The organism is Mesobacillus maritimus (genome assembly GCF_044803185.1).
GTDB classification, from domain to species: domain Bacteria; phylum Bacillota; class Bacilli; order Bacillales; family Cytobacillaceae; genus Mesobacillus_B; species Mesobacillus_B maritimus_B.
Window position 1 is genome coordinate 1,153,430 of the sequence record NZ_CP085225.1, and the last position, 115,343, is coordinate 1,268,772.

The 115,343-nt window shown below is 36.3% G+C and carries 115 protein-coding genes, 1 tRNA gene and 1 riboswitch (2 of these 117 running past the window's edge); of the genes, 85 read left to right on the forward strand and 31 right to left on the reverse strand.

What is annotated here, in order from left to right; all coding sequences use genetic code 11:
• On the reverse strand, positions 1–119 hold the start of the coding sequence (locus tag LG336_RS05615) for a DMT family transporter (RefSeq protein WP_404331581.1). Its footprint begins 223 nt before the window's first position; the window shows 119 of its 342 coding nt (coding positions 1–119); the start codon lies at positions 117–119; its stop codon lies off the left edge, out of view.
• Positions 120–191: 72 nt separating this feature from the next.
• A riboswitch (guanidine-I (ykkC/yxkD leader) is annotated at positions 192–293 on the reverse strand.
• Between the two features lie 118 nt (positions 294–411).
• On the reverse strand, positions 412–837 hold the full coding sequence (locus LG336_RS05620; protein ID WP_404331582.1) for a DUF2621 domain-containing protein: 426 nt from the start codon (positions 835–837) through the stop codon (positions 412–414).
• A gap of 145 nt (positions 838–982) precedes the next feature.
• Between LG336_RS05620 and LG336_RS05625 the strand changes: the two genes are divergently transcribed.
• A tRNA-Sec gene (locus LG336_RS05625) sits at positions 983–1,079 on the forward strand.
• Between the two features lie 151 nt (positions 1,080–1,230).
• Positions 1,231–2,286, forward strand: coding sequence for a tyrosine-type recombinase/integrase (locus LG336_RS05630; protein WP_404331583.1), 1,056 nt, complete (start codon positions 1,231–1,233; stop codon positions 2,284–2,286).
• Positions 2,287–2,365: 79 nt separating this feature from the next.
• On the opposite strand, the gene LG336_RS05635 is transcribed toward LG336_RS05630, so the two are convergent.
• A complete protein-coding gene (locus LG336_RS05635; RefSeq protein ID WP_404331584.1) occupies positions 2,366–3,367 on the reverse strand; it encodes a tyrosine-type recombinase/integrase in 1,002 nt (333 codons plus the stop codon).
• 1,285 nt (positions 3,368–4,652) lie between these two features.
• The gene (locus LG336_RS05640; RefSeq protein WP_404331585.1) at positions 4,653–4,883 is read right to left on the reverse strand and encodes a hypothetical protein; all 231 of its coding nucleotides are present in this window, start codon (positions 4,881–4,883) and stop codon (positions 4,653–4,655) included.
• Between the two features lie 161 nt (positions 4,884–5,044).
• Here LG336_RS05640 and LG336_RS05645 point away from each other — a divergent pair, with 161 nt between their 5' ends.
• Genes LG336_RS05645 through LG336_RS05660 form a run of 4 tightly spaced genes read left to right on the forward strand, consistent with a single transcriptional unit; the run spans position 5,045 to position 7,567 of the window.
• Positions 5,045–5,560, forward strand: a complete 516-nt coding sequence (locus LG336_RS05645) for a hypothetical protein (RefSeq protein ID WP_404331586.1) — start codon at positions 5,045–5,047, stop codon at positions 5,558–5,560.
• A gap of 45 nt (positions 5,561–5,605) precedes the next feature.
• The gene (locus tag LG336_RS05650; protein WP_404331587.1) at positions 5,606–5,875 is read left to right on the forward strand and encodes a hypothetical protein; all 270 of its coding nucleotides are present in this window, start codon (positions 5,606–5,608) and stop codon (positions 5,873–5,875) included.
• A gap of 49 nt (positions 5,876–5,924) precedes the next feature.
• On the forward strand, positions 5,925–6,188 hold the full coding sequence (locus tag LG336_RS05655) for a DUF6804 family protein (protein ID WP_404333104.1): 264 nt from the start codon (positions 5,925–5,927) through the stop codon (positions 6,186–6,188).
• A gap of 50 nt (positions 6,189–6,238) precedes the next feature.
• The gene (locus tag LG336_RS05660; protein WP_404331588.1) at positions 6,239–7,567 is read left to right on the forward strand and encodes a J domain-containing protein; all 1,329 of its coding nucleotides are present in this window, start codon (positions 6,239–6,241) and stop codon (positions 7,565–7,567) included.
• Positions 7,568–7,805: 238 nt separating this feature from the next.
• Here LG336_RS05660 and LG336_RS05665 read toward each other — a convergent pair whose 3' ends face one another.
• The gene (locus tag LG336_RS05665) at positions 7,806–8,312 is read right to left on the reverse strand and encodes a CBO0543 family protein (protein WP_404331589.1); all 507 of its coding nucleotides are present in this window, start codon (positions 8,310–8,312) and stop codon (positions 7,806–7,808) included.
• A gap of 830 nt (positions 8,313–9,142) precedes the next feature.
• On the opposite strand from LG336_RS05665, the gene LG336_RS05670 reads away from it, so the two are divergent.
• Entirely contained in the window at positions 9,143–9,607 is a 465-nt protein-coding gene (locus LG336_RS05670; protein WP_404331591.1) for a VanZ family protein, read from the forward strand.
• 225 nt (positions 9,608–9,832) lie between these two features.
• Here LG336_RS05670 and LG336_RS05675 read toward each other — a convergent pair whose 3' ends face one another.
• Positions 9,833–10,723, reverse strand: coding sequence for a helix-turn-helix domain-containing protein (locus LG336_RS05675; protein ID WP_404331592.1), 891 nt, complete (start codon positions 10,721–10,723; stop codon positions 9,833–9,835).
• 217 nt (positions 10,724–10,940) lie between these two features.
• Here LG336_RS05675 and LG336_RS05680 point away from each other — a divergent pair, with 217 nt between their 5' ends.
• The 14 genes from LG336_RS05680 (at position 10,941) to LG336_RS05745 (ending at position 14,049) form a co-directional block, all read left to right on the forward strand.
• Complete coding sequence (locus LG336_RS05680) at positions 10,941–11,231, forward strand: hypothetical protein (protein ID WP_404331594.1); 291 nt, start codon at positions 10,941–10,943, stop codon at positions 11,229–11,231.
• Between the two features lie 5 nt (positions 11,232–11,236).
• Positions 11,237–11,464: a hypothetical protein gene (locus LG336_RS05685; RefSeq protein WP_404331595.1), complete on the forward strand. Its 228-nt coding sequence runs from the start codon at positions 11,237–11,239 to the stop codon at positions 11,462–11,464.
• Complete coding sequence (locus LG336_RS05690; protein ID WP_404331596.1) at positions 11,461–11,616, forward strand: hypothetical protein; 156 nt, start codon at positions 11,461–11,463, stop codon at positions 11,614–11,616. The genes LG336_RS05685 and LG336_RS05690 overlap by 4 nt, the downstream gene beginning before the upstream one ends.
• Complete coding sequence (locus LG336_RS05695) at positions 11,603–11,830, forward strand: hypothetical protein (RefSeq protein WP_404331597.1); 228 nt, start codon at positions 11,603–11,605, stop codon at positions 11,828–11,830. The genes LG336_RS05690 and LG336_RS05695 overlap by 14 nt, the downstream gene beginning before the upstream one ends.
• The gene (locus tag LG336_RS05700) at positions 11,830–11,991 is read left to right on the forward strand and encodes a hypothetical protein (RefSeq protein WP_404331598.1); all 162 of its coding nucleotides are present in this window, start codon (positions 11,830–11,832) and stop codon (positions 11,989–11,991) included. Before LG336_RS05695 ends, LG336_RS05700 begins: the two co-directional genes overlap by 1 nt.
• Entirely contained in the window at positions 11,981–12,181 is a 201-nt protein-coding gene (locus LG336_RS05705) for a hypothetical protein (RefSeq protein ID WP_404331599.1), read from the forward strand. The genes LG336_RS05700 and LG336_RS05705 overlap by 11 nt, the downstream gene beginning before the upstream one ends.
• Positions 12,174–12,599 (forward strand): hypothetical protein, encoded by a 426-nt coding sequence (locus tag LG336_RS05710; protein WP_404331600.1) that lies wholly within the window; start codon positions 12,174–12,176, stop codon positions 12,597–12,599. The genes LG336_RS05705 and LG336_RS05710 overlap by 8 nt, the downstream gene beginning before the upstream one ends.
• Positions 12,592–12,753 carry a hypothetical protein gene (locus LG336_RS05715; RefSeq protein WP_404331601.1) on the forward strand — a complete coding sequence of 54 codons (162 nt, stop codon included), beginning with the start codon at positions 12,592–12,594 and terminating at the stop codon, positions 12,751–12,753. Before LG336_RS05710 ends, LG336_RS05715 begins: the two co-directional genes overlap by 8 nt.
• Positions 12,747–13,013, forward strand: a complete 267-nt coding sequence (locus LG336_RS05720) for a hypothetical protein (RefSeq protein WP_404331602.1) — start codon at positions 12,747–12,749, stop codon at positions 13,011–13,013. Before LG336_RS05715 ends, LG336_RS05720 begins: the two co-directional genes overlap by 7 nt.
• Entirely contained in the window at positions 12,991–13,161 is a 171-nt protein-coding gene (locus LG336_RS05725; RefSeq protein ID WP_404331603.1) for a hypothetical protein, read from the forward strand. Before LG336_RS05720 ends, LG336_RS05725 begins: the two co-directional genes overlap by 23 nt.
• A 140-nt stretch (positions 13,162–13,301) precedes the next feature.
• A complete protein-coding gene (locus tag LG336_RS05730; RefSeq protein WP_404331604.1) occupies positions 13,302–13,523 on the forward strand; it encodes a hypothetical protein in 222 nt (73 codons plus the stop codon).
• The gene (locus LG336_RS05735; protein ID WP_404331605.1) at positions 13,520–13,744 is read left to right on the forward strand and encodes a hypothetical protein; all 225 of its coding nucleotides are present in this window, start codon (positions 13,520–13,522) and stop codon (positions 13,742–13,744) included. Before LG336_RS05730 ends, LG336_RS05735 begins: the two co-directional genes overlap by 4 nt.
• A complete protein-coding gene (locus LG336_RS05740; RefSeq protein WP_404331606.1) occupies positions 13,722–13,874 on the forward strand; it encodes a hypothetical protein in 153 nt (50 codons plus the stop codon). Before LG336_RS05735 ends, LG336_RS05740 begins: the two co-directional genes overlap by 23 nt.
• Positions 13,864–14,049, forward strand: coding sequence for a hypothetical protein (locus LG336_RS05745; RefSeq protein ID WP_404331607.1), 186 nt, complete (start codon positions 13,864–13,866; stop codon positions 14,047–14,049). The genes LG336_RS05740 and LG336_RS05745 overlap by 11 nt, the downstream gene beginning before the upstream one ends.
• Before the next feature lie 139 nt (positions 14,050–14,188).
• Here LG336_RS05745 and LG336_RS05750 read toward each other — a convergent pair whose 3' ends face one another.
• On the reverse strand, positions 14,189–15,439 hold the full coding sequence (locus tag LG336_RS05750) for a hypothetical protein (protein WP_404331608.1): 1,251 nt from the start codon (positions 15,437–15,439) through the stop codon (positions 14,189–14,191).
• 1,274 nt (positions 15,440–16,713) lie between these two features.
• On the opposite strand from LG336_RS05750, the gene LG336_RS05755 reads away from it, so the two are divergent.
• The 12 genes from LG336_RS05755 (at position 16,714) to LG336_RS05810 (ending at position 35,149) form a co-directional block, all read left to right on the forward strand.
• Positions 16,714–17,547, forward strand: a complete 834-nt coding sequence (locus LG336_RS05755; RefSeq protein WP_404331609.1) for a hypothetical protein — start codon at positions 16,714–16,716, stop codon at positions 17,545–17,547.
• A 479-nt stretch (positions 17,548–18,026) separates the two neighbouring features.
• Entirely contained in the window at positions 18,027–19,409 is a 1,383-nt protein-coding gene (locus LG336_RS05760; RefSeq protein WP_404331610.1) for a hypothetical protein, read from the forward strand.
• A 1,221-nt stretch (positions 19,410–20,630) separates the two neighbouring features.
• The gene (locus tag LG336_RS05765; RefSeq protein WP_404331611.1) at positions 20,631–21,290 is read left to right on the forward strand and encodes a recombinase family protein; all 660 of its coding nucleotides are present in this window, start codon (positions 20,631–20,633) and stop codon (positions 21,288–21,290) included.
• A 146-nt stretch (positions 21,291–21,436) separates the two neighbouring features.
• Complete coding sequence (locus tag LG336_RS05770; RefSeq protein WP_404331453.1) at positions 21,437–22,438, forward strand: transposase; 1,002 nt, start codon at positions 21,437–21,439, stop codon at positions 22,436–22,438.
• A gap of 154 nt (positions 22,439–22,592) precedes the next feature.
• Positions 22,593–23,018: a hypothetical protein gene (locus LG336_RS05775; RefSeq protein ID WP_404331454.1), complete on the forward strand. Its 426-nt coding sequence runs from the start codon at positions 22,593–22,595 to the stop codon at positions 23,016–23,018.
• A 343-nt stretch (positions 23,019–23,361) separates the two neighbouring features.
• Positions 23,362–24,483, forward strand: coding sequence for a hypothetical protein (locus tag LG336_RS05780; protein WP_404331612.1), 1,122 nt, complete (start codon positions 23,362–23,364; stop codon positions 24,481–24,483).
• Positions 24,484–24,940: 457 nt separating this feature from the next.
• A complete protein-coding gene (locus LG336_RS05785; protein ID WP_404331613.1) occupies positions 24,941–25,249 on the forward strand; it encodes a hypothetical protein in 309 nt (102 codons plus the stop codon).
• Positions 25,250–25,432: 183 nt separating this feature from the next.
• Entirely contained in the window at positions 25,433–26,338 is a 906-nt protein-coding gene (locus LG336_RS05790; RefSeq protein ID WP_404331614.1) for a DUF1837 domain-containing protein, read from the forward strand.
• A complete protein-coding gene (locus tag LG336_RS05795) occupies positions 26,328–28,913 on the forward strand; it encodes a DEAD/DEAH box helicase (RefSeq protein WP_404331615.1) in 2,586 nt (861 codons plus the stop codon). The genes LG336_RS05790 and LG336_RS05795 overlap by 11 nt, the downstream gene beginning before the upstream one ends.
• Before the next feature lie 233 nt (positions 28,914–29,146).
• The gene (locus LG336_RS05800; RefSeq protein ID WP_404331616.1) at positions 29,147–30,199 is read left to right on the forward strand and encodes a nucleoid-associated protein; all 1,053 of its coding nucleotides are present in this window, start codon (positions 29,147–29,149) and stop codon (positions 30,197–30,199) included.
• A 14-nt stretch (positions 30,200–30,213) separates the two neighbouring features.
• Positions 30,214–31,767 (forward strand): hypothetical protein, encoded by a 1,554-nt coding sequence (locus tag LG336_RS05805; RefSeq protein ID WP_404331617.1) that lies wholly within the window; start codon positions 30,214–30,216, stop codon positions 31,765–31,767.
• A gap of 250 nt (positions 31,768–32,017) precedes the next feature.
• Positions 32,018–35,149 carry an Eco57I restriction-modification methylase domain-containing protein gene (locus LG336_RS05810; RefSeq protein WP_404331618.1) on the forward strand — a complete coding sequence of 1,044 codons (3,132 nt, stop codon included), beginning with the start codon at positions 32,018–32,020 and terminating at the stop codon, positions 35,147–35,149.
• Between the two features lie 897 nt (positions 35,150–36,046).
• Here the strand turns inward: LG336_RS05810 and LG336_RS05815 are convergent.
• The 3 genes from LG336_RS05815 to LG336_RS05825 form a co-directional block, all read right to left on the reverse strand.
• The gene (locus tag LG336_RS05815; protein ID WP_404331620.1) at positions 36,047–36,325 is read right to left on the reverse strand and encodes a tyrosine-type recombinase/integrase; all 279 of its coding nucleotides are present in this window, start codon (positions 36,323–36,325) and stop codon (positions 36,047–36,049) included.
• Between the two features lie 243 nt (positions 36,326–36,568).
• Positions 36,569–36,757, reverse strand: coding sequence for a hypothetical protein (locus LG336_RS05820; RefSeq protein WP_404331621.1), 189 nt, complete (start codon positions 36,755–36,757; stop codon positions 36,569–36,571).
• Positions 36,733–36,996 (reverse strand): Arm DNA-binding domain-containing protein, encoded by a 264-nt coding sequence (locus LG336_RS05825; RefSeq protein ID WP_404333105.1) that lies wholly within the window; start codon positions 36,994–36,996, stop codon positions 36,733–36,735. The genes LG336_RS05820 and LG336_RS05825 overlap by 25 nt, the downstream gene beginning before the upstream one ends.
• A gap of 1,044 nt (positions 36,997–38,040) precedes the next feature.
• Here LG336_RS05825 and LG336_RS05830 point away from each other — a divergent pair.
• From LG336_RS05830 to LG336_RS05840, 3 genes are all read left to right on the forward strand, one after another.
• On the forward strand, positions 38,041–39,981 hold the full coding sequence (locus LG336_RS05830; RefSeq protein ID WP_404331622.1) for a polysaccharide lyase family 1 protein: 1,941 nt from the start codon (positions 38,041–38,043) through the stop codon (positions 39,979–39,981).
• 188 nt (positions 39,982–40,169) lie between these two features.
• Positions 40,170–43,988 carry a pectinesterase family protein gene (locus LG336_RS05835; protein ID WP_404331623.1) on the forward strand — a complete coding sequence of 1,273 codons (3,819 nt, stop codon included), beginning with the start codon at positions 40,170–40,172 and terminating at the stop codon, positions 43,986–43,988.
• A gap of 152 nt (positions 43,989–44,140) precedes the next feature.
• Entirely contained in the window at positions 44,141–46,453 is a 2,313-nt protein-coding gene (locus LG336_RS05840; RefSeq protein WP_404331624.1) for an OmpL47-type beta-barrel domain-containing protein, read from the forward strand.
• A 305-nt stretch (positions 46,454–46,758) separates the two neighbouring features.
• On the opposite strand, the gene LG336_RS05845 is transcribed toward LG336_RS05840, so the two are convergent.
• On the reverse strand, positions 46,759–47,301 hold the full coding sequence (locus LG336_RS05845; protein WP_404331625.1) for a GbsR/MarR family transcriptional regulator: 543 nt from the start codon (positions 47,299–47,301) through the stop codon (positions 46,759–46,761).
• 257 nt (positions 47,302–47,558) lie between these two features.
• Between LG336_RS05845 and proV the strand changes: the two genes are divergently transcribed.
• The 5 genes from proV to LG336_RS05870 all read left to right on the forward strand — a co-directional run bounded on the left by proV (position 47,559) and on the right by LG336_RS05870 (position 52,205).
• Positions 47,559–48,797, forward strand: a complete 1,239-nt coding sequence (proV, locus tag LG336_RS05850) for a glycine betaine/L-proline ABC transporter ATP-binding protein ProV (RefSeq protein WP_404331626.1) — start codon at positions 47,559–47,561, stop codon at positions 48,795–48,797.
• A 1-nt stretch (position 48,798) separates the two neighbouring features.
• Complete coding sequence (locus tag LG336_RS05855; RefSeq protein WP_404331627.1) at positions 48,799–49,647, forward strand: ABC transporter permease; 849 nt, start codon at positions 48,799–48,801, stop codon at positions 49,645–49,647.
• Positions 49,647–50,534, forward strand: a complete 888-nt coding sequence (locus LG336_RS05860; protein WP_404331628.1) for a glycine betaine ABC transporter substrate-binding protein — start codon at positions 49,647–49,649, stop codon at positions 50,532–50,534. Before LG336_RS05855 ends, LG336_RS05860 begins: the two co-directional genes overlap by 1 nt.
• A gap of 119 nt (positions 50,535–50,653) precedes the next feature.
• Positions 50,654–51,376 carry a metallophosphoesterase gene (locus LG336_RS05865; RefSeq protein WP_404331629.1) on the forward strand — a complete coding sequence of 241 codons (723 nt, stop codon included), beginning with the start codon at positions 50,654–50,656 and terminating at the stop codon, positions 51,374–51,376.
• A gap of 100 nt (positions 51,377–51,476) precedes the next feature.
• The gene (locus LG336_RS05870; protein WP_404331630.1) at positions 51,477–52,205 is read left to right on the forward strand and encodes an MOSC domain-containing protein; all 729 of its coding nucleotides are present in this window, start codon (positions 51,477–51,479) and stop codon (positions 52,203–52,205) included.
• Between the two features lie 295 nt (positions 52,206–52,500).
• Here LG336_RS05870 and LG336_RS05875 read toward each other — a convergent pair whose 3' ends face one another.
• Positions 52,501–53,370, reverse strand: coding sequence for a DUF1002 domain-containing protein (locus LG336_RS05875; RefSeq protein ID WP_404331632.1), 870 nt, complete (start codon positions 53,368–53,370; stop codon positions 52,501–52,503).
• A gap of 251 nt (positions 53,371–53,621) precedes the next feature.
• On the opposite strand from LG336_RS05875, the gene LG336_RS05880 reads away from it, so the two are divergent.
• The 7 genes from LG336_RS05880 to LG336_RS05910 all read left to right on the forward strand — a co-directional run bounded on the left by LG336_RS05880 (position 53,622) and on the right by LG336_RS05910 (position 61,102).
• Entirely contained in the window at positions 53,622–53,837 is a 216-nt protein-coding gene (locus LG336_RS05880) for a hypothetical protein (RefSeq protein ID WP_404331633.1), read from the forward strand.
• 81 nt (positions 53,838–53,918) lie between these two features.
• The gene (locus tag LG336_RS05885) at positions 53,919–56,075 is read left to right on the forward strand and encodes a transglycosylase domain-containing protein (RefSeq protein ID WP_404331634.1); all 2,157 of its coding nucleotides are present in this window, start codon (positions 53,919–53,921) and stop codon (positions 56,073–56,075) included.
• Positions 56,076–56,295: 220 nt separating this feature from the next.
• Positions 56,296–56,748 carry a CoxG family protein gene (locus LG336_RS05890; protein ID WP_404331635.1) on the forward strand — a complete coding sequence of 151 codons (453 nt, stop codon included), beginning with the start codon at positions 56,296–56,298 and terminating at the stop codon, positions 56,746–56,748.
• Positions 56,749–56,991: 243 nt separating this feature from the next.
• On the forward strand, positions 56,992–57,612 hold the full coding sequence (locus tag LG336_RS05895) for an acetate uptake transporter (RefSeq protein ID WP_404331636.1): 621 nt from the start codon (positions 56,992–56,994) through the stop codon (positions 57,610–57,612).
• Positions 57,613–57,870: 258 nt separating this feature from the next.
• Complete coding sequence (locus LG336_RS05900) at positions 57,871–58,404, forward strand: hypothetical protein (RefSeq protein WP_404331637.1); 534 nt, start codon at positions 57,871–57,873, stop codon at positions 58,402–58,404.
• 169 nt (positions 58,405–58,573) lie between these two features.
• Positions 58,574–60,169, forward strand: a complete 1,596-nt coding sequence (locus LG336_RS05905; RefSeq protein WP_404331638.1) for an amidohydrolase — start codon at positions 58,574–58,576, stop codon at positions 60,167–60,169.
• Between the two features lie 150 nt (positions 60,170–60,319).
• On the forward strand, positions 60,320–61,102 hold the full coding sequence (locus LG336_RS05910; protein WP_404331639.1) for a hypothetical protein: 783 nt from the start codon (positions 60,320–60,322) through the stop codon (positions 61,100–61,102).
• A 291-nt stretch (positions 61,103–61,393) separates the two neighbouring features.
• On the opposite strand, the gene LG336_RS05915 is transcribed toward LG336_RS05910, so the two are convergent.
• Positions 61,394–62,662, reverse strand: a complete 1,269-nt coding sequence (locus LG336_RS05915) for an erythromycin esterase family protein (RefSeq protein WP_404331640.1) — start codon at positions 62,660–62,662, stop codon at positions 61,394–61,396.
• A gap of 20 nt (positions 62,663–62,682) precedes the next feature.
• Positions 62,683–63,087, reverse strand: coding sequence for a hypothetical protein (locus LG336_RS05920; RefSeq protein ID WP_404331641.1), 405 nt, complete (start codon positions 63,085–63,087; stop codon positions 62,683–62,685).
• Between the two features lie 220 nt (positions 63,088–63,307).
• Here LG336_RS05920 and LG336_RS05925 point away from each other — a divergent pair, with 220 nt between their 5' ends.
• Positions 63,308–63,544: a hypothetical protein gene (locus tag LG336_RS05925; RefSeq protein ID WP_404331642.1), complete on the forward strand. Its 237-nt coding sequence runs from the start codon at positions 63,308–63,310 to the stop codon at positions 63,542–63,544.
• 154 nt (positions 63,545–63,698) lie between these two features.
• Here LG336_RS05925 and LG336_RS05930 read toward each other — a convergent pair whose 3' ends face one another.
• Positions 63,699–64,856, reverse strand: coding sequence for an ROK family protein (locus tag LG336_RS05930; RefSeq protein ID WP_404331643.1), 1,158 nt, complete (start codon positions 64,854–64,856; stop codon positions 63,699–63,701).
• A gap of 489 nt (positions 64,857–65,345) precedes the next feature.
• On the opposite strand from LG336_RS05930, the gene LG336_RS05935 reads away from it, so the two are divergent.
• The gene (locus LG336_RS05935; protein WP_404331644.1) at positions 65,346–66,776 is read left to right on the forward strand and encodes a glycoside-pentoside-hexuronide (GPH):cation symporter; all 1,431 of its coding nucleotides are present in this window, start codon (positions 65,346–65,348) and stop codon (positions 66,774–66,776) included.
• Between the two features lie 75 nt (positions 66,777–66,851).
• Here LG336_RS05935 and LG336_RS05940 read toward each other — a convergent pair whose 3' ends face one another.
• Positions 66,852–67,949, reverse strand: a complete 1,098-nt coding sequence (locus LG336_RS05940) for an ABC transporter ATP-binding protein (protein WP_404331645.1) — start codon at positions 67,947–67,949, stop codon at positions 66,852–66,854.
• Between the two features lie 287 nt (positions 67,950–68,236).
• Here LG336_RS05940 and xylA point away from each other — a divergent pair, with 287 nt between their 5' ends.
• From xylA to LG336_RS05960, 4 genes are all read left to right on the forward strand, one after another.
• Positions 68,237–69,562 (forward strand): xylose isomerase, encoded by a 1,326-nt coding sequence (xylA, locus tag LG336_RS05945; RefSeq protein ID WP_404331646.1) that lies wholly within the window; start codon positions 68,237–68,239, stop codon positions 69,560–69,562.
• A gap of 259 nt (positions 69,563–69,821) precedes the next feature.
• Positions 69,822–71,150, forward strand: coding sequence for an extracellular solute-binding protein (locus LG336_RS05950; protein ID WP_404331647.1), 1,329 nt, complete (start codon positions 69,822–69,824; stop codon positions 71,148–71,150).
• A 92-nt stretch (positions 71,151–71,242) separates the two neighbouring features.
• On the forward strand, positions 71,243–72,121 hold the full coding sequence (locus LG336_RS05955) for a carbohydrate ABC transporter permease (protein WP_404331648.1): 879 nt from the start codon (positions 71,243–71,245) through the stop codon (positions 72,119–72,121).
• Positions 72,122–72,138: 17 nt separating this feature from the next.
• On the forward strand, positions 72,139–73,017 hold the full coding sequence (locus LG336_RS05960) for a carbohydrate ABC transporter permease (RefSeq protein WP_404331649.1): 879 nt from the start codon (positions 72,139–72,141) through the stop codon (positions 73,015–73,017).
• Positions 73,018–73,213: 196 nt separating this feature from the next.
• On the opposite strand, the gene LG336_RS05965 is transcribed toward LG336_RS05960, so the two are convergent.
• A complete protein-coding gene (locus LG336_RS05965) occupies positions 73,214–73,855 on the reverse strand; it encodes a YesL family protein (RefSeq protein ID WP_404331650.1) in 642 nt (213 codons plus the stop codon).
• Between the two features lie 222 nt (positions 73,856–74,077).
• On the opposite strand from LG336_RS05965, the gene LG336_RS05970 reads away from it, so the two are divergent.
• Positions 74,078–74,371, forward strand: coding sequence for a hypothetical protein (locus LG336_RS05970; protein WP_404331651.1), 294 nt, complete (start codon positions 74,078–74,080; stop codon positions 74,369–74,371).
• Between the two features lie 115 nt (positions 74,372–74,486).
• Here LG336_RS05970 and LG336_RS05975 read toward each other — a convergent pair whose 3' ends face one another.
• The 7 genes from LG336_RS05975 to LG336_RS06005 form a co-directional block, all read right to left on the reverse strand.
• A complete protein-coding gene (locus tag LG336_RS05975) occupies positions 74,487–74,933 on the reverse strand; it encodes a CBS domain-containing protein (RefSeq protein WP_404331652.1) in 447 nt (148 codons plus the stop codon).
• 285 nt (positions 74,934–75,218) lie between these two features.
• Positions 75,219–75,809: a redoxin domain-containing protein gene (locus LG336_RS05980; protein WP_404331653.1), complete on the reverse strand. Its 591-nt coding sequence runs from the start codon at positions 75,807–75,809 to the stop codon at positions 75,219–75,221.
• Positions 75,802–76,473 carry a hypothetical protein gene (locus LG336_RS05985; protein WP_404331654.1) on the reverse strand — a complete coding sequence of 224 codons (672 nt, stop codon included), beginning with the start codon at positions 76,471–76,473 and terminating at the stop codon, positions 75,802–75,804. Before LG336_RS05985 ends, LG336_RS05980 begins: the two co-directional genes overlap by 8 nt.
• On the reverse strand, positions 76,470–76,877 hold the full coding sequence (locus LG336_RS05990; RefSeq protein ID WP_404331655.1) for an OsmC family protein: 408 nt from the start codon (positions 76,875–76,877) through the stop codon (positions 76,470–76,472). The genes LG336_RS05985 and LG336_RS05990 overlap by 4 nt, the downstream gene beginning before the upstream one ends.
• A gap of 66 nt (positions 76,878–76,943) precedes the next feature.
• Complete coding sequence (locus LG336_RS05995; RefSeq protein WP_404331656.1) at positions 76,944–78,023, reverse strand: ATP-binding protein; 1,080 nt, start codon at positions 78,021–78,023, stop codon at positions 76,944–76,946.
• Positions 78,010–78,708 (reverse strand): response regulator transcription factor, encoded by a 699-nt coding sequence (locus LG336_RS06000; protein ID WP_404331657.1) that lies wholly within the window; start codon positions 78,706–78,708, stop codon positions 78,010–78,012. Before LG336_RS06000 ends, LG336_RS05995 begins: the two co-directional genes overlap by 14 nt.
• Positions 78,709–78,720: 12 nt before the next feature.
• On the reverse strand, positions 78,721–79,434 hold the full coding sequence (locus LG336_RS06005; RefSeq protein ID WP_404331658.1) for a cytochrome c biogenesis CcdA family protein: 714 nt from the start codon (positions 79,432–79,434) through the stop codon (positions 78,721–78,723).
• Between the two features lie 170 nt (positions 79,435–79,604).
• On the opposite strand from LG336_RS06005, the gene LG336_RS06010 reads away from it, so the two are divergent.
• The 9 genes from LG336_RS06010 to LG336_RS06050 all read left to right on the forward strand — a co-directional run bounded on the left by LG336_RS06010 (position 79,605) and on the right by LG336_RS06050 (position 85,530).
• A complete protein-coding gene (locus LG336_RS06010) occupies positions 79,605–80,177 on the forward strand; it encodes a sulfurtransferase TusA family protein (protein ID WP_404331659.1) in 573 nt (190 codons plus the stop codon).
• Positions 80,178–80,196: 19 nt separating this feature from the next.
• Positions 80,197–80,586, forward strand: a complete 390-nt coding sequence (locus LG336_RS06015) for a DsrE/DsrF/DrsH-like family protein (protein WP_090742594.1) — start codon at positions 80,197–80,199, stop codon at positions 80,584–80,586.
• Positions 80,587–80,629: 43 nt separating this feature from the next.
• A complete protein-coding gene (locus LG336_RS06020; protein ID WP_404331660.1) occupies positions 80,630–81,766 on the forward strand; it encodes an MBL fold metallo-hydrolase in 1,137 nt (378 codons plus the stop codon).
• Positions 81,767–82,119: 353 nt separating this feature from the next.
• Positions 82,120–82,482, forward strand: a complete 363-nt coding sequence (locus tag LG336_RS06025; RefSeq protein ID WP_404331661.1) for a rhodanese-like domain-containing protein — start codon at positions 82,120–82,122, stop codon at positions 82,480–82,482.
• A gap of 13 nt (positions 82,483–82,495) precedes the next feature.
• On the forward strand, positions 82,496–82,792 hold the full coding sequence (locus LG336_RS06030) for a rhodanese-like domain-containing protein (RefSeq protein WP_404331662.1): 297 nt from the start codon (positions 82,496–82,498) through the stop codon (positions 82,790–82,792).
• 69 nt (positions 82,793–82,861) lie between these two features.
• Positions 82,862–83,257, forward strand: a complete 396-nt coding sequence (locus tag LG336_RS06035; protein ID WP_404331663.1) for a DsrE/DsrF/DrsH-like family protein — start codon at positions 82,862–82,864, stop codon at positions 83,255–83,257.
• A gap of 57 nt (positions 83,258–83,314) precedes the next feature.
• Positions 83,315–84,442, forward strand: a complete 1,128-nt coding sequence (locus LG336_RS06040) for an MBL fold metallo-hydrolase (protein ID WP_404331664.1) — start codon at positions 83,315–83,317, stop codon at positions 84,440–84,442.
• A gap of 33 nt (positions 84,443–84,475) precedes the next feature.
• On the forward strand, positions 84,476–84,703 hold the full coding sequence (locus LG336_RS06045) for a sulfurtransferase TusA family protein (RefSeq protein ID WP_404331665.1): 228 nt from the start codon (positions 84,476–84,478) through the stop codon (positions 84,701–84,703).
• A gap of 50 nt (positions 84,704–84,753) precedes the next feature.
• Positions 84,754–85,530: a sulfite exporter TauE/SafE family protein gene (locus LG336_RS06050; protein WP_404331666.1), complete on the forward strand. Its 777-nt coding sequence runs from the start codon at positions 84,754–84,756 to the stop codon at positions 85,528–85,530.
• Positions 85,531–85,745: 215 nt separating this feature from the next.
• Here LG336_RS06050 and LG336_RS06055 read toward each other — a convergent pair whose 3' ends face one another.
• Positions 85,746–86,519: an NERD domain-containing protein gene (locus LG336_RS06055; protein WP_404331667.1), complete on the reverse strand. Its 774-nt coding sequence runs from the start codon at positions 86,517–86,519 to the stop codon at positions 85,746–85,748.
• A gap of 337 nt (positions 86,520–86,856) precedes the next feature.
• On the opposite strand from LG336_RS06055, the gene LG336_RS06060 reads away from it, so the two are divergent.
• Positions 86,857–87,354, forward strand: a complete 498-nt coding sequence (locus LG336_RS06060) for a GNAT family N-acetyltransferase (RefSeq protein ID WP_404331668.1) — start codon at positions 86,857–86,859, stop codon at positions 87,352–87,354.
• A 262-nt stretch (positions 87,355–87,616) separates the two neighbouring features.
• Here LG336_RS06060 and LG336_RS06065 read toward each other — a convergent pair whose 3' ends face one another.
• The gene (locus LG336_RS06065; protein ID WP_404331669.1) at positions 87,617–88,054 is read right to left on the reverse strand and encodes an SRPBCC family protein; all 438 of its coding nucleotides are present in this window, start codon (positions 88,052–88,054) and stop codon (positions 87,617–87,619) included.
• 51 nt (positions 88,055–88,105) lie between these two features.
• Positions 88,106–88,909 (reverse strand): SRPBCC domain-containing protein, encoded by an 804-nt coding sequence (locus LG336_RS06070; protein ID WP_404331670.1) that lies wholly within the window; start codon positions 88,907–88,909, stop codon positions 88,106–88,108.
• Between the two features lie 207 nt (positions 88,910–89,116).
• On the opposite strand from LG336_RS06070, the gene LG336_RS06075 reads away from it, so the two are divergent.
• Positions 89,117–89,590, forward strand: a complete 474-nt coding sequence (locus LG336_RS06075) for an ABC transporter substrate-binding protein (protein ID WP_404331671.1) — start codon at positions 89,117–89,119, stop codon at positions 89,588–89,590.
• A 3-nt stretch (positions 89,591–89,593) separates the two neighbouring features.
• On the forward strand, positions 89,594–90,721 hold the full coding sequence (locus LG336_RS06080; RefSeq protein WP_404331672.1) for an ABC transporter substrate-binding protein: 1,128 nt from the start codon (positions 89,594–89,596) through the stop codon (positions 90,719–90,721).
• Between the two features lie 32 nt (positions 90,722–90,753).
• Here the strand turns inward: LG336_RS06080 and LG336_RS06085 are convergent, their stop codons facing one another.
• On the reverse strand, positions 90,754–91,254 hold the full coding sequence (locus LG336_RS06085; RefSeq protein WP_404331673.1) for a helix-turn-helix domain-containing protein: 501 nt from the start codon (positions 91,252–91,254) through the stop codon (positions 90,754–90,756).
• A gap of 97 nt (positions 91,255–91,351) precedes the next feature.
• Here LG336_RS06085 and LG336_RS06090 point away from each other — a divergent pair, with 97 nt between their 5' ends.
• From LG336_RS06090 to LG336_RS06120, 7 genes are all read left to right on the forward strand, one after another.
• Positions 91,352–91,936: a VWA domain-containing protein gene (locus LG336_RS06090; RefSeq protein ID WP_404331674.1), complete on the forward strand. Its 585-nt coding sequence runs from the start codon at positions 91,352–91,354 to the stop codon at positions 91,934–91,936.
• A gap of 397 nt (positions 91,937–92,333) precedes the next feature.
• Positions 92,334–92,459, forward strand: a complete 126-nt coding sequence (locus LG336_RS06095; RefSeq protein ID WP_404331675.1) for an FbpB family small basic protein — start codon at positions 92,334–92,336, stop codon at positions 92,457–92,459.
• Between the two features lie 47 nt (positions 92,460–92,506).
• Positions 92,507–92,905 (forward strand): sporulation protein, encoded by a 399-nt coding sequence (locus LG336_RS06100; protein ID WP_404331676.1) that lies wholly within the window; start codon positions 92,507–92,509, stop codon positions 92,903–92,905.
• A 103-nt stretch (positions 92,906–93,008) separates the two neighbouring features.
• A complete protein-coding gene (locus tag LG336_RS06105; protein ID WP_404331677.1) occupies positions 93,009–93,776 on the forward strand; it encodes a TerC family protein in 768 nt (255 codons plus the stop codon).
• Between the two features lie 295 nt (positions 93,777–94,071).
• Positions 94,072–94,686, forward strand: coding sequence for a protein kinase family protein (locus tag LG336_RS06110; protein WP_404331678.1), 615 nt, complete (start codon positions 94,072–94,074; stop codon positions 94,684–94,686).
• A gap of 94 nt (positions 94,687–94,780) precedes the next feature.
• On the forward strand, positions 94,781–96,106 hold the full coding sequence (locus LG336_RS06115) for a hemolysin family protein (protein WP_404331679.1): 1,326 nt from the start codon (positions 94,781–94,783) through the stop codon (positions 96,104–96,106).
• 278 nt (positions 96,107–96,384) lie between these two features.
• Entirely contained in the window at positions 96,385–96,813 is a 429-nt protein-coding gene (locus LG336_RS06120) for a dual specificity protein phosphatase family protein (protein ID WP_404331680.1), read from the forward strand.
• A 56-nt stretch (positions 96,814–96,869) separates the two neighbouring features.
• On the opposite strand, the gene LG336_RS06125 is transcribed toward LG336_RS06120, so the two are convergent.
• Entirely contained in the window at positions 96,870–97,370 is a 501-nt protein-coding gene (locus LG336_RS06125) for a CBO0543 family protein (protein WP_404331681.1), read from the reverse strand.
• Positions 97,371–97,550: 180 nt separating this feature from the next.
• Here LG336_RS06125 and hemG point away from each other — a divergent pair, with 180 nt between their 5' ends.
• The 9 genes from hemG (at position 97,551) to LG336_RS06170 (ending at position 108,723) form a co-directional block, all read left to right on the forward strand.
• Positions 97,551–98,936 carry a protoporphyrinogen oxidase gene (hemG, locus tag LG336_RS06130; protein ID WP_404331682.1) on the forward strand — a complete coding sequence of 462 codons (1,386 nt, stop codon included), beginning with the start codon at positions 97,551–97,553 and terminating at the stop codon, positions 98,934–98,936.
• Positions 98,937–99,440: 504 nt separating this feature from the next.
• Positions 99,441–100,154: a GntR family transcriptional regulator gene (locus tag LG336_RS06135; protein WP_404331684.1), complete on the forward strand. Its 714-nt coding sequence runs from the start codon at positions 99,441–99,443 to the stop codon at positions 100,152–100,154.
• Between the two features lie 480 nt (positions 100,155–100,634).
• A complete protein-coding gene (locus tag LG336_RS06140) occupies positions 100,635–101,285 on the forward strand; it encodes a bifunctional 2-keto-4-hydroxyglutarate aldolase/2-keto-3-deoxy-6-phosphogluconate aldolase (protein ID WP_404331685.1) in 651 nt (216 codons plus the stop codon).
• The gene (locus LG336_RS06145; protein ID WP_404331686.1) at positions 101,282–102,301 is read left to right on the forward strand and encodes a PfkB family carbohydrate kinase; all 1,020 of its coding nucleotides are present in this window, start codon (positions 101,282–101,284) and stop codon (positions 102,299–102,301) included. Before LG336_RS06140 ends, LG336_RS06145 begins: the two co-directional genes overlap by 4 nt.
• Before the next feature lie 70 nt (positions 102,302–102,371).
• A complete protein-coding gene (uxaC, locus tag LG336_RS06150; RefSeq protein ID WP_404331687.1) occupies positions 102,372–103,784 on the forward strand; it encodes a glucuronate isomerase in 1,413 nt (470 codons plus the stop codon).
• A 287-nt stretch (positions 103,785–104,071) separates the two neighbouring features.
• Positions 104,072–105,118, forward strand: a complete 1,047-nt coding sequence (gene uxuA, locus LG336_RS06155; RefSeq protein ID WP_404331688.1) for a mannonate dehydratase — start codon at positions 104,072–104,074, stop codon at positions 105,116–105,118.
• Between the two features lie 27 nt (positions 105,119–105,145).
• Positions 105,146–106,000, forward strand: coding sequence for an SDR family oxidoreductase (locus tag LG336_RS06160; protein ID WP_404331689.1), 855 nt, complete (start codon positions 105,146–105,148; stop codon positions 105,998–106,000).
• Positions 106,001–106,113: 113 nt separating this feature from the next.
• Entirely contained in the window at positions 106,114–106,953 is an 840-nt protein-coding gene (locus LG336_RS06165) for an HAD family hydrolase (RefSeq protein ID WP_404331690.1), read from the forward strand.
• An 18-nt stretch (positions 106,954–106,971) separates the two neighbouring features.
• On the forward strand, positions 106,972–108,723 hold the full coding sequence (locus LG336_RS06170) for a glycoside hydrolase family 3 protein (RefSeq protein ID WP_404331691.1): 1,752 nt from the start codon (positions 106,972–106,974) through the stop codon (positions 108,721–108,723).
• A 37-nt stretch (positions 108,724–108,760) separates the two neighbouring features.
• Here LG336_RS06170 and LG336_RS06175 read toward each other — a convergent pair whose 3' ends face one another.
• A complete protein-coding gene (locus tag LG336_RS06175; RefSeq protein WP_404331692.1) occupies positions 108,761–109,981 on the reverse strand; it encodes a helix-turn-helix transcriptional regulator in 1,221 nt (406 codons plus the stop codon).
• Positions 109,982–110,323: 342 nt separating this feature from the next.
• Between LG336_RS06175 and LG336_RS06180 the strand changes: the two genes are divergently transcribed.
• Positions 110,324–112,630, forward strand: coding sequence for a glycoside hydrolase family 2 protein (locus LG336_RS06180; RefSeq protein WP_404331693.1), 2,307 nt, complete (start codon positions 110,324–110,326; stop codon positions 112,628–112,630).
• 41 nt (positions 112,631–112,671) lie between these two features.
• On the opposite strand, the gene LG336_RS06185 is transcribed toward LG336_RS06180, so the two are convergent.
• Positions 112,672–113,856 (reverse strand): ROK family protein, encoded by a 1,185-nt coding sequence (locus LG336_RS06185; RefSeq protein WP_404331694.1) that lies wholly within the window; start codon positions 113,854–113,856, stop codon positions 112,672–112,674.
• Positions 113,857–114,450: 594 nt separating this feature from the next.
• Here LG336_RS06185 and LG336_RS06190 point away from each other — a divergent pair.
• Positions 114,451–115,343: the 5' portion of an MFS transporter gene (locus tag LG336_RS06190; protein WP_404331695.1), read on the forward strand. It continues 574 nt past the right edge of the window; only the first 893 of its 1,467 coding nucleotides appear in the window; the start codon lies at positions 114,451–114,453; its stop codon lies off the right edge, out of view.

The following is a 115,343-nucleotide window of genomic DNA, read 5'->3' on the forward strand; positions in this document are numbered from 1 at the left end:
ACAATAATGGCGAGAATCGTACCGCCCCATTCTAATATACTATCCGCATGCTTCAAGCCAATCACCCAAAAGATTTCAAATAGGGCGGCGATAAACACTATAACCCAGTTATGATTCATGAAGATTCACTCCTTATAGTTGTTAGATTACCCGGTAAAACAAAAAAAACCGAGAGAACTGTTAGGTAACAGATCTCCCGGGCTTTTGTCCCTCCGTGGACACAGACAGGCTGTGTGTTTTCTCTCGGACCAGACCAAGGTGTAATATGTTGCGGAACCCTAGAAAACATTTGATATACAATTAGTTACCATTATACAAATTTCTAAGCGTTTTTTATAGTAATATGTCTTGGGTTGACTTCCAATAATTTCTCGATGAATACAAAATAAAAACTGTCTCTTGTGAGACAGCTTAAAATAAATGTTCATAAGGTTGAATGTTGATTTTACTCTCGGACAACTTTTGCCGTAAAAATTTATGATCACGTTTTGGGGTTGCCAAGATATAACCGCGGATGACTAAATCCTGGGTAATCATTGAAACTTTTTCTTTTAAGGCTAGCTCGCCTATTTTTCCTGCGATCTTTTGACGGGCAACATCGCGGAATAGTTCTGGAACAGGGCTAACTAAATCTTCTAGAAATTCCTTTTGATCATCTGGCCAAAGATGCTTTGTTTCATTCACGTAATGCTCTTCCCAATCCATATCGGATTTCCCGTCTTCCTTCGGGAGCTTCTTCAAAAACTTCCGAAACATAAAAAATCCACCAATCGCCATTAACCCTACCATAACAGCCGACCAAAATACGATAAACCACATAAACCATCCGTCTAGCATCTTAAATCCCCTTTATTCATCTAAATCTCGTTATTTTTATTATAGTATCAGCATAGCGGATAAGACAAGTGAGGGAATCTATGACAAATTAGTGAAGAAGGTTGAAAAAAACTGAATGTCGAATTATAATAGAACTTGTCACTACGGGGCTGGATGGGGTACTGGTGTCCTCCACGGTCTTCAAAACCGTCCGAGCGGCTCGTGCAGTCGCTGCTAGGTTCGATTCCTAGGCAGTCCCGCCAAAACCATTGATATGACTGTGTTTTCAGGGTGTTGGTAAATTCTGGATAGCACTCTATTTTTACATATAGACCGTTTGGGCTAATGTCAAAATGACCGTGAGACCTCCTTGCTTGTATGGGAATTCCCAACAAAGTTAAGGAGGATTTTTTTATGGCTGACCAGAACAAAAGAAAAGGGAAAAAAACTGTATCAAGACGAGTATTTTTAGAAGAAGAATCCACTTCAAGAACCTCTAAAAAATTATTGGTAGATCTATTTGAAACCTTTATGAGAGCAAAAGAGCTAGAGGGACTTCGCCCTAGAACCTTGAGCGACCACCGGACAACATTTAGATATTTTTTATCATTTTTAAAATGTAAATATCCCTCTATTCAATATGTTGAAGATACATCGACAGATGTCATTCGGGATTATATTTATTACATGAGTAAAGAAAAACAGCTTTGGGATGACCATACTCAAGCCTCAGTTAGGGATAGAACGAATAAAAAAGGTCTTTCTCCCTTTACTGTAAATATTCGATTAAGGACATTAAAGTGCTTTTTTAAATTCCTTATAGATGAAGGGCATATCTTACATAATCCAGCAGCTAGAATTAAATTGCTCAAAACGGAACAAGACACCATTACTGCCTTTTCCAAAAAGCAAATTTTAGACCTTCTAAATCAGCCGAACCAACGAACTTATGCTGGATTTCGAGACTACGTGTTAATGTTATTGTTTTTGGACACAGGGATCCGGTGTAATGAGGCTTTAGGCTTGACGAAGAAGGATTTTGATTATGAACAGAAAGTAATTAAAGTGCCGGCATATCTAGCTAAGAATAAAAATGCACGCATTCTCCCGTTATCGAAAAAAACGGCAAAAGCACTAAGTATTTTGATTAAAGAAAACAGTGTTTTTGAAGACATTGATATCATTTTTCTTTCTAATTATGGAACTAAAATTGATCCAAGCTGGGTCAGGTCTAGAATAAAAAAATATGGTGAACAAGCTGGGATTAAAGATATACGTGTTTCACCCCATACATTTCGCCATACTTTTTCCAAATTTTACATTCTAAATGGTGGTGACGCATTTACTTTGCAACGTATTTTAGACCATTCAACTATGAATATAGTTCGTAAATACATTCAAATGAATGGTGAAGATATAAAAAGTCAGCATCATCAATATAGCCCAGTAAATGATCTCCTTAAAGATTAAAAAAACTTTCATAAATTATAATGCCCAAGTAAAATTTTTACTTGGGCATTATAAATAAATATCTAACCTCGAATAAAAGTTAATCGAACAGTTTATTTGTGGGAGAATATTTTTGATGTTGTTGTTTAGCTTCATCATCTTTTAATTCTTGGTATATTTTCAATGCGTCTAATGTTTTCCAACCGCCAATTTTCTTGAGGGAAGCCTGTTCACCACCATCTAACAAATAATGTACTGCAAAGGAGTGCCGAAATTGGTGTAAATGTGCATCAGGAATGTTCGCCTTTTTTGCATACTTAAGAAGTGCATCCCTCACACCAGCATATTTAAGCCTACTCCCACTTGATGAAATAAAGACTCCGCCTAATGAATTTCGTTTAATATCTTGATTCTTCTTAAATAAACGTTTCATCATTGTAGTCATATCCTTTTTCAAAAAGCTTGTATGTGGTGATCCATTTTTTGTGATCTCAGCAGGGAAATGAACTTTACGACTCTCAAGGTCAAAATCCCACTCATTCAATTTTAGGCATTCACCAATTCTAGTTCCTGTTTCCAAAAGAAAGGTAAAAAGAGCACGGTCCCTTTCACCTTCAAAGGTATTAACATCAATTGCTTCAAAAAATCTTAACAATTCAGCTTTGCTCCAATACCGCGGAATTGCATCCAAATTACTGATATTAAAATCTTGCCATGGATTTCTATCTGTATAGCCCTTTTTCACATAGTAATTAAATTGTGCTTTCAGTGAGCGAGTTCTTAGATTGATGGTAGTCTGGGATAGACCAATTTTCTTTTCGTTAAGGTTTTCACCAATATGGATATGATCGTCCCATTTCACTTTATCATACATATATTCCCAGTATCTAATACAAACGTCATCATCCACCTCATGCACAAACGTAATGTTCTGTCCTGTTTGATGAAGATACCTTTTAAAGTATTCAAAATGGGTCTTATGATCCTTAATTGTTCGTTCTTTAAACTTTTTTTGGATTTTTTTGACTCGAAGATATTCCTCGAAAGCATTGTCAAGTTCCTTTGGATGATATGATGGCATTAATGCAAGTGAAACTTTCATTTTTTCAATCCTTTCATTATTAACTAATTGAGGTGGAGGAAAATATTAATTATAATGATTGTAATTGGGAGCTTTTTACTCTCAACCAAAAGGGGTTACTAAACAGCTGGAATCTGGGGTAACCCTTTTTTAATCGTAACTCCCATAAAACCATCCAATATTAACTTAAATATTTTTTTACACCACCTAAAGGTAAAAAATAAAATTTGTTCTGAGCATTTAGCTAATTCATTTGAATTTTGTAGTCCATTTTTCCACCTCCTAATTTTCACACCTTAAGTTTTAACAGGTATTTAAAAATTTTATACACGAGAATAGTAGATACGAACATTGATATAAAAGGTAAATATTTTAATATAAAACATATGTTTTTGATTGTTTTCAAAAGTTATATTTGCAGTAAATAATTAAATAAAATTACTCAAAAATAAGACCGTTGGATATTTCTATGAAAAATATATGAAAAACAACAAAAACATTTTAAAAAAATATTTTAAAAAATTTTCTATGGAGGGTATTTTTGACAACCCTTTATTCCAAAATGGACTAAACACGAACTATTTATTTCTCTATTATTAATAATATTCGTTTATTAGAGGCTGTTTAAAAATATATAAAAGACTTATTAAGTTAATTTAAGGAATGTCAAAAAGGTTTGATTGTGCATATCAAAATAGAAATAGTGTCCAAACATTGGATTGTGTTTGTCAAAAACAGAGTAGGTGTCCAAACATTGGATTGTGTTTGTCAAAAACAGAGTAGGTGTCCAAACATTCGATTGGGTTTGTCAAAAATAGAGTAGGTGTCCAAACATTGGATTGTGTTTGTCAAAAACAGAGTAGGTGTCCAAACATTGGATTGTGTTTGTCAAAAACAGAGTAGGTGTCCAAACATTGGATTGGGGTTTGTCAAAAACAAGGTAGGTGTCCAAACATTGGACTGGGTTTGTCAAAAACAGAGTAGGTGTCCAAACATTGGATTGGGTTTGTCAAAAACAGAGTAGGTGTCCAAACATTGGACTGGGTTTGTCAAAACAGAGTAGGTGCCCAAACATTGGATTGGGTTTGTCAAAAACAGAGTAGGTGTCCAAATGTTGGATTGTTTTCAAAACACAGGAGGTGTCCAAATTTCCAAGAAATATTAAGCGGGAGCTTTTTTGAATGACCTTTATATGCTTCAAAACTTAAATGAATTATCCACATTTAATAAAATAAAATTTAAGTTTTGTTCACCGTCCATAACACAAAAAACTCGTAATCCACCGGCACGAGTTTTTTACGCAAATTTATTTTTCACCAAAGAACTTATTCTTAAAGAACGGAAAATGCTCTGAAAATTCCCGTTCTTTTTCTCTTTTCTCAAAATCGGATTTTTCCATGTATCTCTGGTGTCCCATTTGACTTAATTCTTCGCGTAAACCCCAAATCTCCTCCTCAAGCCCTTCAATGACTTTTAATAATTCTTCCTTACTCATTTGAGAATAATCTTTTCCATTCTTATAGCAATTAAATTTCATATTCCACCTCTTATTTATTAGTATGTAGAGGGAGGAGCAATATGATCATTTTAGGGGTACTATGACCTTAAATTTAAACCAATTTTAATTGAATATTGTTGAAATATAATGAAATATATAAGAAAATTTTACTAGAGGGAATTAGGGAATGGGGGATAAAAATGCTGAATTTTATTTATTATGTTGGGATAGGTATTATTAGTGGTTGGTTATTTAAGTATGTAGCTGCAGTAATTGAAGCCTTTTTTATTTTTGGTTTCTATGGAGTATTAACAGGGTTTAAGGGTGATAATTTTGATGAACGGGTTACTCTATTTCCTAAAAAATTCGTATTCTCATTAGTTACTAAAAATGTGATGATTGGGACACTGAATGCAATAATGATTTTTATCGTTACTGCATATTTTTTACAAGAAACCGGTGCTAACTTGTGGTTATACATTGGTTTATCAGTAATTTGGTCATTGTTTATACAAAGCTATCATAATGATTTCCCCCTCATGTTTTTTATGACATCTACTGTAACTTTAATTTTATACTGGGTTGGATTTGGAATATTAGCGACAATTACTGTCCCTGTGATTGTTCTTATTACAAGTCTTGCGTATTACTTTGGTAGGGTGGAAGTTATAATGGAAAGTCAAGGGATCTCCAATGACTATACATACAAGCAATAAATTCTAATGTTTATAAATCTAAGCAAAAAGGATGTCTTGAAAATCGTGAGTAACCAAATTAAAGCAGATTCATTATTTAAAAATTATCCAAAAGAAAAGAATATCTGGTGTAAAAGGGGATTTTGGATTGGTGTTGCATCCATTTTTTTATCATTTATTGGAATTATCCCGCTGTTTGGTTTAATCATTTCAATTGTTGGTTTAGTTAAATTCGATAAAGAAAATCATAGTGGATTATGGATGGGGATTACTGGACTCATACTGAATTTATTGTACCTACTTGTAAACGCTTATAACAACGGTCATCTAGGCTAGAAAGGGCGAATTTAAATTGAAGTTTTATTTAATGGGTCGCATTATTTTAATGGCTTTGATTTTATTAGGTATCTTAAATCAGCCATATTCATACTATGAATTTTTAAGAGTTTTTGTTTTTATCATATCTATTATTTTAACTATTCAATCCTTTAAAAAGATCAATAAAATTGGTTTTGAATATCTATATTTAGGTATAGTTATACTATTTAACCCAATCTTTCCAATATATTTATCAAAAGATGTATGGGTGATTTTTGATCTAATAACTATCATCTTATTAGGAATAAGTTTAGCGTTAGATAAAAATTAATTTAAAATACACTTTAAAATTAGTTTTTAGTAAATTTAGGAGGTTTATATATGGGGAGACCAAGCTATAAAGGAATAGATTCCATTCCGAAAATTACATCCTGGTTTCTCAAAAACGACAAAACGCTTAAAAGCAACTTATGGAAAAGTACGGAGGCAAGAAATGAATTAAACAATAGACTCGTGCATCTTTTTCAAACCTACCAACAAAGCGATATAAATGAAAAAATAAATATCCTTTTTCATGAATTTACATATATTTATTTACCGAAACTTGAAGAATGGCGACAGAAAAATGTTAATCCAAAAGAACAAGAGGATTATCTTAACCTATTAACTTTAGTTCTTTTACAAAATGCACAATTAAGAATTTCAGGATGGATTTATCAGCAAATTTTCAAAGAGGAATTCTCCCCCTTTGGTAACCCGTTTCTAATTCTCGGATATTTTGATGGGTTTATTGATTATTATCGTGTTCTAGGACTGTCTTCTACTTGTACGTCTGAGGATATAAAAAAGGCTTATCGAACAAAAGTTAAAATACACCATCCAGATGTGGGTGGAGACCCAGAAGTCTTTAAGCAGCTCAAAGAGGCAAATGATGTGCTATCGGATGAACAACAAAGAAATGCCTACAATGAAAAATATGAATATTACCAAAGAAGATATGATTATAATATAAAATCTTCACAAATGGTAAACCATAGCACATACACTACAAAAAATGAAAGACCTCGGTGGTTCATTAGGTTTCACTGGAAGCCGTTTTTATTTGTTGTTTCTGCTGCTATGCTTCTATCAATATTGTCTCCGTTGATAAAAAATGATATAGCTGAGCCTGCTAAAACAGAAACCAAAGAACAAAACCAATCTAATCATTCTTTAGAAACTGATTCGGATATGGGGTTAGATACTCAAGATTCATCAGAGGACATATATACTCAAAAGCAATCTGACGATTCAGAGATTCCTGCTGCTAATTCATTATACACTTCAGTAGATACTGATTCTTTTTTCACACTAGGTTCAACTAAGGATGATGTATTAAATGTAATGGGAGATCCAGACGAAATCGAAGAGTTTGGGTATGTTTCATCTTGGCGGTATATAGATTCATCTATAGAATTCGATGAGAATGGGTTGGTAGCGGGTTGGTCTAATTATAGTGGTGTTTTGAAAGTATCAGTTGGAACTAAAAGAGAAGGAGCTATTCCTTTTACAAAAGGATCTACTAAGGATGAAGTGGTCAATGTTATGGGTACACCTGATGAAGTAACACATTGGGGAGCAATATGGCATTATCAGAATTCGACTGTGGAGTTTTCTGAAGAAACTGTGTTTGGTTGGTCAGATGAAAGTGGAATATTGTTTGTAAAATAATAAGAACTCTAATCATTGTTTTGGCAATTAAGAAATGTTGCTAATGGCAGTACATTTTTTGAATGGAAAATAAGGCTGAATATACAAGAAATGCATAAAATCTTGTATATTCAGCCTTTATTAAATACATATGCTTATTCCATTAACGCCCCCTATAGTTTAAGTACATTTATTCACAATCTTTGCTTTCATAATAAAAAAAGGTCGCCTCAATAATCCTTATTTCTCAACTTAAGCTTTATTTCATTTCACTAATTTTCACATCAAAGATGCTTAACAACGATACTATAATTATTATTGATAATAGCCAAGCTAACAAAGGTCTTTTGTGATGAATAGGCAAGATAAAGAAAATAATACCTGTAAATAACACAGACCACCAAATATTCCAACCATTATGGTATGAAATAAACCCAAACTTACTGTTAAAATACTCTGCACATAAATATATTCCTACCCATAACAAAAACCATAATGACCGTTTTTTCCATCCTTCAGGGAACCGCCCTAAGTATATTAATACGGTTGCAGAGTAGGATACGACCATAGCTAAAATTGTAATAGTTGTATGGTTAGGTAAGATTAAATCATGAAACAACCACATTGATTTTTTATAGAGGAGAAAGTTGTATAAAAAATCTCCAATGATGAAGAAGAGTATTGTCGGATAATACAGTTTCCAATTCGTCCAATCCCCCCATTTAAACGCTGCTAACATATATAAAATATTAATTAAAATATACATAAGACCATCCTTTAAAATAAGTATTTATATATTCCCCCAATAACAGGAAATTATTTAAATGAGATGGTCTTAGCCTTGTTGCACTAAACTGCCCCGTTAATACAATAGGCATAGCTAGGCTATTGTGTATAAATATAAACCTCTATATAATCCTGCCTTGAGTAATGATTCAAAATGTTTAATGAACATACTGCCAGAATATGCATTATTTAAATGCCAGAAACACTAATCATGGAGAGGTGGACATGCTAGGATTCATGGCAAAGCCAAGTCCTATGCTGCTGGTTTCTTGGGCTAATAGAGTATTGCCCAAAGACTCGATGCCAAGTTGCAATATTTTTGCATTTGCAACTTTGTGTATTTTTTCTCTGCCAAATGCAAATCTGGCTAACCTTATATTACGAACGGGGCAAGAGTTGAACAAGAAGTTGTGATGCGGTAGTTCCTGTTGTGAAAACAGAGTGTTAATTAAATAAGAAAACTAAAACAAGGACCTCCACAGGGTAACGGGTTCCGTTCCCTATCACAAACATTAAAAATATAAGTTAAATTGAGTGGCGATTTGTATATGAATTTGCCACTCGTTTTTTATTGATTTAATGCCATTATTGTTGATATTTCATAAAAATTTGTATAGTAAAATGTACCTCAAATTGTCGGGGTACAATGGCTGTTGTACCCCGACAATTTATCCAACAATTTGATATACAAAATGGCATACAAAAATGCTTAGAAAGCACACTTTTATTGGATATATATGTTAAACTGAAATGAAGTTTGTGAAGAAATTACTCACGCTAACGGGTGAGTAAAGATAAGTGGGGAGAGATATGAAAAAGATAATAAAGGTAGTCCTTAGAATTAGTTTTATATTTTATTTTCTTGCTTTAGTGGTTCTTATGTTTTTGGGACATAGAGGTGGAATATTTTCAGACCTTTCGTTGATAGAATATATTAAAGCCTCTTCGAACTTTGTTCCATTTAAAACTATTAGTACATATGTTCAAGCAATGTTTGACGGTAGCATGAATGCGGATATACCTATAAAAAACCTTGGTGGTAATTTATTTATGTTTTTACCAATGGGTATTTATCTACCATTTTTCATTAAAAGAATAAGCAAAGTAGGCATATTTATTATTTCTATGATTGTAGTATTATTCTTTCTTGAAACCGTACAAATTGTTTCAAGAAGAGGAAGTTTTGATGTTGATGATTTTATCCTAAATATGATTGGTGCTTTATTAGGATATGGAATTTGGAAAATGAAATTTGTTCAGAACTTACTTAAATAACGTTTATGCTAATTCAATTAATGGGGGCGTTAGTTGAATAAACATCTCCAAAAATGGATATTAAAAATAGGCTCAGTGTGAACTGAGCCATTTATTTTTTATTGCAAAAACGTATACAAAAGGCAGTACAAATTAAGCTACATTTTCGATTGCATTTTCGGGTTTTGTGATAGGAAACGGAACCCGTTATCCACAGGGTCCTTTGTTTTTACCATTATTTAAACATTAAAAATCCAAAGTTTGCTGTATATATGAATTTTTAGTTATAGAAGTTTCTTCTTTTTTCATCTGTTCCATAAAATTTTCTTCAATTACGAGTAAATTCATTAATATAGAACAAAGCGGAGCCAATTGCATTAATATAGGACCTTTTACACCATATTTAAGTTTTCTGTAAGAATTTAACTCACTCAAAATTAGCGATATTTGCTCCTCAGTTAACATTACTTCCCCATTTGAATCACTATACATAAATGCATTAGAAAGAAGGCTTTCGATTTCATCTAATGTGATCACAATTGTTTCCTGTGAGGAGAACACATTTACAGTGAATTTTTTTAATATGTCTTCAATTAAATCGTATTGTACACCTTGGTTACTTGAATTTTGAAATGAACCGAGCTCCACAAAATAAATTTTAGAGTTGGATTTTAATTCTACTTCTGATTTTAGTATGTGTGCGAAATTTTGAATTTGTGATTCTATCAACTCTTTTTGATTTGTGTATTCATACAAGACTTCAATAATATGTTTATTTTTTTTATCATATTTTATAGTCCAAGCTAATTTTCGATTGAAAATACGTGATATTCCTAATATTAATTGTTGTCCTTCTTTCTTAAAATTTAAGATTATTTTTGGTATATGTTCATAAGAGTAATTTGGATTGACTAATTCATCGAGTGATATTTCAAAAAAGTGACTTAGTTTAAGTGCTGTCTCAAGGCTTGGTGTTTTTTGTCCTTTTTCGATTTGAGTGATATAAGAAGGGCTTGGGTCTTTTCCATTAATCCCAATCATATCACTAAGTTGTTTTGTTGTTAGTTTTTTAGCCCTTCTTAATGAACTAAGTTTTTCCCCTATTCGCTCTTTAAGATTTTTTTCGATATTTATCATCTCCTGACTAACAGTAACTAAAAATAGACACTTTCATTCCAATAATTATCCAATTAGACTTATTGGTAAATACTATATGTAATAATTTTACCAAAAAATCTTACTAATAGTATTGTTATCGTCCTAACCATTTTAGCACGTTATTGTCAATTATTTTGAGAAAACAATTAAGATAAAGACCAATTAGAATATTAATATTTATAAAGGTGGGGAAAATGTGATGCTGATTCAAGAATTTAAAAAATTCATGAGAGAGTTTTTAGAGGTCGATAATGAAGAGGGATCATATGATGAAGAGGTAGACATCAACTTATATAATCTCCGTTATCGTTTTCAAATTTGGAAAGAAAAAGAACTTAGGAATCTTTCCGGTGTTGTAGGTATTTGGGCGATTCTTGCTGCCATTATTACGCATGTAATGTTTGGTTTTGATGGATTTATTTTAGCTTGGTATTCCTTTTCAGCAATTTGTTTTTTATACTATTTTACCACCCCAAAAACGAGGTGATTTTTATGGGTGAATTACTAAGTTTCCATATGTTTTCAACAATTATTTTAGTGATCGGTTCCCTTTCTTATTTCATTCATTCGATAAAAGAATACCGAAAATCTAAAGTACGGACAAAGGTATCAGCAGTTGAATTGACTAAAGCGAGATGGGAAAGTGTTGTTTCGAATTTCATCCTTGTTTTAGCTGCTTTATATGTTCTAACTGATCTACTACTGGACGTAATAAAATGAATAAGAATTTCGAATTAAAAAGTTTCAAAGATAAAGTTGCTTTCAATCTAAACCTAATTAAACTAACGATGCTAGTCGATAAGGAATTAGCGATGAAGATGCTCGATGAATTTATCGAAGAGTTGGAGAGGGATAAAAATGAATCAGAATGAACCGAAATATATTTCATTTACCAATAATCTTAACGCTTTTTTAATGTCAACGCATGATTATATCGAACACCTTAAAGGACTAAAACGAAAAGGTGAAAATGTGGATGCTGAATTAGATAATTTCATACAACTAAGTGGTTCTGTAAGTGCGGAATTTTCTAGTGTTAAATGGGTTGTACACGATATTAAACGAAATGCTTGGGAGTTGGACTAATGGTTGACGATGAAATAGAAAAAATCCTCCGTAAAATGCCGGATTACGCTAGGGAAGAAGCGCGTAAGAAAGGCACTTATATTGTTTATATGGATGACAATGGTTGTGTTGTTAGAGAATATCCCGATGGTCGAACCATAAAGGTGCGTGATGAAAATTAGTGATGATAAACCTAAGATACCACAGGAGTTATTTGATGACTTCGAAAATCACCTTAGAACGATTAAACCTCGACTAATGGAAGAAGCCAAGAAAAACGGTACTTATATCATTTATATGGACGATGATGGTGATGTTGTAAAAGAGTATCCCGATGGTCGAATTAAAAAGGTGCGTGATGAAAATGAGTGAACGTAAAAAGGTCTTTGTTGTTCGTGGCGAAGATGTTCGCGGTCATTTTGTTGAAGGTAAAGTATTTGAAGATCCAGATGATGCTAGGGTTTACGAAGATAAATTAAACTCTGTTCAAGAGCTGTATCTGTACGTCGCAGACACTGAAGAGATGGAATATGTAACAAAACGAAAAACTTATTGTTTATCTCCGTTCGAAATAGAAGAAATTGAATTTGGCACTCCTAAATATTACATAGCGCAACAACAAATTAGAATGAGGGAAGCTGTTATTCAAGCTTCAGAAAAGCTAGGTGAAAATTTAGCAACACGCTTAAAAGATTACGATTTCGAACTCGATAAAGATAATTTTATTAATGATTTAAAAAAACTGTGCTATCAACATATTCGAAAGAAACCGGGTGATGAAAATGAGTGATGACAAAATTGAGTTCAAGTTGGTCGGTTTTAGAGGCGAGCTAACAGAAGAGATGAAGAAAAAATCACTTTTCATCCTCTATTTTGAGAACGGAGAGACAGTTAAAGAGTACCCTGATGGTCGAATCGAAAGGGGTGATGAAATTAAGTGGTAAAGCGCGATGAAGATATACAAAAGAAAATTAATCGACACAAGCAATCCATGAATAACAAACTCTCGAAGGACGATAAAATAAAAATAATTTCCGAAGACAAACCACTCCTAGAGCATTTAACGAACAAAGGAATCATCAAACGTGCAGAAGGACTTCCAGAAGACCAGTGGATTGAATTGCCTGAAGGGAAATCGATTATTGAACATTATAACGAGAAAAAGCAAAAGGATGGTGAAAATGAGCGAGAAAAAGGACGATGACATTAAAGAAACAGCACAAATTTATAGGGATATGGTCGATAAAGGAATGGTTGAGGAAGGGTTCGTTAAAGACCTACTCTCAGGAAATTTTACGGATTTTAACGAATTACTTAGTCGCAAATACCCAAAAAAGGAGAATGACAAATGAAACAGGAATATAAAAAACTTATCAACGAATTTAAACAAACTTGTGAGGAATTTCAACGTGATTTCCACTCTTAATGGCGTAAATTCAAGATGTTTACATTTCAGAGGTAAATGATGACCGAAAATGGAAGAGAGAAAATCATGCTGGAAGTCGTAATAAAACGCCTTGAAGATGATTACGAACACTGGTTGGAAAATGTTCGCGAAATACGCATATACTGCGAAATGCTTTTAAAGTACGAAATGAAAGAAGATTTTGAAGGACAAATGAAGAAATTAATTGAATTTGCTGACATAGCCTTCGGTAGTAAGAGAGCTGTTGAGATATTGAAGGAATATTTAGCGAAGGAGAACGGTAAATGAACGAAAAATTAATCAAAAATCTAGTTGATGATTTAATGAATACGGAATTTTTTAAAACGACAATGCTACCTTTCATTTTGAAGGAGGCGAACAGTGAAGAAGCAGAGTCTTTAATCGGGAAAACACCTGAGATAAAAGAAGAATACATAAGGGATTATCTTATTCGTAACTACAAGAGATTATTCAAGGGGGAGGAAAATGGACAAAGAAGAAATATTTAAGAAACTCGAAGCGATTCAGGTTCACCTTCTTTGCTACAAACAATACAAAATCAAAGGGTACTTGGAACATACAGAAAATATGCTGTGGGAATTAATCGATAAATTGAAGGAGGACGAAAATGGAGAATGAAACTATCATTAAAAAATTAAAACGAATTAAATATAATATCCATGCAGCTGTCCATTTTCACGATCGCGGCTCTTTACACGAAGCTAACGATGATTTAAATAATTTTCTTGAGGAATTGGGTGTTCAATTACCCGACGAAAACGATAGGATAACGAAAGATTGGTTAGATGACTAAAATAATAAAATTTGAAGAAAAAAGCCGACTAAAAGTTTCATTCACAACTTTTAAAACGGCTCTGTAAATAAATAAATACTTCTTTTAGATGATGTAAATTAATAATAAATACATTAATTTTCCTTTAACTCCCTGGAATTTATTGATCTCTTTTCTCTTTTGCTTTGTCGAAAATATAATTATCTATATCTATTTCAATCTCTTGTTTCCCAATTCCTGAATATAAATATTGGGATCGGATAATTTCCCCAATATTACGGACTTTTGTTTTGTTTTCTGTATCGATAAATAGGAAACCGTCATCAAAATTGGAATTCTTTATATCAGAAAATTGCTCCTGCCGTGGAGTCAGCATTCTGGATAACTTATTCTTTAAAGTTTGGATCGGTCCAGGAGGCTTTTTCATTTGATATAATGAAACCTTTTCATGAATATCATCATTTGTATCAATAAACCAATCATGTTCATTTATATTAAATGAAGCATCTCTTCCGTAATTTGAAATTGAATTATGCAATGTTTTTTCAGCTTCACTAAAAATTTCTTGGGTGTTTTTTAATTCATTAAGAATGATTTCATATTCATTCAACGAAATCTTTCTAATAATCAGCATGGATTGAATGTAACGAATACAATCTATTAAAAAGTCTTTTGTTCTCAATAAAAATTTTTCTATATCACTAAGACTTGATGCTCCATTAATTTTAAAATCAATACTTGGGTGAAAACTATAAGATATAATAGTACCAATCTTACTTTTTTCTATCCAATAAGATGGTAATATTTTTAATCGAAAGTTTTTTAAAAATCCATTGAGAGTGACTTTAACATGTAGGCTTTTTTCAAGTCGTTTATTATAAAGTTGTGCCAACTCTTTCATAACTGTATTGTTTTTTGCCTTTGGATTTATTCGAACATAATAACCACCTTCTTGATCGTTTTCATCGAACAAATACATAAATATGTATTGGTCTCTTTGTGGAATTATTGGTCTAGTAAATCTAAAATCTGTACTTTTCCCTTTAACACCGAATTCGTGTGTGATGTTGTTTAATCCCATTGGTTGAGGTTCAACTATGATCTTGGAATATTTATAACCATTTTCGGGCATTTTTTTACCGAAGATTTCTTCTTCATCATATTGCAAAAATTCAACATGGCGCAATCTATCTCCTGTGAGTGGGTCAATATGACCAACACCTACTTTAGGAGAAACAATCTCTCTATTAAATTCAGGATAATCTTCTATATTTTTAATTCTTAAATAGCCATTTTTATCACTTTCTTCATGGTTTGGGCGATACACCAAACCAAGTTCGCTTTGACGTATTTCAAGGTCTGTATATTTTAATGACTCAGAAATAAGCTCATCTATTTTTTTATAATTCAAAAAAACACCCCCTCAATTTGACACATTTTACTATAAAAATATATTTTTTCCACAATTTGTTAGTCCCTATATTAAAATTAAAGTGTATAAAAAAATACGTTTCGTACAAAAAACGGAACTTTATCCAATCCCAATGGATATAAGAAGCACGACCATTTTGTAGCCCTAGGCAGTAACTAAGAAAGTAAGTCCCATGTGGCTACCTATAAGGTGATCATAAAAATTGCTCAGGGTTATTAAAGAAGTCGTGTGTTTATACACATTAAACAAATCGGACTGAAATCCTATTTCAGTACAATTGTACTTTTTATCTCTCAACCAGTGAGAGAATTTCTGAAATCCCAATTCAGAATAAAAACCTTCCGTTTCAAAATTAATTAAAATTTATTCAATCCCAATGAATGTTTGTTGAAATCCAAATTTAACAAAAAAAAATAGGAGGGGTTTTGTAGTTTTTCATTATCAACTACCAGAACGTAGGAGCCCACAGCTAAAACAGCCCCAAGCTCAGATAATTTAAAACGAAAGAATAAAAAAGTAATTTATCAAAATGGAAAATTATTATTTCAATTAATTTCTCAATCACATGCGCAGATAATCTCTGACGCCTTTCGTGCATTCCTGCACAATCGCTTTTTAGAAGTGATAATGGGGGATTATTGAAAAAAACATGTAAAAAAACATGTCCTTTTTCATGCACAATTTTTGTGCAGTATTTTTTTGACAGGCGCTTTGCTGACAAAATAACCGAAGGGTTTTGTCAGCTGAAGTGGATGGCAAAAAAATAAGAATGCTAGGAACCACGTATGTTCGAACTAATTTTCCGATGTGGAAATTATACTTTGCGTTACCTCTCAACATCCATTCACAAAGAAGTGAAACGACAAAGTGAATTGATGTTGAGAGGTACTTAGTGATTGCAAGGAGAAAAATTCCTTAGAATTTTTCAATCTTGCAAGAACTTAGTCCCCTTCGTGAATGTCTTGAAACGGCGAAACGTTTCAAGCCCTGGAGGTTCGGAACCTGGGAAGGTTCTGATTGTTTCTAAGCTAAACCACTGGGAGGGGTCTGGGGACGGCAGAACGTCACCAGCGCATTTGGTTTGCATCTTATAAAGTTAAACACCCCTCTAATTCATGTTAAATTGTCTTATGTTAATGTAAGTTAATCCAGGTGAATTATAATTAACCATTGACATTACCTGAAAATTCCATTATAACTATATTTACACAGGTTAATGTTTATTAACTAGGTTAATTTAAGGGGGACGAAAAATGAGCGATATTAAAGAATTAGTAGTTCAGGTGAAAAGAGTAGCAGATTCTCTTGACATTCTCGTGAAAAACCTAACGGTAATGAACAGTTCAATGGTTAATCAAAACAAAAAAGTAGAAGTACCCCAAACAGAAATTAGTCCTATTGAAGAATTAGATAGTCCTTCGACATCTTTAGAAGAAGCATTCTTTAAAGAAATAACAAAAGTCTATTTTCATGAAGCGATCCGGGTTAAAGAAAATGATTTACAAAGAAAATCAAGTGTTATTGTGGCTGAACAGCTAGTAAATTCACAAATTAACTTCCTTTTAGAACATGTAAGTAATTGTGAAATTAGCATTCATAAAGGAGGTGTTCTTGCCATAAAAAAGGATGGTAAGGCAAAAGCGTTATTACGCATTTATACAGACCTTGGCTATGGGTACAGGGGAGAAAGATGGATAACGGAAAGAAACGGAATAGCTGACATTTTATCGGAAGCAATGAAACTTGGTATTCCCGATTCAAAGGTTTATTTTCTCGTCATTTCATGGGCAAATGGTATAGATAACCAGCATATAAGGAAAATGCTAAATCACAATATTTCAAATAAGGATATTCTGAAGTCAGAAAATCGATATTTATTAAAAGAATATCTTGATAAATACTTTAAGGTTATTGGAAATTACCTTCCAAATCCAAAGGAACAGATACATCTTCTATCTGGTGGAGATATGCACCCAAATGTATATGCCAGAGATATCCTTGAAGGTAAGGACATAACAAATATAAAAAATTATTCGTGGTTTTCTCCATCCATCACGCAACTAATTGATAAACTAAATAACGTTTAAAAATAGGGGTAGATTGAGGAAAATGCAAAGTTCAAATGCTAAGGTACTTTTCACTCTTAGCGAAGAATTTTTCCGATTAAAGAAAAAGCCTTAAATGTAAAAACTTCACCTAACGGTAAAGTACATTTCATTTAGGGCTTTTTCTTTATTTATTAGTTGGATTAATTGTTTTCAAATTATATTACACTAAAATCTCCTATGAGATAGTCATTTTGGAATATAACTTTTTAGCTTCTTTATATACACTTTAAATAGTTATTTAATTTGAACAGTGGTAAATAATACAAGAAAAGGTGACTATTATAAACAAAAATAATTTTAATTTACTTTCAAGAATTTTATTGATCATGTTAGTCAAGTCCCTTCAATCTAACCGCTTTGTTACTATTGAAATTTGAATATAAAGAATCGATAAATAAATTGAATTTTCACCAAATATAATTATAATTTAGAAAAAAATATGCGAGGAGGTGAATCACATGGATAAAGAGTTAGATAAATTACTAAGTTCTGTAAATAAGAGGGAGAAAAAAACATATCAAAAATCGGACAAACAAAGTTGGAAAAAGCTCGGGATAAGTAATGAAAATGGCTGGAATGCAAGGATGAGGAAAAAATATTTTCGTATGATCGAAAATATTAATAAAGCAATTATTAATAATGATATGACAGACATTTCTAAGCGACCTCCTGGTGTTACTGAAAAGGTCAAAGGGCAAAAAGGAAAAACGAATAACCATGCAGATGGAATATGGAGCGATAGCAGATTTGATGCTGTAAAAGCTACTGCTAGGCAGCTGATTAAATTCATCATAATCAAAGATGAGGAAAATAGAAATAGTGCTAATAGCAAAACAAAAGAAGTTCAGAACGTAAAAGATATTAAACATTATCATGTGACTGAATTTTTACAAACAAAGCTTGATAACGGTTGTAGTGCAAAAACTGTGGATCAATATAGGACATGTATTGCTAAGATGGCTGAATCCACAGTTAAGATAGGAGTAAAAAGCCATAGAAGGTTAATTAGGGAGGAACATTATAAGATAGCTCCTACACTAACAAAAGAGCAAAGGACTAGATCTAAGGGTAAAACCGATGGGGAATATGGATATACTTTAGAACAAGCAAGAAAGCTTATTGATGAATTAAAGTATGATCCTTATGCTCAGACAGCTATACAATACTTTACATATACTAGCTCGAGATTTGAAACATTTATGAAAAGCCGTTGGCAAGATGTTCTGGAAAATGGAAAAATTCCCGAAATAGCTAATTGGAGTCGAAAAGACATGATGAAAAACGGAAGACCTCAGTTAGCAGAGATGCGAGATATTGGTCTACGAAATAATCTACAAAAAATTTGGTCTACCGGTGTTTTTAAGGAAAGCGATGAAATTTGGGGATCTAGATTGAGTAGATACGAGCTTGAAAAGACGGTGAGGGCTGCATGTAAAAAAGCAGGTATCGACTTCAAAGGATTCCATGCATTCAGGTCCTCAACACTAGAATTTTATGAAAAAGAAGTAACACCAAACATGTCAAAAAGAGAACTCTGCCAATCAATTATGAGACTGGTAAATATAGAAGTGCCTGATAAAAATGGAGATTTATATAAACCACATAATCCACTTGTGATAAAAAAGGAGTTTAAAGGTTGGAAATTTAAATCAGATGGAACTAGATATCCTAATTTAGTAACTGTAACAGGTTCTGACGGTCACCCAGTTTATGAACATAAATTTACATTTGAAAAATTAATGAAACGTAGACGTGACTTCCTGCAAAACGCATATGTGGCTCAAATATTAAGCCATAATCGATCTGATCAAAATAGTTACTATAGAAATTACGGAAAATAGTTTTAGTTATGATATAACATTTTCAGTAATACTTTCATCTTGAAAAATTGGTTTAAAGTAATAGTTATGGCTTATATTCCCTCAAAAAATTCAGTACCTTATCCTCATGTAGCTTTTCTTGATTTCGTGAAAGAACATCCAAATTACTCTTACATCTTTTATTTTCAAAAGGACACATTTATTAAAAGCTTACAAATATATTAATTACAATTTTGAAAGCCATCTATTTTGGTGCATGGTAGATATAAATATTATATAAAATATTATGTATACTTTGAGGTCTGTTCGTTAGTAGAAATCAATATGATATTTTAATATGAGTTTTTATTTATTCTTTGTAAAAGCAGGAATCAGTTAAATTTGATTATTCATAGAAATAGAGGAGATTCAAGATTAAAAAGGGTGACAGGGTTTAAGGGAAGTTGTTTAATAGAGAATGCTTCTAATATATTAATCATTAACTAGATAGCAACCCCATTGCATTTGGGGGGTGAAATGGAGGAAATGAAGCTTTTTTACCCTTTTAAAAAAGAGTAAAAAGGCAATATTCACATTTGGTTTGGAGCCAATGTATGTCATTCGCCCTATAGTGCTATTTTTCTTAAGAAAAATAAATCTTCCAGGTCCAGCTTTACAGATTGATCCACCACGGATGCACACTACTTTTACCTCGCTTTTGCGACTGGTACGGGATATGCATATTAAGATAATTATTAATATCTTAATAGCTCTGGAAAAGGAAATGCCCCTATAGTTCTAATAGAACCGGATATAAAATCCACGGGCGATTCACCGTTGGTTAGACGGGCTGGAGGGAGACGGGAAACTCTCAGTAATTTGTAACGTCCTTCTTCTATTAAATATTGCCTTTCAATATTTAATAAGGCACTCTGCCAGTGATATTTAATTATTATATAAACAAATAGCAAACCCATTTGCTGGGGTTAATTATTCATGTTTAATTTTTTTTTTAAAACCTTTTATAAAATTAAAAAAGTATTATGAAATTTTTTCCACCAAGAGGTTTGTAGGAAATGTTAACATTGTTAACGTTTGTAACGGGGTATATTTTGTTTAAAAAGGTATACAATCCCATTTGCCTCAAAAAGTGTTTGCAAAATACATCCAAAGATAAAAATAAACGTTTGTATTTAAAAAGAGGTTTTAATAAACAAAAATTGAAATTATTAGATATAGTAAACACTTTTTGGAGGAATTCTAGTGGGAGAAAAACTTTTTTATATAAGGGTCTCTGGAAAAGAGCAAAATATTGAACGTCAACTCATAAAAGCTAGTGAGTTAGGTGTGGAAGAAAGATTCATCTTTATTGATAAAGCAAGTGGGAAAGATTTCAATCGGGTTAGATATCAAGCGATGAGAGAAGTGGCACGTAAGGGAGATTTGATTTATTTGGATGCGCTTGACCGATTAGGAAGAAACTACGACCTTATTATTCAAGAATGGAAGTATTTCACCAGAGAATTAGGTGTTGATATTGTTGTCCTGGAAAACGAATCTTTATTTGATTCCAGAAAATTCAAACAAATGGGAGACATGGGAAAACTCATGGAAGACCAATTTTTGAGTCTTCTTTCTTATGTAGCATCCACAGAAAGAGAAAAGCTTCTCCGTAGGCAAAAAGAGGGAATCAGTGCAGCTAAAGCCGCAGGGAAGGTGAAATTTGGAAGACCAAGCATAAATCTGAAAACAATTTCAAAAGAACAACGGAAAATATTGAAGGAACAATATCCAAGGTGGATTAATAAAGAAATTACAGCTGTTTATTTTTCCCGTTTGTTGGATTTGAAGAAAAATACATTTTATAAAATTGCAAAGGAATATGAAGAGGAATTAAGCAATAAAGCAAAAATAGAAAAGTAGTTGGCTATAAAATGTGAAATTTGAAGTTTAGAGCAAGAACCGGAACCGAAGTGGGTTACCGTTTTTTTTCTTACACGGAATAAACAACACCAACAGTGATAATGAGTTATAATAGATTTATAAATTATATAGGTTGGTGTTTATTTATGCGTACTAAAAACCGGTTAAATCCAATCGAGTCTATCTATTATAGTCCTGAAATTATAAATTGCCCTAACTGCGGCACGAAATTAACTTATTGTCATCCTGTTTGGCGAAAAACCATCTCTACTCTAAAAGGGGAATTTAAAGTTATCAATCTGGGTTATCGCTGTGAAAATAACGCTTGTGAAAACAATACTGTTTACCGTTCTGCAGAAGCAGAACGGCTTAGTATGAAACACATCACCTATGGCATGGATGTCATTGCACACATTGGACACTTGCGCTTCAAAGAACATAAAACCCGTTCGGAAATCGCCACTATCCTGTCTGAGAAGCAGGTGAAAATATCTGAAAGGCAAGTTCAAAAACTGTACGAACGATACGCCTTACTTCTTAGATCAGCAATTCAGGATAATATGAAAGATACTCTGAACGAAGTGGTTGAACAAAACGGTGGTCTTATCTTATCCATTGATGGTGTTCAACCTGAAAAAGGAAATGAAACATTGTATGTCATACGAGAGGTCTTAAGTGGCACCATTTTGGCAGCACACAATTTAAAGAGCAGCGCCTCTCAAGAATTGATTGGAATCATTCAACCAATCCTTGATTGGGGATACCCTATCATAGGTTTTATCAGTGATGGCCAACAGTCGATCCGTTTAGCAATTGAGAAAATAGCACCTGACATTCCTTATCAATATTGTCAGTTCCATTACTTCAAAGATATCGCGAAACCATTGGTAGAAAAGGACCGAAAGTTAAAGACAAACATCAAAAAGAAGTTAAGGGGAATCCGAGAAATCGAAAGAAAAATAGAAGAATCACCTTCAGGATTGGAAGAAGAAATCGCGAGTGATTATGTCGCAGCGATTCGATCCGTCCTTTTGGAAGATGGAAAGCCACCGTTTGAATTGCCAGGTACCCGAGTTTTTGAGCGAACAAAATCAATCAAGGACTCGATTGAAAAATGCCTGGATAAAAAAGGGGACTCCTCTACTTAAAAAGTTGTTCAGAATAGTCAGTAATGTTGATAACTATAAAACGGATTATCAGCTCATAAAACGATGGGACCGACGTTTTAAACGGATTGCCACAATCATGGAACCTTCTGAAAATAAATCAAGTTCTTGGGTTGAATCTAGGTTGAGAAGATATTTGATCCAAATAGAAAAAGAACTAAACCGTGAAGATGATTTAGCCTTTGTGGACAATCTGATGAGATATAGTAAAGGATTTTGGAAAGGTCTCTTTACATTTTATGATTTCCCACTCTTGCCAAGGACAAATAATGATCTTGAACTTTTCTTTAGAAGAACAAAGGTAAGGCATCGTAGGATTACAGGTAGCCGAACTTGGAATCGTTACATTGTTCGTCATGGCGAAAATATCGTATTCGTTGAAAATGTTAAAAATGAGCAGGATGGACTGCAAAAGATTAAGAGTGCCACCTATTCTGCTTATAAAAAGGAATCCAAAAAATGGGATAGTAGAATATATGAGCACACAAAACAGAGACGGTTTAAACAGGACCCAGATGCATATTTAAACATTATTGAAAGCAAATGGAAACGGCACAACTAACCAATTGTGTTAGTTATGCCGCGTAAGTTTTTTTTATGCATCATATTTTTTGAAAGTATTTTCAACTACTGACGATAAGGGATGTAATTGAATTTACAAAATTTTCATGTATTGGTACCAATTATATTGATTGATAACAATAATGTTTAAACCCTTTAGGAAATTATATTGGTTAAATTTACATTCATTTAATCTCTTTCTTTTCAAAAAAAATTTTAATAAATTATTGTATCTCTTATTTAGATGATTATTACAAAAATAAATTAATTTTAAAAATAAGGCATGTTCAAAAGAGTTATTTTATGAGCATCCATTATTTTAAAAAATTAAAGGAGGTACAGTTATGTCTAATCATAGAATAGATAGAAAATTTAGGGAAAGAGAAATATTAAAATGGAGGGAGGACCAGAATAAATATAATAAATATACAAAAAAATATTTAGAACAGGTTATTGATCCAAAAACCGGAGAAATAATTAAGGCTATTATACCGAAAAAGGATACTATTGTTAATGTAATTCCTTTAGCGGCAAAAGAAGAATACGAAAAGAAAAAAAAGTTAGAACAAGAAATTGAAAATTATCGTACACAGGGAAAAAGGAAGGAACCGTTTGCACAAGTTTCCAAAGGGTTTGAAATGGATATTATTGGTAATTATAGCCCTGCAATGCTCTCTTGTTTGGTACAAACAATCCCCTACATGAATTATACAGCTGATGTTACTAGTAATTCAGATGTAATTAAGAAAGGGAAAAAACCGCTTGAACAAAACGATTTAATTAATTTGTGGAAAGTGAGCAAAGTTACAGGGATAAAATATATTAAACAATTCATTAAAGACGGCATTTGGGAAGAAGTCTCTGCTATAAAAAAGAAAGGCAATATCAAATATTATAGATTTAAACATAAGATGGTATTTAGAGGGAAAAATCAAAACGAATTTACTAAAAAGATATTTCTAAGAAAATTGGAATCAATAATTAGTATTGTATTAGAGGAAACCGAAAAGGCTCTATATAGAGAATCAACCAGAAAAGTTAAGCGATTTTCTTCTTTGTATCCACTTGCGTTGTTTGCAGCGTTATTAACAAAAACCCATTATAAAACATTTTTTCTTTTACACAATCATGACGATCCGGATTTAGTACGAGAAGGTGAATACGTTACAGAGATTTTACAAAACCCTTTTCGAAAACGTAAATTTAAATTTTTAAAACAATATGAAATGTGGAATTTATATAGAGGAAATAAGGTGAAAAAGTTAAAAACAAACGAAAAAATGGAATTAGAGTCGTGTTTAGATATATTAGTAAAATCAAATATATTAGGAAGGTGGGAATCAGGAAATAAAAAGTTTTACTTAATGAATCCCGGACTAATATACGTATCACCAAATAAGAAATACGATCAAGAATGGGGGAAGGTAATAAATTCCTTATTTGGATTAGGAGAAAATATTGAGTAAGAGTAATTACTTGATAATGTTAACAACATTGGTTAAGAAAAAGGTGATTGTCAAATGTCGCCTTTTTATTTTTTTTGAATATTCTTTCTTGTAAAAAGGACTACAAAAAGGGGGGCAAATATGTACTTTTTAACACAAAAAAGGGGGTAAATGTTTACTTTTAAAAACCTAATGCACATAGAAAGTTATTTGGATTGCATGGATTTTTAGGCTTTATAAAATAATTTAAGTAAAAATTTATTGTTCCCTAAAGCTTTTTAATTTTAATAACTTCCTAACTTTGTATCACTACGAATATTTTAAAGTGCTTCAAAACATAGTGTTAACATTTGTTAATAACCCAGAAATTTGAATCTATATAAATAAATATAGAAAAATTAAGGTTTTTCCACACAACTCATTTTTTTGCTTTATAAATTTAAGGAATTTAAATAAAAAATGAGGATGTGTGAGGCATATGATAGAAATAAAAATAGAAGGCAAAATATATATGGTAATCGACCAAGTACAGCAAACAAGCGCCATTATTGATTGTTTTGGTAGAGAAATAAAAGAATTTACATTTTTAAAACTGGATAATCCAATGAAAAATGTAACCTTTAAAATTAAATATAAGAAACTATCGAGTCATAGTTATTGGAGGATTGAACACCTCTCCTATTATAATAATTCCAATCAAAAATATAAAAAGGTTCCTGAACAAATTGCTGGCTTAATGGGCGAAAATTTAACAAGATATTTATTAAATAATAAGGAAGTTGTTTGACAGCAATTAACTGCTGTCTTTTTTCGTACCATTAAAACCAATTAATAGTAACATATATAAAGGAATTATTACTTTTGGTTCACAAATTATGGAATTAAATGTTAGAATTACTTAAATAGGATAAGAGACCTAATCACACAATTGTCACGAATATAAAAGTGGTAATTGAGGGGGAAATAGTGAATGCTTGAAACAAAGATCAGTACAGACTTTCTAAATCTATTTTACCATGAAATTAAAGACTTCGAAGTACCCGGATGTAGTTCAAAAATAAACCTTTTTACATTAAGAATTGAAAACAACCAATTTACATATCATCAACTTGTAAAAAACTTAACCCATTGTATTGTTCCCTTTTGCTTATCAAATAAGGAATTAGAAGAGTTTAAGAATAATTATGGTATTTTTGTAATTGCTGTTGAAAAACTTAGGGATTATGAATCAAATGATGGAGAGTTAGGTGAAATTTTATTATTTTGTTTACTAGAGTCCCATTTAAGAGCTCCAAAAATAATGACTAAAATGGAATTGAAAACGTCTACAAATGATTATGTTAAAGGTTCAGATGGAGTACATTTACTAAAAATAGATGAACAAAATTATCAATTAATTTTTGGCGAGTCAAAATTAAATGGAGATTATCAAAAGGGATTATATCAAGCATTTAAGTCGATAAATGATTTTATTACTCGAAAAAATAATAATATTAATCATGAAATAGGTTTGATAAATACCCATCTTCAAAGAGAAAGCGTTAGTGAAGAAATGTATAAATTCCTTAAGAGGATTATTATTCCTAGTGCAGCTGATGAGGAATTAAATAAAGATAACGCATTTGGTATTTTTGTTGGATTTGACTTAAAACTAGATCCTACTATGGTTAAATTGCCAAATTCAGATTTTAGAAGAAAAGTAAGACAGCAGATTAAAGAGACTGTAGAAAAAGAAATAAACTACATTGAGAAAAAGATAAATGATTATAATTTATTTGGATATACATTCTATGTCTACACTATACCATTTATTAACTTAGATGAAACTAGAAAAAGAGTGATTAAAAATTTAAAGGTGGCAAACAATGATTTTTGATCGATTAGCTGAAGACATTTTTCAGGATGAGTATTTTAAAAGTTTATATAACAAATTATCCAAAAGCAAAGCAAATGAAATTTTCATAAACAAGAACCAAAGTACAATTACGGAAAAGGAACTGGTTCATCTTTTACGATTTTCGGATATCTTGTCAAACTCAAATAAATCAGAAGCAAGGAATTTAGCATATAAAATTGTGGACCTATTAAGTTCTTCCTATAATGATAATAACCCTATCTATAAGACATATTCCACGGCTGTACTATCCAAATTAGGTAATTTTCCTGCTTTAGATTATTTGAAATTTGGAGTTGAATTACCATTCGAAAGAAGTTTAGAAAAGGGTTTAAAAGAAATGAGGCAGAGAGTTAAAGGAGCTGAAAACAAATACTTTACTGATTCGCAATATGATCTTTTTTCAAAATTAAAGGGTTCTAATTTTTATAGTTTTGCTGGTCCTACATCCATGGGTAAATCTTTTATTATGAAGGCGTTTATACATGAAATGATCGAGACAAATAAAACCGGCAATTTTGTGATAGTTGTCCCTACTAGAGCATTAATTAATCAGTTTTCTATGGATATAAAACAAGATTTAGCTGAAATCCTAAATAGTAAGAATTATAAAGTTTTAACAAATTCAACCTTATCTGAAATTACAACATCTAATGATGGTGATAATAAATACATATTTATTCTTACCCCTGAAAGATTACTAAGATATATATCGGAAAAGGATAATCCAGAAGTTCATTACCTCCTAGTGGACGAGGCACACAAGCTTACTGCTGAGGATGATTACCGTAGCATCACCTTATATCTCTCCATTGAAAGGACATTAAAGAAGTTTAGGTCAGTAAAGGTTTATTTTGCTTCTCCAAACGTCTCAAATCCAGAGATATTTTTAGAATTGTTTAACATAAAGGAGGGGCACTCTTTTCGAACCAAAGAAGCTCCAGTAGGACAAAATTTATTTTTTATTGATTTGGTAAACAAAAAGGTGAAGCAATTTAATGAATACGAAGAGTATGTTTTCTTTCCTGAACTATTCAAAAATGTGTCTTCCGGGCTAGAAGTTATTTATAAATTAGCAGGAAACCATTCGAATATCATTTATTGTAATTCAATTGCAGATACCGTAGAGAATGCTAGGAGCTTTAAAGATTATTTTAGTAACAATAAAATAGGATTTACATCTGAAGATAAGAAAGAACTTAGCAAAGCAATTAGAAATATTAAAGAACTTATTCATGATGATTATTACTTAATCGATTGTTTGAAAAACGGAATTGGATACCATTTTGGGAGTTTGCCTCAGATTGTTAGAGATAATATAGAGAAATTATTTAAGCAAGGTGTAATTAAGCATCTATTTTGTACATCTACTTTGCTCGAAGGGGTTAATTTACCTGCAAAAAACGTGTTTATTCTAAAAAATAAAAAAGGGCTAAAGAACATATCAAAAATTGACTTTTGGAACTTGGCAGGACGAGCAGGAAGATTGAATTTTGAGTTATCAGGTAATATCTTTTGTATCCGTGATAATATAAAAGATTGGAAGAAAATTGATGTATTAAACAATAAAGAGGATATAAAACTTAAAACAAGTGTTAATGTTAAAATAGAAAAAAAACTAAAAGACATTGAACAAGCACTTCAAAACAAAGAAATAAAAAAGGGATCACATGATGAAAAAGAGTTATTGAAATTCATTGCAAACATTATATGCATTGACACCCTTGAACTAAAAAATGGTTATAAAAGCCCAATCATTGATAAACTTATAAATGAAAATAAATATGAAATTATAAACCATGCCCAACAAATTATAAATAATAATAAAATACCAGGAGAAGTTCTGAAGACAAATCAATTCATAAACATTCAGCAACAGAATAAGGTATATGAATATTTGATTAATAATAAAAATCAACCAGATATAATAAAATTCCCGAATACAGTGAATTTTGAAAGTAGCTTGAGAATATTGGAGCTTTTTTATACTCTATATAACTGGTCAGAATCTGAAAAAAGGTTAAAGCATTTCAAATCGATGAGATATTTTGCCCAATTGATGAATAACTGGATTAACGGCTTTAGTTTAAATTGGTTAATTAGTCAAACGTTAAATTTCAAACATACTAATAAGTTAGATATTATGTATTATTATAAAGGAAAGAAAATAATTGAGACTTTTAATAAGGGAAATCAACTTCATGTGAATTATGAAATTAATTCATTAATTGATGATGTAGAGCATGTACTACGGTTTACTTTTGAAAAATACTTTAATAATTATTACTCTTTACTTGCTGAGGTGGTAGGAGAAAATGAAGCTGGAGTTAACTGGTCTAATTTCTTAGAATTTGGTACACAAGATTCTATAGTAATTGCTTTACAGAATATTGGCTTATCTAGGCACACATCAAATTTTTTATTAAGGGATTATAAAAATTGTTTAATCATAGAAAACGGTAAATTAATAGATATTGATAAAAAAAGATTACTTTTCAATCTTGATTCTGATTCTATTGAATATGATGAAATTAATTCAATAATACCTTACTTATAACGTTTAGTGAAAAATAACATAATGTTAACGAAAAAATTACATTTATGGAATGATGAAGAAGAAACGGTCGCAGATTATTGGGATATGGTCTGTAATTAAGGGTATTTAAATAATTTCAATATAAATCATGATTAACAAGGTGTGAAAAACACCTTGTTTTTTCAAATTTTTTACATTATTAAAATATTAATATGTTACAATTGTAATAAATTAATAAAAAGGAGATATTCAAGTTGGTTGGTATAACAATCAAAAAGATGATTGCACATTATATGGATTTAAACCAAGATAAACCAACATTGGTTGATCGAATTATAGACATAGAAAAAGAAGATTCAAAAATTATTAGTTTTTTTTCCGAACATATAGAAAAAGCACTTACAACAAAACAAATAAAAATATGCATATTTCAAACAGATAAAGCGGCAGTATATATGGATTGTTTGGACATTTCCAAAAAACTTGAAGACGATGATTGCTTTATAGGGGCAACTGCAGATATGACAGCACGATTGTTTGATTATATGAAATCTTCTACAAGTAAAAGTTCGGGTACTATGATTTATATGATTTATGAAAATGATAGTAATGGGCGTATCTACCTAGGGATTTTAAAAATGGATCCAAATGAGGGGATAGAATTTGACCCATTGAAATATTCTTTTAAAGTGAGATATCGTATGCTTCCAACTGTAAAGGAGAAATTACATAAAACTGCTTTTGTCAAGCTTGGGGAAAATGTGTTTAGTGAAGAATCACATTTATATGTTTTAGATAAGCAGCAAAGCGGTGATGGAGTTTCTAAATTTTTCATGTACAACTTTTTAGAAGCAGAAGAGGTACTGAATGACAAAAAAATGACTAAAATAATTGACGAAACACTTATGGACTATGCCGTGGAAAATAAAATAGCTGAAGGCATTAAGCCTTTGGATTTTAAACAGGAAGTAGATAAATTATTATCAAGTGGGAAAGAATTTGATTTTGATAATGATGTTGACAACTTTTTGAAGTCTTATGTGCCTGGAGAAGAAGATCGTGATAAATTGATTGAAGATTTAAAACAATCAATTAGAAGTAAAAACGAAGATTCCTACTTTCAATTTACTGTTGTGAAAGAATCTACGATGGCATATGTCAATAACGCCGAAAGGAGCATTCGAATTCAATTTCCTCTGTCACTTAAAGACAAAAATGTCTTTATTGAAACTTTTACAGATGATGATGGTAAAAAAGTAACCAAAATTCTTATTAAGGGAGAAGAAATGCATGAGTCGTATAAATAAAAGCGTGAGTATCGGTGAATAATTTATTTCAACGTTTCGCATCCCTTCTTGTCGATTTAAGAGGAGTTTTTACACAAACATCATGGGAAGAGCATTTTGATACATTATTTGTTACCTACGAAGGAAAAGGGATAGACTTTAAGCCTTTTTTTGAAACTAATGAAAACCAGTTGATGCTTAAGGGAACAGATATAAGTTTTAAATTTGTCATTGACGGATCTTCGCCATTTTATGACGGAGATTTCATTAAGACCAGTCGTTATATACAAAACGAACAAACTATATTATTAACGGTATCAGTAAATAAAAAAATAGGTTTTTCATTAAATGATAATCAAATTTTGTTTTTTGAAATGGAATCTTTTTTATCCTTTTTTAAGTGGCAAAACGAAAAATTCCTTTCAATTCTTCAATCAGTAAACTATGAAAAATTTATACATATTTATCTTCCAGTTGACAAGATGTTTAAAAACCATTTTGTAAAGATTATCCCTATAAATGATCTAGGTAAATACCATGTTGAGCCATTGGGAGAAAAACAAATTCAAGAAATTAGGATTATAAGGGAAAGTAGAGAAGAGTTGACAAGAGTTGAACACTGGTTTCCTTTTCCACATGCCTTTTCGTTAGATACAAATCATGAAAACTTAAACAGACAATTACAACAGAACTTATTTTTTGTTAGTTTGATACACATTGCAAATAAGTTTAAAGATAACATATTTACCATTAGAGGACAAAAAAACTTAGAACTAGCTCATGACGAAACGTTTATTCCAAAGAACGCTTCCATTCTCTATTCTATTTTTAAGTTTTCATTCGGAGCAGAGCAAACACAAGATAAATTAGAAATTACAAGAAATATTATCACTATTTATTTGCATCAAGAAACAATAAAACAATTGGATGAACAATTGGATAAAATGAAACAAACCATTGAAAGACATTTTTCAATGTACGTTCAAGACAAAATAAAAAAATTTTTCGATGATACTAAAGATGCAATTGATTTAGCTCATAAATATGCCTTAGAAGCAAGAGAAGCTGCAGATAAGATTGCAACAAATATAAGCACTTCTATATTGGCACTTATTACTGCAGTTTTTTCTGGAATCGTTGTTATGGCTAGAGGGAACTTTTTATTTTTAGTTGTTGCGCTAGGACTGCATATTTTATATTTTCTTTTGTCCTATTCTTTTAATCGTCACTTCGCTTTAAAAAAGCAAACAGATATTAATTATATTTATGATTTAACTAATGAGAACTTTACTAATATAGCGCTTGATGAAAAAGAACAGATTAAAGAAAAATATGTAACACCTGCAATTAATTCAATAAGGTCAAATTTAAAAAAATATTTTTGGTTAACCTTCGGAATGATTGTATTTATGATAGTCTTAATTTTGGGAACTTACTTAACTCAGGACCTGTTTACAAACCAAAATGAACAGCTCGATAAGAATATTCCAGTTGAACAAAATCAGACAAATAAAAATAAAAGTTTAAATGGAAATAATAATGAACTGCAAGAGAATGTTTCAAAAGGTAAAAGCTCTAACACTAATTGAGTTCTTCTCTTCAAAAATATACACCTTCTTTTTAAGGGTTTTTCATACATATTTTTTGATTACAAAATACATTTAAAAAATCGTCTAGGACGATTTTTTTTATTCTATATTTCCATTAATAAATAGAAATTCTGGTTAATCAGCTATTATAGTTCAAAAAATGGTACAATTTATCTATACAACCTTTAATTATAATTTTTCCATTGAATTTTATTGCACATCTAATATATTTATCGAAGGGTGAAAGGTATTGGAAAGAAATCAATCGTTATTATTTGATCCAAGGGTAATTAAATCTGAACTGGATAATTACCAAATAGAAAATTTAGATACAAAAATTAACATAGTTAAAAACTGGTACCGAAATCGTGAATTAATTAATCGTCTTTCAGAAAAAGAGCTTCAAACTCAATTTCTAAGTGAAATATTTGGTAATGTACTAGGATATTCAACTGTAACAGCAGGAAATGAAAAGTGGACAATGGAAATTGAAAAGTCTACTGACTTGGATGCAACAACACCAGATGCTGTCATGGGATCCTATGAAAAAAATGAACGGATTACACTTGGGATAGTTGAACTTAAAGGTCCAAAAATAAGATTAGATTATAATCAAAAAAGGGGTAATAAAAATTATGGAACCCCTGTAGATCAAGGATTCTTATATGCAACAAAATATGAAGGGTGTAAATGGATTATTATTTCAAATATTAATGAAATTCGCTTATATCAATATGGTAGATCACAAGTTGAATATGAACGTTTTATTTTAAGTGAATTGTCTGAAGATGAACAAGAATTCAAGCGATTCCACTACATACTAAATAAAGATAATCTTTTATCAATTAATAATAAATCCAAAATAGAAAAATTAGGAGAAAACAGGTACAAAGAACAGAAAAAAATCACATTAGAATTCTATAAATTATACAGTGACACTCGAAAGGTACTTTGGAAACGATTGATTGAAAACAATTCCAGTCATGAACCAAAACTACTATTGGAAAAATCACAAAAAATATTAGATCGTATTATTTTCATTCGCTTTTGCGAAGATTTACGTTTACTTCCTCCAGATATCTTAAAATCGTATATTGAGGAAGGTCAATCCGCAGAAAGAGTTAATATTTGGACCTATTTACAAACATTATTCCGTAATATTGATAGAGGGAACTCCGAGTTCAATATAAACAAGTTTAATGGTGAATTATTTAAGCACGATCCTGACCTGGACTATTTAAACGTTCCTAATGATGTTTTTGAACAATTAAAAAATTTTTTCTCTTATAATTTTACAACTGATTTAGACGTGAATATTCTTGGTCATATTTTTGAGCAATCTATTTCAGAAATTGAACAATTAAAAGAAGAGGAAAATAACACTGGAATAAGGAAAAAAGAAGGCATATTTTATACTCCAGATTATATAACGGATTATATTGTAAGGCATTCCATAGGCACTTGGTTGGAAAAGAAAAAGCAAGACTTAGGTTTTAGTGAACTACCGGTTTGGACTGAAGCAAAAAGCAAAAACTGGCGAACTATCCATCTTCAAACTCATATTGATTTTTGGATGAATTATAAACATGTGTTGGAAGGAATTAAAGTTCTAGACCCTGCATGTGGGAGTGGTGCCTTTTTAAATAAAGCTTTTGATTATTTATATAAAGAAAATATTGATGTAAATAAGACTATAAGACAATACGAGTTAATAATAAGAGATGAACCGTTAGAGGAGGTTGTTGAACAAGCAGAGCTTTTGGATATTGACAAAACAATATTAAAAAACAACATTTTCGGGGTTGATTTAAATAAGGAATCTGTTGAGATTACCAAATTGTCATTGTGGATAAAAACTGCAAACAGTCACGATACTCTTACTTCACTGGATAAAAATATCCTTGTTGGAAATTCGGTTATAGAGGAAAAGTCTCTTGGGGGGGATGTAGCATTTAACTGGAACGAACAGTTTAAAGCCATTATGGATAATGGAGGATTTGATATTATTATTGGTAACCCCCCATATGTCCCTATGGAATATATTAAAGAAGATCAACGTTCCTATTTCCAAAAAAAATACAAGAATTATTTAACAAGCAAATGGGAGTTATCAACTGTCTTTATGGTAAGGTGCTCAGAGTTAATTAATAAAGATGGATTAGTTTCCTTAATTGTTCCCGTAACATGGCAAACAGGACCAAATTATATAAACTTCCGAAATATTTTATTTCAAAAGGACCTTTCATTAGAAAGATTAGTGAATTTACCATTTAATATATTTCCTGATGCATACGTAGATACCTGTATTTTCGTTGCAAGTAAAAATAAAGATACTAAGACCTATTTAGGGTATAAATTTAATAAAAGGGAAAAGTTGGACAGAATAAAATTGCTTGATGTAAAAATGGATTCAGTTTCGGTTGAACACTTCAAAAAGCATCATATAAAAAAAATATTTGCATCGAATGAAGCATATAATTTGTATTTTAAGATAGAAAAACAATTAAAGGATGAAATAAATTTCCAAAAATTAGGTAATATTACTTTCTCTACTCAAGGTCCTGTTGCAAGTAAATTTAAATATTATGATATAAAAGAGCACGATTTCTGTTTTCCTTTCTTAAAAGACGGACAAGTTTATCGATACTCAGATGTAATGAATGAAATAAATTTTATCGATTTGGAAGATAGTCAAAATTTAATTAAATATTATATTGGTAATCCCAAAATATTTATCCGGAGAATTGTTAATCGGCAAGATCGTTTAATGGCTATGATTGTTGAAAGGGATTTGGTGACAAAAAAGGATATAAATCCTTTTGTTGTAGATGATGCAAGATTTTTGCCAATATATGTTTTAACACTAATCAATAGTAAGTTGCTGTCATATATTTATATAAATTTTTCAAGTATCGCAACAAAAGATGATTATAGACAAACTACTCTTAAAGAAGTACGAGATTTGCCAATTAGATTGATTAAAAAAGAAGAGCAGCTTTTGATTGCAAATAAAGCGAAAGAACTTATTTCTAAATCAAAACAATTTGAAAATGATAAAAACAAGGCATTATTACTTCTTAAAAATGAATTTAAACTTAAAAAAATATCAACAAAAATTCAAGAATTCTATGAACACACATTTGAAACGATGGTTGATGAATTAAAAAGTTACAAAATTCATTTGAATTTAAATCAAAAAAGTGAATTGTATGATTATTATATAAAGGAAAAATTGAAATTATCTGAATTAAAAAATGTTATTTTACATTTAGATAAAGAGATAGACCAAGAAATATATAACTTATATGATTTAAAAGATGAAGAAGCACAAGTAATTGAAGAGTATTATGAACAATATAATAACCCTTCTTCTTTATTCTAAAAGGTTTTAAAATTAGACAATTAAGTCAATAAAAAGTTTGGTGCTAGCACCATGTTATACGGTTAATCTTAGTGTACATAGTAACTATAAATATAAAAAAACAAACTTATAAGGGTTACTTTATGTAGGGATTTCAATCATGATTTGTTACAAATTAACATATTCGATTGTTTCAGAAATCAGTTACTTGAAATACCTTGATCATCTATAATACAAATAATCACAGTCTAATTTATTAGAATTCCCAAAGTAAAATTGGTGTAACTATGAAGTTGGAATTACGAACATTTCTTTTATACTGAAATTTAAAATAAAATTTTAGTTAAATAAATTATGTAGATGGAGAGCTCTATTCAAAGATCTCTTCTTTTTTTCAATAATTATTAGATACAAAACCCGTAATTTCTGCTCTTTGGTGTATCAATATGGAAAAGATATTAGGAATTAAAGAATGCCTTTTATATTATTAAGGAACAAAATTCATTAACTTCCGATCTACATAGGAATTCGATTTTAGAAATTAAGTTGGAACTTTGGATTGGATAGACAAATGTCTTGTCCTACTGTAAAATAACAATTAACCGTTCAACATGGAAACATGTAGACCGTGAGGGGACGGTGCGTTTTTTTAAGGATAATAATAATTGAATTGGGGTTAGTCCCATATATAGCAAGGATTCGCACATTTTCGGAATTTTCTAACATGGCTAGACGGTCTTCAAAACCGCTTGTGACCTGCGTGCCAGGTCAGGTGGGTTCGATTCCCACGCGGTCCCGCCAACTTAATTATATCAAGGGTTTTCACGAATCCACTACATACATTGACCGAGTCGAACTCGGTCTTTTTTTATTTCCGTGGTGCCCAAATGGTGCCATTTTCCTGTGGTGCCTTAAAATTTACTTCAGCAAATGGTTCAAGGAGTCTACCGCTATTCCTTCAATCGAATCCGTTAGGTGAGAATACGTATCCATTGTCACTTGGATTTTGGAATGACCTAGTCGAGCGCTGGCGATTTTTGGGTGGACGTTCTCTTTTAGTAATATAGTAACTTGGGAATGTCGCAAATCATAGAAACGGATGTCTGATAATCTAGCAGCTTTCAATGCAGGCTTAAGCCCTTGTGATTTCTGATGGAGCCATAATGTTTCCTTTTGTATTACAAAAAACAAGATCATGTGGGTTGAAGTCTACGTTTTTTCAGTTCAATCCAATTAATTCGCTTTTCCTCATTCCTGTATGAGCAGCCGTAAAGATAATCGGAAAATAAATCGGTGTCCTCTCTTTAGCTGTCGCAAGAAGCCAAGTTCAGTTGTTCGACGTTAAGAGTATTCATCTCCTTTTGGACTGGTTTAGGAGGTTTAGCCCCTTTCGCAGGATTCTTGCTTATGAACTCCCAATCATTGGCATCATTAAAAGCCTTAGAGAGCAAGCGATGATTTGGGCGGATAATACTGACAGCTTCTCTTTATAATAGTTCGAAGCTGAATGCTTCTTAAATTATTGAGCAAGATGTTCCCAAGTAGTGGTTGAAGATGATTCCTGATAATTTTTTCATACTCGATAAAGGTTTTAGACTTGGTGTTTATGCGTAGTTTTCCAACCAACAATCTAAGTACTCACTCAGAGGCATTTTATTTTCCCGAAGATGACTTCCAGCCTCAAGTTCAAGCATCAGCTTCGCCATCGCTGTTTTTGCCTCGCTCAATTTCTTAAATCCGCGCCTCTTTATCCTTACACGTTTCCCATTTGCATCTTTTCCTGACTCTAAAACATAATAGTAGGTTCCTCTCTTTTCACGGTGTCCTTGGTGATTACAATGTTCGTATATGGAATCTATAAAGCTGATAGTTCAATTTTACGGTCCTTAAAGCAAAGATTTATTCGGTTACCTTCAAACCAACTTAGGAAGGACTTTTTCGGAACGAGGATCCGTTAGTCAAGTAATAAAAGGTTTAGGACAACAAAAACAATAATTATGCCAAACAAGGGTAAGGTTACTAATTTATAATAATAAAAAAGTTTGAAATTAATGAAAAAAGGTGAACATCATCATCTGACAATTATCTATATTCAGCACACCGGACACATTTCAAAAAAAGCAGATTGTATTTAAGGTCTTTAAAAGATTCTTTTTACAATTTCGCTTTTACTTTATAAGACCGTTCAGTTTATCGCAATAGCTGCATTTTCAAAGGTTTTTAGATGCAAAATTGGTGCAATGCTTGGTGCCCCAACTTTTAAAATTACAAATCACAAGAAAGCATTAGGATGCAAGAAACCTTGATATATCAGTACTTTAGGATACATAAAGGTACTAGAAAAACAGATGGTAGCAAACTTCAAAAACGCTTGAGACCTGCGTGCCAGGTCTGGTGGGTTAGATTCCCACGCAGTCTGCCAACTAAACCCAGTGATATCAAGGGGTTTGTCTGTTTTGAGCTCTTTTATTCGGGCTATTTGACGCTTACGAAAAACTGTCATCTCTAAAAATATTAAACAAAAAGAGTAAAATTTTATATATAGTTGTCTGAGATTTCTGACTATAATAAATTTTAAAACTAGTCCTTCACCATCTTGTTCTATTTCCTTAACATGCTAGAAAGTATAAAACTTCTTTGCTTTCTTTCGCTTGTCATAGGTAACTGTGCGTCATTTTCAAAAGGCGAGACGACGTTTATCCTAGTATTTTCAAAAAATGTATTATTAAAAGAGGTATTGGGATCAGATGCTTTATCTCTTTTTAATAATAAAGATTTCGTAGTAGCGGGGGGAGGGATGTTGCAGTAACTATATGATTCTTATTTAAGATATAGTTTCTGCATAAAACTAGATGGCGTATTTTTGAAAGCGGTTTCTGTTTATCTGGGACAAATTACTAGGGAGGAACAAAATGGTTGTAAAAAAAAAATTAAGAACTATTTTTATGTATTATCTTGTACTATCTATAGTTGCAAGCGGATTCGGTGGATTCGCAAACACTACGGTTTATGCTGCTAGCCTTTCAATAACCAACGGTGGAGGTTGGTTTGAAACGGCAAGTGTAGAATGGTCGCCCGTAAGTGATGCGGCAAGTTATAACGTATATGTTAAATCTGCGAGCGCACCAGATTCTCAATATAAACAAATTGATACTGAATTAATTCGAAGCTACGGATCGTATTGGAGAGCGGACGCTGTAGGGCTCGCAGCTGGAGATTATGTCATGAAAGTTGAAGCAGTACTTTCAGATAATTCAACAGTAAGTACGGTTTCAAATACGCTGTCCGTAGCTGCACATGACAGATCTGGATTTGCTTTCGCATCAAACTCAACATATGGCACAGGTTCAGGTGCTTATAATGGGGATGGAACCCTTAAAGCTGGCGCTCAAGTTCTTTATGTAACATCCAAGAATGCACAAACCGTAACCCTTGATGTGATAACCAGCAGCTCAGGAGCTGTAACAACAGGTGAAGGTATAGGTGATATTCTGAACCTGAGACAAAAAGGCTATGATAAAAGACCGCTTGCCATCCGATTTATTGGAAAAATTACAGATGCTGACATGAATGGACAACTTAACAGCAGCGGATATCTTCAAGTGAAAGGTAAATCCAATTATTCGGAAATGAATATTACATTAGAAGGTATCGGGGAAGATACTTACGCTTATGGATGGGGAATTCTGCTTAGGTATGTCGGTAATGTAGAAGTAAGAAACTTAGGTGTTGCGTTATTCCCTGACGATGGTATTTCAATGGATACTGGCAATGTTAACGTTTGGATTCATCATAATGATCTATTCTATGGAACTGCGGGAGGAGATGCCGACCAGGCAAAAGGTGACGGTTCCACTGACCTGAAAAGTGGATCCACATATATTACACTTTCTTACAATCACTACTGGGATGCTGGAAAAGCTTCTCTAGTCGGTTTGAATGAATCAGCAGAATTCTTTATAACCCTGCACCATAACTGGTTTGATCATTCAGATTCTCGTCATCCACGTATAAGAACAGGAACTGTCCATGTATACAATAACTTCTTTGACGGCATCTCTAAATATGGTGTTGGTGTAACAACAGGAAGTTCATCCTTTGTTGAATCAAACTACTTTAGAAATGCGAAATATCCAATGATGAGTTCCTTGCAGGGTACTGACGCTTTAGGCGCAGGCACTTTCTCTGGTGAAAATGGAGGAATGATTAAAGCCTACAACAATAGGATTGATGAGGCTGCAAGTCTGATCTATGCCAATTCCGATGCAGGAACCACTCCAGCTAACCCAACATCATTTGATGCTTACTTAGCTTCGTCAAGAAGTGAAAACGTTCCTAGCACTTTCAAAACCTTAGTAGGCGGAACAACTTATAATAACTTTGATACTCGCATTGATATGGGCGTCACTGAAGCTGACATTGATGACGTAAGCCTTGTGGAGCAAATTGTTACGGCAGAAGCTGGACGCATGAATAATGGAGACTTTACATGGGAATTTGATAATGCAGTGGACGATAAATCGTCTAGCCTTAATTCAGCATTGATGTCTAAAATCAAAAATTACAAAACCCAACTTGTATCTGTAGGGGGGAATTCAACTCCAACAGAACCAACAGAACCAACTGCCCGAAAAGTTGACGTATGGGATTTTGGAGGGATCCAAACTTCGGGAGATTTATACAACAATAATATTACAGCGGAGGTTCTTAACAGTAAAACTACAATTAAATCCGGTACATTTGTAACCACTGCATTTGGAGATTTAACCATTGCCAATCCGGTTACAAGTGATAGGTCCTACTATTATGAGTCAGATGACACTACCGTAGGTGTAAAAAGCTTGTCTCCATAAGCGGTAATATTAAGGGGTTTGACAGCAGTTATGATGTAAGTAAATTAGAAATCAAATTTACTCCTCCAGAGGGAAGCCTTGCCTCACCGGTTACAGCAATTGTTGCAAATGATAAGACATTTAAAGCTGATGTTCAGGATGGAGTACCGTATTCAGCCGTTATTTCGGGTGTCAATGATTATGAAATTGTGGATGGCGGCAGTATAAATTTAAGTGCTGACACCGTTCAGGATATTACAGTTGCTAAAAAAGCAGTACACACTGCAACAGGTTTATTCAAGGGATTACCCTCAACAGCTAAAATTTCAAGTATCACATTTACCAATGTTGATGATGGATACATTTATACCGGGACCGTTTCAAATGGCGGATACACAGTAAGCCTTAGAGATGGTGCATATAAAGTTACAGCTGTTAGTTCCGAGAATTATAGTACGAGTTCTCACCTAGTTATTAATGGGCAGGATACCACAAAGGATCTTCTGTTTGTTAACAACACTGCTCTAGAGCCTCTTGCCTGGGTTCCGGATTTGTATGTTGGCGACAGCTCGAAGGAAAATAATTTCAGTACAGTGAAGGATGCTCTCGATGCAGCAGCCCGAATGAACCCAACGGATGAAGCTCATAGAATCACCATTCATATCGCGCCGGGTGTATATAGGGCACAGCTTGTAATAAAAACTCCATTTATTACACTTGTAAATGCTCATCCAAATCCAACGAGCGATCCAAGTACGCAGGTTAAAATTACTTGGTATTATGGTATTGGGTATAAATATTACAGCATGGGGTCTGACGGCTTCTATGATGAAGAAAAAGCATTTGATAAGTATTCCAAGAATATTGCCAGTAAATGGGGAGGTACCGTTTATCTCACCAGTACGGCTACCGACTTTAAAGCAGAAAACATCGTATTTGAAAATTCCTTTAACAAGTACATGACAGATGAGGAATTAGCAGATGGTGTGGAGCTTGCCAATATACCATCCGCAAGCCCGATCAATGTAGAAAGAAAGTCTTTTACAGATGTTACTTCAAAAGCAGCTACAGAAAGAGCTGCAGCTATGATTATTGAAGGAAACCGAGCTGAGTTTATTAATTGCAGTTTCCTTGGAAGCCAGGACACACTTTACACCGGTAACAGCAGTACGAATAGCAGTTATTTTAAAAACGCTTTTATAGAAGGTAACACAGACTATATATTTGGTGATGGAAATGTAGTATTTGATAATGCTACTTTGAATTTCGCCGGTTACAGTGAGAAGGCTGTAGGTGGTTATATCACAGCAGCAAAGGATACAGCCTCCCATGGATACCTATTTAGGAACAGTACTGTAACAGCCAGCAGTAAAAATATGCAAACTTCAGGTTTCTTCGGAAGACCTTGGGGAGCAGGAGCAAAAGTAACCTTCTTGAATACCAAGCTTCAGAGCGATTCTATCATAGACCCTAAAGGCTGGACGGATATGAGTGGCTCATCACCTGAAAATGCAAATTTTGCAGAATACAATACGACTTATAATCATTCTGCAGTAGAAACATCCCAAAGAAGAGCAACCGTTTTAACTAAGGCACAAGCTGCCGAAATGAATGTTGCCGATTATTTTGGAGGTTGGACACCATCATCTTATACAGCTGACAGTGAGACAGCGCCAACATTTAAGGTGGCTCCTTTCTTCACAACAGATGATGATATCAATCTACCTTACGTCGGAAATACCATTAGCTTAGGTTATGAATTTACTAATCTAAATGATAACCTAAACGACAGTTCTTTAATTGAGTGGTACAGAGTAAGTGCGGATGGAACTGAGACGTTGATCCGTGCAACAACAGCGTATATTTCAAAAACGTACAAAATTACAAGTGCCGATGCAGACCATTATATAAAGGCTGTGGTTACGCCGGAAACCGTGAATGGTTTGAAGGGCACACAGATGTCGATTAAACTTGACAACCTGGTTAAGGTTGGCTCATCCGGTAGCGGAGAGAATGAGATTCCGGATGGTCAGCGTGTAAATATTTATGTAGCCGGTGATTCAACGGTTAAGACATACGGCCCAACCTCAGATACAGGTGGCTGGGGAGAATATTTAAAGGGCTTTTTCAATTCGGACAAGGTGAATGTTGTTAATTATGCAAACGGAGGAAGAAGCTCAAGAAGCTTTATAAATGAGGGAAGTCTTGATAAAATTGCTTCTACCATTAAAGCCGGTGACTATCTGCTGGTTCAATTTGGACATAATGATTCATCCAATTCATCAGGATATCTCTTAGACAGATTTGTTTCTATGGGAGAACCGGATGCAAATGGTATTTATCCTTCCGCTCCGGGTGTTAAAGAGGCAACACCGGCAAGTCTATCACAGTATGGCGCAGAATTTTATCCATATACAAGCGGTACCTTCAAGTGGTATCTGCAGCAGTATATTGATGTAGCAAAAAATGCAGGTGCAACACCTATTTTAGTTACTCCTGTTTCAAGACAATATTTTAACTCGGATGGCACCATAAGAACTCATCATGATGCTACGGACACCACAACTGGAACAGTTACAACTTCCAATAATGCTTATGTAAAAGCTGTTGAACAGTTAGGTGCGGAGCAGGGTGTTAAAGTTATTGATATGTTTGAGTTAACAAAGGATTCCTTTGAAAAAGCATACGAGAATGACCCCGCAGCAGTTAATGGAAGCTCGCCTTCAGCAAAGGCAGTAATGAATCCTGCAGATTCAACTCACAATAATAAGATTGGCGGTTTTTACAACGGCGCTTTAATTGCCAAAGAAATACAGGGTCTTGGATATAACATCTCTAACTACGTTATTCCACCTGTAAGAGTAGGCGGTGTAGACGGTAAGAACAGCGTACAATTTGAAGTGGATTCACACAGTAAAGTAAGTGTATATACCCCTGATGAAAGCGGTGTTTATACAAGTCAGCTAAATACTTATTGGACTGGTGAGACGCAGGCTCTTATTGATCGTCTTTCTGCAGCACCTGTGGATCAAACTGCTCCAGTCACAACCTCCAATGCTCCAACGGATTGGTCGAAAGAAGATGTAACCGTCAAACTGGAGGCTTCCGATACCGAGAGTGGTATTGCCGAAACCTTCTATTCAATCAATGGGGCTGATTATGTTAAGGGAACAACCTTTACCATAAGTTCAGAGGGAGATTATAAAATATCCTTCTATTCTGTTGACAATGCGGGAAATATTGAACAGGCTCAAACTCAACATGTTCGGATTGATAAGACGGCCACTGTTACAAGTGCTGATGTCACACCGGCTCAACCGGATGGACTGAACGGGTGGCATGTACAGGATGTAAAGTTGAGTCTTAATGTTTCTGATAAACTATCGGGTGCAGCCAAAACGGAGTATAGCGTGGATGGTGGAGATACTTGGAAAACATACACGGAGCCGATTACAATTAATAAGGCTGGAAAATATGATGTTAGCTATCGGTCATTGGATAATGCCGGAAATATGGAAGAGAAGCAGAACATCTCTATTAATCTAGATGCCACTGCTCCTACTATCAATATAACTGGCGTTGCGAATGAGATTTACAACGATTCCATGGATATCAATCCGGTGATAGAGCTCAAAGATAATTTGTCCGGAATTGACAACACGAAAACAATAATCGCATTGAATGGAAACACTGTAGAAAATGGGAAGACAATCCCTCTTTATACGCTGCCGCTTGGCCATCACGAGTATAGCGTAACTGCATACGATTTGGCGGGGAACAAGGCAACCAAGGTAGTTAAGTTCCAAACTTCTACCAGCATCGAATCTTTAAAGGAATTGATTACACGCTTTACGGAAGACGGATGGATTGATAGTAATGGCGTAGCTAAAAGCTTAAAGAGCAAGCTGGACGCGGAAAAATTGGCTGCATTTTTGAATGAAGTTAAGGCTCAAAGGGGCAAGCATATTTCCGTACAATATGCAGATTATCTCATCCGGGATGCTGAGTTCTTGTTGTCCAATAAATAAATCATTATTGAAAAGTTTAGCAAAAGAAATATTTTTCTCCCTCTTTTGTATGAAGGGGGAGAAATTTACTCTATTCATGTAAAAGGAAACTCATACAAAAAGCTTCAATTCTGGAGAGGGGTTCAAGAATGAAAATTAAGTCAAAGATAGCGATGAGCACATTACTAACTTTTATCATGTTTTTCACCTTAGCATTTAACAACGTTGCTGCATTTGCCAGTGATCCAACTGACAACCGGACAATAACAGGCAAGACTACTGCGAGTACTCCAACGATTTGGATTGTTGGGGATTCGACTGTAAGCTCTTTTACGGATAATTACTTTTACCCAAGGTATGGGTGGGGCACTCAAATTGGAAATTATCTCGATGGCTCCTTCACCATACAAAATCTCGCCTTGTCGGGAAGAAGTTCAAAAAGCTATACAGCTGATCCTGAGTATAAGACGTTGCTCAGCGGCATGAAGAGTGGAGATTTTTTATTAATCGGTTTCGGCCATAATGATGAAAAAACGGAACCAGAAAGATATACAAATCCGAATGGAACATATTTGGATCCAGGATCATTTGCGAATTCCTTGTATGAAAATTATATTAAACCAGCTCAGGCGGCGGGAACTCAAGTCATCCTTTCTACTCCTATTGTCAGAAGAACGGCTACAGGTGGATGGAGCAATTCCAATCTTCATATTACAAACACTGTTGGAGAGTTTCCGGGCGGCGATTATCCGCAAGCCATTCGGGATTTGGGGACGGCGCTTAATGTACCGGTAGTTGATATGACTAATTTAACGAAAACTCTATATGACGAACTGGGACAAAGTGAAACTCTGAATCTCCATGCTTGGACTTCTTCAAAACCACAAAGTGTGGATAATACCCACACAAATATCTGGGGCGCAAGGTATAATGCATACCTTCAAACAAAGGCAATTAAAGAATTAGGCGTAAGCGGACTTTCTGAACATGTGATAAATGCTGCAGCGCCAACCAAAGCAGATACATTAGTTCCCAATCCTAATTATCAGGAAACGCCGTATACCGGTGAATTGCCGCAAAGTACTTTATGGGAAGATTATGGTATTTGGAAAGGCACGGTATTCGGTGATATTGGTGGCGACCCAGGCACTGCAAATCAGACCCTTGAAACAGATAGTGAAGGAAACATGCATATTGCAGTAGCCAATAATAAAGGGAAAATAGCCAGTGTGACGGATGGATTGGCCATGTATTACTATAAAGTACCTGCAAACAGCACATTTACTTTAACAGCTAAAGCGAAAATTAATGGCTTTAGTTTGAATGATCAAGTCTCCTTTGGTTTGATGGCCAGGGATGAAATGTATATCGATTCTTATCTAAACACAACTCTGGGTGACTATGTTGCCGCAGCAACTTTAAAGCTCACTAAGTCAGCGACAGGAGGATTTTGGAATAGTTTCGCTAGAAAGAGTGGAGTACTTACGCAAGGTGGAACAGCTGCAAACCCAATTTCTGCAGGAGACACTGTCAATCTTTCTATTTCAAGCAATTCAGACGGTTATGCTACTAAATTTGGAAATGAAGAAACGATCACTGGAGGGTTTGATTTTAAACTCACCAGCATCGATTCAGATTATGTTTACGTGGGTATGTTTGTAGCACGTAATGCAGATATAACCTTTAGCGATATTAAACTGGTAGTTGACGGTGTTGAAGTGACACCTGCTGATACAACAGCCCCTGTTACAACCGCTGCAGTCACACCGGCTCAACCGGACGGGCTGAACGGGTGGTACACACATGATGTAAAGGTGAGTCTTGACGTCTCTGACAACCTATCTGGTACAGCCAAAACGGAGTATAGCCTGGATGGCGGAAACACTTGGCTAACATATACGGAGCCAATCACAATCAATCAGGATGGAAAATATGATGTAAGCTATCGTTCATTGGATAATGCCGGAAATATGGAAGAGAAGCAAAACATCTCTATTAATCTGGATGCCACTGCTCCTGCTATCGATATAACTGGCGTTGTGAGTGATATTTACAACGATTCTGTGGATATCAACCCGGTCACGGAGCTCAAAGATAATTTGTCCGGAATTGACAACACAAAAACAACGATAGCATTGGATGGAAACACCGTAGTAAACGGGAAGGCAATCCCTCTTTATACCCTGCCGCTAGGTCAGCACGAGTATAGCGTAACAGCATACGATTTGGCTGGGAACAAGGCAACCAAGGTTGTTAAGTTCCAAACTACTACTAGCATCGAGTCCTTGCAGGAATTGGTTACACGCTTTACGGAAGCTGGATGGATAGATAGTAACGGCATAGCTAAAAGCTTGAAGAGCAAGCTGAACGCGGAAAATTTGGCTGCATTTTTAAATGAAGTTCAGGCTCAAAAAGGCAAGCATATTTCTGTACAGTATGCAGATTATCTCATCCGAGATACTGAATACTTGTTGTCAAATAAATAAATCATTATTGAAAGGTTTAGCTCAACAGAAATATTTCTCTCCCCCTTCTTTATGAAGGGGGAGCTTTTTTTAGTATGTAAACAATGAAATGGATTTTGCTGCATTATATAAAACTGAGTGAAAACAAAAAAGCTACCTTCCTCTAGCTTCAAAACCGCTTGTGACCTGCGTGCCAGGTCAGGTGGGTTCGATTCCCACGCGGTCCCGCCAATTCAATAATATCAAGGGTTTTCACCGACCCACTACATACTTGGACCTGAGGAGACTCAGTCTTTTTTTTGTTGCCCAATGGTGCCATTGTCCTCCTAATCCTTTCTCTTTTCAATTGGAATAAAATTTAGAATATCTTTTGTTTCAAAGCTGTCGATGAGACGGTTTAGCCAACCGTAATAATCAAGCCAGTTATCAAGCTTTTTAATAACACAGTGGGCAAGCTTACGAGTTTCTTCGGTAGTCTCCGGGTGAGCAAGAAGTTCCTGTAATGTAGCAATGGATTTTTCAATCATACTGGTATTCATTGTAATAGCTGTACGCCATTTGGTTGTGAAGTAATCAAAAAAAGGCTGATAACGATCTTCCTTGACTACATATAAATTCCTCCTTACACCCTTTATCCAAACCTTTTCAACCATATTTAAATCAAGTAAAGTTCTGACTGCATTACTCATACTTGTTTTACTCATCCCAAGGTCTTCTTTCATTTCATCAAGTGTAAGCGGTTTATCTGAGAAGAAAAGAAGAGCGTATAGCCGTCCGGCGGAGGGAGTGACACCATAGAGGTTCATATTTTGTGAAATTGCTTCTATTACGCTAGTTCTGGATTTTTCTAAAATTTCATGGCCTTTCATTCTTTTCACATCCTAAATTTGGTAGGTGTTTGGTATATAACTTAAACTACCTATTCAATAAAGAAATGTAAAGTACGACTTCATAGTGTTAAACGGAGCATAGTAAAGTATTTTTAAGTTAATTGTTCTTACAATACGAACAGTAATTTCTGTACGTACGATATAAACTAATTTGACAGAATACACAGTTTGAACTATTACAAATTATCAGGCTATAATTAAAAAGTCCTATGCGACAATTTAAAAGAGGTGAAGGAATGATGGATAATATAAAAATAAAAGTCAACGATGTAACCAAGATATTTGGTAAGTCATCAAAGAAGGCTTTGCAATTAATAAAAGAAGGGAAATCCAAGGAACAAATTTTAAAGGAAACGGGCTCAACGGTTGGGGTTAACCGAGCATCCTTTGAGGTGAAGTCAGGTGAAATCTTCGTCATCATGGGTTTATCTGGTAGTGGGAAATCTACCTTAGTAAGATTACTCAATCGACTGATCGACCCTACCATTGGTCAAGTTGAAATTGATGGCAAAGATGTAGTGAAGATGAATAAGGAAGAATTAAGAGAAGTAAGAAGAAAGAAAATGAGCATGGTCTTTCAAAAGTTTGCTTTGTTTCCACATAGGACTGTTCTTGAGAATACCGAATACGGTCTAGAGATTCAGGGTGTGGAAAAGGCAGATAGAAGTAGCAAGGCATTAGAAGCTTTAGAATTAGTAGGACTTAAGGGGTATGAAGATCAATATCCTAGTCAATTAAGTGGTGGGATGCAACAACGTGTGGGACTAGCGAGAGCACTGGCAAATGATCCTGATATCCTTTTAATGGATGAAGCATTTAGCGCATTAGATCCATTGATACGAAAAGATATGCAGGATGAGTTGCTAGAATTACAATCGAACATGGAGAAAACAATCGTGTTTATTACCCATGATTTAGATGAGGCTCTTCGTATCGGTGACCGAATTGCCCTTATGAAAGATGGGAACATCGTTCAAATTGGCACACCTGAAGAAATCTTAATGAATCCTTCTAATGAATATGTGGAAAGATTCGTAGAAGACGTTGATCTTTCAAAGGTATTGACAGCACAACATGTCATGAAGAGAGCAGAGACGCTTCAAATTGATAAAGGTCCTCGTGTCGCCCTTAAATTAATGAAGAACTTAGGAATTTCTTCAATCTATGTTGTTGATAAACAGCAAAAGCTATTGGGTGCGATTACCGCAAAGGATGCCTCAAAGGCGGCTGAAGGAAATCAATCGATTGATGGATTCCTAGAAAAGGAAATTACGGCCGTTGGGACGGACACTATATTAATTGATTTATTTGATAAAGTATCATCAGCAACCATTCCTGTAGCCGTGACAGATGAAAATAATCGATTAAAAGGAATCTTAATTAAAGGTGCTGTGATCGGTGCTCTTACAGGTAACGAACAATATATAAATGAGGTTGCCGAGTCTGAGGCAGCAGTAGCTAAGGAGGTAATGTAAGATGGAAGGAATTTTACCGAAGCTTCCTTTAGCAAATTGGATTGATGATTTAGTTGATTGGATGACTGCGACTTTTGAAGGATTGTTTGACGGCATTTCTAATGGAGTTGGATCTTTTGTTGAAGGAATCGTCGCTGGTTTAGGTTTTGTACCTTCTATTCTATTAATCATTCTTATGAGTTTACTAGCTTGGAAGGTTTGTAATTGGAGAATTGGTTTATTTGCCTTATTAGGTTTATTTCTTATTGATAATTTAGGTTACTGGGAAGAAATGTTAGAAACGCTATCTCTTGTATTAACGGCTGTATTGATTTCCATCGTGATAGGGATTCCAGTTGGCATTTGGGCATCACAAAGTGAACGAGTAAGAAAAATCGTTGTCCCAATACTTGATTTAATGCAAACCATGCCGGCTTTCGTTTACTTATTACCAGCAATCTTCTTCTTTAGTATCGGGGTGGTACCAGGTGTTATTGCATCTGTCATTTTTGCGATGCCACCAACCATTCGATTAACAATATTAGGGATTAAGCAAGTACCAGCGGACTTAATTGAGGCAACAGAAGCCTTTGGCTCAACAACCAAGCAAAAGCTATTAAAGGTGCAACTACCACTTGCGATGCCAACGATTATGGCGGGGATTAACCAAAGTATCATGCTAGCTTTATCGATGGTGGTTATCGCATCCATGGTTGGGGCTCCTGGTCTCGGTACAGAGGTTTATCGTGCCGTAACTCAAATCAAAACTGGTGTTGGATTTGAGGCTGGTTTGGCAATCGTCGTCATTGCGATATTACTAGACCGCATCACTCAAAATATAGGTAAGAAAAAACAAGGGGGAACAGTTTAATGTTAAAAAAACTCGTAGGAATCACGTCTGCATTAGCACTAACTTTTGGTTTAGCAGCATGTGGATCAGAAGAAACAGGGAGTTCATCTGACTCGATAGGTGAACAGCTTGATTACGAAATTGTAGGAATTGATCCAGGTGCAGGATTAATGAAATTAACAATCAACGATGCTTTACCTGAATATGGACTAGAAGATTGGGATGTAGTAGAGGGTTCAGGTGCTGCAATGGCAGCAGCTTTGAAAAAGGCATATGACAAAGAGGAACCAATCATTGTAACTGGTTGGAGCCCGCACTGGAAATTTGCTAGCTATGACTTAAAATATCTAGAGGACCCAAAAGGAATTTTTGGTGGAGCTGAAGATATTAATACGATTGTACGTCTCGGCTTGAAAGAGGACCACCCGGATGCTTATAAGCTTCTTGATCAATTTCACTGGGAACCAGAACATATGGAAGTGGTCATGGGTTTAATTCATGATGGTACTGAGCCAGCTGATGCTGCTTCCCAATGGGTAAGCGAAAATGAAGAGTTAGTTAGCACTTGGACTGAAGGGGTTAACGAGGTTGACGGTGATGAGCTACAGATTCTTTATGTAGCGTGGGATGACGTAATCGCTAGCTCTCATGTCGTTGAAATTGTACTTGAAAGTATTGGGTATGAAGTAAAATTAACTCAAGTGGATGCAGGTCCAATGTGGGCAGGTGTAGCGGATGGAAGTGGTGATGCAATGGTAGGTGCATGGTTACCAACAACACACGCTGACTATTATGCTGAATACGAAGGCAAGTTTGAGGACCTTGGGCCAAACCTTTCCGGTACAACGCAAGGACTAGTCGTACCTGCATACATGGATATTGATTCAATCGAAGATTTAAAAGAATAAATAGAAAACTATTGAAAAGATAGCAAGAACCATTATGCTATCTTTTCTTTATACTAGTAAGGGATGGGGAAAATCGGGCACCCATCCCTTTTAAAGTATTTATAGGGCAGGTGAAAAAATTGAGGAAAATTGCGATATCGGATATTCATGGTTGTGCAGCGGAGCTGGATCAATTGTTAATAAAGACAAAAGCTCAACCGGAGGAAGTAATTTTTCTAGGAGACTATGTTGACTCAGGACCTGATAGTATAGAAGTATTAGACATGGTAAAAGAATGGTGTAGACAAGGAGCTACGGCTTTACTAGGCAACCATGACGACTTGTTTTTACAATGGCTTGAAGAAAAGGAAAATATTCTTTATTATGGCGGCAGGAATGGTGGAATGGCTACGATTAATAGTTGCCTACATAGAATGGGAATGGATCAGGTAGCAATCTCCCAATTACTTTCCGACGTAAGAAAGGAGAATCAAATAAGAAAAATCATCCAAGATCGTTTTCATTCACAAATTTCCTTCATAAAATCACTTCCATTATTTAAAATGGATTCAAATCTGATTTTTGTTCATGCCGGAGTCAATCCGAAAAATGGGTTAGAGAAAACAACTAAATTAGAGTTTCTTCATCTTCGTGATGAATTTATTTATGAGTACAATTTTCCGGAGACTATTATTTTTGGGCATACACCAACGAGAAAAATCCATAATCAAGACAATATTTATTTTGGTCCGAACCGAGTCATCGGTATAGACGGGGGCTGTGCCTTCGGCGGTCAGCTAAATGCATTAATCCTAGACAATGGTGAGTTTAGTACAACATCAGTAGTAAAAAAATCAAAGTAAATTAACCTTCTAATCAGTATTGATTAGGATAGGAAGTATCATATATTGCTAGAAATAGCTATGTAATACTTAGGTCGAAATATGTATTGGAGTGAATTGAATGTTAATCGGACATATTAAGGAAATCGTACGTCACCCAGTAAAATCCTTTCGTGGGGAAAGTGTAAAAAAATCCAAAATCATGGAATATGGTTTATATGGAGACCGCAGCCATACTTATTTAGACGAATCAAAAGATGGGGATTTTTTAACCATCACACAATTCCAAGAAATGGTTCGATATCATGCAAAATTTGTGGGAGAAGAATCAATAGACAAATATCCTAAAGTTGAAGTAGTCACACCGGAGGGGAAAGTTTACGATTGGGAAGATCAAGAATTAATTAAGGAATTGCAAAACAAATCGAACCGCCAAATTTCTAGTAGGGAATACCCGCCATCACATGTACCGATTGGACCAATTGCTGTAGAACACATTCTACTTGCAACAGATGCCTCATTAGATCACTTGAAGGAATTATGGGGGAAAGATGAGGTTGATATTAGACGTTTTCGTCCTAATCTATTTATTTCATTAAAAGATAAAGTTCCTTTTAGTGAAGAGGAATGGATTGGCCGACGAATTAAAATAGGAAGTGAAGTAGAAATTCAATTAGTAGCTTATTGTAAAAGGTGTATGATTGTTACTGTTGATCCTGATAATGCAGAACGAGATTCGAGTTTACTTAAAACGGTTGTAAAAGAAAGAAAAAGTAATTTTGGTGTTTATGCTACTGTGATAAAAACGGGTGAAATACAAGTGGATGATGAAGTTCATCTTATTGATTGAAATTGTGTTATGGAGCTATAAGTGGAGACTAAATCATAAACAACAGAGGACCCTTCAATTGAAAGGTCCTTTGTTGTTTAATTAAGGCTGTTTTCGTAAGGATTGTTGTTAAAATTGTAAAAATCTTAAAGCCGATTTTTACTACCTAAAGCCGATTTTAACGCAAGATAAGCGATTTTGTACGTTATAGTATGTTTGCAAGCTCTTTTCTCATGGTTAAAAAGCTATTTGCAGCGAATGAAGCTTAATCGTCTATTTTGTATCCAAAAAGCAACAAAAGTTTGAGAAAAGAGCCTTAATTAAAGAGGGCTTTTATTGCATCGATCAGGGAAATAAAGAACTGCTTAAGTCTCTCTAGAAAACTTTGTCCTTCTTCGGATTGAAGGTATTTTGAAATTTTATCTTTAGCCTTGTTAAGTTGATCGCCTACTTGGTTCCAATCTATGTTTAAATCTTTGAGTTTATTAAACACGTCCATTAACAGTTGGATTTGTTCATCTGTTAAAGTTATTCCTAGCTCTTGTGAAGCCTGTAGAATAATATCACGTAACTCTGCATTGGTTTGTGGGGAATTTTCTGCTATTTTTTCTTTGATTTTTGCAAACAAAGCAGATGCATTTTCCGCGCCAATTTCATCCCCTAATTTGGCTGTTTGAATCATTTCCTCGTTCGCGGCTTTCTTCACTTCTTCTGGAATGACTTCTCCCGTAGAAATTTCATATGCTTTAATCAATCCTGTTAGAGCGGCTGTACCTGAAACACTAAAAGGAGCAGTTACTTCAATATGGGCGTCTTTGACTCCCGCTGTTATTAATGCGTTCAAGTACATTTCATCGGTCACCCAATTAATATTGTTGGTCGTGACGTTTAATCCACTTCCTGCTTTAGTATAAGTGATAGAAGAAGAAGAGATGGCTCTTGTTCCGATCGTTGCCTTAGGAAGTAAGTTGCCTAGGTAATTATGCTCTTCTTGGTTGGAAACGGTAATAATTTGAGTTGTATCTGTCGGTTCTAGTTCAGCTAAAATTTGTTCTTTTTGTTCATCAGTTAGGTTCTCTCCAAGGGTAATAATTTTGTCCCCTTCAGCAACATCGGCAAAAGAGACAGATGAGAAAGGAAGCATCAAAATAAGCAGGGAGAAAAAGAGTGGTGAGATTTTCTTCATAGGAATTCCTCCAGTTAGAATGATTAAACAAATACCTTGTTATTGTACACTCATTTTATTATTTTAGCTAAAATACCACCTTCTTATATACGTTAACCGGGAGGATTGATTACGAAGGATTGGAAAAAATCACAAGGTATGTCCCCTTGTTTCTATAACCCCCATAAAAAAGGGGACGTTAACGAATGGTATTCAGTAATCATCATTTAAAGTAGTTACGATGATTAGAAAAATGGAAAAGGTGTTGTTTTATGAATAAATTCCGAGTTTGTTATATTCTGGATGATAAGGTAAAGACAGAAAATATTGTGAAAGATTTAAATATACATGCAGGGCAAATTTTTGAGGAATTGGTAAAAAAGACTGCGACGACAAACTTTTTAAAGATTCGTTCGGAGCAAGGGGCGGATCGCCTTGATACATCGCGTATCCGTTATATTCGTGTTTCTGCTTTAAATGAAAACTAGATAGGTTCAGAGATTCTGAAGGATAGAAATCTAGAAATGTATTTTATGAAAAGAACTTGATAAAGGTAGGAATTCATCATCATGACGGGTAGTTATCAATCAAGAGAAGAACGTAAGTCTGCCGAAAAAGCCAACAAGCAAAATAGGAGACAAAAAAAACCACCAAGATTTTTTAAAAAGCTGCTAATCGGATTGCTGATTTTCAGTTTTATTTGCTTATCTGTAGTTGGCATCAGTGTTTATGCTCTCATTCAAGATGCTCCTGAGCTAGATACAGCGAAACTAGCTGATCCACTGTCATCGAAGTTTTACGATAAAGATGGTCAATTCATCCATGAGTATGGGACGGAACACCGTACGAAAATTTCGTATGATCAAATTCCGAAACAACTTGAGGAAGCGATACTTGCGACAGAGGACAACCGTTTCTATGAACATCAAGGCGTAGACCTATTAAGAACGGCGAAAGCGATTTTTGTGAACGTAACAGGTGAATTTGGCAGTCAGGGAGCAAGTACGATTACGCAGCAAGTGATTAAGAATTCGTTTCTAACTCCAGAAAAGACGATTAAGCGAAAGGTACAGGAATGGTACCTGGCCTATAAGCTGGAACAGCAGTACAGCAAACAAGAAATTCTTGCGATGTATGTAAATAAAATTAATCTCGGCAACCGTTCTTACGGTGTGGCGGCTGCTGCTGAGAATTATTATGGGCTAGATATAAAGAATCTCAATCAATTAACGTTGCCTCAAGCAGCGATGATTGCGGGATTAACGCAAAGTCCGAATAACTATGACCCAACTAAGTCAGATAACCATCAGGCAGCAACAAAGCGAAGGAATATTGTTCTTACCTTAATGAATAAACATGGTTATATTTCCAACAGTGAAATGGAGGCTGCTAAACAAGTTCCGGTTACCGAGGGCATTGTTGAAGAGAAAGTGAGAAACGGTATGCCTTATGAAGCATTTTTAGATGCAGCGGTAAAGGAAGTAGAGACGCAGTTAAAAGACGTTGATATAACAAAAGATGGGTTGAAGATTTACTTAACGCTCGATCCTAATGCCCAGAAGCTTGCTGATTCAATTCTTGCAGGTGATATAGTTGCATATCCGAATGAGCGTTTTCAGACTGCTTTTGCTTTTATGGATTCAAAGACGGGAGAAATAAGAGCAATTGGAAGTGGGCGAAACGAGTCTAAAACGACGTTTCGGGGCCATAACCTTGTGACAGAGTTGAAACGCCAACCTGGCTCAACATTTAAACCGATTTTTGACTATGGTCCAGCGATTGAATATTTAAAATGGTCTACCTATCATCAAATTGAGGATGCTCCTTATCAGTATTCAACAGGAGATCCAATCCGAAATGCCTATACCAATTATCGTGGGATGATGTCCATCCGTGAAGCATTAATTGAATCAAGAAATATTCCTGCTTTAAAAACACTAGAGAGCGTGGGATTAGACAAAGCAAAAGACTTTTCGGAAGCTCTTGGTATCATCTATCCTAATGGGCAAGTATACGAATCCTATTCAATCGGAAGTAACGCGGTTTCTCCGATTGAATTAGCAGGCGCATATGGTGCCTTTGCCAATGAAGGTATCTATACAAAACCTCACTTTGTCACAAAAGTCGAATTTCCTGATGGAAAAGTAATTGAATTTAAGCCGAAAGCGGAGCGTGTAATGCAGGACTATACCGCATATATGGTGACAGATATGTTACGTGGAGTCATCAATGCACCGAACGGAACAGGGAGGTTAGCGGCAATTCCAGGAGTGGATCTTGCAGGAAAAACGGGTACGACCAATTTTGATGCAAAGGTGCTAAGCAAATTCGGCTATCCACAGGATGCCACAAGTGATAGCTGGTTTGCGGGCTACACCACTAATTACACGATGACTGTATGGACTGGATATGCGCAAAATGGGACTGGAAATTACCTGACAGCTGCTGATTCAAGGATTGCCCACGGTATCTTTAAAGCAATGATGCAAGAATATGGGGAAGAGAGCGGACGTTTTGTACAGCCAAACTCTGTAGAAAAAATACAGAATGAACTGTATATAAAAGGGGTCAAGCGGGATAATGTACCTCCAATGCCTATACCGAAAAAAGAAGAAAAAAAGGATCAAGGAAAATCCAAAAAGAATTCGTCTAAAAAGAAAGAGAACCCGGGAAAGGGAAAAGGAAATGGAAAGGGAAAAGGGAAGGATAAAAGGAAGGATGATTGAGTATTAAAATCAACGCATGATTTTGTATTGTATGGCTATTAATAAAGCCTAGAACTCTGTAGGTGACCTCTGTATTCAATAGGGGTCATCTTTTATATTAGTAAAAGAGTCGTCATAGCCTTTATTTATGAACCATAAAGATATTAGTGGGCCTATAAGTGGAAGAATACCGGACACTTATTTGTGCTAATAACTTTTGGATAAACAATGAGGTGAAGAAATGGCAAACGGCAAACATACAATCGAACTCCCTTTTTCAATCGAAAAAATCTGGAATTACATAAGTGATATTGAAAACTGGGCTGCTACGGTTCCTGGCTATGAAAATCATGAGATTGTAAACGAGAAACAATCAACATGGGCAATAAAAGGGGACCTTGGTTTAATGAAGAAAACAGCCAATCTACAGGTTCACATCACAGAATGGATTGAACCAACAAAAGTAGTGTTTCATTTTAAGAGCCTTGCAGAAGACTTTGTTGGAAACGGTCGTTACGAGGCACAAGCCTTAGATGATAGTCATACCCGCATAACAGGTTATCTTGAGCTTGAACCGGAGGGGACAAAAGGACCAATGGCAACTATGCAAAAGACGGTATTAAAGAAATTTGTCCCAAAAACAACAAAGGACATTACCCGTGCAGTAGCCGAGAAAATCCAATCAATACAGTAGAATGAAGCGTTATTTATGGTCTGAGGAAAGGTCAGCTCGAGGTGTGCTTATTGTTGAGGGAATCATGCAAGGGCTACAACTGGTTATCATTATAAAATTTACCGCACAGGGCATTCAATCCTTTGTGCGGTTTTCTCTTTAAATCATACACGAAAAGCAGTATTTTGGGACAATTTAAAGGTATATTGACACCCGTTGTCTTTTCATATACAGTACATAAGTATGTTTTTTAAGGAGGAAAAAATGGAGACTCAGAATCACACACAGGTTAAAATTACAACAGCAGATCCATCTGCGCTAGGCTTATTCGGTTTAGCGATGGTCACTTTTGTGGCATCTTCACAGAAATTGGGATTAACGGAAGGTCTTTCTTTTATTCTACCGTGGGCGTTTTTCTTAGGTGGGATTGCCCAGCTAATTGCTTCATTTTTAGATGCTAAGCATAACAATATTTTTGGTACTACAGCTTTTGGAGCTTTCGGACTTTTCTGGTTCGGCGTTGGTACTACATGGCTCATTCAGTTAGGATTTTTTGGGGAACAGCTCGCCATGGATGGTGATCCAAAACAATTAGGTTTTGCATTTTTGGGTTATTTAATATTTAGCTTGTTTATGACAGTTGGGGCAATGGAAACACATAAAGTTTTGTTCTTTATTTTTGTTTTTATTGATTTGTTATTTATTGGACTAGCATTAAGTTCATTTAATATTTTTCACGAAGCGACACATATGCTGGCGGCCGTAGCAGAAATGGGCATCGCCTTATTATCTTTCTATGGTTCAGGAGCCATTGTGTTAAACACACACTTTGGAAAAGACGTACTGCCCTTGGGGAAAAGGTTTGGAGTCTTTAAGCAACTATAGAATGTTTTTTGCTCTCAATAATATTATTATGCTTTTTTGAAACTGAATAATTCCTAGCTTATCTTTAACCGCACAGCGATAAATTTGCTTGTGCGGTTTTTTGCTTTTTATATTTCTCGGATATTAATGGTAGCCTCAAATGATGAAAGAGTATGTTTATTCCAGATTTGGGCACCCTATTTATGGATTGTGCGAAATATTGCTACAAATTTTCCTTTAAACTTTGCTTCGTATAATAAAAATTAAAGGAGGAAAAGGATGGATCGATTTGCCAAGGGGATTATGAGTATAGGTTTATTATTAATACTATTATCAATAGTTGGCTGTAATAATAATGCCGATAACAATAATATGAGCGGATATAGTACAATTATGGAAACGAATAATTTGGACAATGAAGAAATGATAATGGGAAAATATCCATTTCCAAATGAGGTTAATGAAAAAGGAAGCAGTGAAATCACAATTCATACACCAGCTGGTACTTCCGAAAATGGGAAAACCCCAGTGTTTTTCATTGACGATGATGACAGTCGGATTCAAATTGGCATTGATGCAGAGGATTTCGATGGAAGTAGACAATCGTTTGTGTACGTAGATAAAATTTACCTAAGACCAGAACAGTTTGTCGACCGGAAAGATACTTCAATCGGCTTACATGGTCCTATGCTTAAGCCGGGAATACATACAATCTCTTTTATCCAGTATGAAGATGATGACCCTTTTAATGGGAAGGTAACAAGTTACACTGAGGCGAGATATGCTGTAGAAAGAAAAAATCGAGATTACTAATGTAAAGTACTGTCAAAGACTTCATTTAACGCTTGAGGCGTGAATTCAAATAGGGATTCACGCTTTTTATTTTTGACAGATATAAACAAAGTAGTTGTATCTCTATGCTACAAATCTGCTTGAATGGTAAAATAAATAGATTAAATTGGTCATTAGGAGAGAATTTGCTTTGAGAACAATCTATTCGAATGGTAACTTCTATACATTCAATTCACGTATTCCAAATGTACAGGCCGTTGTCACCGAGAACGGCCGTTTTATCGATATGGGCACAACGGAAGAAATCTTGCTTCAATGGGGTGGCTCTTCCCATGTTATTGATTTAGAAGGAAAAACAGTTACACCTGGTTTAATTGATAGTCACCTACATCTTTCAATTATCGCAGACAGTTTTATTAATTTAGATTTAACTGGTGTCAGTTCAAAACGTGAAATGCTAGAAAAAATTCAGGAGCATACAAAGCTACTGAAAGCAAATCAATGGTTATTAGGAATCGGTTGGGATGAAAATCTCTTTACGGACGGAACGATTCCAACGATTTCTGAACTGGATTTTGTAGCCCCTGCGAACCCATTAATTTTAACGAGGATTTGTCAACATGCTGCGGTTGTCAACAGCAAGGCTCTTGAAATGAGCCAATATCATCCATCCATCACGGTACCTGAAGGCGGAACGATTGTATTGGATGAGAGAACGAAGCAGCCGACGGGATTGCTGCTTGAATCTGCCATGACTCTAGTTAGACGACATATACCAGCCCACTCCTATGGTACCTGGAAAGATGTCATGCGAAAAACCATGCAATTTGCCATGGAAAAAGGCTTAACGAGCGTACATACCAATGATCCTCTTTATTTAGGAGGATTAGAGAAAACATGGAAGCTTTTTGATGAACTGTTAAATGGGGAACAAATTGGGTTGCGTAGCAATCTGTTAATCAACCATGAATTTTTACAGGACTTAAAAGATTTTGGAATGTATACAGGCTATGGAAACGATACTTTGCAAATTGGGGCAGTCAAGATTTTTGCAGATGGAGCATTCGGGAGAAGGACTGCGCTATTATCAGAGCCTTATCATGATGATCCAGATAACTATGGGGACGCGATGTATGACCAGGAACACCTATATGATATTGTTAGACGTGCTCGCGAGTTGGATATGCCGATTGCTGTTCATACGATTGGTGACAAGGCTTTGGAAAATGTTCTTGATGTGCTGGATCAGTTCCCAGCAACCACCTATCGCGATAGATTGATTCATGCCCAAGTGCTACGGGAGGAACTCATCCCACGCCTCGCTCATCCAAGTAGAATTGCAGACATTCAGCCACGCTTTTTGGCGAGCGATTTTCCATGGGTAGAGGAACGTCTGGGAAAAGAAAGAATGAAACTTTCCTATGCTTGGAAATCGTTAATGGATGGTGGGGTCATTTGTGCTGGGGGTTCAGATTCACCAATTGAACCAGTCGATCCGTTACTCGGAATTCATGCAGCCGTTACCCGTAAAAAGCCAGGAGAAACGCATGACGGCCATTATCCAGAACAAAAACTGACAATGGAGCAGGCTTTTCGTTTGTTCACAGAACTCGGTGCCTACCCGACAAATGAAGAAACCGTAAAAGGTACAATTGCACGTGGGAAATTAGCCGATATGACGGTATATTCAGCCAATCCATTTGGAATGGAAGACCCCGATGAGTTATTAACAACGAATATCGAAATGACGATTATTGGTGGAGAGATAAAATATAGAAGAAACTAACTTTGAATTCACACATTAACTATTTTCTAAAAAATAAGTCATTGGTTATACGGTTTTTTTAGTCTTTTTTATCCATTCCCTTTAATTGCTAACTCCTTTATCATTAAGATAAAAAAGTACTAGCTGAGAAAGGGAAAGGAGGAGACCATCGTGAATACGGACCAAGCCTTTGAATTATTAAAGGATGCAGGAGTTGCTGAAGATGTTGGAATTCTAACTGTTAGACGTTGGCTGCTTGAACGCAAGGTAAAATATGACCCAGCGAAGCGAAGGGAAACAGGATACATTCTAGATGATACCGATCAAGCTATTAATCTGTTGATGGACGCTGGTGTTGCTTCTAGTACAGGGATGGACATTGTCAAACGATGGCTCCGTGAAGGTAGAATTCAAAATGTTGGGGAAGGAAAGCAGTTGTCCGAATACATCTCAAGTGAAAAGGACGCTAAACAATATTCAATGAATCTTTCGAATCAAGAAAGAGTCATTCGCCAGTTGAAAGCAAAGCTAAAAGCACAGGACGAGCATATAAAGGGTTTAGAAGAACTTCATGAAAACTCGGTTCATCGACTTCTTCAGCAAAAGGAAAAATACAAAAAAGAACTTGTTCAACTTGAGAATGAAAAACGAAAATTTCAAAGGGAGACAAGTAGTTTAACGAAAGAAAATATTGAGTTACGCAAGGAATTGTTAAGGTTAAAAGAAGAACTCTATAAAGGACATAAAAGTGAGCCTGAAAAGACAGCACCGCGCCCTTCTAAATCGCATGATTATCGACAAAAGTTAGGCCTATCAAAAACAGCCAGTTCGAAAGAAATACTCGCAGGCTATAAAAAATTATTAAAAATAACCCATCCTGACTCTGGCGGAAATGAAGCAACCTTCCATTATATTAAATCCGATTATGATCAGTTTAGAAATAGTATGAAATGATATGAAAATGCTTCATAATACATAAATAAACCGCACGATTGGGTTACTCCCTCGTGCGGTGTGTTCATGTTTTAAGGCTGTTTTCGTAAAGATTGTTGTTAAAATTGTAAAAATCTTAAAGCCGATTTTTACTACCTAAAGCCGATTTTAACGCAAGATAAGCTATTTGGTACGTGATGAGAATTTTGCGCGCTCTTTTCTCATTAATAAAAGGGTACTTTGAAGGGAAACAAAGCTTAATTCAACCGAATTTGTATCCAAGAGCAACAAAGTTTGAGAAAAGAGCCTGTTTTAAAGAAGAACTCTTTCCACTTCTAAAGGTAGTAGAGCGTTGGTGTTATTGATGTAAATAAACGCATTATATCGTTCGCTCATAATGGATGGGACATAGTTTCCGTATTGTTCATACCTCGGATTATAAACAACCCCAATGGCACGATGACCAATTCTGTCGCTATACGAATCGCGATTATTTTTATCAAAAATCAAGAGTTTGTCATGCGGGCCAGCTTTATGCATCATATCCTCCCAGCTGCCTTCTTGAGCAGGAGGCACAATCATCCGTTCAAAATCTACCCCCCACTCATCAGCAGCTATAACGGTCCCCCGATGGGTACCGAATCCTACGATAAACACCTTTTTGTCTCCATTTTGTTCTCGTAAAAGCTGCCCGACATTTACCATGCCTACCTCGGCCATATCAGTTGCACGTGCGTCACCAACATGAGTATTATGCTCCCAAATGATTCCTTTCGCCTTTTCTCCATAATAGGAATTAATTCTATTTAGCACTTCAACCATATGCCGGTCGCGGATATTCCAGGACTCTGTATCATCGGTGACCATTGTTCGATAATAGTTCTCAGCATTTGCGGTCACAATTGCATTTACTTCGAGGTTTAATTTGCCTTCTTCATAGTAACTTGTATATTTTTTCTTATCTAAAGTAATCTTGGTAAGAAGCTCTACGACTTCATCCTTGCAGTCCTCCGAGTAAAAGGAGCCTGATACCCCATAAAGCTGAGGGTCACGGTTAAAGGGCTCGAAGCAGGCGAATGCCTTTTTGGCCGTTTCAAGATCGGGAGAGTTGGTTTCCTCCAGATATTTAATGATTTCCTCCATTGATTCCCATAAACTGTAGACATCAATTCCATAAAAACCAACCTGCTCTTCCTTTGGCCTCTCCTGGTTGTAGGATTTGAGCCATTCAACTAAATCAATCAACTCTTCATTTGCCCACATCCAAGTAGGCCAACGCCCAAAAGCGGTTAGGGCTTCACGGGCATTTTCATAGCGATTATCATAACTTTTTATATAACGATTAATATGTTGACAAGCTGGCCAATCTCCTTCAACAGCGATATAAGTATAACCGTTTTCTTGAATTAATTTCTTGGAGAGCTCCGCCCGAATTTTATAATATTCGGATGTGCCATGAGAAGACTCACCCAGCAAGACAAATTTAGCCTCGCTCACCTGGTTAATCAGTGGCTTGTAATCATTGATGTCCTTTAGTTGTAAGGCATCTTTTTTTATGGATTCAACTAGGTTTTGACTCATCTTACCTCCTCCAGCAATGGTTATTGTTTATAAACAGCATTGTATGAATTTTCACCAGCATGTACCGATAAAAGGGTATCCGCATAGCCAACAAGACGATTGACGATTTCATCTGAAAGGGCATAAACAAGGCGGTTTAGATTGTTTTTATGAAGTGCGGGATCGTCAAAGATAATTGTCGTATTGATAAAGATCTCTTTATTGTCAAAGATATTGTATTGAATGATCGTTTTCCCTCCTGCGCCGCCAGTAGAAGGATCTTTGTAGGTAGGTAAAAAGATATACCATTCCTCTGCAGATGGTGACCGGAAATTCTTTGTGTATGTCATTCCTTTGATTTCCGTCTCAATTTCTTTTTTTAGTTCGTCATCCAATACATCCACTATGTTATCGTCCAAGACAACACCTTCTTTTCTAATCATCATGCTTTATCTCTCAAAACTTATTGTTTTCATTCCGAAAAGGTTTTAACCGAAACGCTACAGGAGGAGATACACAAAATAATGGAAATGCCGAACCCATAACATAAAGGTTTATTTTGAAAAACAGCTAGTAGGAGTATGAACCGGTGGACAAAATAAGCATGTCTTCCTAGGTTTATAAAATTTTGAAGGAATATGAAGGTGGTTATTTGAACAAGCTTTTGTGGGTTATCATCGTGCCTGGGTTATAGTTGATGACAAAGGGAACCCATATCTGACCTATCATCATGGTTCGGTATTGGATGAAAAAGATGAGCATGGCCGTTTTAAGACAAACACCGAACTCATCACCTATGACATGGAGGAATTACCTGAGGAGTTAACCTTACACCTACTATCCGTTACTAGGTATGAGGCTGTGAAGGATAAGTGGGAAGTACCGTTATATGAAGGAGAATAGATTTATTAGAGATTTTGTTCCCTCCGATACAAAAGCAAGAGTGAAACCGTTTTCCAAATGGTTTCGCTCTTTTTTAAGGATTGTTAACGCTTGCATTTCATTTTTGGGAAAATAACTATGCGTAGTAAACGCAAAGTCCATAAAAGAAGTTTTTTCACCGCTGCACTCGCATGGATTGAATTCGTAAAAAGTTCCGAATGCTTACAGCTGATGCACCTAATAAAGTGGCTTGATCACCAAGGCTCGAGTTATGAAGTTCGACATCCTCATTTATAAAACTGTTAAGATTGCTGTTAATTTTATCAAGAAAATCAGGGATCTCACGAGTAAGTCGACTTTTAAGATAGATGACGCCAGGACTGAAAGCGGTTGTCACATTATTAATTCCAATCGCCAAGTATTTTGCTGCTTTATCAATTAACTCAATCACTGCAGGATTCTTGGCCATATAGGCACTTTTAAGTTGAGCAATGGTTGTTTCAGTAGATTGGTGTATGTCATTAAAGAATTCAAGAATCGCTTTTTCAGAACAATATTGTTCAAGACAGCCATGGTTTCCGCAAGGACATGGTTTTCCATCAGGGAAGAGGATTTTATGTCCAATTTCACCACTAAAGCCTCTTTCTCCAGTATAGAGTGCCCCGTCAATAATGATCCCCGCTCCAATTCCAGAGTGAATACTGATGCTCACTAGATTTTTATAGTTCGATGAATAGGTTTGCTCAGCAATCGCGGAAAGGTTTGCTTCGTTTTCAATGTAGATAGGAATTCCGAGACGCTCACTTAAAGTTTCACATATATTTAATTTCGCTAAGTCATAGTAAGGAGTAAACACAATTGAATTGTCAAAGACGACACCATGGATGGCAATCGTAATCCCAACAATGCCGTAACTTGTTTCTGGAATCATCTGTTGATAATCCATGACAACGTTTTCAATTTTATCTATAAGTGTTTCTCTATCAATCTCAATATCTTCTATTATTTGCTCCGTTATAATTTCGCCGTCAAGATAGTTAAGCATAGTGGCAATGTAGTTATAACCGATATCAAAGCTTAGGGAAACCCCAGCATGTTTATTCAATTCAAGCATGATTGGCCGTCGGCCACCGGAGGTCGTGCTGTCACCAATGCCGATTTCATGTACAAGATTAGTTTCAGTTAGCTTTCTTACAATCTCAGAAACAGACGCTTTACTTAGATGCGTACGGTTCGCTACGGCTGCACGCGATAGTGGTCCTTCATTGACAATATGTTCGAGAACAATTGTTTCGTTCATCTCACGGATCGCGTATTTATCTACGAATACCATTATGATCCCCCTATTTCTCCCATTGTTATTATTTTAGCATAAAAAAAAGCGCTGTCTATTTGTTTTGAAACCGTTGACAAAAAAACAGATGGAGTATATCATTCTAGATAGTTAGTTCATCGAACGAACTAACTAACTATCTAGATGGTAACGATTCCACTCAAATATAAACCACAAGGGGGAAATAAACCTAGCTTCAGAGAAAGAAATACTTTTATTGAGATGACATATCGGATGTTCACAGTCATATTACGTTTTATGTAACCGTTCTTATCTTTGTATCCTATTGGTTCAATGATGAATGGACAAAGACAAAACACCTATATGCATCTACATATATATTTTTAAAAATCTTTATTCTAATTTGTAAGCCGTTCCAAGGATTCTAATAGTGGTTTTTATATACCGCTATTATGTAAACGTTACATTTTATCAAGTAATGAATCAAAGAAAAATGGTAGTTGAAAAAAATTAGAAGGTGATGAAATCATGGCTCAAGCCCAAAAAGTCGAGTTTGGAAGTCCAGAAGTGACGGAAGCAAGTGGCAATACAAAAATAAGTAAATTAGAAAAGGTCGGTTATGCCTCAGGGGATTTAGCTTGTAATCTTATCTATGCGACTGTTTCTACGTATTTATTATTCTTTTATACCGATGTTTTCGGAATTTCTGCCGCTGCGGCAGGGACAATGTTCTTAGTAGTAAGGATTTTTGACGCGATCAATGACCCAATGATTGGAAGTATTGTTGATAGAACAAACACGAGATATGGAAGATTTAGACCTTACTTGTTATATAGTGCAGTTCCATTTGCCATCCTCGCAGTTCTTTGTTTCACAACTCCTGACTTTAACGAGTGGGGAAAACTAGTTTACGCCTATATTACTTATACTTTATTAACAGTTGTTTATACGTTTATTAATGTTCCTTATGGTGCATTAACGTCTGCAATTACGCGTGACAATGATGAAGTGGTTAGCCTTACATCCGTTCGTATGATTTTTGCGAACATCGGGGGATTAATTGTTTCCTTCTTTGTACCGTTTTTATCTTCTTATATTGGGGATATGTCAGGCGATACGGCACTTGGTTGGCAAGTAACAATGGGAATTATGGGGGTTATTGGAACCCTGTTAATCTTGTTCACTTTTAAATCAACTAAAGAACGTGTAAAAGTAGTTGAGACTGGTGTGAAAATTAAACCAACTGATATTTTTGAACAGTTGCGTGTAAATCGTCCACTAGTTGTTTTAAGTATATTCTTTATCATTATCTTTGGTGTGAATAGCATCATCAACTCTGTTGGAATCTATTACGTTACGTACAATATGGAGAGTCCAGACCTTGTAAAATGGTACGGTTTAATTGGTACACTTCCTGCTTTTGCAATTCTGCCATTTATTCCATGGTTGAATAAAAAACTTGGAAAGAAAAAATTACTTTATATTTCATTAGCAGTGACAATTGTTGGTTTACTAGGGATTCTTGTAACGCCACCATCAATGATTTGGGCGATTTTGGTCTTCCGCTTGGTTGCCGCAGCAGGAGCTCTAACAGCCGGTGGATACATGTGGGCGCTTATCCCAGAAACAATCGAATATGGTGAATACAAAACAGGAAAAAGAATGGGTGGACTTATCTACGCAATCGTTGGTTTCTTCTTTAAGTTTGGTATGGCGCTTGGAGGAATCATCCCCGGTTTAGTTCTTACTCAATTCGGTTATGTTGCGAACCAAGTTCAAACGCAAACTTCTTTAACAGGTATCTTGATTACAACAACAGTTGTACCAATTGTTTTGCTTGTATTAGCAATGATTGATATTAAATTCTATAACTTAGATGACAAAACGTATCAAAAGGTCATCAGAGAATTAGAAAATCGTCAAAAAGTGAATCAACAAATTGAAAACGGACAACTCTAATTCACAAATAAAAAACAGGCTATCGTCTCAGGTAGCCTGTTTTTTATTTGTTTTGATAGGGCTAGAAGTGACAATTTACCGTATCCTTACTTCTGTGTCGTGATCGAAGAAATGGACTTTATTCATATCAAAGGCTAGAGCCATACTTTGTCCGCCTTTAATATCGGTTCTAGAATCAATTCGTGCAATCATATTTTGGTCATTAATGGTCGTGTAAAGAATCGTTTCAGCTCCCATCAACTCTACAACATCGATTTTAGTCGTGAAGGTTGAGCCAGGTGACATTTCAAGAAACAAAGGTTCATCATGAATGTCTTCTGGACGGATACCAAGGGTAATTGGCTTATTGATGTAGCCCTTCTCACGTAATAGCTTTAACTTTCCTTCAGGTACTTCAAATGAAAAATTACCTGTTATAAATTTGTTTTCCTTTAGTTCCCCGTTAAAGAAGTTCATAGCGGGAGATCCAATAAACCCACCTACGAAAACATTTTCTGGTTTATCGTAAATTTCTTTCGGTGCTCCAATTTGTTGAATAACCCCATCTTTCATGACAACGATACGTGTAGCCATGGTCATGGCTTCTGTTTGGTCATGGGTAACGTAAATGGTCGTAGTGTTTAAGCGTTGATGAAGTTTAATAATCTCAGAGCGCATTTGAACACGTAGTTTAGCATCAAGGTTTGATAATGGCTCATCCATTAAAAACACCTTTGCATCACGAACAATCGCTCGACCTAGAGCAACACGCTGCCGTTGTCCACCGGATAGAGCTTTTGGCTTTCGATCTAAGTACTGTTCAAGTCCTAAAATCTTCGCAGCATCCTTCACCCGACGATCAATTTCTTGTTTATCCATTTTTCGAAGTTTCAAAGCAAAGGCCATATTATCATAGACCTTCATATGAGGATACAGGGCATAGTTTTGAAAAACCATGGCGATATCACGATCTTTAGGAGGAACATCGTTTACACGTCGATCGTCGATGTAGAAGTCTCCTTTTGAGATATCTTCAAGTCCTGCGATCATACGTAAGGTGGTCGATTTTCCACACCCAGATGGTCCTACAAATACAATAAACTCTCGATCTTTAATATCCAAATTAAAATCAGTTACCGCCGTAACATCTCCATCATAAATTTTATAAATATGTTCTAGTCGAAGTTCCGCCATTTACACTATTCCCTCCAATATGTATTGAGCTTTATCTAGAACTGTCTTATAAGTACAAACCTAAAAGTAGTATAGGAAATGATTAACAGACCTATTCATGTGATAACAATTCTTGCTTCATGTGATAACAATTCTTGCAAAGTTAGTTCCTTCTCTGGTTTGGTGGAATCGACATTAAAAAATGTAAGAATAAATTAACTCCCTAGAAACAGACTAGAAATTGGTGGCAATTATTTCTTAACCAGTGTTACCAACTACTTATTTCTAACAAGATGGAGGGAACGGTTATGAGCTATTTTGGAAATGTGAATCAAGTGAAATATGAAGGGCCAGATTCGAAAACCCCTTACGCATTTAAATACTATAATCCTCAAGAAACAATTAACGGGCAAACTATGGAAGAGTTTTTACGTTTTGCAGTTTCTTATTGGCATACTTTTACTGGTGAAGGTTCTGACCCGTTTGGAGAAGGGACAATGGTTCGACCTTATGATAATTTTACCGGAATGGATTTAGCTAAAGCTCGTGTTGAAGCTTCCTTTGAATTCTTTGACAAGCTAGATGTTCCATATTTCTGCTTCCATGATTTTGATATCTCACCTGAAACGAATTCTCTAAAGGAAACCTTAGAAAACATTGACCAAATTACGGCGGTCATTAAAGACCATTTAAAGACAAGCAAAACAAAATTACTATGGAATACGGCTAATATGTTCTCTCACCCGCGCTGGTTATTTGGAGCAGCGACTTCTCCCAATGCTGATGTTTTCGCGTATGCGGCTACTAAAGTGAAGAAGGGACTTGAAGTTGCTAAAGAATTAGGTTCTGAAAACTATGTTTTCTGGGGCGGACGTGAAGGGTACGAGACTTTGCTTAATACAGATATGAAGCTTGAACTTGATAACCTGGCACGATTCTTTCATATGGCCGTGGATTATGCAAAGGAAATTGGGTTTGAGGGCCAGTTCCTTATTGAGCCAAAGCCGAAAGAGCCAACAAAGCACCAGTATGATTTTGATGTTGCGACAGGAATGGCGTTCTTACAACAATACAATCTATCTGATAAATTTAAATTTAATATTGAAGCAAACCATGCAACTCTTGCGGGTCATACATTCGAACATGAATTACGTGTGGCACGAATAAATGGAATGTTAGGGTCCGTGGATGCCAACCAAGGGGATCCATTGCTTGGCTGGGATACGGATGAATTCCCAACAGATTTATACTCCACAACATTAGCGATGTATGAAATTTTGCAAAACGGTGGTCTAGGATCAGGCGGTTTGAACTTCGATGCTAAGGTACGAAGAGGCTCATTTGACCCTGAAGATTTATTCCTGGCACATATCGCCGGAATGGATAGCTTTGCAGTTGGTACAAAGGTTGCACAAAAGCTAATTGAAGATAGAGTATTTGAAAACTTTATTGCCGATCGTTACAGCAGCTACAGAGAGGGAATTGGTCTTGACATTGTCGAAGGAAAAGCAGATTTCAACAAACTAAGCGAATATGCTCTAAAGGTGGATAAAATTGAGACGAACAAATCAGGTCGTCAAGAAAATTTAAAGGCAATCTTAAATCAATATTTACTGGATGCGGTTAGAGGATAAAAAAGAAAAGTAGAAACGCAAGTTAAAGCGAAGGAAACTAATCGCTTGCGCGGGTCTCTCCTAAAGGAACAAGAAGCTGGCCTACCTATGTAACCGGCTTCTTGGTCAACCTAGAAAATCACATTTTGGACAGGCAATGAGGTAGAAAACCCCTTCCTATGAATAAATCGAAAGTACTTGAAGAAAAGTAAGATGAAAGGATTCATTTGCAGATTTATGCTCTTTTAGAGTTACGACTAAATTTTTGGAGGGAATTATATTGTTTAAAAAGAAAGGAATTTCTTTGCTGTTACTTCTTACGATGATGACGGCTATCGTTTTAAGTGGTTGCGGCGGGGGTGATGACGCAGGTAACGGTGACGGTGGTGGCACTGCAGGCGGAGGAGACCAAGTAACCGTAAAAATGATGCACCTATGGCCGGCTGGTAGCTCCAAGCAACATCATGGAATCGTTGAAGATATTATTAAGCAATATGAGGAAGAAAATCCCGGTGTAAAGATTGATACAGAAATTTTATCAAATGATCAGTACAAGGAAAAAATTAAAGTTTTGGCCTCATCAAATCAATTACCAGATGTCGGTTTGACTTGGGCTGCAGGCTTTCTAAGACCTTATGTTGAGGGTGGAAAGTTTGCTGCACTTGATGATGTATTAGAAGGTGATTTGGGTGAATCCTTTATTTCAGGAACAACAGAAGCTTTCTCAGTAGATGGGACAGCATATGGTTTACCTCTTGAATTAAACATTGCTCCAATCTACTACAATAAGAGAATTTTTGAAGAAAATAATCTTGAAGTACCTGAAACCTTCGAAGATTTTAAAAATGTCGTGAAAACACTTGCCGATAATGGGGTAACACCAATTACTGTTGGGAACAAGGAGCCTTGGACAGGTTCAATGTGGTATATGTATTTGGCGGACCGTATTGGTGGACCAGATACCCTAACCAATGCAATCAACCGCTCAGGTTCTTTTGAAGATCCAGCATTAGTGCAAGCTGCTGAGGAAATTCAAAACTTAGTAGATCTCGGTGCATTTGTAAAAGGGTACAATGGGCTTTCAAATGAAGAGGCCAAAGGACCATTTATGAACGAACAAGCCGCAATGTATATGATGGGGTCATGGGAATTACCAAACTATACGACGAATGAAGATGTCCCACAAGAATTTAAAGATCAAATTGGTTTCTTTAAATTCCCAATGGTTGAAGGTGGAAAAGGGGATATCAATAGTTTTGTTGGTGGACCAGGCGTTGGATTATTTGTTTCGGAGAACTCTCAGGTTCAGCAGGAAGCAAAAGACTTTGTAAAGTTCTTTGTCCAGAAATGGGGAGAAGTCTCAGTTACAGGTGCTGGCGTAATCCCAGCAACAAAAGTGGATACTTCAGAATTGGATTTACCACAAATGTTTATTGATGTTTTGGATGAGTTAAATGAGGCTTCAAACATCACTCTGTATGCGGATGTCCAAATGAGCGCTTCAGCAGCACAAGAGCATTTGAATTTAGTTCAATCATTGTTTGGAAAAGAAATTACTCCAGAGGAATTTGCATCTAGACATGAAGAGGTACTCGCAGACGAAGATTAAAATGGGATGAAAAGGGTATATCGATTATATTGATATGCCCTTTTTTCCTTAAAAACTGCTTTTAATTTGTATATGGGAAAGGGGATGATCAGATGAATAAAGTGATGTCTAATAAATGGATTATTGCTATGTATGTGCTGCCTGCACTTCTATTAATCTTAGTGCTAATCTATGTCCCAATCATCTTGACTGGGTATTATGGATTAATGAAATGGGATGGAATCGGAGAGATGGACTTTATTGGTTTAAGTAACTATACAAGACTTCTATCAGACGGTAAGTTTTGGGGGAGTGCATTAAATTCATTACTTTTGGCCATCTTTTCGCTATTAAGTTTAATTGGATATTTAGCAATCTCGCTTGTTCTTGCCGCCAAAATCAAAGGGGCAAACCTATTAAGAAAAATTTATTTAATCCCAATGCTTTTGTCCTCGGTAGCCATTGCCCAGTTATGGCTTAAAATTTATCACCCTTCTAACGGCTTATTAAATAGTCTTCTCGTCTTTTTTGGGGTAGATAATCCACCTGCATGGTTGGCTGAGCCTAGTCTAGTTTTAGGTGCCATCTTTGTACCAATCATCTGGCAATATGCAGGGTTCTATATTTTGATTTACTATGCGGCATTAAAAAATATCCCAGACTCTGTTATTGAAGCCGCCAAAATTGATGGAGCCTCTCCTTTGCAAATAGCCTATAAAATAAAAATCCCACTCATAATGGGGGTCATTAAAGTAACAATTGTTTTAGCCTTTGTTGGTTCCTTAAAATACTTTGACCTGATTTATGTTATGACGGGTGGCGGACCTAATGGAGCTAGTGAAGTTATTGCTTCTTACATGTATAAACAAGCCTTTAATAGCTATAACTTTGGGTACGGTAGTGCCGTTGGTTTTGCTTTATTATTGCTTTGTTTATTAGCTACTGTAGTGATTCAAAGATTAACAAGAACGGACGATGAGGTTGAATACTAAGGGAGGGAAGGACAGTTATGGCTCAAACAGAGCAAAAAGAAGTTATACCGGAAAATTCTGGGGGCAATGCGGCGGGGAAGTTCGGCTATGCCATCCTTTATTTAATATTAGGGATTATTGCCGTTTTGCAAATCTATCCTTTAATCTGGTTAGTACTATTCTCGCTTAAGACAAACCAAGAAGTATTTAATGCTTCACCGTTCGCACTGCCAGCAGATCCTAAATGGGAAAATTACGCTACTGTTTGGACGCAAGGGAATATCAACCTGTATTTTTTTAACAGTGTATGGATTACCTTGGCATCAGTAGCCTTGACAATTCTTCTAGCGAGCTTTGTGACCTTTGCGATAACGAGAATGAATTGGAAATTAAATAAATTGGTATTAGGATTGTTTATGGTGGGATTAATGATTCCTGTTCACTCTACACTCATTCCCTTATTTAACTTTTTCCTAAATATCAATTTAATTGATCATCCACTAGCGCTTATATTAACGTATACAGCCTTTAATCTTCCGTTAACGATCATGATTTTGACAGGATTTTATTCGACATTGCCACGGGAGGTTGAGGAAGCAGCCGTTATTGATGGAAGCTCAATTCATCGAATCTTTTTCCAAATTACCTTGCCAATGTCGATGCCCGTTATATCGACCACCTTCATTATTAATATGATCTATAACTGGAATGAGTTTGTGTTTATCAACACTTTTATCAGTTCGGATAACTACAAGACATTAACGGTTGGAATCCAAAACTTTATCGGACAATATAGTACAGATTGGGGAGCCATTGGGGCAACACTCGTCATCAGCATCCTACCAATTTTAATTGCTTTCGTATTCTTAAGCAACAAGATTGTCGAAGGGATTGCAGCAGGAGCTGTTAAAGGATAAATCACAGCTTTATTAATAGAAGGAAAGGAATAGCCTCGTTATTAGTGGCTATTCTTTTTATAGATTCATGTATTAGTCAGGATAGCAGTTGATTTGTCAGCCGTATATTCTTCTTAGAGAATGCAATCGGATTTAAGTTTGGTGAAGATATCAAAGAAACGGTCACATTGAAGGGTTCAATGTGACCAAACCAAGCTCAGGGCTCATTCGAGAAATTCTTTAATTTAGCCTTTTTCCGTTCGATACTTAAAAAACTTTGATAACAAGCCCACATGATAACAAAAGCAATAGCACTCCCACCAAAAAATACAAACAAAGGGGGAAGAATGTTTCCTATTAGAAAAATAACTACTAAACCTAGGATCATAACAACATTATAAAAGGGACTAACCAACATAATAAAAAGAGAATTCTTTAATACGTTCAAAAGGTTCACATTATAATGAACGTAAGAAGGAAATGCATAAAGCAAAATCAGTGAAAAAGTAATCACTAGTAACAACATGGGATACTTGCTCCATTGCATAAAGGGTTCCGTACTATGGTTTACTAGCGTAAGGTCCACATAAATAAGAATCCCTATAAATGAGAGCAGTAACCCGAAAAGATTGCTCTTTAACCACTCAGCTTTAAAGGTGTCCCAAAAGGTTTTTAGGATTGGGATATCAGATTGCCCCATAATCCATTTCCGAATTACTGTAAACATAGCGATGGTGGAGGGGAAGAATCCCAACAGAATCATTCCTAGGAGGGAAGACCCCAGCCACAATAATTGAACCCACGCAAATCGCATAATCCACTCGGATCCACGATATAAAGAAGAGGTAACAATATTCATCCATGACAACTCCTTACTGTGCTTGCTATTAGTATATCTTGTCAGTCGGAATGAATACGGAATAAAGAAAATTTATCCACTAATGGTACTTTTAGTAAACGATAATAATTTTAAACTTAATAGAAAGATGAACCTTCACCTTAGGCAAGATATTAACTGTTTTTACACATAAATTAGTTACCGATATGAGCAAACTAAAATCAAAGGAAGGGAGGAATGACAATGGAAACATACAATCAAAATGGCCTTCCACCAATTAGACCATATGGGTACGGAAGTGATACAGGTCAGGTGAAAAGTGCACATGATGAAATTGATGTTTATGTAAATGATGAATTTATAGGAAAGAAAATGTTATTAACACAAACAGAAGATGCAAATGATATTGGTGACTTTCTAAAATTACAAGGTGTCGAGAATGTAACGACCGAAATAAATGGCGATCATTATGTGATTAAGTCTGATAACCCCGAGCGGCTAAAACAGGTTTTGGAAGTCTATTTACAAAATAGATAGTTCGTAGGAAAAGATGCAGGAGCGATTGAATATTGCGGAATTGTTCGGTGAAAGTGACCCAAGATTTAAATAAAAGAAAGAGGCCACAATTTAATTGGGCCTCTACATTTATCCACTATGATGCATTAATAATTGAAGTTTGGATTTTACGCATTACATCGCCCCTACTAATTACACCAACGATATGCTTATTCCGGTCAATAACTGGTAACTTTTTAAAATGGTGTTCGGCTAGTAGTGCGACCGCTTTTTCCATATCATCATCTTCAGTGACACAGATGATTTCTTTGGTTTTCGCGATATTGATGATTTCGATGTTTGCTAAATTCCCTAAGCGGGTACCCATGTCTTGTCCTTCATCAAAAGCCATATAAAGAAGGTAATGATAAAACCGGTCTTCAATTGGTTTAATAGCTCTTAAAATATCTCCATCAGAGACCATTCCAATCAATTTCCCGTCCTCACTACAAATAGGCAATCCCCCGATTTTCCTATCAACCAACACTTTCATAACATCTCGGACACGATCATTGGGATGTGCTGTTACAACATCCCGAATCATAAACTCTTTCACCTGCATGTTAAACACCTCGCTGGTAAGCTTTAGAAGTAAAAACTACAATTCTACTATTTAACCCCTATTAAAGTATTTCACTTTCACGAGATAAAGTCAATGGAAGGTGAACTTGGTTTCAGGTTTCAGGTTTTAGAAGTTAGGAGTGAGCTTGCCTGTTTGCCGTCAACTTGAAAAATAGGTGAGGAATTATTTTAGTACTGCCGGCAAATACAGAGGCTTTTAGTTATCATTCAAAAAAGACGTGATGATCACGTCTTTTGGCCATCCTCTTTATTCCATTGCCTTTGTTAAGTTTTCCATCATTGCCTCGTCCATTGGACCGACAATTTTCTTTGAAATAATGCCTTTTGTATCAATCATATAGCTTGTAGGGATGCTAACTGCTTGGTATTGCCTTCCAATATCTCCATCCTCATCTAGAGGTATTGGGAAGGTTAGACCAAAATCATCGACAAATTGTTTAATAGTTGCTTGACCATTATCCATACTTGTCAGGTTAACAGCGAGGATTTCAATGCCATTGTCTTTATTTTTTTCGTAAAAATTTTGCATATGAGGCATTTCTGCTTGGCAAGGAGGGCACCAGGTAGCCCAAAGATTTAAGATAACCTTTTTCCCTTGGTAATCTGAAAGCTTAACACTATCTCCTTCTAGATTTGTAAGTTCAAAGTCAGGAGCTGCTTTGCCCTCCTTAACTGCAGTCAGGTCAATGCCAGGGATGGATTCGTCCGCAGAAATATCTTCTTCAGAAGTATCCGTGCTAGCTTTATCCCCGTCTGTTGAAGTTGGCTTCCATATGTTCACAAATACAATTGCAACAGCCAGTAAAATAATCGCAATAGATAGCAAATTTTTATTCAATGGAACTGTCCTCCTTTTTTATTTTTAAGATAGTTTGGATGGTAATAAGTGGGTCCCCTCTTTTCCCGAAAGTGACGGATAGAAATGCCGTAATGCCAAGCCATATGAAGGTCAGGGCCTCAACCGAAAGAATGGAGTTGAACAAACTAATAACGAAAAGCTGAAGCAACAGGAACAAGAAGAACAGTTGCCCTGTTATCAATCTCTTTTTTCTTTTAAGAATAAAAAGCAAACTTATAAAACAGGCTAATAGAATGACTTGAACAATAGACTCAATCATGTTTCGTTCAATTATGTGAATCAAAGCTTCATGGCTGATAAAAAATAAAAAGAAGAGTTGAGTAGTCTCCTTATAGACGGAAGAATCTTTCTTCCAAGCAAAAAATAGTAAATAAATTGATAGCAAGGCTAATGCTAATAAATGTCCCTTAGTCCCCCCATTAAAATATGCAACGGAAAGGGGCATATCTATAAATAGGTTAAAATTAAAAAGAATGTAGCTTAGCTTCCAGGTTAGAAAATAGAGAAAAAAGCCATTCCAATACCATTCTCCGACTTTTTTTCGTTTAACAACAAGATGAAAGAGGGATGCAGTAAAAAGGGAAGCCACCACAGTAAGCCAAATTGAAGGCAACGATAGGCTACCAATTTGAAAATAACTCATTCCTCACTACCACCACGAAGAGAGACGGATTGAATAGTGAAAGTAATATCAATCGAGTGGATGACAGACTGAATCATGCCGCAATTTTTAACCACTAAGTGAGCGATTTTTTCTACTTGTTGTGATGATAAAGGTTCTTCCGTATAGACCAAGGCAGTAAAAGTAATCTTTTCAATACGATTTGCGTCATATTGGTTTCGAACAGCATCGACTTCTAATTCAAGGCTCTGATAAGGTATGCGCTTTTTTGTTAAAATAATGCGAAGCAAGTTTCCACTACAACCGCTCAAGGAAGACAAAAAGAGCTCATACGGACGAAAACCATTCTGTTCATTAGGTGAAATGGGAAGCAAACCAAAGCCTAAATCACTGCTAATTTTTTCATTTCCAATGATGAATTTCATGTTAACCCCCCTTTTAACTTGATTATCTTTTCTAATTGTTAAGGAATGATTAAAATATGCCTTTTTTTAGGGGAGTGTTTTGTCCGTTACCTTCTCTATAGGCAATTCAATCGAAAATGTATGGTTGGTCCCATCTGTATCCAGGTAAATCATCCCGTGATGGGCAGTAATAATACTTTTAGCGATAGCTAGACCCAGCCCTGCACCGTCAGCCTTCGTGCTTCTAGATTCCTCAATACGATAAAAACGTTCAAAGATTTTATTCTTTTTATCAGGATCAATCCTTTGGCCTTCATGAGAAAAGCGAATCCTGTAATGATCGCTCTCCGTTACACCATATATCGACAACCTACTCCCAATGTTATAGTCGAGGATATTTTGAAGAAGGTTGGTAAATACCTGCTTAATCCCGTCAGGGTTTCCTGTCATGGTTGCTTGGTCAATCTGGATATCTAAATTCACAAACTGATTGTTTAGCTTCAACTGAAAGTTCGTTAAGGTCTCTGATAATAGCGGTTTTATCTCAATTCCTACAAACTCCTTTTCTAAAAAGTAGTTCCCATTGCTCCAGAAATTTAATTCGGTAATGAGTTCGACAATGCGGGTAATTCTACGAGATTCTTCAAGGAGTGAACCAAATAATTCTGGGTCTCCCTCTATCACTTTGTTTTGCAAGGCTTCAAGATATCCATTGATATTAGTCAAAGGGGTACGAAGCTCATGAGCAATGTCACGAAGCATTTCCTCCCGTTGTTCCTGAACCGACATTAGGGTCTCAGACATACTGTTAAAGTTCTCAACCAGTTCCTTCATCTCTCCGGATGTTTTTACCTTTACAAGAGCAGGGGATTTTCCTTCTTTCATTTCATTGGCTGCCTTCGACAAATGATTGATTGGATCCACAATTTTTCTGACAGTGAAATAATGAAATAAGCCAGCAATTATAAAAGCAAAGACACCTACTTTCCACAAGAACCCATTTAATGTCTCTACTAGTTCCTGCCCAACAACCTGTTCGGAATTCACCAAGTAGCAGGCATAGTCTTTTACGGACAACCCTGCAAGCAGAATCACCAATAAAATGACGATGCTATTAAGAGCAACAAGCCTTGATAAAAGATTGGATAACTTTTTATAAAGCCACAAACTTATACCCCATTCCTCTAACGGTCTGAATATAATCCTTTGGTGTCTTTTCCTTAATCTTTTCGCGGAGATGCTTGATATGGACATCAATCGTTCGGTCCGATACACTCTTCTCATTCTTTTCATAAATAGACATAAGAATTTGTTCTCGTGATAAAACTTGATTAGGGTGCTGCATGAAGGTATGAAGAAGCTTAAATTCAAAGTGCGTTAACTCTAGTTGTTTCCCGTTAATCCAAGCTTCTCCTTTTGCCGGTTTAATGGTGAACCCAGTAAAACTTAATTTGCCACAGCGGCTTGCCGTTCTTCTTAAAACAGCTTCAATTCTTACCATCAGCTCAGCAGGACTGAACGGTTTAACCACATAATCATCGGCTCCTAATTTAAAACCTTGGATGCGGTCCTTTTCTGAAACCTTTGCTGTTAGCATAATGATGGGCATCATGCTTTTTAAGTCTTCGCGAACCCATCTTGATAATTCTTCGCCACTTATTTTTGGAAGCATTAAGTCCAGAATTAAGATGCACGGATCTAACGCTTCGATTTTCTCTTTTGCTTCCAAGCCATCTACTGCTTCGGTCACTTCATATCCTTCTTTTGTTAAATAGATATTTAAAAGTTGGCGGATTTTTGGGTCATCCTCGACAACTAAAACGGTTTTTCCAATCAGGCTTTTTTGACTCACTCTTGCTCCCCCTTAGAAATTAAATAAACTAAAAGCTGACAGCCAAGCACTGATTTTCTGCATTTGCCCACTTAGGACGAGAAAACCAAGCCCGACCATAATCATTCCATTTACGACAGCAAGCTTCGATAAATACTTGTTTATTTTTCTCATTGTTTTTAAGGAGTAAGAAATCACAATCGAAATAATTAAAAATGGAATGGCCATCCCTAATGAATAGGCTCCTAACAAGAAAATGCCTTGCGATAACGTATCCGATGAACTTGCTAATAATAAAATCGAAGACAAAGCAAGTCCCACGCATGGAGACCAACCACTGGCAAAGGCGATCCCTAGCAAGATAGAGCTAAACATACTTTTATGCTTTTGTTCCGACTGAATTCTTTTTTCCTTCATTAATACCTTGAATTTTAACAGTCCAGCCATCTGTAAGCCAAAAATAATGATGAGCAAGCCCGCAATTTGCATAATTAAAACACGGTATTGTGCGAGAATTTGACCGATAAAACTTGCGGAAGCGCCTAGTGCGATAAAAATAATACTAAAGCCAATAATAAAACCGATTGAACGAAGATACATCGTGGTTCGATTCACAAGCAATTTAGAGTCTTCAATCTTTCCTCCAGTTAAATGGGTAATATAGGCTGGTAGGAGGGGGAAGACACAAGGCGAGAAAAAAGAAAGGACTCCACCAGCTAAAGCAAAAAATATACCGATATCATTCATCAACATTCACTCCTTTTCATGTTGATTATGGATGCTAATTGTTAAAGTTTAATTAAAAAGTAGCAACAATTCCTGACCAATCCACGGGCATTGTTTCAATATCTGGAAGATGAAAGTAAGCATTGATTCTCGGATAAAAAGGATAATAAAGATGATGAATTGGAGGGAGGATGGTTATGGACGTTAATAAAGTACTTGATGCAAAAGGGCTTGCATGCCCAATGCCAATTGTCAAAACAAAAAAAGAAATGACCACGCTTGAACCAGGGCAAGTCATGGAAATTCAGGCAACAGATAAGGGATCGACTGCTGACCTCAAAGCCTGGGCTCAGAGCACAGGAAACCAATACCTAGGAACCGTTGAGGATGGAGATACATTAAAGCATTATCTCCGAAAAGCGAGTGCGGAGGAAGAGAAAGAGGAGGCCAAGCACCCTCATGTAATGAACCTCGGAGATTTGCAAAATAAGATTGAAGGCAATGAAAAAATCACCATCTTGGATGTCAGGGAGCCAGCGGAATATGCTTTCGGCCACATTCCGGGTAGCATTAATATACCCCTAGGGGAACTGGAGAGTAGGTTTGAAGAACTGAATAAAGAGGATGAACTTCATATTATCTGCCGAACAGGAAGCAGAAGTGATTTGGCCGCTCAGCAACTGACAGAAAAGGGATTTAAGGATGTTAAAAATGTCGTGCCTGGGATGAAAGAGTGGACAGGCGCTGTAAACCAAAATCATTAGACTTAAGGAGGAAATACGAATGAAGGTAGCAATTATTGCAGCAAATGGTGGGATGTTTGACGCTTATAAAGTCTTTAATATTGCAACTGCGGCGGCTGCTACAGACGCAGAGGTTGGCATCTTTTTTACATTCGAAGGATTAAATCTAATTCATAAGGAAGGACATAAAAATTTGCCAATGCCTGCAGGTACTGAGCATTTTCAAGAAGGCTTTAAAAAAGCCAATGTCCCACCTGTTGAAGAACTCGTAAGTATGGCGACAGAGATGGGCGTAAAAATGATTGCTTGTCAGATGACAATGGATGTCATGAGTTTGGAAAAAGAACAATTTGTTGAGGGAATTGATGTTGGTGGTGCGGTTACATTCTTAACCTTTGCGAAAGATGCCGATGTCACCTTAACTTTCTAAGAGTAAAGTTCATTTTTTACAACCATTAATAAGGGGTGAAAAAATGGCAGAGGAACAAACAGTGAAAACGATTAGCGTAAAAGAGTTAACCCAAAAAGTTCTTAGTCACGAGAAAGTATTTATTTTAGATGCACGAAACACAGATGATTTTGATGACTGGAAAATTGAAGGGGAAAACGTAGAGGTTATCAATGCGCCTTATTTTGATTTACTTGAAGGTGTCGAAACGATTGTGGACAAAATGCCGAAGGAACAGAACATCTACGTTGTATGTGCCAAAGGTGGATCTTCGGAGTTTGTGGCCGAACAGTTGGTTGAGGCTGGTTTTCCTAATGCTTATTCTCTTGAAGGCGGCATGAAATCATGGAGTGAACATTTAGAACCGATAAAAGTGGGCGATCTAAAGAATGGTGGGGCCATCTACCAATTTGTTCGAATTGGGAAAGGCTGCCTGTCCTATTTAATTGAATCAAAAGGTTTATGCGCGCTGATTGATACCAACCGAATGCTTGGACCCTATGAGGAGTTCATTAAGGAACACAATTTAAAGTTAACACATACACTGGACACACATCTCCATGCGGATCATATTTCAGGTGGTAGAAAATTAGCAGAAAACCATGGGGCCATGTATTATCTTCCCCCTAAAGATGCGGATGAAGTTCAATTTGAATACAATCATGTCCATGACGGCGATGAATACAAGATTGGCGAGACAACCATAAAAGCTTTATACTCCCCTGGGCATACTATTGGAAGTACCTCTTATATAGTAGATAATCAGTATTTACTTACAGGAGACATTCTATTTATTGATTCTATTGGCCGCCCAGATTTGGCTGGTAAAGCGGAGGATTGGGTTGCAGATTTAAGGGAAACACTTTATAAACGCTATAAAGAATTAGCGGATGATTTAATCGTCCTTCCGACTCATTTTATGACCCATCATGAAATGAATGCAGATGGAACCGTATCAGAAAAGCTCGGGGTTTTATACGAGCAAAACCATGGTTTGAATATTGAAAGCGAAGAAGAATTTAGAAAAACGGTTAGTGAGAACCTGCCACCGCAACCGAATTCTTATCAAGAAATTCGGGAAACCAATATGGGGAAAATCACTCCTGAGGAAGAGCAACAGAGAGAAATGGAAATTGGTCCAAACCGTTGTGCGGTTAGGTAGTGAGGATGGGATGAGCGAAAGAAAGACCGATTGGCGTGAATTCGCAATTCACGCCTTTTTTTATTATTACCCTGCTAGGTATTTTACAAAATCCTTATACTATGAAATAATGGTCTTCCCTTAGTAGTATATTGTTATTTTAACTACTTGTTGATTGGAGCGGTTTATCAGTATCCACGATTAATACAGCCTTAAAAACAATTCCAAAATAGATTTTAAAAAAAATTCATTTTTACTGTTGACATTATACCTATAGGGGTATATTATTAACCTTGTCAGCACGACAATGACCAATCAAACATAACCATTAAACAATCGTGGTTATGAAACCAATACTGAGAGGTGGAGTCAATTTGGAATACGTTAATTATATACTCATTGCGATCATCGCTTTTGTTTTTATTAAACGACTGATTCCTGTTAAAGGAATTAGGCATATATCAACAGGCGAGCTCAAAAATGAATTAAAGGATAAAAACAAACAATTCATTGATGTTCGTACCCCAGGTGAGTTTAAAGGAAATCATATTAGGGGATTTAACAACCTTCCTTTACATCAATTGGCTCAAAAATCTAACAGTTTGAAAAAGGATAAGGAAGTTGTGGTCATTTGTCAGAGTGGAATGAGAAGCCAAAAGGCATGTAGCCAATTAAAAAAATTAGGATTTTCAAATATAACGAATGTAAAAGGCGGAGTTAGCGCCTGGAGACCATAAGGAGGTAAATGAGATGAAACAAATCACAGCTAAAGAAGTTGAAGCGATGCTAGAGAAAGATCCTTCTTTAAATATCGTGGACGTAAGGGAAGTAGATGAAGTAGAAACTGGTAAAATTCCAGGAGCTATTCATATTCCTCTTGGTTTATTAGAATTCCGTATGCAGGAGTTAGATAAGTCAAAAGAATACATCATGGTGTGTCGCTCAGGTGCAAGAAGTGGTCGTGCCTCTCAGTTCCTCGACTACCACGGCTATAAGGTAATCAATATGACAGGCGGCATGATGTTTTGGGAAGGCCCTACTGAGTAATTTTTTTACTCTTTCAAATACCCCTTGGGGTTATATATTATAAAGATTTTAAAAATAGGAGGAAGAAAAATGACTAATAGAGTCGCAATTATTGCAAGTAATGGTGGATTATTTGATGCTTATAAGGTGTTTAATATTGCAACGGCTGCAGCTGCAACCGAACAAGAGGTAGCGATTTTCTTTACGTTTGAAGGATTAAATTTAATTCACAAGGAAGCAAATCAGCAACTACCAATGCCTGAAGGAAAAGAACATTTTGCAGAAGGGTTTGCAAAAGCGAATGTTCCAGCTATCCCGGAGATGGTTGAAATGGCAAAGGACTTAGGTGTTAAACTTATTGGTTGCCAAATGACAATGGATGTCATGGGGCTAGAAAAAGAAGCTTTCGTTGATGGAATCGAAGTAGGCGGAGCGGTAACCTTTTTAGAGTTTGCTAAAGACGCGAATGTAACCTTAACGTTCTAATCATCATTTATTTTAAATATTTTTTTACGAATAATAATACCATAGGGGGTAAAACTAATGGCAGTAAATGCAATGAAATCAACAGAGGTAACACAAAAGGTTTTTAATAAAGAGAGTCTATTCATTTTAGATGTTCGTAATGAGAGTGATTTTCAGGATTGGAAGATTGAAGGGGAAAACTTTCAATACCTAAATATTCCTTACTTTGAATTGCTTGATGGCGTAGAAGAAATCATGGATCAAATTCCAACAGACATGGACGTTTTGGTTGTTTGTGCCAAAGAAGGGTCATCTGTGATGATCGCGGAAATGCTTTCTGAGGAAGGGCGCGATGTGGCTTACCTTGAAGGTGGAATGAAGGCTTGGAGTGAACATTTAGAGCCAGTTAAGGTTGGCGATTTAAAAGATGGTGGAGAACTATACCAGTTTGTACGAATTGGGAAAGGTTGTCTATCTTACATGGTCGTTTCAAATGGCGAGGCAGCACTTATTGACTCAACTCGTATGACGGATATTTATCTTGATTTTGCAAAGAATATGGATGTTAAAATCACTCATGTATTCGATACACATTTACACGCTGATCATATTTCTGGTGGTCGTACGATTGCGGAGAAAACTGGTGCAACTTACTGGTTACCACCGAAAGATGCAACGGAAGTCGTATTTGAATACCAGCCACTTGAGGGTGGAAATGATGTGACGATTGGGGAAACAAAAATCAATATTCACTCCCTATATTCACCAGGACACACGATTGGATCAACATCCTTTGTGGTTGATGAAAAGTTTCTTCTTTCTGGTGATATCTTGTTTATTGATTCTATTGGCAGACCAGATCTTGCTGGTTTAGCACAAGATTGGGTTGGCGATTTAAGAGAAACGCTATACAGCCGTTACCGTGAGTTATCAGATGAACTAGTTGTTCTTCCAGCCCACTTTATGATTATCGAAGAATTAAAAGAGGATGGAAGTGTTTCTGAGAAATTAGGTACATTGTTTGCTAAAAACCATGGCTTAAATATCGAAGACGAAAACGAGTTCAGAAGTTTAGTAACAGAAAACCTACCTCCGCAACCAAATGCGTATCAGGAAATTCGTGAAACGAATATGGGGAAAATCACCCCAGATACTGAACAACAACGTGAAATGGAAATTGGACCAAATCGCTGTGCGGTACGCTAAATCATAATTTTTTTACAACAGGGGGATGTAAGAATGGAAGCAAAAAAAGTATTAGATGCAAAAGGGCTTGCGTGCCCAATGCCAATCGTAAAAACAAAAAAGGCAATGAATGAGCTTGAAGCAGGGCAAGTACTAGAGATTCACGCGACAGATAAGGGTGCGAAAAATGATCTGCAAGCTTGGGCAAAATCAGGCGGTCATGAGCTTGTAAAACATGAAGATGAAGGCGATGTACTAAAATTCTGGATTAAAAAGGGGTAAATCATAGGGAACCATTTTGGTTCCCCTTTTAAAAGGGGGTAACATACGGGATGGATTTTGGTTTTATATTTGCAATTTTTTTAATTGGTTTTATCGGATCATTTATATCCGGAATGCTCGGTATAGGTGGTTCAATTATTAAATATCCGATGTTATTATATATTCCACCGATGCTAGGTTTCGCTGCATTCACTGCCCATGAAGTTTCGGGGATTAGTGCCGTGCAAGTGTTTTTTGCGACCATTGGTGGGGTTTGGGCTTACCGTAAAGGCGGTTATTTAAATAAATCATTAATAGCTTATATGGGTGCTAGTATTTTAATTGGTAGTTTTATTGGTGGATATGGTTCTAAGCTGATGTCGGAAGCTGGAATCAACTTAATCTATGGGATCTTGGCACTAATTGCCGCCGTGATGATGTTTATTCCTAAGAAAGGCATTGACGATATTCCACTTGACCAAGTAAAGTTTAATAAATGGATTGCGGCTTCGCTATCTTTAATTGTGGGAGTCGGTGCCGGGATTGTTGGGGCAGCAGGGGCGTTTTTGCTCGTTCCAATTATGCTTGTTGTATTAAAAATTCCAACTAGAATGACGATTGCCTCATCATTGGCAATTACGTTGATTTCTTCCATTGGTGCTACAGTTGGGAAAATCACAACAGGACAAGTGGATTGGGGTCCGGCTGCGGTCATGGTCGTGGCTAGTTTAATTGCGTCTCCACTCGGTGCAATAGTAGGGAAAAAGGTCAACACCAAGGTATTGCAAATCATTTTAGCTGTATTGATTCTAGCTACTGCCATCAATATTTGGATCGATATTTTATAAAAAAGGGTAGGTGATCCAATTGGAAAAGGAAAAGAGAAATGATTGTGGCCCTACTGGTTCTTGAGGAATTAATCAAAAAACAACCTCAGGTCGGCGTAAAAGCGTTTCGCCAGTGTGACCTGGTGTTTGGGTGTGGCTCCTGGTAGGAGTCGGTATGTTGATTACGAAATTGTTTTAGGAAAAGAGGCTTATAGCAGCCTCTTTTTTGTTTGAAATTAAGCAATGAATCGGCATTTTGGAAAGCTACTGCAGCCCTTGAATTCACCTTTTTTACCTTTTCTCATCACTAGGTGGCTCCCGCATCTAGGGCAGATGTTACTAGAAACCTTAAGATCTCGCTCGCTTCTGTCGTTTTTAAGATACTCGACATGTTTTTTGCTTTGTTCTTTTTGTGCTTTGCGATCTTTGAGAATATATTGAGATAATAAATGCATTACCTTTTTTCTATTAAAATAAGTTAAAGCGTTTGTATTTGCACTTTCCTCCAACTTGATGTGGGAAAGAAGTTGATGGCAATTCATAACGGTTGCCTGTTTAAAAGGCTGTGTAAATTTTAATTCAGCTTGTCTTCCAAATACAATAATTGAATGAATGGGAACATCATTTAAATTGTCTCCAATTGCAACTCGAAGTGCCTTGATATGCCCAGAGTTTTGCCAGATAGGATTATAGAACTTATCCTTTCTTTTATAATTGGTTTGTGTCCAAGTTTCTTTGTGTTCAGACCCAGTAATCCAACCTTTATAATTTTTCGTTTCAATAACAAAAATCCCTTGTGGGCCGATGAGAACGTGGTCAATTTGCGTGGTTTTACCATCTTCTTTTGGTAAATAAAGATCATTCATTAGTATGTATTCATTTGTGTCCAGAGTATTTAAGATTCTAGCAACTTGTTTTTCCCCAGCAATCCCTTTGATTTTTGGTAAGTTCCATTTAAACCATACTAAAGCTGCTAAAATTAAGCCGAGAAACAGATAGTATGTCCCCATTTTCTATTTTCCTCCTAAAATTATTTTTTCGATATATTATTAGCTTATCATACTATAGACCTATAGATTGGGAATTTTCTATATTATTCCTTTTTTTGTGATAGTCTATTTTATATAGGCTCTTTACTCAAACTTTATTGCTTTTGAATATAGATTATTGGGAATTAAGCTTTGTTTCACTCCTAAATAACCGATTATTTTATGAGAAAAGAGCTTGCAAACAACTTACTATAATGTACAAAATAGCTTATTTTGCATTAAATTCGGCTTTAGGAATTTAACAACAATCTTTACAAAAACAGCCTATATAAATATGGAGAGAACGGAGGTTGTACTTTTGCCAAGTATTAAAACAGCAAGACTTGAGATGATTACATTATCTGCCGACATGATGGAGGCAATTTTGAAGGGAGATAGAGTATTACATGAGAAAGGGAATTCCTATTACCTTGCACCAGAGTGGCCATTGGAAGTATATAAACAGTTTTTTTCTTATAAGATTGAGAGATTTCGCAAGTTTCCTCATGAAAATGAGTGGGAAGGTGTTATCATCGATCGAAAAGATCATCTTATAGTTGGAGATATGGGGTTTAAGGGAGGACCCAATGAGGAAGGCATCATTGACCTTGGTTATAGCATAGTTCCAAGTTACCAAGGTAAAGGATACGCAACAGAAATGGGGAAAGCCATGGTAGAGTGGGCGTTGACTCATTCAGAGGTAAAAAAGGTGGTAGCGACTTGTAACCCTGATAATGATGCGTCCATTCGAGTATTAGAGAAAACCGGGTTTAAGCAAACGATGCAAACAGAAGAGAGCATTTATTGGTTTTATTAATGTTTTTAGTTAGAAGCTAATAGAACATACTTGGGAATCGTGTTTTATGGGGCTTCCATGGAGCACTTTTTCCCCTGGTTTCCTCTTAAAAATGCTCTATGAGGATCCAGCGTGCCTGAAATCGAGTGAAGTTGATAAAAAAGGTAACGCTGGAAGTTCCAACAGCCTAATGACAGGTGTGGTTGGTTAGTAACGCCGAGCTTCAACACGCCAACAAATGAATAAGGTCTTGTAGAAAATTCCTACAAGACCTTATTTTAAGTTATCTCTCTTCTAATATCCCTCTTATTTTACGCAAATCTTTATTGTTTGCTCGTTTCATCATCATGGACATAAATGGAGTAACAAGCTTGGAGAACCCAGTGGGGTTGCCTTTGTTTCTTAATGTCATTCTTGTAACCTTTTCATCAATAGTTTCCCAGGTATAAGTGGTTTCCATTGGAAAAGGGCCGTCCGCGGTTCTCATAACAAGCTTGGATTCTGGAATAAATTCAACTATTTCATAAACATAAGCTAACTCTCTTCCAAGGAACTGTGCTTTGAAGGCAATTTTTGAGCCAACCGATAACGGTTTGGCTGTATGCCATTCTGCTGAGTCGATATTCATATACCACTCAGGGGCATTGTCTGGATTTGAAGCATATGCTGAAACTTTCTCAAGTGGTGCTAGAATTCTTATTTCTGTAAAAACATCGACCATAATCTTAAAATCCTCCGAAAAGTGTATTATAAAAGATATTATCTAGCCTGCTTATGTTGTTTGGTGTTCTACATAATTCTTAAGTAGTGTACCGAGTAGATGCTGCCAACCCTCGGTGTGTGCCTTTTCCCAGTTCTCTTGTAGAATTCCAGATGCTGAATGGGAGAGTTGAAGCAAAGTGGATTCACCTTTTTCAGTTAGGCGATAGGTATACGCACTATTGACGGCACCTTGCATTCCCAAATGCCCATGTAAGCGGATTTCCTCTGGAGCATTTACAAAGTATACATTCCCCCACACGGCCCCCGCATTTTCATCCCACTTTTCAATGAAAAGTCCTCCTGGTGTAGGATTTAAAGAAAGCTCTGAAGAAACTCCTTCTGGGGCCAGTCGAAATTCCCACCAGTCACTAACGCTTTCAGTTAACGCTTTAAATACCTGTTCTCGTGGGGCATTAATGTAAATCTCTTGTTCAATTTGAAATGTTTGGTATTGACTCTCATGCTTTTCCGGCATTCTTCCTTCTCCTCCTGTTTTTGATTGTTCTACGACGGATTGTAAATTGAGCAAAGAGTTTGCATTTGCTTGCATATATTTTCCTACCCATCTGTTATGGACTTTTTGCAGTGGAACCGCATTTAGGAAATTCCGTCGATATTTCCCTTCTCGTCTAACCACAACCAGATTCCCTTCCTCCAAGATGGTTAAATGCTTCATAATGGCATATCTAGTAACTTCGGGAAAAAGTTCGTTCAATTCTCCTGTAGTTTTAGCAGAATGTTTTAAACTATCAAGAATCCGTCTTCGAATTGGATGTCCTAACGCTTTAAATACTGTGGAAAGCTCGTCCTCCATATCATAATCCTTTCTAATAGTGTCCTAATCGTAACTAATGCGATATATGTTACCATAAGGTCACTTACAATATGTGACCTTATGGTAACATATAAACTCCCTAAGAACAATGAGCTATCTATAGAAAGTGTAGGCCAAATACCATTTTAAAATAGCACATGACTTTATTATGACAAGAATATACATTAGCATACTGAAAGGAGGCTGATGATGACAACAATGAATCCAACCGGTACCGTCTATGTGGTGGATCCTTCTCCTTACAACTGGCTCTATGTATTATTCAATACGATGGAAGAACCGGTACGCGCGGATAAAGCGGGGCGGGTCATTGCGGCACTAGCAACCAGTGCAAAATGGGTAAACAAAACGACGCTCAAAATGGACCTGAGGAAAGGCGTAATCTTTCAAAATGGCGAGGAGTTTACTGCCAAAACTGTCATAAAGAATTTTGGTGAACTACAGAAATGGGAAGCTCCCCATCCCCCAGGGACCTGGCTCAATTTCCCACCCGGAACGAAACTGTCCATAGTAGATGACTATACCATTGAATTTCACTTCCCTAAGCCAGACGGGTTAGCGATTGGGAAAATGCGTGGAAATCATATGGCGAACAATCATTTTTATCAAGTGATAGGGTTTGGTTATACCAAGCTTGGAACGGGCGAAGGACATTGGTGAGTATTGGATGCACCAGGCCCGTGGGGTACTGGACCATTTATCCTCTCAAAAGGATATTCATCGATTCAAAATGATCCTGCTTTTATCAATAAGAAGCCTTTAGAAGCAACCTGGCTGACGGTAAAAGAGGAAAGGACTCCGTTTGTTGTTCTTGATGCCAACCGAAACTACTGGAATAAAAAGCGCGGGCCAAGACTTTCGAGTGTGGTTTTTCGAAATGATCTATCTCCAGAGGAAGCTCTACATTTATGTACGACGACAGAAGGTCAAGTCGATATCGTAACACAGGTAGATCCGAAGGATGCTAGAAAGGTAATAGGATCTAAGTTTGCTAAAATAGTAACTGAAAAAGGGAATCAAGTTTTAGCAGGAGTGTTTAACCGTTTTAAGCAGGATGTCGATTTTAATGATCGGAATCTTCGATTGGCGATTAATTTAGCGGTTGACCGTGAAGAGCTGATTCGAAGGGGGTTTTATGGTTATGCCGATGAAGTAACGGCATTGACACCCCCTTGGGCTGCCGATCACCCGAAGGATATAGTCCCACGTGCGTATGATCCAGAAAATGCCCGGTCTATTATGAAAAAAGCAAATTATCCTGAGGGAAGACCACTGAAGCTTGCGGCAACAAGTAAAAATAAGTCCATAGCTAAACTTATTGCGAAACAAATTAAAACTACCTTGCAAATGGATGTTGATGTTATTAACATTCCTGCGGGTAACGAAGTAAACTGGATGCGCATTCTTGCGGAAAAAAAGTTGGTGCCTAGCTGGGATATTCTTTTAGCCAATGCTTCCGCTTTATTTTACGAGGATACTCCTGTGTTTTTTCATCGCGAATTATTCGGGGAAAGTGGTGCCCTTCGAGCGGGACCAGAATTGCCTCAATTCAACAAATTGTTTCAACGTATGGCAACTGAAGTTGACAAAAGAAAGAGAGTGGAGATAGCAAAAGAAATCGACCGTTATGTATTCAAAGAGGCCTTAGCGCTGTTTCTATGCGTTCCGCAATCATTATATGCTGTAAACAAGCATGTCCAATTTCAACCATATCGAACCACGTTTGAACTAGCGGAAACAGAAGTCACAAAAGACCATTGGTCAAGACGTACCCATCCGGGTCGTGCCTAGGCATGACCTGGATTTTTTGCTTTGAACAAGAACTAGACCAGTGGCTTCAAGCTAAAATAATCTAAAGCTTGATTAACAGAATACAGATCATAAATTTCTTTCTCGAGACAGAATCGAATGACCAAGTCATAGGTTTCACTATCCGATAGTGAATAGCCCGCGGCACCTAAAAGTTCATTGGTATCCTCGAAATCTAGTTCAAGGGCTAGTGCGAGGGCAATAACCGTGTTTTTCCGTGGCCGATAGTTTGGATTGGTCCGTATTTTCGAAAAATGTTTCCGGTCGATACCGGCTTTTTTATATACATCAGAATCGCGGGCACCCGATTGATCGATAAAGCGGAATAACACTTGATTGAGAGTAGGTTTCCGGTGGGTTTCGATAAAATTCTCCAATTCATTCTGATGAATTTCCTCAACAATATATTTCTCACTCTCTATGTAAGGTTCCGCGGACTTACAAACAACTAATTCCCTATCAAGATGATTTTGTATGTATCTTTCCAGTTCTATTAACATTTCATTTCCGAGCATACAATCCCTCCCAAAATGTCGCTTTTCAAGCGACCACATCATGGATGAACTCAAGTACTATTGTATCATGAAGTACAAATTCGAGAGGATGATTGAGATGAAAACCAATTTAACTGAGATTATATTCTTATTAGACCGAAGTGGCTCGATGGCAGGGCTGGAAAAGGATACCGTTGGTGGGTTTAATGCTTTTATAAAAAGGCAATGTCAAGTAGAAGGAGAAACTATAGTGACAGCCGTTTTATTTGACGACGAGTACGAAGTTTTATGGAACGGAGTAAAGGCAAAGGACATAAAGCTAACGGAACAAGAGTATTATGTTCGAGGATGCACGGCGCTTCTGGATGCGGTAGGGAAAAGTATTCTTGATGTCGGATATAGATTTTCATCCACAAACGAGGAAGATAGACCAGGAAAGATATTGTTTGTGATAACAACCGATGGGATGGAAAATGCAAGTCGGGAGTTTTCCTATAAAAAAATTAAAGAATTGATTCAGCATCAACAAGAGAAATACAATTGGGAGTTTATTTTTATGGGAGCAAACATCGATGCGGCTGGAGAAGCTGATCATCTTGGCATTGCAAAGGAAAGTGCCTTCAACTTTGAAGCTTCTGAAAAAGGTGTAGAGAAAATGTATGAGATGGTTTGTGAGGTTGTTTCTGAGAAAAGGCAAAACTAATAAAGCTCAATGAGTGGAATCCAAATAAGTTCCAAACATTGATTGTATAGGAACAACTTTGTTTTTTTATGAATGTTGATAGTTTCCATAATTTTATAGTTAATTGGATTTGACAAATTGCAGCTATGTGGTTTATATTATAAATAATTATTATTCGAATAGTTCTCCTAAAGGGGAGTAGCTTTTACAGCAGAGTCGTCATTTCGGAGGTTTCGCATCTCCCGGCTTTGTTGGCAACGATTCCGTTGTTAGCAAGACCTTTGCCTATTGGTAGAGGTCTTTTATTGTTTTTAAAAACCTTTACCATGTCTTCTGGTAAAGGTTTTTTTTATGGACCTTAAACAGACCAATAAGAACTTCAATAATAGCAATCTTTCAAAAAACGGAGTGATGAGAAATGAAAAAGAAAAAAATCAACTTTATTGAACTAGTTAAGAAAAACAAAGAGGAACTTTTAAAGGATCCTCAACAGCTTGCTAAAATTGAGGAACGGCTTGATGCAAGGCATTCGAAATTAAGTTAGAAACCATAAACGATTAAGGACAATGACCAATAAAATAGGGGGATGTTATGTTACTGAGGAAATATATGTCACTTGTAGGGATAGGTTCTGCGCAAATCGATCTTATTCTTGAAAAGGACACATACGAACCAGGTGAAACCGTTAAAGGAACCTTTCACATAAAGGGTGGAACCATTGAACAAAAATTAAAACGTATTGAGTGCGATTTAGTGAGGGTGGACCCCGTCTTAGAGCTAGAAGAGGTCATTCACACAGCGACCATCTTAACGTCTTCAACCATTGAGGCGAATGCGGGAAACCAGCTTCCTGTTACTTTTACGCTCCCAAAGGGTATCCCAACTACCACAGAAATTCGCACTTATCGGTTTACAACAAGGTTGTTTTTCACCCAAGGTGTAGCTAGTGTGGATCAGGACACCATTACAATTGTAGAAGTAAGCAAATAAGATGATGTGCTCCCAAACTTTGTGGAGCATTTCGCTTTAAAGGATGTAAATGAGAAACATAATCTTATGATAAACATTATGATATTTTAGGAGGAAAATTTAATTGGAACTTTCCATTTTATTAGAGTACGGGTGGGTATTACTACTACTAATCGCCCTTGAAGGTTTGCTTGCAGCTGATAACGCTTTGGTATTGGCCATCATGGTTAAGCACCTTCCGGAGGAAGAAAGGAAAAAGGCGCTATTCTATGGCCTTGCTGGAGCCTTTGTCTTCCGTTTCGCTTCATTATTTATTATTTCCTTCCTTGTGGATGTTTGGCAAGTTCAAGCAATAGGAGCTCTATACCTTCTATTTATTGCCATCAATCATATTGTAAGGAAACTAGTCTTTAAAAAGATGGAAGAGAATACCGATAAAAAAGAAAAGAAGAAATCTGGTTTTTGGGGTACTGTTTTAAAAGTAGAAGTAGCCGATATTGCGTTTGCTGTTGACTCGATCCTTGCAGCAGTTGCTTTAGCAATGACACTGCCAAACACGAACCTGCCACAGATAGGCGGGATGGATGGTGGGAAGTTCCTTGTGATTTTTACCGGAGGTTTAGTGGGTTTGATTATCATGCGTTTTGCTGCCAACCTATTTGTAAAGTTGCTCCACTCCAGACCAGGCCTTGAAATTGCTGCCTTTGCTATCGTTGGTTGGGTAGGTGTCAAGTTAGCGGTGTTAACGTTGGGGCATAAGGATGTCGGAGTACTTCCATATGATTTCGCCCACTCTACGGAATGGAAGCTAATTTTCTACATCGTGTTAATTGGAATTGCAGCAGCCGGTTGGTTCCTAACGAAAGAAAAAACAGAACAGCAGGTAGCGTAATTTATAAATGTTCATCTATGCAAGCTGTTTCGACGAGGCGGCTTGCCTATTCTAAAGTAGGCTTTTTTCGTAAAGATTGTTGTTAAAGTTGTAAAAATCTTAAAGCCGATTTTTACTACCTAAAGTCGATTTTAACGCAAGGGAAGCTATTTTGTACTAATAGTAAATTTGCAAGCTCTTTTCTCAAAATTAAAAAGCTATTTTGCAGTGAAACAATGCTTCATCCATCCTATATTGTATCCAAGAGAAAAAGGTTTGAGAAAAGAGCCTAAAAGTAAGAGGAGGAGTCTCAGGTTTGAAATCATTCAGTAGACTAGCTCAAAGTGTGTCGTTCACGAGAAATGGGTCGAAGGTAAGTCTGAATGACAAAGATCCTGATTTAGAGTTCATTGGAAAAGGAAGAAGTGCTTATGTGTTTAAAATCAAAGATGAAAATTTGGTGCTCAAAGTTTTCTTTTCTCCTAATGAACATATAGCAAAACAAGAAGCAGAAATCTATAAAGCTCTTGAAGGTAATTCCTACTACCCAAATCTTTATGATTCAGGTAATGGATACTTGGTGATTGATTTTATCGAAGGCAATACATTGTTTGACTGTTTAGTAAAGGGCATTGAGATTAAGGAGAAGCAAATTAAAGAGATTGATAAGGCACTTCATTTAGCAAGAAAAAGAGGCTTGAATCCTTCAGATATTCACCTGCGAAATATTTTCCTGACGAAAGATGGGCAAATCAAGATTATTGATGTCGCTCGGTTTCGTCAAGTCAAACACTGTAAGCAGTGGGATGATCTGAAAACAGCTTATCTTTCCATTTATCGTAAAAAGTTGTTTCCTAAGAAGGCACCGGAATCTCTTTTAAACTTCATTGCGTTGCTCTATAAAAAGAATTTGATTCCTTCTTTTCATTAGTATCGATACGTGCACCATTTTTTTAGTTAAGCATTTAACTCAATTGAAAAACAAATGTAAGACCATACTATATTCTCTCGGAGGTTGATTTTTATTGGGAACCGAAATATTGGTTCTAATTGTACTAATTCTGTTAAATGCTTTTTTTGCGGCATCAGAAATTGCGTTAATTTCCTTAAATGATAATAAAATTAAATTGATGGCCGATAGTGGTCATAAAAAGGCAAAAATGCTTTATGCACTCTTGGCTGAGCCTAGCCGTTTTTTAGCTACAATTCAGATTGGAATTACGCTTGCGGGATTCCTCGCGAGTGCATTTGCCGCTGGTAGCTTTGCAGGGAAGTTGGCTGAATTCCTAGTGAATATGGGCATGCCACTTTCACAGAGCATCCTCGAAACAGTTTCTGTCATCGCCATTACCTTACTGTTATCCTATTTCACTCTCGTTTTGGGTGAATTAGTACCAAAACGCCTTGCCATGCAGAAACCTGAAGCAATAGCAATGGCTGCTGCAGGACCGTTAACGTTGTTATCGAAGATCACCTCTCCATTTGTTAAGTTTTTAACGCTGTCGACCAATATGGTTGTTCGTTTGTTTGGCGTTGACCCGAAGGCAGAGGATGAAAATGTCACTGAGGAAGAAATTCGTATGATGGTCGATGTCGGAAGGGAAAATGGAACGATACAGGCTTCTGAAAAACTAATGATAAACAACATTTTTGAATTTGATAATAAAACGGTCTCAGATATCATGACCCATAGAACGAACATTAATGCTATTCCAATCGATATGAGCTTGGAGGAAACCCTTCAAGTCGTCAATCAAGAAAAGTACACGCGATTTCCTGTTTATGAAGAGAACTTTGACCATATTATCGGGATTCTTCATTTGAAAGATTTAGTTCAGTTTATCGAAATTGGCGATCGTGCTGCCTTTAATCTACGAGAATTAATCCGTGAACCATACTATGTGCTAGAGTCCGTGAGGATTGACCAGTTGTTTAGGGATATGCAGAAAAACAATTTTCATATGGCAGTTGCGCTTGATGAATATGGTGGAACCGATGGGATTGTGACAATTGAAGACCTCATAGAAGAAATAGTTGGGAATATTTTTGATGAGTATGACGAACCTGAGCTTGACGTGGTGGAAATTGAAAAGGTGAATGAAACGAGCTATTTATTGGCGGGGACGATTAATTTATATGAAGTTGAAGACCTATTAAAGGTGGAGCTTCCAACCAAAAACTACGATACATTAAGTGGATTTATGCTTGGCCAGCTTGGTTATATTCCGGCAGCACATGAACGCCCGGTATTTGAATATCAAGGTATTGTGTACGCTGTAACAGAAATGAATGATCGAAGGATTGTTCGTGTGAAAGTAAGTGTAAAGGAACCTTTGTTAGAGGTCATTTGAGTATCTTTATAAGGAATAGCAAACACATAGGTATTCCACTATCGTGTTTTTTATCTTTTGTATTTCCATATTTTGAGTGTAGATGGGAAACCGGTCAGCGATAGGGGGTGTTGCTGCCCTTTGTGAATAACAATCAAAAAGGAGTCTTGGCACCCTATCTACGGGTAAGGAAGAGCAGTCAGGCCACTAAAATGCTATTTATAGAAAACAAGTGGATGAATACACATCTTCTAGTTGAAAATATAAGGAGCATTTAACATATAGGGAGGGAAACGTAAATGAGTGAACAAAACTACCAAGCTTTAATCAAAGATCGAATTTACATCGGTGGTGCTGATGACGTAAAAGAGGTCATGGAAAATGAAAAGGCGGATGTGATTTTTGATTTGCGAGCAGAAGCTCCAACAAATAGTTCTGATTTCAACCGAATTCATAGCCCAATTGTGGATGATCAAGAAAATCAAGAAGAATCGGTAAAGAATGCAATTGATAATGTGGTCGGCGCTTATCATGAAGGGGAGAAAGTTTACTTCCATTGTGGTGGCGGAAGTAATCGAACCGGTACAGTGGCGATTGGCACCCTTCTTGCCTTAGGAAAAGCAGATACAATTGAGGAAGCGGAGGAAAAAGCTAAAGCAATCCGCCCGAAAATTAACGTGAAGCCAGAAATGAAGGCAGTACTAAAACGCATTTATCCGGATGCGTAGAAAACACATTAAATGTCTTTGGATAGTAAAAAAGGAACACTTCTCATGTTCCTTTTTTAGCTTATAGAGATTCTATCCTTATTGGCTACTCGAATCATCGCGATAATGCTCCTACAAATGAATAATTTAACTGCTAAACTTATCGCGGAGTGGTACCATGACCAGCCTTTTTTCCAGGTAATTAAGCTGGTCTTTTTCGCTGCAATGATTTCAACCAATACTTGAGGGATGACAAACGGGAATAGCTTTAAAAAAATACCTATTGGTTTGCTATTTACTGTCCATTGGTTGTAATAAAGAAGCAATAAAGGGTATTGAATATAATCAAAGGGCATATGAATTTTCACTTTTTTTGAAAAGGGCCTAATTTTATATTCTAAATATCCTTTTGAGACCAGAAATCGATCGGCTAATGAATTCCCGATAATACTAACCAGGTAAACGATAATCCAGTCTTTTAATGGGCGTTTAATGATTGCGAATGGTAACAAGAATAACGCTACGATTGTAGATATAGATAAAAAGGTAATTGATAATATCGGTTTTTTTCTTCTCAAGATCAACACCACCTTTTTATAGTGTGACAATTAATAGAATGATTATGTATAGGGTGCAAAGGAAAATCCGTAAAAGCACTTTCATGGTCATTTATGTGCCCAAACACCCTAGAGGATACACTGAAGTGAAATATGGTACACTTTAAAGGATAAAAAATGGAACATTTATGAGGTGTTAACATGAAAACAGTCCTTGTACTCGGTGGTGGGATTACCGGTTTATCGGCGATGTATGAATTACATAAATGGAAAAAAAACAGTAGTGCAGATGTTAGATTGATTCTAATAGAAGCGGAAAGTGAACTTGGTGGAAAAATTCGGACCGTTAGCCAAAGTGGATTTGTGATGGAAGCAGGAGCCGATTCGATTGTTGCTCGTAAAATTGAAAGTATGTCATTTATAGAGGAACTAGGATTGAGTCAAGAAGTCGTATATAACTCAACCGGTATATCCTTTATTTATACAGATGGAAAGTTGAAACCAATTCCAGCGGATTCATTGTTTGGGATTCCCGCAAGTATTGAGTCTTTGGCGAAAAGTACACTGGTTTCTGCAGAAGGAAAAGTAGTGGCTTTAAAAGATTTCTATACAAAAAATGAACACTTTACAGTTAACGACTCAGTAGGGGCGTTCTTAGAACATTTCCTAGGAAAAGAGTTGGTGGAAAAGCAAATTGCCCCTGTGCTTTCTGGTGTGTATTCCGGAAACCTTAGCGACTTAACGATTGCATCCACGCTCCCATATTTAGTGGAGTATAAAGAACAATACGGCAGCATCATAAAAGGGTTGGAAGCCAATAGGAAAAAGTTTAAAGGTGGAGAAAGGAAGTTTCTTTCTTTTAAAAAAGGGCTAAGTACCTTGATTCATGCTTTTGAAAATGAGCTTGAAGACGTTGAGGTTCTAAAGAATACAAAAGTGACGAAAATTGAAAAAGCGAAAAGCCAATATCAAGTGGTTCTTCATAATGGGGAAACCATTGAAGTCGATAACGTGGTCCTTAGTATTCCGCATACAGCAGCGGAAAAACTAATCGATGATCCCGAGCTCGAAAAAGAGTTTTCGAGTTTTAAAAATAGCTCACTTATCAGTGTGTATGTTGGATACGATGTTCCTGACAGCATTCTTCCTGCGGATGGCACTGGTTTTATTACAGCCAATACCGATGAACTGTCTTGTAATGCTTGTACCTGGACAAGTAGAAAATGGATGCACACCTCTAAATCAGGCAACTTACTTGTTCGGCTCTTTTACAAAAGTAGCCATCCATCCTTTGCTCGATTAAAGGATATGGACAATGAAGAGCTGCTTCAGGTTGCATTAGAAGATATTCATAAAAGTCTTGGAATCAGTGCGGAACCTGTTGCTAGTGAAGTCACCAATTGGCTTGAAAAGATGCCCAACTACTTAATTGGACATCCTAAAAGTGTTGAAGCACTAGAAAGTAGATTTGCAGAAAATTACCCAGGGGTAATCCTTGCAGGTTGTTCGTATTATGGGGTAGGCATTCCTGACTGTATTGAAAATGGAATGGCATCGGCGAAGAAAATTTCTCAAATGCTCATCTAGTATAAACATGTTTATTTTCATCTATGTTTTATTTTAGGTTTATATGGTATGTTTAATGTAAGCCAATGCTAGATGGGCTTGGGAAGGATGTGAACGGTATGAACGACCAGCAATCCGAAGAAATGGTAAAAAACCTAAAAAGGATCGCAGATGCATTAGAACGTTTATCACCACCACCACAACCAGATGAATCTGCTAAAGTGGATAATACTTAAAAGCAGTGAAGATTCAGCACGACTTGACATTAGGAAAAAATGAAAATGTTAATAATCCTCTAACTATTTATTTCCATATTCATTAGACTTAAAGATCATACACTCGAAAAGCCGCAAATAACGCGGCTTTTTTCTTTGACCTCACAATGGGGGCGTAGGATACAGTTGTAATTTGAACCTAAATTATTGAACAATCTATTTCCATTTTCCAAAAATAGGTTGGCAAATTCGAATTAGCATGCTAGTATACAAGGGAATAACTCTTTTAGGAAATAGGGAGTGGCCATGAATGTTCACAGCATCAGCAAAAATGCCTGGGGAAAATAATAAGGAGTATTCTTATCGGGTCATAAAAGAAGCAATTATGACGCTAAAATTGAAACCAGGGCAGTCTATTAGTGAGATTGAGCTTGCCGAGGCTCTGCAAATTTCAAGAACGCCAATCAGAGAAGTGATGGCAAAATTACGAGAAGAACACTTAGTAGAAGTCAAACCTCAGGTTGGTACGAATATCTCGAAAATCAATCCACTGTTAATCGAAGAAGCTGCCTTTGTTCGAGTTACCTTAGAAAGAGAAGTATTTAAATATTCATGTGAATCTTTCCCAGAGGTGGAGCTTCTTGAGCTAAAGAAGAATGTCGAGATGCAGGAATTGTTAATAGGGAAAAAGGGCATGGAGAGACAATTTCATGACTTAGATAAGCAATTTCATTTTACCATCTTCCGTGGCAACAATAAGGAAAATGCTTGGGCAGCCATCAGCCGACTAAGTACGCATTACAATCGTATTAGGCTTCTTTCTGAAATGGAGCATACATTTGAAGACGCAATCCTTCAACATAAAAATATGATCCGAATTATTGAAAACAATAAAGTAGAGGAAGTCGAAGCAGCGATTAAACAGCATATCATTGAGCCAATTAAACTATGGGAGGATCTATATAACCCAGGGAGCCTTTATGCAGATTACTTTGAATATAGTTATCGCCCGGTAGTTAGTTAAATCTAGGATTCCCACTAGGCAAGTTTGTTCTTTGTGGTATGGATTTCTATAAATATATCAAAAAAAAGATTGTCGTATTTTTATTTGTATGCTAGTATACAAGTATACAAACCTCAACGGATGTTTCGTAAAGGTATAATTCATCTATTCCAATCCAACCTAATAGCGATATTTATCTTTAAAAGTTTGGATACTATATGATGAAGAAACAATTCGTTAAGTGATATTTAATTAAAGGCTGTTTTCGTAAAGATTCTTGTTAAAATTGTAAAAATCTTAAAACCGATTTTTACTACCTAAAGGCGATTTTAACGCAAGATAAGCTATTTCGTACGTTATAGGAAGTTTGCACGCTCTTTTCTCATAAATAAAAGGCTACTTTGTAGTGAAAAAAAGCTTAATCCAACCTATTTTGTATCCAAGAGCAACAAAGTTTGAGAAAAGAGCCTAATTAAAATATGGATCAACGAGGTGTTTTGCATGTTACAAAAATACGAAACCTTAAATGAAATGCACAAAGGTTATTTGGTGGCCGTAATTCGCGGGAAAAATAAAGAAGAAGCGGTTGAGATTTCAAAGCAAGCTTTTAAAGGTGGAATTCGCTCTCTTGAAGTGACGTTCTCTACACCTGGTGCCGAGGATGCGATTGCTGAACTTGCACGTACGGCAGATTCAGACATGATTGTCGGTGCCGGTACAGTGTTAGATGAAGAGACAGCAAGAATCGCCATTATGAAGGGTGCACGTTACATCGTAAGTCCTCATTTTGATGGTGCGATTGCAACCATGTGTAATCGTTATGCGATTCCGTATTTACCTGGTTGTGGTTCTGTAACTGAAATTATGCAGGCACTCACCTTTGGTGTGGATGTTGTTAAACTATTCCCAGGAAGCCTACTAGGACCTGGTTTTATAAAAGATGTCAAAGGTCCAATCCCACATGTGCAACTAATGCCATCTGGTGGAGTGAGCATCGATAATATTGATAAATGGATGAACAATGGTGCATTTGCTGTTGGAATCGGTAGTGCTTTGACAAAAGGAATCTCGAATGGGGATTACAGTTCAGTTGAAAAAGTAGCCCGTGAATTTATGGATAAATTGGCTTCAATTAAGGAAGGAAAGGCATGAAAAAAGTTGTAACGATGGGTGAAATCATGCTTCGCTTATCGGCTCCAGGCTATCAAAAAATTCAACAATCAGGATCTTTTGGTGCCGTATATGGAGGAGGAGAAGCGAATGTGGCTATATCCTTATCACAACTAGGTCTGAACACCTCTTTTGTCAGTAAATTACCAGACAACGCTTTAGGCGAAAGTGCTAAACAATATTTAAATCAATTTGGAGTTAATACGGATCACATAATATATGGTGGAGATCGATTAGGGATTTACTTCTTAGAAAAAGGTTTCTCAGTCCGTTCCTCAAAGGTGATTTACGATCGTAAGCATTCTAGTTTTTCACAGTCGAAATTAGCTGAATATGATTTTGACGATATTTTTAATGGTGCTGATTGGTTTCATATCAGTGGGATCACTCCAGCCTTGAACGAGGAATTGTTTATCATCACGAAGAAAGCGCTTGAGGTCGCAAAGGAAAAAGGGATTACGACAAGTTGTGACCTTAATTTCCGAAGTTCTTTATGGTCCTTTGAGGATGCTCGAAAAAAAATGACTGAACTAGCAGAATTTGTGGACGTCTGTTTAGGGGTTGAACCGTTGGAACTGTTAGGAGAAGACGGACAGGACCTGAAGGATGCCTATCAAAAACCCTTAAGCGTGGAAAATTATCAAGAAATTATGAAGATGCTACATGAGCGATATCATTTCCAATATGTAGCGATGACCTTTAGAGAAAATCTTTCTGTCAACCGTAACCGTTTAAATGCAATGGTTTCTGACGGCAATGGTTTTTATGTATCCCCAAAGGTAGAGGTGGAATTTGTTGATCGTGTTGGTGGTGGAGACTCCTTTTCTGCCGGAATGGTTTACTCCTTAATTCAAAACTATCAGCCACAGGATGCGATTAATTTTGCAACAGCATGCTTTGCCTTGAAACACACTATTGAAGGAGATGCAAACATACTTCATCATTCTGATATCGAACAGTTTGTGAAACAAAAAGAGTCTCTAACGATTAGTAGATAGAGGTTAAGGTAATTCCCTTAACAAATAGACTCAATGGAAAGAAATACTTGATGGAGGGAAGGATACCAATATGGGTTCATTTATCCATGAAAATTTTATTCTGCAAAATAAGACAGCTCAGTTTTTATATCATGAATATGCTAAAAATATGCCGATTTATGATTACCACTGTCATTTATCTCCCAAGGATATTGCAGAAGATAGAAAGTTTAAAAATATCACGGAGCTATGGTTGGAAGGCGACCATTATAAATGGAGAGCGCTAAGAACTCATGGTATCGATGAAAAATATATCACTGGTGATGCAAGCGACAAAGAAAAATTTGCCGCTTGGGCGAAAACGGTTCCCTATACTCTCGGAAATGCCCTTTATCATTGGACCCATTTAGAGCTTAAAAATTACTTTGGAATTGACGAGTTATTAAATGAGGACAATTGGGAGCAGGTTTGGGAGCGTTGTAACGAGCTCCTTCAAAAGGATGACTATTCCGTAAAGGGCTTAATTCAACGTTCAAATGTAAAAGTCATTTGTACAACAGATGACCCTACGGATGATTTATTTTACCATGAGGAAATTTCTAAGCAGGTTTTCCCGGTAAAGGTTTTGCCAACATTCCGTCCTGATAAAGGGTTGGAAATTAATAAAGAAACGTTCCATCCTTTTGTGGCCAAGCTTGAAGAAGTTACGAATAAACAACTTTCATCCTACGGGGAATATATTCAAGCTTTAGAAGAGCGTGTTGCCTATTTCCATGAAAAGGGCTGCCGTATTTCTGATCATGGACTCGGTGAAATCCCTTATGCAACTTATGAAGAGGCAGAAATAGATAAGATTTATCAAACAGCTCGAAATGGACAAGCGGTGAGTCTAGAGGAAGAGAAAAAGTTTAAAGCTGCAACGCTTATTTTCCTTGCTGGATGCTATAAGAAGCGTGAATGGGCAATGCAAATTCATTTTGGAGCCATCCGTAATAATAACTCGAAAATGTTTAAAAAATTAGGTCCGGATGCTGGTTATGATTCAATTAATGACCAAGGTGAAGTAGCTGCGCCACTAAATGCATTTTTAGATGCATGTGATCAACAAGACCAACTACCTAGAACGATTTTGTATAATCTTAACCCGATTTACAATGATTTAGTGGGCAGTACATTGGCGAATTTTCAGACGGAATCAGGAGTTTCTGGGAAAATTCAATTCGGGTCTGGCTGGTGGTTCAATGATACGAAACCAGGAATGCTTCGTCAGTTGACATCCTTAGCTGATCAAGGCTTGCTGATGCATTTTGTGGGAATGCTGACAGACTCTCGCAGCTTTATTTCCTACAGTCGTCATGAGTATTTCCGTCGAATCGCATGTAATTTAATTGGTACATGGGTAGAAGATGGAGAACTTCCGAATGATCCAGCGCTATTGCGTAAATTGATAGAAAACATTTGTTATAACAATGCAAAGAATTACTTCAGCATTGACGTTCAATAGGAATTAAGTTTTTTCTATAAGCTCTTTAATGAACAATGTTAAGTTTCCAACCGTTGATGGGAGCGGAAGGCGCATGACTACTGCGGGAGCAGCGGGACAGGTGAGACCTAGGTTGAAATGGTCCACGTGAGGGACCATTTAACCCTACAGGAGCGAAAGCGACGAGGAGGCTCACCGCACGCCCCGCGGAAAGCAAGCGCCTGGAGCGGAAATCAACACACTTGTTTAACACAGGCTATAAATAAATTTTAACTATACAAACAACAGTTAATAAGGAGGAAAACAAAATGGAAATGAGTTTCCGTTGGTACGGCAAAACAGATTCAATCCCCTTGGAGTACATTCGTCAAATTCCAGGAATGAAAGGAATCGTTACAGCAATTTATGATATCCCAGTAGGTGAGGCATGGCCTTTAGATAAAATTGAGGAATTAAAGAATACAGTTGAAGAAGCAGGCTTACACATTTCTGTTATTGAAAGTGTACCTGTTCATGAAGATATTAAACTCGGGTTACCGACTCGTGATAAATACATTGAAAACTATAAAGAAACGTTACGCAATCTTGGAAAAGTAGGCATCCCTGTTGTGTGTTACAACTTCATGCCAATCTTTGACTGGACTCGTACAGACTTAGAGTACCGTCTTCCAGATGGGTCAACTGCGCTAATCTTTGAAGAAGAAGTAGCGAAGAGAATGGATCCACTAACAGGGGAACTATCCCTTCCAGGTTGGGATTCAAGCTATAAGAAAGAAGATTTACAAATTTTATTCGATCACTACAGTAAGGTAGACCATGAAAAACTTTGGGAAAACCTAGAGTATTTCATTAAGGAAATTATTCCTGTTGCTGAAGAAGCTGGCGTAAAAATGGCGATTCATCCTGATGATCCTCCAACTGATATCTTTGGTTTACCACGTATCATTACAAATAAAGAAAATCTTGAGAGATTTATTAACCTATATGATAGCCCAAATAATGGCTTAACAATGTGCAGTGGTTCTCTTGGTTCACACCCAGACAATAATTTCCCTGAAATGCTTCGCTATTTCGGTAAAAAAGACCGCGTAAACTTTGTACATGCTCGTAATGTGAAACTTACAGGTGGTTTTTCTTTCGAAGAGTCCGCACATCCATCTGAATATGGTTCAGTTGATATGTACGAAGTGATTAAAGCGATGAAGGATTTTGACTATACTGGTCCGATTCGTCCTGACCATGGAAGAATGATTTGGGGAGAAACTGGCAAGCCAGGTTACGGACTATATGACCGTGCGTTAGGTGCAACCTACCTTTATGGTCTTTGGGAAGCAGAAAATAAAAATAGAAAATAAAAAACAATCTATCAGGAGGTTCCAACAATGACAGTTCCATTCAAAGTTGATTTAACAAATAAAGTAGCCGTTGTAACAGGCGGTGGCGGTGTATTAGGTTCTTATTTTGCAAAAGCATTAGCAGAATGTGGCGCTAAGGTAGCTATCCTTGACCTAAACCAAGAACCTGCGGATAAAATTGCTGCAGAGATTAATGAAGCTGGTGGTAAAGCAATTGGGGTCGCAGCGAATGTCCTTGATCGAGAAGCGCTTGAAAAGGCTAGAGAAATTGTTGAAAAAGAGCTTGGTACTTGTGACATTCTTTTAAATGGTGCAGGTGGAAACAATCCTCGTGGAACAACAGATGATGAGTTCTACAATGCAGAAGAAGTAAAAAACAATCCTGATTTAAAAACATTCTTTGATTTAGATCCTAAAGGTGTGAGCTTTGTTTTTGACTTAAACTTCTTAGGTACATTGCTTCCTTCTCAAGTTTTTGCAAAAGGAATGACAGAGAAAGAAGGATGCAGCATTATCAATGTATCTTCCATGAATGCTTACACACCACTAACGAAAATCCCTGCATACAGTGGAGCAAAATCAGCTATCTCAAACTTCACACAATGGTTAGCGACTTATTTTGCAAAAGCGGGCATTCGTGTTAATGCGATTGCACCAGGATTCTTGGTAACAAAACAAAATGAAAAATTACTCTTCAATGATGACGGTACACCAACTGCGAGAACTGGGAAGATTTTAGGAAGCACACCGATGGACCGTTTTGGTGAGCCAGAAGAGCTTGTTGGCGGCGTGTTATTCTTAGCTGATCAAAAAGCAGCCAGCTTTATTACTGGAGTTGTCCTTCCAATTGATGGCGGCTTCTCAGCTTACTCTGGTGTTTAAATCTTTCCTATAAGCAAGTATAAGGCTGCTAATCAATTACATGGGTTAGCAGCCTTCCTTCTTGACCTATAATTCGAGGATAATTCTAGTTGATAAAAGAGGTGTTTTTTAAAATGAAAGATAAAATCTCTGATTTTCATAAAACAAGTAACTTTTTAGTTTGCGTCGATTCCGATGGCTGTGCGATGGATACGATGGAAGTCAAACATCGTAAAGCATTTGGACCTGAAGCGGTGAATGTTTGGAATCTGCACCACATCAAGGACCGTTTTCTTGATGTTTGGAATGATATAAATCTTTATACCCAGACAAGAGGAATCAATCGGTTTAAAGGTGTTGTGTTAACATTCGCTGCTTTAGAAGCAGAAGGAATTGAAATGCCGGATATTTCTTCTTTCAAAAAGTGGACAGAAACAACGAATGAATTATCGAATCCATCACTTGAAAGAGAAATTGAAAAAACAAATGATGAACAATTAAAACAAGCTATTGAATGGAGTCATGCAGTAAATCGTTCAATCGAAGAAATGGCGGGAGACGACAGACCGTTTGAAGGCGCAAAAGAAGGCTTAGAAGCTGCAAAAGAAGTAGCGAATGTCGCGATTGTTTCATCTGCAAATGGTGCAGCGGTGTTAGATGAATGGACAAGACATGAGCTTTCTGTTCATGTTGATGTGATGCTTGGACAAGAAGCAGGGACAAAGGCTTATTGCATAGAGCAACTGAAAACATTTGGATTTGACAATACACATGTACTAATGGTTGGAGATGCTCCTGGAGATTTAGATGCTGCCCAAAAGAATGGCGTTTTCTATTATCCAATCCTAGTAGGAAAAGAAAGGTTCTCATGGGATCGTTTTAGAGAAGAAGCATTAGGAAAGTTCATGGATGGTTCTTTTGAAGGGGAATACCAGCAAAAGTTAATCAATGAATTTAATGATAACCTGAAGTAATCTATTGGAGGAATTAACATGAAACGAGAGATTAAGGCAACCAATATTCCAATGCCAAAGGTTGACCTAAAGGCAAAGCCTTATAATTTATCTGATGAAGATATTAATTGGGTAAAAGAAACAATTTCAGGAATGTCTGTTGAAGAAAAAATTGGTCAATTGTTTATCAACCTGTTTTTCTTCGGAGGAGACCAGTTTAGCGGGAACGAATTGACTAATGCCGATATTTTAAAGAAATATCACATCGGCGGTGCTCGTTATATGAATGGTACTGCAGAGCAGGTCCAGGATTTAATCAATGAGTTGCAATCCAACACAAAGGTTCCACTTTTGGTTGCGGCCAACTGCGACTCCGGCGGAAACGGCGCGATGAGTGATGGAACGTACGTAGCAAAAGCAGCGATGTGTGAAGCTTCCGGAGACGAGCAAGTATCATTTGATGCTGGTTATGTAAGTGGTCGTGAAGAGCAAGCAATCGGGGTAAACTGGAATTTCGACCCATGTGTAGACATCCTGAAAAACTGGAGAAACACGATTGTCAATACTCGTGCTTACGGGACAAATGCAGAAACAGTTATCAAGCATACCAATGCGTACATCAATGGATTAACTGAAAGCAATATTGGGGTATGTATCAAGCATTGGCCAGGTGATGGTACTGAGGAGCGCGACCAGCACTTAGTGATGGGTGTAAATGAACTTAGCGTAGATGAGTGGGAAGAGTCTTTCGGTCAAGTATATCGCAATCACATTGACAACGGCGTCCATTCTATCATGGCGGGACATATTGCTCTACCTGAATACCAAAAACAATTGGTCCCTGGGTTAGAAGATCGTGACGTATTACCAGCAACATTGGCACCTGAGTTAATCAACGGACTATTAAAAGATAAATTAGGGTTTAACGGTCTTGTATTAACAGATGCGACACATATGCTTGGAATGACAGCCGCAATGCGTCGTGAAGACTATGTTCCTCAATCGATTGCTGCAGGCTGTGACATGTTCTTATTCTTCAACAATATTGATGAAGATTTCACTTTCATGTTAAATGGCTACAAAAATGGTGTCATTACAGAAGAGCGCCTTCAGGATGCACTTGAAAGAATTATTGGTTTCAAAGCGGCTATCGGCTTACACAAAGCACAACAAGAAGGTACTTTGCTTCGCACTAGAGAAGACTTAAAAGTCGTTGGCTGTGAGGATCATGTGAACCGTGCGAAAGCAGCAGCTGACAAAGGGATCACTTTAGTTAAAAATACGTTGGATGAACTGCCAATTCGTCCAGAAACACATAAGCGTATTCGTCTTTACTATTTAGAAGGCGAAAAGGGTGGACTTTATTCAGCGAATTCCGAAACCCTTGATTTCTTAAAAGCGGAATTGGAAAGACGCGGCTTTGAAGTAACGATTAACGATGGGAATACCCGTATTAAGGGCCCTACCCTAAAATATCGTGAAGAAGTTGACGCAGCAATAGTAGTTGGGAATGTCATTGGTTATGGTGCTCAAAACAATTACCGCATTCAGTGGAAGATGGCGATGAGCAATGAAGTGCCTTGGTATGTATATGAAGTACCAACTGTATTCGTATCCTTAAACTTCACCACACACTTAACTGATGTCCCGATGGTAAAAACCTACATCAATGCATACAACGATGATAAAATTACGATTTCTAGTACAATTGATAAAATCATGGGCGAATCCGAATTCAAAGGAACACCAAATGAGTTGGTTTGGTGCGATAAATGGGATACACGTCTCTAAACCTAGAACGAAGCGAGTGGATTTCCACTCGCTATTTTTATTTTTTCATATATTGTGTTGGCGTTACCCCCGTGATTTTTTTAAATACTCTCGTAAAATAATTCACATCATTAAATCCGACTAAAAAGGCGATATCGGTAATCGTCTGATTGCCTCGGTACAGATAGAGCTTTGCTGCTTCAATTCTTTTATGATGAATATACTCAATCGGTGTTTTACCGGTTTCTTCTTTAAATTTTCGTGAAAGATGGGTAGGGTTCACGTGTATCGCATCGGCAATCTGATTCAAGGTTAACGGAGTTTCTAAGTTGAATTGGATGTAATCGACTGCTTTTTTGACGATTGGATGATAAGCGGAAGTTGAAAATTCATGAACCAAATCACAGTACTCGTTGGCCATAAGTTTCCCTAGGGTATTTAGCTTATTGAGATTAGGTGCTCTTTCAATTAATATCGCAAATTTTTCAGATAGATGATGAAGATAAATAGGGTGAACTCCACCTTTTTCGGCAGCGGTTCTACATAAGGTGTTTAAAACTAACGAAATGTTTTTTGCTGACCGAATCGGACTTTCAGGGATTCGGTTCGAGAAATCTAATAGATCATCCGCTTCCTGGTTGTATTCCATCACCGCTTTTTTATCTCCTTTTGTGATGGCATCCATGATTTTTTTCTCTAGTTCATATCGCTGCTCAATAAGATGCTTATTTTCAGTGATCTTAGCGTTTATTTGCTCCTTATTGATAACAGGTTTGACAATCTCTCCGGTTACTCTCGTTGCCTTTAAAAACCCCTGCTGACACAGAGTAACTAAAATCTCTCCTAGGGCTTCGTTTTCTTGACTTGGAATGATAGGCAAAGATTTATAAAAGCTCTCTAATTGTGCTCGTTGACTGATTGGCAATTGATTCTTTGTAATAGTGGTGCGAATAAATTCCATCACAGAAGTACTTGAAATAAATGGACCAACAACAATCGAACCATTAAACTGACCCTGTTTCCAAATACCTGTTGCAATGTATTCCAGACCAAATGAATTCACATAATAGTGATAGGTGTGATGGTGATTTTGGTGAAGTACATAATTTATTCTGTTGTAGTCTTCATTACCGGTATGAATGATTTTTGGAAGATACAGATTCACTAAATTTACCACCGAGTTACCTTCCTGATCAATCATACGGACATCCATTTTTGAAAGGGTATGAATCGTGGCACAAATCTTATGTAAATCACGGGGAGAATGAGTGGTTTCCATGTTGAGTCTCCTTAAAAAATAGTGAAAACGCTAAATATGTGCTAAGAGAGAAAAAATAGTGCGATAATTAATTACGCTTTTATCTTATAATTTATGTAAGTTAGTTTCAATAGTAGTTTTATAAAAATAGGATTAGAGGACATTGGTGATTTGGTGCTAACTGTTGATTGGAGCGGAAGGCGGACGAAGCGACTCGAGGGGCTAGGCGCTGGAGCTGCCCAGCTCACCGCAAGCCCCGCGGAAAAGCAAGCGCCTGGAGCGTAAATCACAAACTTGTTTAAAACAGAGCCTTAAAACACTGAAAAGGTTAGTTATTGTGTAAGAATAACAGGAGGGAAAAACATGCGTAAAGTGATTAATATAAATCAAAATTGGAAGTTCACGAAAGAAAATGATGATAACGCCATCAATCGTGCCTACCAGGATGACAATTGGGAAAACGTACATGTTGCTCATACATGGAATGCAATTGACGGTGCGAATGGGTTTGATTTTTATAAAGGAGCTTGTTGGTATCGCAAGGAGTTTATTGTGGAGACAAAGGACCAAGACAATAAAGTCTTTGTTGAATTCAATGGCTCCAATAGTGTGACTGATGTTTATGTTAACGGAAAACATTTTGGTCAGCATCGTGGCGGGTATTCCATCTTCCGTTTTGACATTACAGAAGCAGTTGAATTTGGGAAGACAAACATCTTAACCGTGAAAGTAGATAATACCGTTGTCGAGGATGTATATCCGCAAATGGCCGATTTTACATTCTATGGCGGTATCTATCGTGATGTGAACCTTGTTATTGCGAACCCAGTACATTTTGATTTACTAGACTATGGTTCTCAAGGAATCTATGTTGTGCAAGATTCTGTAACCGATGAGCAAGCTTCATTAACGGTTAAAACAAAAATTTCGAATGATGTAGATGAAGAGAAAAAAGTTCGTTTATGGGTGGACCTTCTGAATGCTGAAGGACAAAGTGTGGCTTATGCAGCAAAGGAAGTCTTCTTGGCTGCAGGTGAGACTAAGGTGGTGGAAGTGCCAGCTGTAATTGAAAACCCAACATTATGGAATGGAAAGAAAAATGCCTATCTCTATCATGCAAAGGTATCATTGACAAGCTTTAACGATACGATTGATGAAGTGTTGATTCCGTTTGGTGTTCGTTATTTTAAAGTGGACCCAGAGAAGGGGTTCTTCTTGAATGGCGAGCATCTCCCGTTAAATGGTGTTTCCCGACACCAAGACCGTAAAGATATGGGTTGGGCGATTACGAAAAAAGAACATAAAGAAGATATGGAATTGATTAAAGAGATTGGCGCTACTTCGATTCGTTTGGCTCACTACCAGCATGATCAATATTTCTATGACCTTTGTGACCAAGAAGGAATGGTGATTTGGGCTGAGATTCCGTTTATTTCTATTATGTCAAAAACGGAATTAGAAGGCATCAATGCAAAGCAACAAATGATAGAGTTGATTCGTCAAAACTTCAATCATCCGTCAATTATGTTCTGGGGCATTCAAAATGAAATTCAAATCGGTGGCGAACGTCCAGAAGTTAGACGTCTTGTTAAAGAGTTAAACGAGTTAACGAAGAAAGAGGATCCAACAAGGTTAACGACATTGGCGAATGTGATGTTTGTTGAAGATGATGATGAGTATAACTACATCACAGATATTGTTGGCTACAATAAATATTATGGCTGGTATAATGGCAAGGCCGAAGACTTTGCCCCTTGGCTAGATAGTTTTCATAAAACGAATCCAAATATTCCATTAGGGATTTCCGAGCATGGTGCAGAAGGAATTATCCAATACCACAATAATGATCCTAAGGTGAAAGACTACTCAGAAGAGTATCATGCACTTTATCATGAAACCGTTTGGAAGATTTTCGCCGAGCGTCCTTATCTGTGGGCCACATATGTGTGGAACATGTTTGACTTTGGTGCGAACATCCGTGATGAAGGTGGCGTAAAGGGAAGAAACAACAAAGGATTGGTTACGTACGACCGTAAAATTAAAAAAGACGCTTTCTTTATGTATAAAGCAAATTGGTCTGATGAAAAGTTTGTTCATATCACTAGCAAACGCTTCGTTGACAGATCAGATAGTACTATCACAGTGAAGGTTTACTCAAACTGTGGGGAAGTAACTCTATATGCGAACGGTGCTAAAGTTGGGACAAAATCAAATGTTGAGAATGTGTTTATTTTTGAAAATGTTGGTCTTAATGAAGGCTTGAATGAGATTAAAGCTGTCTCCAAAGTAGATGGGGTTGTAGCAGAGGATGTTGCACGATTTAACCTTGTCGCAGAACCAAACCCAAGCTATGAGGCACCTGATGAAGGCAAAGGTGGACCAGCTGCCAACTGGTTTAAGATGCCAGACGATATAAACGATGATATCGAATTCGAAGAACTAGAAATCACAGATGATGTTTATTCTACACGTGACACGATTGAGAATTTGATGGAAAACGAAGAAGCAAATGCGGTTCTTGTAAAGTATCTCGGTAATTTCAGTGATAATCCAATGTTCGGAATGATGAAGTCGATGAAAATTGATATGCTTGCAACAATGGCTGAAGATATTTTAACAGATAAAGTATTATATCGTTTGAATAAGGAATTAACACAAATTAAAAAGTAACATAAAAAAGAATTTCCCTAAATTTAAAGGGAAATTCTTTTTTATGTTGTTTGTAAATTTGTTCGGTTTGATTTAGTTAAATTTAGCCTTTGAACATCAAAGAAACGTTGAATCGCCAATGCACATGCCCCATCGACACAGGCTCGATCTCCAAGGTCTGATAAGACGATTTGACAATACTGACTGACAGATGAATTTAAATAACTTTCCAATTTCGTTACAGCGTTAGGAATTGTCGATAAAATTCTGCTATTGATGACAATCGTTTCAGGATTATATAAATTAATCACATTATTCAGTCCAGCAGAGATATAAGGAATCGACTCTTCAATTCGTTCAACTGCAGTTTCATTGCCTTGTTGGAGTAACCTTAACACTTCATCACGGGTTAAATTAGGTTTATTTAAGTTAGCAGATAAATGGTTTATGATACTTGGCTCTGATGCATATTGTTCCCAACAGCCCTTGTTTCCACAACTACATGAAAGCCCTCCAAATGATACAATCATATGGCCCATTTCACCAGCGTATCCATGATACCCTCTTTGAATTTCGCCATCCGTCATAATCCCAGCGCCAATTCCTGACGTTAAAATAATATTCACTAGGTTATTGTTATTATGGTAATGATAAACGGATTCTGCGTAGGCAGATAAATTTGCGTTGTTTTCAATATAAATATCAAGATCAAGCTTTTTCATCAAGTCCGTTTTAAGAATCTTGTTGTGCCATCGGTATTTTGGATTGAAATAAATACTTTCATCCCGATTAACTGTTCCATGAACACCAATCATAACGATAACTAAACCATAGCGACTATCACTCAATTTCTTCTGATACTTTTTAATTTGTTTGACAAGCAATTGAACAATCTCATCGTAGTCAACGGTTTGAATTTTCTCTGTGAGACTTACTACGGCATGACCCTGTAAATCAGCGACTGTATAATGAATCTGTTCATAATCAAGGTCAATCCCTAGGACATAAGCTGCCTTGTTATTAATGGAAAGCATGATTGGGCGACGACCTACATTATAATGCTCAAGCTGAGTTTCCTTGATTAATTCCTCTTCCAATAGATCGGCAACCTGAACAGATATGGTTGCTTTATTCAGTCCAGTAATTTTCGATAATTCAGCACGTGAAATCATCCCATGTTCAATAATTTTTTCTAATATAATACTTCTATTAATCCTCTTTATATAGGCACCATCACCAGTAACCATTTCTAATCCTCCTCATGTGTTAGTAACGAGTTAGGTAAAATAAAGCGTTTTTTATTTGTTTGGCAACCCAATTATTATGATTATTTTTGAAAACGGTTTCATGAGTAAGTAAACAAACTTATTGTACCAGAAAAATAGATTCTTACATATATATTTTTTTTCACTACGCTTGTTAAGTCAAAAGAAGGGGGTATGTCAAACTATTTCTAGTTAAAAGTCTTATTTTTATTTTTAATTAAATACAAATTGTCACAAAAAAAAGTCTTGTAAAATAAACCGCTTACATTTATTATGAACTTACAAAGTTAATTTGTTGGGCCGACAAAATAATTGAGTGTTGCTAGTTACGATCAATTTGATGACTAGAAGAACCATAGCAAATAGGAATCTAATGGACATCAAAAGCAATACATCATAATACAAAAAATGAAAGCGTATGCATATGCGCAAGTAAGCGGAGGTTAGGTGGGTACAAAACTACATTTAAGAAGATTTAGTAATTTTGATTTTCACCTTGCAACAGAACTCATATGATTTATCCATCCCTTTAAAAAGCACAAAAAAGAATAAAAAAATGAAAAGAGGCGAAATTTAATGTCTACAGTACAAGCGGTTCAAAATCAGTACCATTCATCAAAACCTTGGAAAATTGGTCTTTTTGCTCTTAATAATACGGCAACAAACCTGTATATGTTCGCAATGTTGTTTGTATCCTATTACGCTACTGGAGTAGCAGGACTAGCAGTTGTAATTATTAGTACTCTACTAACAGCAATGCGGATATTTGATGGGTTTACTGATCCAATTATCGGCTTTGTTATTGATAAAACAGAATCGAAGTTTGGTAAATTTAGACCTTTAATGATTATAGGTAATGTCATTTTAGCAACATCAGTAGTTATCATGTACCAAGTTACTCATTTAATTCCAGAATCGAGTAGATTACTATTTTTCATTGCTATCTATGCAGTTTATATTATTGGTTATACGTTCCAAACAGCTTGTACTAAAGGGGCACAAACCGTTTTAACAAACGATCCAAAACAGCGTCCTATCTTTACCATTTTTGATTCAACATATAATGCCATCTTATTTACAGGCGCACAAATTGCGATTGCATCTTACTTTGTTCCAAAATATGGTGGTTTCACACTAGATTTATTTACTGAATTAACAACATATGCCATTATTATTGCTGCAATTTTCACAGCTTTAGCGGTATTCGGTATCTGGGAAAAAGACCGCAAAGAGTTCTTCGGTTTAGGAGAAAATTCAGTAAAAGTAAAATTCAAAGATTACTTGCCTATTCTAAAAGGAAACAGACCATTACAAATGCTTGTCGTCGCAGCTTCAACGGATAAACTTGCGAACTCAATTAGACAACAACCGGCTTTACCAATCATGCTTTTTGGAATTTTGATTGGCGATTACGCTCTGAGTGGAACAATGGGACTTGTAACCGTTATTCCTACACTGATCATCACATA

Bases quoted from the DNA above. Each gene is read 5' to 3' on its own strand.
- LG336_RS05620 (WP_404331582.1), bottom strand. From the start codon at position 837: ATGCTAGACGGATGGTTTATGTGGTTTATCGTATTTTGGTCGGCTGTT.
- LG336_RS05630 (WP_404331583.1), top strand. From the start codon at position 1,231: ATGGCTGACCAGAACAAAAGAAAAGGGAAAAAAACTGTATCAAGACGA.
- LG336_RS05635 (WP_404331584.1), bottom strand. From the start codon at position 3,367: ATGAAAGTTTCACTTGCATTAATGCCATCATATCATCCAAAGGAACTT.
- LG336_RS05640 (WP_404331585.1), bottom strand. From the start codon at position 4,883: ATGAAATTTAATTGCTATAAGAATGGAAAAGATTATTCTCAAATGAGT.
- LG336_RS05645 (WP_404331586.1), top strand. From the start codon at position 5,045: ATGCTGAATTTTATTTATTATGTTGGGATAGGTATTATTAGTGGTTGG.
- LG336_RS05655 (WP_404333104.1), top strand. From the start codon at position 5,925: ATGGCTTTGATTTTATTAGGTATCTTAAATCAGCCATATTCATACTAT.
- LG336_RS05660 (WP_404331588.1), top strand. From the start codon at position 6,239: ATGGGGAGACCAAGCTATAAAGGAATAGATTCCATTCCGAAAATTACA.
- LG336_RS05665 (WP_404331589.1), bottom strand. From the start codon at position 8,312: ATGTATATTTTAATTAATATTTTATATATGTTAGCAGCGTTTAAATGG.
- LG336_RS05670 (WP_404331591.1), top strand. From the start codon at position 9,143: ATGAAAAAGATAATAAAGGTAGTCCTTAGAATTAGTTTTATATTTTAT.
- LG336_RS05675 (WP_404331592.1), bottom strand. From the start codon at position 10,723: ATGATAAATATCGAAAAAAATCTTAAAGAGCGAATAGGGGAAAAACTT.
- LG336_RS05685 (WP_404331595.1), top strand. From the start codon at position 11,237: ATGGGTGAATTACTAAGTTTCCATATGTTTTCAACAATTATTTTAGTG.
- LG336_RS05690 (WP_404331596.1), top strand. From the start codon at position 11,461: ATGAATAAGAATTTCGAATTAAAAAGTTTCAAAGATAAAGTTGCTTTC.
- LG336_RS05695 (WP_404331597.1), top strand. From the start codon at position 11,603: ATGAATCAGAATGAACCGAAATATATTTCATTTACCAATAATCTTAAC.
- LG336_RS05700 (WP_404331598.1), top strand. From the start codon at position 11,830: ATGGTTGACGATGAAATAGAAAAAATCCTCCGTAAAATGCCGGATTAC.
- LG336_RS05705 (WP_404331599.1), top strand. From the start codon at position 11,981: ATGAAAATTAGTGATGATAAACCTAAGATACCACAGGAGTTATTTGAT.
- LG336_RS05710 (WP_404331600.1), top strand. From the start codon at position 12,174: ATGAGTGAACGTAAAAAGGTCTTTGTTGTTCGTGGCGAAGATGTTCGC.
- LG336_RS05715 (WP_404331601.1), top strand. From the start codon at position 12,592: ATGAGTGATGACAAAATTGAGTTCAAGTTGGTCGGTTTTAGAGGCGAG.
- LG336_RS05725 (WP_404331603.1), top strand. From the start codon at position 12,991: ATGAGCGAGAAAAAGGACGATGACATTAAAGAAACAGCACAAATTTAT.
- LG336_RS05730 (WP_404331604.1), top strand. From the start codon at position 13,302: ATGCTGGAAGTCGTAATAAAACGCCTTGAAGATGATTACGAACACTGG.
- LG336_RS05735 (WP_404331605.1), top strand. From the start codon at position 13,520: ATGAACGAAAAATTAATCAAAAATCTAGTTGATGATTTAATGAATACG.
- LG336_RS05740 (WP_404331606.1), top strand. From the start codon at position 13,722: ATGGACAAAGAAGAAATATTTAAGAAACTCGAAGCGATTCAGGTTCAC.
- LG336_RS05745 (WP_404331607.1), top strand. From the start codon at position 13,864: ATGGAGAATGAAACTATCATTAAAAAATTAAAACGAATTAAATATAAT.
- LG336_RS05755 (WP_404331609.1), top strand. From the start codon at position 16,714: ATGAGCGATATTAAAGAATTAGTAGTTCAGGTGAAAAGAGTAGCAGAT.
- LG336_RS05760 (WP_404331610.1), top strand. From the start codon at position 18,027: ATGGATAAAGAGTTAGATAAATTACTAAGTTCTGTAAATAAGAGGGAG.
- LG336_RS05770 (WP_404331453.1), top strand. From the start codon at position 21,437: ATGCGTACTAAAAACCGGTTAAATCCAATCGAGTCTATCTATTATAGT.
- LG336_RS05780 (WP_404331612.1), top strand. From the start codon at position 23,362: ATGTCTAATCATAGAATAGATAGAAAATTTAGGGAAAGAGAAATATTA.
- LG336_RS05785 (WP_404331613.1), top strand. From the start codon at position 24,941: ATGATAGAAATAAAAATAGAAGGCAAAATATATATGGTAATCGACCAA.
- LG336_RS05790 (WP_404331614.1), top strand. From the start codon at position 25,433: ATGCTTGAAACAAAGATCAGTACAGACTTTCTAAATCTATTTTACCAT.
- LG336_RS05795 (WP_404331615.1), top strand. From the start codon at position 26,328: ATGATTTTTGATCGATTAGCTGAAGACATTTTTCAGGATGAGTATTTT.
- LG336_RS05815 (WP_404331620.1), bottom strand. From the start codon at position 36,325: ATGATCTTGTTTTTTGTAATACAAAAGGAAACATTATGGCTCCATCAG.
- LG336_RS05830 (WP_404331622.1), top strand. From the start codon at position 38,041: ATGGTTGTAAAAAAAAAATTAAGAACTATTTTTATGTATTATCTTGTA.
- LG336_RS05840 (WP_404331624.1), top strand. From the start codon at position 44,141: ATGAGCACATTACTAACTTTTATCATGTTTTTCACCTTAGCATTTAAC.
- LG336_RS05845 (WP_404331625.1), bottom strand. From the start codon at position 47,301: ATGAAAGGCCATGAAATTTTAGAAAAATCCAGAACTAGCGTAATAGAA.
- proV (WP_404331626.1), top strand. From the start codon at position 47,559: ATGATGGATAATATAAAAATAAAAGTCAACGATGTAACCAAGATATTT.
- LG336_RS05855 (WP_404331627.1), top strand. From the start codon at position 48,799: ATGGAAGGAATTTTACCGAAGCTTCCTTTAGCAAATTGGATTGATGAT.
- LG336_RS05860 (WP_404331628.1), top strand. From the start codon at position 49,647: ATGTTAAAAAAACTCGTAGGAATCACGTCTGCATTAGCACTAACTTTT.
- LG336_RS05870 (WP_404331630.1), top strand. From the start codon at position 51,477: ATGTTAATCGGACATATTAAGGAAATCGTACGTCACCCAGTAAAATCC.
- LG336_RS05875 (WP_404331632.1), bottom strand. From the start codon at position 53,370: ATGAAGAAAATCTCACCACTCTTTTTCTCCCTGCTTATTTTGATGCTT.
- LG336_RS05880 (WP_404331633.1), top strand. From the start codon at position 53,622: ATGAATAAATTCCGAGTTTGTTATATTCTGGATGATAAGGTAAAGACA.
- LG336_RS05885 (WP_404331634.1), top strand. From the start codon at position 53,919: ATGACGGGTAGTTATCAATCAAGAGAAGAACGTAAGTCTGCCGAAAAA.
- LG336_RS05890 (WP_404331635.1), top strand. From the start codon at position 56,296: ATGGCAAACGGCAAACATACAATCGAACTCCCTTTTTCAATCGAAAAA.
- LG336_RS05895 (WP_404331636.1), top strand. From the start codon at position 56,992: ATGGAGACTCAGAATCACACACAGGTTAAAATTACAACAGCAGATCCA.
- LG336_RS05900 (WP_404331637.1), top strand. From the start codon at position 57,871: ATGGATCGATTTGCCAAGGGGATTATGAGTATAGGTTTATTATTAATA.
- LG336_RS05915 (WP_404331640.1), bottom strand. From the start codon at position 62,662: ATGAGTCAAAACCTAGTTGAATCCATAAAAAAAGATGCCTTACAACTA.
- LG336_RS05920 (WP_404331641.1), bottom strand. From the start codon at position 63,087: ATGATGATTAGAAAAGAAGGTGTTGTCTTGGACGATAACATAGTGGAT.
- LG336_RS05930 (WP_404331643.1), bottom strand. From the start codon at position 64,856: ATGGTATTCGTAGATAAATACGCGATCCGTGAGATGAACGAAACAATT.
- LG336_RS05935 (WP_404331644.1), top strand. From the start codon at position 65,346: ATGGCTCAAGCCCAAAAAGTCGAGTTTGGAAGTCCAGAAGTGACGGAA.
- LG336_RS05940 (WP_404331645.1), bottom strand. From the start codon at position 67,949: ATGGCGGAACTTCGACTAGAACATATTTATAAAATTTATGATGGAGAT.
- xylA (WP_404331646.1), top strand. From the start codon at position 68,237: ATGAGCTATTTTGGAAATGTGAATCAAGTGAAATATGAAGGGCCAGAT.
- LG336_RS05955 (WP_404331648.1), top strand. From the start codon at position 71,243: ATGAATAAAGTGATGTCTAATAAATGGATTATTGCTATGTATGTGCTG.
- LG336_RS05960 (WP_404331649.1), top strand. From the start codon at position 72,139: ATGGCTCAAACAGAGCAAAAAGAAGTTATACCGGAAAATTCTGGGGGC.
- LG336_RS05965 (WP_404331650.1), bottom strand. From the start codon at position 73,855: ATGAATATTGTTACCTCTTCTTTATATCGTGGATCCGAGTGGATTATG.
- LG336_RS05970 (WP_404331651.1), top strand. From the start codon at position 74,078: ATGGAAACATACAATCAAAATGGCCTTCCACCAATTAGACCATATGGG.
- LG336_RS05975 (WP_404331652.1), bottom strand. From the start codon at position 74,933: ATGATTCGGGATGTTGTAACAGCACATCCCAATGATCGTGTCCGAGAT.
- LG336_RS05985 (WP_404331654.1), bottom strand. From the start codon at position 76,473: ATGAGTTATTTTCAAATTGGTAGCCTATCGTTGCCTTCAATTTGGCTT.
- LG336_RS05990 (WP_404331655.1), bottom strand. From the start codon at position 76,877: ATGAAATTCATCATTGGAAATGAAAAAATTAGCAGTGATTTAGGCTTT.
- LG336_RS06005 (WP_404331658.1), bottom strand. From the start codon at position 79,434: ATGAATGATATCGGTATATTTTTTGCTTTAGCTGGTGGAGTCCTTTCT.
- LG336_RS06010 (WP_404331659.1), top strand. From the start codon at position 79,605: ATGGTTATGGACGTTAATAAAGTACTTGATGCAAAAGGGCTTGCATGC.
- LG336_RS06015 (WP_090742594.1), top strand. From the start codon at position 80,197: ATGAAGGTAGCAATTATTGCAGCAAATGGTGGGATGTTTGACGCTTAT.
- LG336_RS06020 (WP_404331660.1), top strand. From the start codon at position 80,630: ATGGCAGAGGAACAAACAGTGAAAACGATTAGCGTAAAAGAGTTAACC.
- LG336_RS06030 (WP_404331662.1), top strand. From the start codon at position 82,496: ATGAAACAAATCACAGCTAAAGAAGTTGAAGCGATGCTAGAGAAAGAT.
- LG336_RS06035 (WP_404331663.1), top strand. From the start codon at position 82,862: ATGACTAATAGAGTCGCAATTATTGCAAGTAATGGTGGATTATTTGAT.
- LG336_RS06040 (WP_404331664.1), top strand. From the start codon at position 83,315: ATGGCAGTAAATGCAATGAAATCAACAGAGGTAACACAAAAGGTTTTT.
- LG336_RS06045 (WP_404331665.1), top strand. From the start codon at position 84,476: ATGGAAGCAAAAAAAGTATTAGATGCAAAAGGGCTTGCGTGCCCAATG.
- LG336_RS06050 (WP_404331666.1), top strand. From the start codon at position 84,754: ATGGATTTTGGTTTTATATTTGCAATTTTTTTAATTGGTTTTATCGGA.
- LG336_RS06055 (WP_404331667.1), bottom strand. From the start codon at position 86,519: ATGGGGACATACTATCTGTTTCTCGGCTTAATTTTAGCAGCTTTAGTA.
- LG336_RS06065 (WP_404331669.1), bottom strand. From the start codon at position 88,054: ATGGTCGATGTTTTTACAGAAATAAGAATTCTAGCACCACTTGAGAAA.
- LG336_RS06070 (WP_404331670.1), bottom strand. From the start codon at position 88,909: ATGGAGGACGAGCTTTCCACAGTATTTAAAGCGTTAGGACATCCAATT.
- LG336_RS06075 (WP_404331671.1), top strand. From the start codon at position 89,117: ATGATGACAACAATGAATCCAACCGGTACCGTCTATGTGGTGGATCCT.
- LG336_RS06085 (WP_404331673.1), bottom strand. From the start codon at position 91,254: ATGCTCGGAAATGAAATGTTAATAGAACTGGAAAGATACATACAAAAT.
- LG336_RS06090 (WP_404331674.1), top strand. From the start codon at position 91,352: ATGAAAACCAATTTAACTGAGATTATATTCTTATTAGACCGAAGTGGC.
- LG336_RS06095 (WP_404331675.1), top strand. From the start codon at position 92,334: ATGAAAAAGAAAAAAATCAACTTTATTGAACTAGTTAAGAAAAACAAA.
- LG336_RS06100 (WP_404331676.1), top strand. From the start codon at position 92,507: ATGTTACTGAGGAAATATATGTCACTTGTAGGGATAGGTTCTGCGCAA.
- LG336_RS06120 (WP_404331680.1), top strand. From the start codon at position 96,385: ATGAGTGAACAAAACTACCAAGCTTTAATCAAAGATCGAATTTACATC.
- hemG (WP_404331682.1), top strand. From the start codon at position 97,551: ATGAAAACAGTCCTTGTACTCGGTGGTGGGATTACCGGTTTATCGGCG.
- LG336_RS06135 (WP_404331684.1), top strand. From the start codon at position 99,441: ATGTTCACAGCATCAGCAAAAATGCCTGGGGAAAATAATAAGGAGTAT.
- LG336_RS06140 (WP_404331685.1), top strand. From the start codon at position 100,635: ATGTTACAAAAATACGAAACCTTAAATGAAATGCACAAAGGTTATTTG.
- LG336_RS06145 (WP_404331686.1), top strand. From the start codon at position 101,282: ATGAAAAAAGTTGTAACGATGGGTGAAATCATGCTTCGCTTATCGGCT.
- uxaC (WP_404331687.1), top strand. From the start codon at position 102,372: ATGGGTTCATTTATCCATGAAAATTTTATTCTGCAAAATAAGACAGCT.
- uxuA (WP_404331688.1), top strand. From the start codon at position 104,072: ATGGAAATGAGTTTCCGTTGGTACGGCAAAACAGATTCAATCCCCTTG.
- LG336_RS06160 (WP_404331689.1), top strand. From the start codon at position 105,146: ATGACAGTTCCATTCAAAGTTGATTTAACAAATAAAGTAGCCGTTGTA.
- LG336_RS06165 (WP_404331690.1), top strand. From the start codon at position 106,114: ATGAAAGATAAAATCTCTGATTTTCATAAAACAAGTAACTTTTTAGTT.
- LG336_RS06170 (WP_404331691.1), top strand. From the start codon at position 106,972: ATGAAACGAGAGATTAAGGCAACCAATATTCCAATGCCAAAGGTTGAC.
- LG336_RS06175 (WP_404331692.1), bottom strand. From the start codon at position 109,981: ATGGAAACCACTCATTCTCCCCGTGATTTACATAAGATTTGTGCCACG.
- LG336_RS06180 (WP_404331693.1), top strand. From the start codon at position 110,324: ATGCGTAAAGTGATTAATATAAATCAAAATTGGAAGTTCACGAAAGAA.
- LG336_RS06185 (WP_404331694.1), bottom strand. From the start codon at position 113,856: ATGGTTACTGGTGATGGTGCCTATATAAAGAGGATTAATAGAAGTATT.